The 115,343-nt window shown below is 42.3% G+C and carries 98 protein-coding genes, 2 tRNA genes and 1 riboswitch (2 of these 101 cut by a window edge); of the genes, 72 read left to right on the forward strand and 28 right to left on the reverse strand.

The features are described from left to right. The 3 genes from ruvX to recN all read right to left on the reverse strand — a co-directional run. Window positions 1–336, reverse strand: the 5' portion of a protein-coding gene (ruvX, locus tag ACP7AE_RS06300; protein WP_055123746.1) for a Holliday junction resolvase RuvX. 192 nt of this gene lie to the left of the window's left edge; the window shows 336 of its 528 coding nt (coding positions 1–336); it begins with the start codon at window positions 334–336; the stop codon falls past the left edge of the window. A 108-nt stretch (window positions 337–444) separates the two neighbouring features. After that, window positions 445–1,008, reverse strand: coding sequence for a YqgE/AlgH family protein (locus ACP7AE_RS06305; protein WP_045443003.1), 564 nt, complete (start codon window positions 1,006–1,008; stop codon window positions 445–447). Between the two features lie 147 nt (window positions 1,009–1,155). After that, window positions 1,156–2,835 (reverse strand): DNA repair protein RecN, encoded by a 1,680-nt coding sequence (gene recN / locus ACP7AE_RS06310; protein ID WP_201539381.1) that lies wholly within the window; start codon window positions 2,833–2,835, stop codon window positions 1,156–1,158. 353 nt (window positions 2,836–3,188) lie between these two features. Between recN and ACP7AE_RS06315 the strand changes: the two genes are divergently transcribed. From ACP7AE_RS06315 to rlmB, 4 genes are all read left to right on the forward strand, one after another. Beyond that, window positions 3,189–3,527 (forward strand): IS630 transposase-related protein, encoded by a 339-nt coding sequence (locus ACP7AE_RS06315; protein ID WP_227676266.1) that lies wholly within the window; start codon window positions 3,189–3,191, stop codon window positions 3,525–3,527. Further along, a complete protein-coding gene (locus ACP7AE_RS06320; RefSeq protein WP_265089306.1) occupies window positions 3,511–4,032 on the forward strand; it encodes an IS630 family transposase in 522 nt (173 codons plus the stop codon). The genes ACP7AE_RS06315 and ACP7AE_RS06320 overlap by 17 nt, the downstream gene beginning before the upstream one ends. A 446-nt stretch (window positions 4,033–4,478) precedes the next feature. After that, the gene (locus ACP7AE_RS06325; protein WP_198330479.1) at window positions 4,479–4,814 is read left to right on the forward strand and encodes a pyrimidine/purine nucleoside phosphorylase; all 336 of its coding nucleotides are present in this window, start codon (window positions 4,479–4,481) and stop codon (window positions 4,812–4,814) included. A 212-nt stretch (window positions 4,815–5,026) separates the two neighbouring features. Next, window positions 5,027–5,797, forward strand: a complete 771-nt coding sequence (rlmB, locus tag ACP7AE_RS06330; RefSeq protein ID WP_198330480.1) for a 23S rRNA (guanosine(2251)-2'-O)-methyltransferase RlmB — start codon at window positions 5,027–5,029, stop codon at window positions 5,795–5,797. On the opposite strand, the gene coaE is transcribed toward rlmB, so the two are convergent. From coaE to pilB, 4 genes are all read right to left on the reverse strand, one after another. Next, on the reverse strand, window positions 5,760–6,446 hold the full coding sequence (gene coaE, locus ACP7AE_RS06335) for a dephospho-CoA kinase (RefSeq protein ID WP_109590566.1): 687 nt from the start codon (window positions 6,444–6,446) through the stop codon (window positions 5,760–5,762). The genes rlmB and coaE overlap by 38 nt on opposite strands. Before the next feature lie 124 nt (window positions 6,447–6,570). Then, window positions 6,571–7,473: a prepilin peptidase gene (locus ACP7AE_RS06340; RefSeq protein WP_426242033.1), complete on the reverse strand. Its 903-nt coding sequence runs from the start codon at window positions 7,471–7,473 to the stop codon at window positions 6,571–6,573. 25 nt (window positions 7,474–7,498) lie between these two features. Next, complete coding sequence (locus ACP7AE_RS06345) at window positions 7,499–8,722, reverse strand: type II secretion system F family protein (protein ID WP_426242035.1); 1,224 nt, start codon at window positions 8,720–8,722, stop codon at window positions 7,499–7,501. A 391-nt stretch (window positions 8,723–9,113) separates the two neighbouring features. Then, window positions 9,114–10,823, reverse strand: coding sequence for a type IV-A pilus assembly ATPase PilB (gene pilB, locus ACP7AE_RS06350; protein ID WP_201539385.1), 1,710 nt, complete (start codon window positions 10,821–10,823; stop codon window positions 9,114–9,116). Between the two features lie 628 nt (window positions 10,824–11,451). On the opposite strand from pilB, the gene tpiA reads away from it, so the two are divergent. The 14 genes from tpiA (at window position 11,452) to pnp (ending at window position 25,349) form a co-directional block, all read left to right on the forward strand. Continuing rightward, a complete protein-coding gene (tpiA, locus tag ACP7AE_RS06355) occupies window positions 11,452–12,264 on the forward strand; it encodes a triose-phosphate isomerase (protein ID WP_201539386.1) in 813 nt (270 codons plus the stop codon). Between the two features lie 214 nt (window positions 12,265–12,478). Then, complete coding sequence (gene secG / locus ACP7AE_RS06360) at window positions 12,479–12,787, forward strand: preprotein translocase subunit SecG (protein ID WP_025652589.1); 309 nt, start codon at window positions 12,479–12,481, stop codon at window positions 12,785–12,787. Between the two features lie 186 nt (window positions 12,788–12,973). After that, window positions 12,974–13,057: transfer RNA gene (locus ACP7AE_RS06365), tRNA-Leu, on the forward strand. A gap of 125 nt (window positions 13,058–13,182) precedes the next feature. After that, window positions 13,183–13,259 (forward strand) — tRNA-Met (locus ACP7AE_RS06370). Window positions 13,260–13,705: 446 nt separating this feature from the next. Next, on the forward strand, window positions 13,706–14,206 hold the full coding sequence (rimP, locus tag ACP7AE_RS06375) for a ribosome maturation factor RimP (protein WP_045454872.1): 501 nt from the start codon (window positions 13,706–13,708) through the stop codon (window positions 14,204–14,206). A 158-nt stretch (window positions 14,207–14,364) separates the two neighbouring features. Then, window positions 14,365–15,849, forward strand: coding sequence for a transcription termination factor NusA (nusA, locus tag ACP7AE_RS06380; RefSeq protein ID WP_426242037.1), 1,485 nt, complete (start codon window positions 14,365–14,367; stop codon window positions 15,847–15,849). 151 nt (window positions 15,850–16,000) lie between these two features. Further along, the gene (gene infB, locus ACP7AE_RS06385; RefSeq protein ID WP_045443021.1) at window positions 16,001–18,727 is read left to right on the forward strand and encodes a translation initiation factor IF-2; all 2,727 of its coding nucleotides are present in this window, start codon (window positions 16,001–16,003) and stop codon (window positions 18,725–18,727) included. Between the two features lie 203 nt (window positions 18,728–18,930). Next, a complete protein-coding gene (locus ACP7AE_RS06390) occupies window positions 18,931–19,335 on the forward strand; it encodes a ribosome-binding factor A (RefSeq protein ID WP_201539388.1) in 405 nt (134 codons plus the stop codon). A gap of 8 nt (window positions 19,336–19,343) precedes the next feature. Continuing rightward, on the forward strand, window positions 19,344–20,423 hold the full coding sequence (truB, locus tag ACP7AE_RS06395; protein WP_201539389.1) for a tRNA pseudouridine(55) synthase TruB: 1,080 nt from the start codon (window positions 19,344–19,346) through the stop codon (window positions 20,421–20,423). A 376-nt stretch (window positions 20,424–20,799) separates the two neighbouring features. Further along, window positions 20,800–21,324 carry a type 1 glutamine amidotransferase domain-containing protein gene (locus ACP7AE_RS06400; protein WP_426242040.1) on the forward strand — a complete coding sequence of 175 codons (525 nt, stop codon included), beginning with the start codon at window positions 20,800–20,802 and terminating at the stop codon, window positions 21,322–21,324. A 75-nt stretch (window positions 21,325–21,399) separates the two neighbouring features. Then, window positions 21,400–21,561: a hypothetical protein gene (locus ACP7AE_RS06405; protein WP_157292328.1), complete on the forward strand. Its 162-nt coding sequence runs from the start codon at window positions 21,400–21,402 to the stop codon at window positions 21,559–21,561. 135 nt (window positions 21,562–21,696) lie between these two features. After that, window positions 21,697–21,873 carry a hypothetical protein gene (locus tag ACP7AE_RS06410; RefSeq protein WP_426242042.1) on the forward strand — a complete coding sequence of 59 codons (177 nt, stop codon included), beginning with the start codon at window positions 21,697–21,699 and terminating at the stop codon, window positions 21,871–21,873. A 366-nt stretch (window positions 21,874–22,239) separates the two neighbouring features. Next, window positions 22,240–22,506: a 30S ribosomal protein S15 gene (gene rpsO / locus ACP7AE_RS06415; protein ID WP_045443035.1), complete on the forward strand. Its 267-nt coding sequence runs from the start codon at window positions 22,240–22,242 to the stop codon at window positions 22,504–22,506. 740 nt (window positions 22,507–23,246) lie between these two features. Then, entirely contained in the window at window positions 23,247–25,349 is a 2,103-nt protein-coding gene (gene pnp / locus ACP7AE_RS06420) for a polyribonucleotide nucleotidyltransferase (protein ID WP_426242044.1), read from the forward strand. 129 nt (window positions 25,350–25,478) lie between these two features. Here the strand turns inward: pnp and ACP7AE_RS06425 are convergent, their stop codons facing one another. The 4 genes from ACP7AE_RS06425 to ACP7AE_RS06440 form a co-directional block, all read right to left on the reverse strand. Then, entirely contained in the window at window positions 25,479–26,069 is a 591-nt protein-coding gene (locus ACP7AE_RS06425; protein WP_201539394.1) for a hypothetical protein, read from the reverse strand. A 33-nt stretch (window positions 26,070–26,102) separates the two neighbouring features. Continuing rightward, window positions 26,103–26,627 carry a hypothetical protein gene (locus tag ACP7AE_RS06430; protein ID WP_201539395.1) on the reverse strand — a complete coding sequence of 175 codons (525 nt, stop codon included), beginning with the start codon at window positions 26,625–26,627 and terminating at the stop codon, window positions 26,103–26,105. Window positions 26,628–26,740: 113 nt separating this feature from the next. Beyond that, on the reverse strand, window positions 26,741–26,998 hold the full coding sequence (locus ACP7AE_RS06435; RefSeq protein WP_201539396.1) for a YheV family putative metal-binding protein: 258 nt from the start codon (window positions 26,996–26,998) through the stop codon (window positions 26,741–26,743). Next, the gene (locus ACP7AE_RS06440; RefSeq protein ID WP_426242047.1) at window positions 26,999–29,185 is read right to left on the reverse strand and encodes a M3 family metallopeptidase; all 2,187 of its coding nucleotides are present in this window, start codon (window positions 29,183–29,185) and stop codon (window positions 26,999–27,001) included. 457 nt (window positions 29,186–29,642) lie between these two features. Between ACP7AE_RS06440 and ACP7AE_RS06445 the strand changes: the two genes are divergently transcribed. The 4 genes from ACP7AE_RS06445 (at window position 29,643) to ACP7AE_RS06460 (ending at window position 33,548) form a co-directional block, all read left to right on the forward strand. Next, window positions 29,643–30,755: a hypothetical protein gene (locus ACP7AE_RS06445; protein ID WP_045443051.1), complete on the forward strand. Its 1,113-nt coding sequence runs from the start codon at window positions 29,643–29,645 to the stop codon at window positions 30,753–30,755. A 278-nt stretch (window positions 30,756–31,033) separates the two neighbouring features. Then, window positions 31,034–31,693, forward strand: a complete 660-nt coding sequence (locus tag ACP7AE_RS06450; protein WP_426242049.1) for a M949_RS01915 family surface polysaccharide biosynthesis protein — start codon at window positions 31,034–31,036, stop codon at window positions 31,691–31,693. Window positions 31,694–31,697: 4 nt separating this feature from the next. Further along, window positions 31,698–32,456 (forward strand): endonuclease/exonuclease/phosphatase family protein, encoded by a 759-nt coding sequence (locus tag ACP7AE_RS06455; protein WP_201539399.1) that lies wholly within the window; start codon window positions 31,698–31,700, stop codon window positions 32,454–32,456. 87 nt (window positions 32,457–32,543) lie between these two features. Continuing rightward, complete coding sequence (locus ACP7AE_RS06460; protein WP_426242051.1) at window positions 32,544–33,548, forward strand: NADP-dependent oxidoreductase; 1,005 nt, start codon at window positions 32,544–32,546, stop codon at window positions 33,546–33,548. Window positions 33,549–33,741: 193 nt separating this feature from the next. Here the strand turns inward: ACP7AE_RS06460 and ACP7AE_RS06465 are convergent, their stop codons facing one another. Genes ACP7AE_RS06465 through ACP7AE_RS06475 form a run of 3 tightly spaced genes read right to left on the reverse strand, consistent with a single transcriptional unit; the run spans window position 33,742 to window position 37,241 of the window. Then, on the reverse strand, window positions 33,742–34,374 hold the full coding sequence (locus ACP7AE_RS06465) for an alpha-ketoglutarate-dependent dioxygenase AlkB family protein (protein WP_201501765.1): 633 nt from the start codon (window positions 34,372–34,374) through the stop codon (window positions 33,742–33,744). A 17-nt stretch (window positions 34,375–34,391) separates the two neighbouring features. Continuing rightward, window positions 34,392–35,282, reverse strand: a complete 891-nt coding sequence (locus ACP7AE_RS06470; RefSeq protein ID WP_201501766.1) for an alpha/beta fold hydrolase — start codon at window positions 35,280–35,282, stop codon at window positions 34,392–34,394. A 51-nt stretch (window positions 35,283–35,333) separates the two neighbouring features. Further along, window positions 35,334–37,241, reverse strand: a complete 1,908-nt coding sequence (locus ACP7AE_RS06475) for an ABC transporter ATP-binding protein (protein ID WP_426242053.1) — start codon at window positions 37,239–37,241, stop codon at window positions 35,334–35,336. 318 nt (window positions 37,242–37,559) lie between these two features. Between ACP7AE_RS06475 and ACP7AE_RS06480 the strand changes: the two genes are divergently transcribed. The 4 genes from ACP7AE_RS06480 to ACP7AE_RS06495 all read left to right on the forward strand — a co-directional run bounded on the left by ACP7AE_RS06480 (window position 37,560) and on the right by ACP7AE_RS06495 (window position 41,848). Next, entirely contained in the window at window positions 37,560–38,408 is an 849-nt protein-coding gene (locus tag ACP7AE_RS06480) for an EamA/RhaT family transporter (protein ID WP_426242055.1), read from the forward strand. A 192-nt stretch (window positions 38,409–38,600) separates the two neighbouring features. Continuing rightward, complete coding sequence (locus ACP7AE_RS06485) at window positions 38,601–39,503, forward strand: fructose bisphosphate aldolase (protein ID WP_426242057.1); 903 nt, start codon at window positions 38,601–38,603, stop codon at window positions 39,501–39,503. Window positions 39,504–39,628: 125 nt separating this feature from the next. Then, window positions 39,629–40,696, forward strand: coding sequence for a hypothetical protein (locus ACP7AE_RS06490; protein ID WP_426242058.1), 1,068 nt, complete (start codon window positions 39,629–39,631; stop codon window positions 40,694–40,696). A 6-nt stretch (window positions 40,697–40,702) separates the two neighbouring features. Continuing rightward, window positions 40,703–41,848 carry a hypothetical protein gene (locus ACP7AE_RS06495; RefSeq protein ID WP_426242060.1) on the forward strand — a complete coding sequence of 382 codons (1,146 nt, stop codon included), beginning with the start codon at window positions 40,703–40,705 and terminating at the stop codon, window positions 41,846–41,848. 85 nt (window positions 41,849–41,933) lie between these two features. Here the strand turns inward: ACP7AE_RS06495 and thiC are convergent, their stop codons facing one another. Continuing rightward, window positions 41,934–43,874 (reverse strand): phosphomethylpyrimidine synthase ThiC, encoded by a 1,941-nt coding sequence (thiC, locus tag ACP7AE_RS06500; RefSeq protein WP_227676268.1) that lies wholly within the window; start codon window positions 43,872–43,874, stop codon window positions 41,934–41,936. Between the two features lie 248 nt (window positions 43,875–44,122). Continuing rightward, a riboswitch (TPP riboswitch) is annotated at window positions 44,123–44,265 on the reverse strand. Between the two features lie 292 nt (window positions 44,266–44,557). Here thiC and pstS point away from each other — a divergent pair. The 5 genes from pstS to phoU all read left to right on the forward strand — a co-directional run bounded on the left by pstS (window position 44,558) and on the right by phoU (window position 49,818). Further along, a complete protein-coding gene (gene pstS, locus ACP7AE_RS06505) occupies window positions 44,558–45,721 on the forward strand; it encodes a phosphate ABC transporter substrate-binding protein PstS (protein ID WP_426242062.1) in 1,164 nt (387 codons plus the stop codon). A 196-nt stretch (window positions 45,722–45,917) separates the two neighbouring features. Then, a complete protein-coding gene (pstC, locus tag ACP7AE_RS06510; protein WP_426242064.1) occupies window positions 45,918–46,871 on the forward strand; it encodes a phosphate ABC transporter permease subunit PstC in 954 nt (317 codons plus the stop codon). Window positions 46,872–46,962: 91 nt separating this feature from the next. After that, a complete protein-coding gene (gene pstA, locus ACP7AE_RS06515; RefSeq protein ID WP_426242066.1) occupies window positions 46,963–47,868 on the forward strand; it encodes a phosphate ABC transporter permease PstA in 906 nt (301 codons plus the stop codon). 97 nt (window positions 47,869–47,965) lie between these two features. After that, window positions 47,966–48,892: a phosphate ABC transporter ATP-binding protein PstB gene (gene pstB / locus ACP7AE_RS06520; RefSeq protein WP_201539498.1), complete on the forward strand. Its 927-nt coding sequence runs from the start codon at window positions 47,966–47,968 to the stop codon at window positions 48,890–48,892. A gap of 119 nt (window positions 48,893–49,011) precedes the next feature. Further along, the gene (gene phoU / locus ACP7AE_RS06525) at window positions 49,012–49,818 is read left to right on the forward strand and encodes a phosphate signaling complex protein PhoU (protein WP_426242068.1); all 807 of its coding nucleotides are present in this window, start codon (window positions 49,012–49,014) and stop codon (window positions 49,816–49,818) included. 88 nt (window positions 49,819–49,906) lie between these two features. Here the strand turns inward: phoU and ACP7AE_RS06530 are convergent, their stop codons facing one another. Together ACP7AE_RS06530 and argH are read right to left on the reverse strand one after the other, a co-directional pair. Continuing rightward, the gene (locus ACP7AE_RS06530) at window positions 49,907–50,197 is read right to left on the reverse strand and encodes an oxidative damage protection protein (protein WP_060490196.1); all 291 of its coding nucleotides are present in this window, start codon (window positions 50,195–50,197) and stop codon (window positions 49,907–49,909) included. A gap of 306 nt (window positions 50,198–50,503) precedes the next feature. Further along, window positions 50,504–51,877 (reverse strand): argininosuccinate lyase, encoded by a 1,374-nt coding sequence (gene argH, locus ACP7AE_RS06535; protein WP_198330504.1) that lies wholly within the window; start codon window positions 51,875–51,877, stop codon window positions 50,504–50,506. Between the two features lie 125 nt (window positions 51,878–52,002). On the opposite strand from argH, the gene ACP7AE_RS06540 reads away from it, so the two are divergent. The 6 genes from ACP7AE_RS06540 (at window position 52,003) to ACP7AE_RS06565 (ending at window position 58,155) form a co-directional block, all read left to right on the forward strand. Continuing rightward, window positions 52,003–53,154, forward strand: a complete 1,152-nt coding sequence (locus tag ACP7AE_RS06540; protein ID WP_426242070.1) for a sensor histidine kinase — start codon at window positions 52,003–52,005, stop codon at window positions 53,152–53,154. A gap of 303 nt (window positions 53,155–53,457) precedes the next feature. Beyond that, complete coding sequence (locus tag ACP7AE_RS06545; protein WP_426242072.1) at window positions 53,458–54,195, forward strand: LytR/AlgR family response regulator transcription factor; 738 nt, start codon at window positions 53,458–53,460, stop codon at window positions 54,193–54,195. A 217-nt stretch (window positions 54,196–54,412) separates the two neighbouring features. Then, window positions 54,413–55,447, forward strand: a complete 1,035-nt coding sequence (gene hemC / locus ACP7AE_RS06550) for a hydroxymethylbilane synthase (protein WP_055123673.1) — start codon at window positions 54,413–54,415, stop codon at window positions 55,445–55,447. 98 nt (window positions 55,448–55,545) lie between these two features. Further along, the gene (locus ACP7AE_RS06555; RefSeq protein ID WP_426242074.1) at window positions 55,546–56,529 is read left to right on the forward strand and encodes a uroporphyrinogen-III synthase; all 984 of its coding nucleotides are present in this window, start codon (window positions 55,546–55,548) and stop codon (window positions 56,527–56,529) included. Window positions 56,530–56,630: 101 nt separating this feature from the next. Next, window positions 56,631–57,608 carry a hypothetical protein gene (locus ACP7AE_RS06560; protein ID WP_426242076.1) on the forward strand — a complete coding sequence of 326 codons (978 nt, stop codon included), beginning with the start codon at window positions 56,631–56,633 and terminating at the stop codon, window positions 57,606–57,608. A 58-nt stretch (window positions 57,609–57,666) separates the two neighbouring features. Further along, a complete protein-coding gene (locus ACP7AE_RS06565; protein WP_060490199.1) occupies window positions 57,667–58,155 on the forward strand; it encodes an acyl-CoA thioesterase in 489 nt (162 codons plus the stop codon). A gap of 158 nt (window positions 58,156–58,313) precedes the next feature. Here the strand turns inward: ACP7AE_RS06565 and ribBA are convergent, their stop codons facing one another. Both ribBA and ACP7AE_RS06575 read right to left on the reverse strand, forming a co-directional pair. Further along, window positions 58,314–59,426: a bifunctional 3,4-dihydroxy-2-butanone-4-phosphate synthase/GTP cyclohydrolase II gene (ribBA, locus tag ACP7AE_RS06570; RefSeq protein ID WP_055123670.1), complete on the reverse strand. Its 1,113-nt coding sequence runs from the start codon at window positions 59,424–59,426 to the stop codon at window positions 58,314–58,316. Between the two features lie 325 nt (window positions 59,427–59,751). Next, the gene (locus ACP7AE_RS06575; protein WP_426242078.1) at window positions 59,752–61,041 is read right to left on the reverse strand and encodes a replication-associated recombination protein A; all 1,290 of its coding nucleotides are present in this window, start codon (window positions 61,039–61,041) and stop codon (window positions 59,752–59,754) included. Between the two features lie 430 nt (window positions 61,042–61,471). Here ACP7AE_RS06575 and ACP7AE_RS06580 point away from each other — a divergent pair, with 430 nt between their 5' ends. Both ACP7AE_RS06580 and ACP7AE_RS06585 read left to right on the forward strand, forming a co-directional pair. Next, window positions 61,472–61,978, forward strand: coding sequence for a hypothetical protein (locus ACP7AE_RS06580; RefSeq protein WP_045443744.1), 507 nt, complete (start codon window positions 61,472–61,474; stop codon window positions 61,976–61,978). 72 nt (window positions 61,979–62,050) lie between these two features. Then, the gene (locus ACP7AE_RS06585; RefSeq protein WP_426242080.1) at window positions 62,051–63,001 is read left to right on the forward strand and encodes a hypothetical protein; all 951 of its coding nucleotides are present in this window, start codon (window positions 62,051–62,053) and stop codon (window positions 62,999–63,001) included. Between the two features lie 172 nt (window positions 63,002–63,173). Here ACP7AE_RS06585 and gltA read toward each other — a convergent pair whose 3' ends face one another. Continuing rightward, window positions 63,174–64,454 carry a citrate synthase gene (gene gltA / locus ACP7AE_RS06590; RefSeq protein ID WP_045455400.1) on the reverse strand — a complete coding sequence of 427 codons (1,281 nt, stop codon included), beginning with the start codon at window positions 64,452–64,454 and terminating at the stop codon, window positions 63,174–63,176. A gap of 1,029 nt (window positions 64,455–65,483) precedes the next feature. Between gltA and sdhC the strand changes: the two genes are divergently transcribed. The 16 genes from sdhC to ACP7AE_RS06670 all read left to right on the forward strand — a co-directional run bounded on the left by sdhC (window position 65,484) and on the right by ACP7AE_RS06670 (window position 87,059). Next, a complete protein-coding gene (sdhC, locus tag ACP7AE_RS06595; protein ID WP_201501781.1) occupies window positions 65,484–65,870 on the forward strand; it encodes a succinate dehydrogenase, cytochrome b556 subunit in 387 nt (128 codons plus the stop codon). A gap of 20 nt (window positions 65,871–65,890) precedes the next feature. Continuing rightward, window positions 65,891–66,277 (forward strand): succinate dehydrogenase, hydrophobic membrane anchor protein, encoded by a 387-nt coding sequence (sdhD, locus tag ACP7AE_RS06600; RefSeq protein WP_227500963.1) that lies wholly within the window; start codon window positions 65,891–65,893, stop codon window positions 66,275–66,277. Window positions 66,278–66,740: 463 nt separating this feature from the next. Further along, complete coding sequence (sdhA, locus tag ACP7AE_RS06605) at window positions 66,741–68,591, forward strand: succinate dehydrogenase flavoprotein subunit (RefSeq protein WP_055123666.1); 1,851 nt, start codon at window positions 66,741–66,743, stop codon at window positions 68,589–68,591. 211 nt (window positions 68,592–68,802) lie between these two features. Beyond that, entirely contained in the window at window positions 68,803–69,513 is a 711-nt protein-coding gene (locus ACP7AE_RS06610) for a succinate dehydrogenase iron-sulfur subunit (protein ID WP_055123743.1), read from the forward strand. A gap of 922 nt (window positions 69,514–70,435) precedes the next feature. After that, window positions 70,436–73,318 carry a 2-oxoglutarate dehydrogenase E1 component gene (locus tag ACP7AE_RS06615; protein ID WP_426242082.1) on the forward strand — a complete coding sequence of 961 codons (2,883 nt, stop codon included), beginning with the start codon at window positions 70,436–70,438 and terminating at the stop codon, window positions 73,316–73,318. Between the two features lie 153 nt (window positions 73,319–73,471). Beyond that, window positions 73,472–74,713: a 2-oxoglutarate dehydrogenase complex dihydrolipoyllysine-residue succinyltransferase gene (gene odhB, locus ACP7AE_RS06620; protein WP_426242084.1), complete on the forward strand. Its 1,242-nt coding sequence runs from the start codon at window positions 73,472–73,474 to the stop codon at window positions 74,711–74,713. 221 nt (window positions 74,714–74,934) lie between these two features. Beyond that, window positions 74,935–76,389, forward strand: coding sequence for a dihydrolipoyl dehydrogenase (gene lpdA, locus ACP7AE_RS06625; protein ID WP_201539418.1), 1,455 nt, complete (start codon window positions 74,935–74,937; stop codon window positions 76,387–76,389). A 156-nt stretch (window positions 76,390–76,545) separates the two neighbouring features. Beyond that, on the forward strand, window positions 76,546–77,712 hold the full coding sequence (gene sucC / locus ACP7AE_RS06630) for an ADP-forming succinate--CoA ligase subunit beta (protein WP_055123662.1): 1,167 nt from the start codon (window positions 76,546–76,548) through the stop codon (window positions 77,710–77,712). A 152-nt stretch (window positions 77,713–77,864) separates the two neighbouring features. Further along, on the forward strand, window positions 77,865–78,740 hold the full coding sequence (gene sucD, locus ACP7AE_RS06635) for a succinate--CoA ligase subunit alpha (RefSeq protein WP_045455414.1): 876 nt from the start codon (window positions 77,865–77,867) through the stop codon (window positions 78,738–78,740). Window positions 78,741–78,839: 99 nt separating this feature from the next. After that, a complete protein-coding gene (gene galE, locus ACP7AE_RS06640; protein WP_201539420.1) occupies window positions 78,840–79,877 on the forward strand; it encodes a UDP-glucose 4-epimerase GalE in 1,038 nt (345 codons plus the stop codon). A 110-nt stretch (window positions 79,878–79,987) separates the two neighbouring features. Then, window positions 79,988–81,964 (forward strand): hypothetical protein, encoded by a 1,977-nt coding sequence (locus ACP7AE_RS06645; RefSeq protein ID WP_426242087.1) that lies wholly within the window; start codon window positions 79,988–79,990, stop codon window positions 81,962–81,964. Further along, window positions 81,954–82,982, forward strand: a complete 1,029-nt coding sequence (locus tag ACP7AE_RS06650; RefSeq protein ID WP_055123659.1) for a glycosyltransferase — start codon at window positions 81,954–81,956, stop codon at window positions 82,980–82,982. Before ACP7AE_RS06645 ends, ACP7AE_RS06650 begins: the two co-directional genes overlap by 11 nt. A gap of 110 nt (window positions 82,983–83,092) precedes the next feature. Beyond that, on the forward strand, window positions 83,093–84,010 hold the full coding sequence (locus ACP7AE_RS06655; protein ID WP_055123658.1) for a Gfo/Idh/MocA family oxidoreductase: 918 nt from the start codon (window positions 83,093–83,095) through the stop codon (window positions 84,008–84,010). A gap of 19 nt (window positions 84,011–84,029) precedes the next feature. Next, window positions 84,030–84,593, forward strand: a complete 564-nt coding sequence (locus ACP7AE_RS06660; RefSeq protein ID WP_055123657.1) for a DapH/DapD/GlmU-related protein — start codon at window positions 84,030–84,032, stop codon at window positions 84,591–84,593. Continuing rightward, window positions 84,583–85,707, forward strand: coding sequence for a DegT/DnrJ/EryC1/StrS family aminotransferase (locus ACP7AE_RS06665; protein WP_426242090.1), 1,125 nt, complete (start codon window positions 84,583–84,585; stop codon window positions 85,705–85,707). Before ACP7AE_RS06660 ends, ACP7AE_RS06665 begins: the two co-directional genes overlap by 11 nt. Before the next feature lie 122 nt (window positions 85,708–85,829). After that, the gene (locus ACP7AE_RS06670) at window positions 85,830–87,059 is read left to right on the forward strand and encodes a hypothetical protein (RefSeq protein ID WP_201539424.1); all 1,230 of its coding nucleotides are present in this window, start codon (window positions 85,830–85,832) and stop codon (window positions 87,057–87,059) included. Window positions 87,060–87,197: 138 nt separating this feature from the next. Here the strand turns inward: ACP7AE_RS06670 and ACP7AE_RS06675 are convergent, their stop codons facing one another. Together ACP7AE_RS06675 and ACP7AE_RS06680 are read right to left on the reverse strand one after the other, a co-directional pair. After that, a complete protein-coding gene (locus ACP7AE_RS06675) occupies window positions 87,198–88,457 on the reverse strand; it encodes a nucleotide sugar dehydrogenase (RefSeq protein WP_055123655.1) in 1,260 nt (419 codons plus the stop codon). A gap of 48 nt (window positions 88,458–88,505) precedes the next feature. Then, entirely contained in the window at window positions 88,506–89,489 is a 984-nt protein-coding gene (locus ACP7AE_RS06680) for a hypothetical protein (protein WP_201539425.1), read from the reverse strand. A gap of 160 nt (window positions 89,490–89,649) precedes the next feature. Between ACP7AE_RS06680 and galE (ACP7AE_RS06685) the strand changes: the two genes are divergently transcribed. Genes galE (ACP7AE_RS06685) through ACP7AE_RS06700 form a run of 4 tightly spaced genes read left to right on the forward strand, consistent with a single transcriptional unit; the run spans window position 89,650 to window position 94,761 of the window. After that, the gene (gene galE / locus ACP7AE_RS06685) at window positions 89,650–90,681 is read left to right on the forward strand and encodes a UDP-glucose 4-epimerase GalE (protein ID WP_201539426.1); all 1,032 of its coding nucleotides are present in this window, start codon (window positions 89,650–89,652) and stop codon (window positions 90,679–90,681) included. Between the two features lie 53 nt (window positions 90,682–90,734). Continuing rightward, window positions 90,735–91,619, forward strand: a complete 885-nt coding sequence (locus ACP7AE_RS06690) for a UTP--glucose-1-phosphate uridylyltransferase (RefSeq protein WP_201539427.1) — start codon at window positions 90,735–90,737, stop codon at window positions 91,617–91,619. A 3-nt stretch (window positions 91,620–91,622) separates the two neighbouring features. Next, window positions 91,623–93,290, forward strand: coding sequence for a glucose-6-phosphate isomerase (pgi, locus tag ACP7AE_RS06695; RefSeq protein ID WP_201539428.1), 1,668 nt, complete (start codon window positions 91,623–91,625; stop codon window positions 93,288–93,290). A gap of 40 nt (window positions 93,291–93,330) precedes the next feature. Next, a complete protein-coding gene (locus ACP7AE_RS06700) occupies window positions 93,331–94,761 on the forward strand; it encodes a UDP-glucose/GDP-mannose dehydrogenase family protein (protein ID WP_201539429.1) in 1,431 nt (476 codons plus the stop codon). A 106-nt stretch (window positions 94,762–94,867) separates the two neighbouring features. On the opposite strand, the gene ACP7AE_RS06705 is transcribed toward ACP7AE_RS06700, so the two are convergent. Further along, complete coding sequence (locus tag ACP7AE_RS06705; RefSeq protein WP_426242094.1) at window positions 94,868–96,355, reverse strand: phosphomannomutase CpsG; 1,488 nt, start codon at window positions 96,353–96,355, stop codon at window positions 94,868–94,870. 131 nt (window positions 96,356–96,486) lie between these two features. Here ACP7AE_RS06705 and mazG point away from each other — a divergent pair, with 131 nt between their 5' ends. From mazG to yjgA, 8 genes are all read left to right on the forward strand, one after another. Continuing rightward, window positions 96,487–97,368, forward strand: a complete 882-nt coding sequence (mazG, locus tag ACP7AE_RS06710) for a nucleoside triphosphate pyrophosphohydrolase (RefSeq protein ID WP_426242096.1) — start codon at window positions 96,487–96,489, stop codon at window positions 97,366–97,368. A 71-nt stretch (window positions 97,369–97,439) separates the two neighbouring features. Continuing rightward, window positions 97,440–97,739: a ComEA family DNA-binding protein gene (locus ACP7AE_RS06715; protein ID WP_426242098.1), complete on the forward strand. Its 300-nt coding sequence runs from the start codon at window positions 97,440–97,442 to the stop codon at window positions 97,737–97,739. Window positions 97,740–97,905: 166 nt separating this feature from the next. Next, the gene (gene pcnB / locus ACP7AE_RS06720) at window positions 97,906–100,182 is read left to right on the forward strand and encodes a polynucleotide adenylyltransferase PcnB (RefSeq protein WP_426242100.1); all 2,277 of its coding nucleotides are present in this window, start codon (window positions 97,906–97,908) and stop codon (window positions 100,180–100,182) included. Beyond that, complete coding sequence (gene folK, locus ACP7AE_RS06725; RefSeq protein ID WP_426242102.1) at window positions 100,175–100,696, forward strand: 2-amino-4-hydroxy-6-hydroxymethyldihydropteridine diphosphokinase; 522 nt, start codon at window positions 100,175–100,177, stop codon at window positions 100,694–100,696. Before pcnB ends, folK begins: the two co-directional genes overlap by 8 nt. A 139-nt stretch (window positions 100,697–100,835) precedes the next feature. Further along, the gene (gene panB, locus ACP7AE_RS06730; RefSeq protein WP_426242104.1) at window positions 100,836–101,636 is read left to right on the forward strand and encodes a 3-methyl-2-oxobutanoate hydroxymethyltransferase; all 801 of its coding nucleotides are present in this window, start codon (window positions 100,836–100,838) and stop codon (window positions 101,634–101,636) included. 41 nt (window positions 101,637–101,677) lie between these two features. Then, window positions 101,678–102,586, forward strand: coding sequence for a pantoate--beta-alanine ligase (gene panC, locus ACP7AE_RS06735; RefSeq protein ID WP_426242106.1), 909 nt, complete (start codon window positions 101,678–101,680; stop codon window positions 102,584–102,586). Between the two features lie 42 nt (window positions 102,587–102,628). Next, window positions 102,629–103,594: an RNase adapter RapZ gene (rapZ, locus tag ACP7AE_RS06740; RefSeq protein ID WP_083475611.1), complete on the forward strand. Its 966-nt coding sequence runs from the start codon at window positions 102,629–102,631 to the stop codon at window positions 103,592–103,594. A 100-nt stretch (window positions 103,595–103,694) separates the two neighbouring features. Next, the gene (gene yjgA, locus ACP7AE_RS06745; RefSeq protein WP_426242108.1) at window positions 103,695–104,213 is read left to right on the forward strand and encodes a ribosome biogenesis factor YjgA; all 519 of its coding nucleotides are present in this window, start codon (window positions 103,695–103,697) and stop codon (window positions 104,211–104,213) included. 201 nt (window positions 104,214–104,414) lie between these two features. On the opposite strand, the gene ACP7AE_RS06750 is transcribed toward yjgA, so the two are convergent. After that, the gene (locus ACP7AE_RS06750) at window positions 104,415–105,035 is read right to left on the reverse strand and encodes a thiol:disulfide interchange protein DsbA/DsbL (protein WP_045443155.1); all 621 of its coding nucleotides are present in this window, start codon (window positions 105,033–105,035) and stop codon (window positions 104,415–104,417) included. A 449-nt stretch (window positions 105,036–105,484) separates the two neighbouring features. Between ACP7AE_RS06750 and ubiG the strand changes: the two genes are divergently transcribed. From ubiG to ACP7AE_RS06770, 4 genes are all read left to right on the forward strand, one after another. Further along, window positions 105,485–106,324, forward strand: coding sequence for a bifunctional 2-polyprenyl-6-hydroxyphenol methylase/3-demethylubiquinol 3-O-methyltransferase UbiG (ubiG, locus tag ACP7AE_RS06755; protein ID WP_426242110.1), 840 nt, complete (start codon window positions 105,485–105,487; stop codon window positions 106,322–106,324). 75 nt (window positions 106,325–106,399) lie between these two features. Then, window positions 106,400–107,110 carry an HAD family hydrolase gene (locus ACP7AE_RS06760; protein WP_201539437.1) on the forward strand — a complete coding sequence of 237 codons (711 nt, stop codon included), beginning with the start codon at window positions 106,400–106,402 and terminating at the stop codon, window positions 107,108–107,110. 99 nt (window positions 107,111–107,209) lie between these two features. Continuing rightward, a complete protein-coding gene (locus ACP7AE_RS06765) occupies window positions 107,210–108,046 on the forward strand; it encodes a YciK family oxidoreductase (protein ID WP_201539438.1) in 837 nt (278 codons plus the stop codon). Window positions 108,047–108,207: 161 nt separating this feature from the next. Further along, window positions 108,208–108,474 carry a DksA/TraR family C4-type zinc finger protein gene (locus ACP7AE_RS06770; RefSeq protein ID WP_045443167.1) on the forward strand — a complete coding sequence of 89 codons (267 nt, stop codon included), beginning with the start codon at window positions 108,208–108,210 and terminating at the stop codon, window positions 108,472–108,474. A gap of 62 nt (window positions 108,475–108,536) precedes the next feature. Here ACP7AE_RS06770 and ACP7AE_RS06775 read toward each other — a convergent pair whose 3' ends face one another. Then, complete coding sequence (locus ACP7AE_RS06775; RefSeq protein WP_201539439.1) at window positions 108,537–109,790, reverse strand: CobW family GTP-binding protein; 1,254 nt, start codon at window positions 109,788–109,790, stop codon at window positions 108,537–108,539. 122 nt (window positions 109,791–109,912) lie between these two features. Beyond that, window positions 109,913–110,671 carry a two-component system response regulator OmpR gene (gene ompR / locus ACP7AE_RS06780; RefSeq protein ID WP_426242113.1) on the reverse strand — a complete coding sequence of 253 codons (759 nt, stop codon included), beginning with the start codon at window positions 110,669–110,671 and terminating at the stop codon, window positions 109,913–109,915. 424 nt (window positions 110,672–111,095) lie between these two features. Here ompR and ACP7AE_RS06785 point away from each other — a divergent pair, with 424 nt between their 5' ends. After that, window positions 111,096–113,645: a helix-hairpin-helix domain-containing protein gene (locus ACP7AE_RS06785; RefSeq protein WP_426242115.1), complete on the forward strand. Its 2,550-nt coding sequence runs from the start codon at window positions 111,096–111,098 to the stop codon at window positions 113,643–113,645. Between the two features lie 174 nt (window positions 113,646–113,819). Here ACP7AE_RS06785 and ACP7AE_RS06790 read toward each other — a convergent pair whose 3' ends face one another. Next, a complete protein-coding gene (locus ACP7AE_RS06790) occupies window positions 113,820–114,230 on the reverse strand; it encodes a hypothetical protein (protein WP_426242117.1) in 411 nt (136 codons plus the stop codon). A gap of 454 nt (window positions 114,231–114,684) precedes the next feature. Beyond that, on the reverse strand, window positions 114,685–115,343 hold the 3' portion of the coding sequence (locus tag ACP7AE_RS06795) for a hypothetical protein (protein ID WP_201539443.1). The gene runs 178 nt beyond the window's last position; the window shows 659 of its 837 coding nt (coding positions 179–837); its start codon lies beyond the right edge, outside the window; it ends in the stop codon at window positions 114,685–114,687.

The following is a 115,343-nucleotide window of genomic DNA, read 5'->3' on the forward strand; positions in this document are numbered from 1 at the left end:
CTGTTCCATGACTCTATGTGCTAGACGACGAGCGAATTTGTGCGCACGCTTAGACAGCATTGAGCTGCTGCCATCCATATTAAGTGGCAACCCAACCACCACTTTTGCCACGCCCCAGACTTTGATAATACCGAGCAGATTGTCCCAATCAGGCTGACCATTATTCATCGCTAAAATATCAAAGGCACGCGCAGTCTCGGTAATGGTATTACCCAGCGCCATACCCATCTTTTTTACCCCGTAATCGAGCGCCAAAATAAGATGAGGCTTAATAGCGGGTTCCGCCACAGTAGTGTCAGCAGTTTCGATTTTAATGCTCGTATCAGACTCTACCATCATTATGCATACTTCCTATTTCTATTGGGCGTGATTCATTTAGCTTAACGGCTTTAATTTAAATGCAGCTTTAGTTTAAATGGATAATTTAACAATCATAACCAATCATTAAGCATGACCAATATCACTACTAAGGTAATCAAAGTTCACCCCAATCTTATCCGCGGCAATTTGCCAGCGTTCTTCGAATGGCGTATCAAACAATAAATTCAGGTCAGCAGGACAGACCAGCCAATCGCCATTATTAAGTTCTTGATCGAGCTGTTTTTTACCCCAGCTGGCATGACCCAAGCACAGCTGATAGTGACCAACGCCTTGACCTGCGGCGATACGCTTAAGGATATCTTGACTGGTGGTAATACAGACGTTTTCTGAGATTGCAAAAGACGATGCCCATTCTGGTTGACCCGTATGCAGCACAAAGCCAACCTCTGGATACATCGGGCCACCCTCTAATGCCACATCTTCCATCACTTGCGCATCCGTCACCTCAATGTCTAAATCTTCTAGCAGTTTGCCCACACGTGCCTGCTCTAATGGACGATTGACCATCAGACCGAGTGCGCCATGTTTATCATGACGGCAAATATAGATCAGCGCCTGCTCAAACCTTGGGTCTGACAGTTCTGGTGCCGCGATTAAAAAATGATGGGTCAAATTGGCTTTAGACATAGAGACAAACGCACCCTAATATTGAAGGTAAAATAACAGAAATGACACACCACTATATGGCGATACTGAGGTGAAAATCAACCAAAGCAAATATTTAGCAGTGATGAGACACAGCGCTGCACAACTGGTTGATGAATGACCAAGCTTTTATTTCACATCGGTCAATAAACTACGTGCATGGTCGCGAGTGACGTCAGTGATGATCACACCGCCAGACATGCGTGCCAGCTCGTCGACTTGCGCACTATCAGTCAGTATTAATAGCTCGCTTTCGGTCTGCTCGTCATGATGTTTTTGTACTAGGATATGTTGATGCGCTTGCGCCGCGACTTGTGCTTGGTGAGTAATGGCCAGTAGCTGCTGCGTCTGCCCAAGTGCGCGCAGTAGCTCACCGACCACTTGCGCCGTACCGCCACTGATACCGACATCGACTTCATCAAATACCAGCATAGGTTTTGCGGCATTATTATCGGCATTGGTCGCTTGCAGTACTTGCATCACCAGTGCCATTCGTGACAGCTCACCGCCTGAGGCAATCTTATGTAGCGGCTGCATCGGCATACCGACATTGGCGCTAAATAATAAATCAATATCATAGCAACCTTGTGCATTATAGTGGCTCGGCTCGATCTTCTTGGTAAAGACAAACTCGCAGCGGGCATTGGGTAGCGCAAGCGGTTGTAGTTGCTGCATTAATTGTTTGCTGACGATCGGCGCGGCTTTCGAGCGCTCTTTATTTAACTGAGTGGCGAATGCAAGATAGTCTTGCCAAGCCTGTTCAATTTGCGCTGCCATCACATCACTGCTTGGCTCGTTTTCTAGCTGCTCTAATTGCGCTTCCCAGCCCTTTGCTTCATCGATTAAGTCGCTTGTTGGTAAGCTATGTTTACGTGATAAGCGATGTCCTAAGCTGATAAGACTGTCTAGTGTCTGCAAGCGCTCAGGATCAGGCAGCTGTTGCTCTGCATAATCTGATAGTAATCCTGTCACTTCAGTGATTTGTTGCTGTGCTAAATGTAGTTGCTCGGAGGCTTGCTCAAAGGTTTGACTGACACTCATTTGGTTATCACAAAGCTTAATCGCCTGCCCAAGCAAGGTCATCACATCTGGCTCATCCGTGTCATTGTCGAGCAGATGCAAGCCATGACTGGCCTCTATCATGAGGGCTTCGATATTAGACAGCTCTTCGTGCTCTGCTTCAACTTCTGCATAATCAACCGCCAATAACGGCGCAATATCAGCAAGTTGGCTTTGCAATAGTTGAATACGGTCTTGGCGCTGAGCCTCACGGCTCGCAATATCGTCAGCACGGCGTTTGAGCTGCTGGTAAGATTGATAGCTACTGGCAGTTTGTATGGCTAATGGCGTGATTTGTGCCATCTCATCGAGCCATTGCACCACAAACTGCGGCTTGAGGAGCGCTTGCTGAGCATGTTGGCTATGAATATTAACCAGTAACGTACCGAGGTTTTTAAGTTCAGCCAAACTGACTGGCGTGCCATTCAACCAAGCTTTTGAGCGTCCGGTATTGCTGAGCTGACGACGAATGAGGACTTCGGGTTCTTCTAATGGTCGATCATTTTTAGCGAACCACTCAGCGATGACGGTATTGTTTTCTACGTCAAACTGCGCATAAATATCGGCTTGCGCCGCCCCGTGTCTGACCATCGCACTGTCTGCGCGCTCACCAACACATAAAGACAGCGCATCCAATAATAATGACTTGCCAGCACCGGTCTCACCAGTGATGACATTGAAGCCTTCAGCCACACTCAGCTCATGCCGAGCGATCAACGCAAACTGATGTAAAGTTAATGATACTAGCATCAACGCCTCTCATGACAGACAATAGACTTCATATACATCTTAAGAAGCCATATATAAAATAGGGTAGATAAGGGAATGAAATTATTCATTTAACCGTGTTAATGAGATAAATATTATAGGCAAATAGTATGGTGTTAAACGCGCTTAAATACAAACTTTCAAGTGATGTATAATAGATTTTATTATTGGAAGATTACCATAAAACTGTCAAAAACTGGCTATGAGTCATCATCATAATATTCACAATATCAATCATTAAGATGATTAAGCCTGTCAAAATGATGGCTGTATATAGTCAATCTTAGATAAAACCGATACAATCCTATTAATAATTGCATTTAGTGAAATAAACGATGACCTATTCAATCGACTATCGCAAACAAGTACTGCGTAGCATTAAAGACGGCATGACCATTCGAGAAGCAGCTAACTTTTATCAGCTTAGCACAAGCTCGATTCACAGCTGGCAGCAGAGCTTAGCTCCTAAAACCACCAGAAATAAAGCACCGACTAAAATATCAAATCAAGCCTTATTGAAAGATATTGAGCAGCATCCAGACGATTATATGTACGAGCGAGCACGGCGTTTAGGCTGTAGTAAATCAGGTATAGAAGCCGCATTAAAACGTCTTGGTATCAGTCAAAAAAAAGACCTTAGAACATCCAAAAGCCTGTTTGATAAAAAGAGCTAAGTATCTCAATCATTTAAATGATTATATGACTCAAGGCTATCCCATCGTTTATATGGATGAAAGCGGTTTTGAAGCTGAAACTATCAGACCCTACGGATACTCACCGAGAGGCAAACCCTGTATCGACAGCTACAACTGGCAAGCAAAAAAGCGTACTAATGTCATCGGTGCTTTGTATAAAAAGATGCTATTTGCGCTTGATTACTTTGAACAAAATATCAACAGCCATATATTTTATGACTGGTGCAAGTTCACGCTAATTCCAAGTCTCAAGACCAAATGCGTGATCGTTATGGATAATGCCCGCTTTCATAAGAGCACGCGTATTCAAAAACTACTGAACAGGCACGGCCATCGTATTTTATCGCTGCCACCCTACAGTCCTGATCTAAATCCCATTGAGAAAAAATGGGCACAAGCTAAGTTCCTACGACAAGGGTGGATGGAGAATAATCTACCTGAACTATTTTATGATATGGGCTGTTCCAGTTTTATTTTGGACTGACTATACTAAGCATGGTTGCGGATTAAACTTATAAAAATAGCCCAATTGTAGTGATCAGGTGTTGACTCAAAAAAAGGTGAGTAACTAAGTTTAGGATTCGCATCAAACAGCATTTTCCTAGTCGCTTTAACAAACTTTATAGATATAATGTGGTAGCATAATCTCACATAATGATAAACTCTTCTGATTAGATTGGTGCAGTGTAATACACGATAACGAGTCATAATTTTGTAAAATGATAGGCGTATAGTTGGAAGAGTATGCCACTCGGTCATTATTCTAAAGTATTTTCATAGAACCTGTGGCTAGCTCTAGCGCACAGATATCTAGTATAGAAGGATACAGTACGTAGTACAGAGGTGTCGGTTAACGATGCAACTCTGGCGGTACTCTAACCAATTACTTATTTTTTAGTTTCGTAATGATTATTTGATAAGGAAGCCACTATGACAGCGGCGCAATTTACTAATGTAACAGTCAATGCTCAAGCTACGATATCTTATGATGGTCGTTGTTCAAGCCACACTATTATGTTCGAAGATGGTCGACATAAAACATTGGGCGTTATCTTGCCTTGTGATAATTTGGTTGAGCATTATCATTTTAGCACCAATACCTCCGAGCGTATCGAGATCACGGGCGGTGAGTGTGAGGTCAAAATTAATGGTGACGAAGAATTCAGCTATTACCGCGCTGGTCAATCATTCGTGGTTGAAGGTAATAGTGGTTTTAATCTGCGGACAGAAGAAATTGTTCAATATATTTGCCACTTAGAAGGGTAAGTTTGCTAAAGCTGTTATTAAGTGATTGATGACAGCAAAAAGCCTTTTACTCAAAAAAAGAAAAACCTTATCGGATTGGTAAGGTTTTTCTTTTTCTGCTGATATTATTTATATGCAGATATCCATTTATTGATACAATTACTGTCATCTCTTTTTATCGCCTAGTTTTTATCATATAGCGCGATACCCACTTTATAATCAATAGGCCTATTATGGCAAAACCTACCTATTTTTATGGCATTCATGCGATTGATGCCTTACTCGAATATCGTCCTTTAGATGGGCTAAGCTTGTTTGTGCAGCAAGGTCGTGAGACTGATAGCCATGTACAAGCGATTATGGCGCAAGCACGTGACAATGGTATCAGTATCCAACCCACGCAAAAAGACAAACTCACGCAATTGTGTGGCAGCCCGCAGCACCAAGGTGTGGTGCTGAATGCGCGTCCTTTAGGATTTGCTGATGAAGGCTTGCTTGCTACCCTTGCTGGGCGTGACCAATGCTTATTATTGGTCTTAGATCAAATTACGGATGCACATAACTTTGGTGCTTGCTTGCGTACCGCAGTGGCGATGGGTGTGGATGCCGTGGTTTGTCCGAAACATCATGCGGCAAGTCTGACACCAACAGTGGCTAAAGTATCAGTCGGTGCAGCAGAGATGATGCCGATTATTAGTGTTACCAATCTGGCACGTACGCTCACGCAAATCAAAAATGCTGGGGTATTTGTGTTTGGTACAGCGCTTAATGCGGATGCCAAACCCATTCATGCTGCTGATCTGACTGGCAAAACAGCCATTATCATGGGTTCAGAAGGTGAGGGGATGCGTCGCCTGACTATGGAGAGCTGTGATGAGCTGGTGTATATTCCGATGTCAGGAAATGAGCATGGCAACCTTCAAAGTCTAAATGTGAGTGTTGCCACTGGTATGGCGCTATATGAAGTCAATCGACAGCGTACTTTAGCTGTTGGGCAAGCTTAAGATATTCTTGGTGTAATGGCGCTAGTTGCACATACAGAGCCGCAAGATCACTTTCGTTGAGCACCACATCATCTGCATGACGATTACGCTCTTCGCGGCTCAGCTGATTCACCATGATGGCTTTGATTTTTTGTATACTTTGTTCGTCGCGCTGACTGGCACGCGCAATCTGCGTATCCTCGGTGGCATCCATTACTAAGATACGTTGGCATAAATTGGCAAGTCCTGCTTCTGCTGCTTCAATAAGTAGAGGCGCTGACAATATCACGTAAGGCGAAGTACTGGTTGCCAACTGTGCTTTTGCTGCTTCGCGTATCGCTGGGTGAGTGATTGCTTCTAACTCAATCAATGCCTCAGGATGTGAAAAGACGTGCGTTCTTACTGCCACTCGATCCATTGATCCATCACTATTCAACACCCAATCACCAAATTTTTTCTGGATTTTGTGCAGAGTGTTGCTACCTTTAGCGACGACTTCATGGGCAATCACATCCGCATCGATAATATCAATGCCTTGCTCAGCGAACCAAGCACTCGCAGCGGACTTACCACTACCGATACCACCCGTTAAGCCAACTACTAAAGTTTTGCTTTTCTTTTGCGGGGTCTGGGGCTTATGAGAATAAGGTGAAAATGATTGTTTTGACATAATAATGACTTATCTGCTCGATATAATGACAGTGATGGTTATAAGCTAAGAAAGTATTTTGGTGCCTATTTTAAGATTTGGTGTCTGTTTAAAAAGGAGTGACCGAAATACTTTCTAGGACAATTTAGTAAGTATACATGCCGAGATACCAGTTGACGATATCTGAGCCATATAATAAAGCAACAATACCAGCGATAGCGATATAAGGACCAAAGGCAAACGGCTTGCTTTCACCCTGCTTCTTCATCAAAATAATCCCAACAATTGAGCCTAATAGAGAAGACAATAAAATAATCAATGGCAACATCATGGGCCCAAGCCAAGCACCTAATACTGCCAATAATTTGAAATCTCCCTGCCCCATACCATGCTTTTTAGTGATTAGATAAAATATCTTAACCACTATCCACAATGACAAAAATCCTAGCAATAAGCCCCAAATTGACTGGGTAGGTGAGACAAACCAGCCTTGTGAATTCACTGCTAATCCTAAACCCGCTAATGGAAAGGTCAAGCGATCAGGCAGTAATTGGGTATCAAAATCAATACCAGTTAATGCAACCAGCGTCCATACCAAAATCAGGGCTGACAAGCCAGCTGCAGTTACGCCAAACTGATAAATTACTAACATTGATAGTAGGGCTGTTGCTAGCTCAACCAGTGGATAACGCAGTCCAATCGATGCTTTACATTCTGAGCAACGGCCACGTAGTATTAACCAGCTAATTAACGGTATGTTTTCGTACCACTTTATTTTGTGGGCGCAATGAGGGCAGCGTGAGGCTGGTCGAATCAAAGTAATCGGCTGGTCAGCTGCTACGATATTTGTTAGGGGCAGAGTGTGTTCGCGAGGCATGTCTGCTTGTTCTGACATAAACTGGCTGCACTCTTGTCGCCAACTATAAACCATCATCAGCGGAATACGGTGAATCACCACATTTAAAAAACTGCCAACGCAAAGACCTAATAGGCCGAATATGCCTAAAGCGATAGGCATATTGTCTTGTAATAACTCTATAAATTGCATGAACAAGCTGTCCTTTAAATAGCTTTTAGCCTACTACTGAGCCCATCTGGAAAATCGGTAAATACATGGCAATCACCAAGCCACCTACTAATACACCGAGCACCGCCATAATCATAGGCTCCATCAAGCTAGTTAGACCATCAACGGCGTTATCCACTTCATTTTCATAATAGACAGCAACTTTATCTAACATCTCTTCCAAACTACCGGATTCTTCACCAATACCAACCATTTGAATAGCCATACTTGGAAATAAATTAGTAGAACGTATTGAAAACTGTAGCTGTTGACCAGTAGAAACATCATTTTTGATTTGCTGAGTGGCATTATAAAATACAACATTATTGGTTGCACCCGCTGTAGAATCGAGGGCATCAATAAGCGGCACGCCTGCAGCAAAGGTAGTCGATAGTGTGCGGGAAAAACGGGCAATAACCGCTTGATAAGCGATATTTCCAAATATTGGAGCTTTTAATACTGCACGGTCTAAAAAATCACGGAATTTTTTAGACCGTTTTTTGGCCTCCGAAAAACCAATAATGGCACCACCAATAATAACAACTAGAATGAACCACCATACCTGCATCCACTCAGACATATTAACAACCATTTGGGTAAATGCAGGTAAATCTGCACCAAATGAGCCAAATAATTCTGAAAATACCGGCACGACCTTTATTAGCAAAATCATAGTCACAATAATAGCGACAACGACAACCGCGATAGGGTACTTCATTGCTTTTTTAATTTTGGCTTTAAGTAATTCACTTTTTTCTTTATAGGTAGCAACGCGTTCAAGCATGGTTTCCAGTGCACCAGACTGCTCACCAGAATCGACGAGTGAACAAAACAGGTCGTCAAAATAACGTGGGTGCTTACGCAATGCTGAAGCAAAAGTCCCACCCGCTTCAATGTCATATTTTATTTGTAATACCAAGTCTTTCATACTTGGATTGTCAAGTGAGTCAGCAACAATCTCAAAAGATTGAGTCAATGGCACACCCGCTTTCATCATGGTCGCTAATTGACGGGCAAAAATAGCAATATCGATAGGTTTGATGGATTTTTTGAAAGTGTAAAGCGGCTTTGGTTTTTTCTTAATACCTTTGACACTGATACCTTGTTTGCGTAAAGTGGCTTTTGCCAACTCTAAACTACGGCTGGTAGTCTCCCCTTTTACTTTTTGTCCGCGTCGATTCACCCCATCATAGACAAAGTCTAATAGCACGTCGGTCTTCGCTTTTGCCATGTTACTACCCTCAAAATATTGTCTAATATAGATCTTGCAAAGATGTACAACGATGCCTGACTCATTACATAAAAAAGGCATACTTTATTTTAACGTAAAAAACCAGTATAACTCTGTTTTATATTTAAGTATATCTGGTAGAGATTATTGCTGATTTATAAAATTCCGTACGATTACCACCCATCATATAAGTCCTCATATAAATAATGGCAATACTCATATAAGGACAGTTTTGAATGTCCAAATACCCTTTTATCAGTGCATTACTAAAAGCTGTTTTTCGACAATTCAATGTTAAAAGTAGTTGAGTTAATCATTTTGAACGTTTCTCTTTAGTGATCAGCACTGTCTGTTTTTTTGTGCGTATGTAACATGTGCATAGCCAGTATTCTTACTCAGAAGTAACGCGCATCATTTCTTGAATACTTGTTACGCCTTGTAAGACTTTTAAAATCCCAGAGCGACGCAGGTCTCGGAAGCCATTTTTAAGTGCAGCGTCTTTTATATCTATCGCGTTACCGTCTTCCATAATGATGCGTGAGATATCAGGGCTGACTTTCATAACTTCGTAGATACCGACTCGTCCTTTATAACCTTCACGGCATTCATTACAGCCTACTGGCTCGTGAATGATATTGTCTGGATTGTCCAAATCAGCGTCTGTAAAGCCGAGCTCAAGCAGACTTTGCTTAGGGATGTTGATAGGTTTTTTACAGTTTTTACACAAACGTCGTGCTAAGCGCTGGGCGATAACCAAGTTCACTGAAGTCGCGATATTAAAGGAGGCCACACCCATGTTGCGCAGCCGCGTCAGTGTTTCAGGTGCTGAGTTGGTATGTAGGGTTGAGAGCACCATGTGCCCTGTTTGCGCTGCTTTAATTGCAATTTCAGCAGTCTCAAGGTCACGAATCTCACCGACCATGACAATATCAGGATCTTGGCGTAAAAAAGATTTGAGGGCATTTGCGAAAGTTAGACCCACTTTTGGATTGACGTTGACTTGATTGATCCCCTCCAAGTTAATCTCCACTGGATCTTCAGCAGTGGATATGTTGGTCGCGCCAGTATTTAAAATATTAATACCAGTATAAAGCGACACGGTCTTACCAGAACCAGTTGGTCCCGTGATAAGCAACATACCTTGCGGTTTATGCAGTGCCTCTAAAAACATATCTTTCTGATCAGGTTCATAGCCGAGCGCTTCAATACCCAACATCGCTGAAGAGGGATCCAAAATACGAAGTACAAGTTTTTCGCCAAATAGGGTAGGCAGACAGCTTACTCGAAAGTCGATGGCTTTATCTTTAGATATCTTGAGCTTGATACGTCCATCTTGTGGCACACGGCGCTCTGAAATATCCATCTGCGACATGACTTTTAAACGAGCTGCGATTTTCCCAGCCAGTTGTACAGGTGGATTGGCCATTTTTTGCATCACCCCATCGACACGAAAGCGAACGCGATAGGTTTTTTCGTAGGGTTCAAAGTGCAAATCAGAGGCGCCCATACGAATGGCATCAACCAGCATTTTATTAACAAATTTTACAACAGGTGCTTCCTCGACGCTATCACTAAGCTTGGTCTCGCTTTCCTCTTCTTCACCTTCATCAAAGCCAATATTTAAATCGCTATCAGAGAAGCTATCAAAATTTTGCATGGTATCAGCGTAAAGACTTTCAATACGCTTTTTTAACTTATCTTCTTCGACGACAATAGTTTCAATAGACAGCCGTGAATTAAAAGCAATAGCGTCGATTGCATCCACACGAGTTGGATCACTCAATGCTACGAATAAACGCTGTCCTCGTTTGAATAGTGGCAACGCATTAAATTTACGAACGATTTTTTCATCTACTAAGTCTTTTGGAATGACATCAACATGTAAAGCATCAAGATCGAAAAGAGGATCACCAAAAGCTTGTGACAACATCTGCGCAAGATGATAAGCATCTGCCAATTTATTGTCGACTAGGTAGGGCACTAGTCCTACTTGTTGCTGTTGCGATTCGGTCTGCGCAATTTTCATATTCGCTTCGCTGACGATACCTTCGCTGATTAGCTGGTGCGCTAAACCACCATATTTGCTCGTGGTGATAGACATTACGACTTCTCCTTAATACCCAATATGCTATATATTTATCTGAAATCCATATACTTCTGAGAGCCATTTACTATTATAAATTTTAACAGATACCTGCTATAAGTCATTGTTAGCCTTTAGGCTATCATTAATAACAGTCAATGCAGAGATGCTCTTGCAAGAGACTTAGCAGAGAAAGCGTTTTAATAGTGTAGGTTATCAGTAGCTTGGTCATTAGATTATTGATAATGTTCTGTTATATATAGACACAATACTATAAAACATTACTTTAGTTTAAAGATTTTATATGGACGATTGAGTGCTTGACCCAAAAAATCATAGCTTGAGACAATGTCTAGGGCGTGTCTTCAATTCAATAGACTATTTTCTAAATAGGCTAAATTCTGCCAAACATCGTTTAATAGCCTATCAATATCTCGATAATATTTGTGCTGCTTTCCTTGTTTGACAGTAATTTATCTCATTTTTATCAATATTTTTTAGAGTGAGGACACGCCCTAGTAAATATTTGCATTGACTGTCTGTTTTTCTGCTGGCGGCAGCATACTATAGCACTTGGGAATTATTTGTTATACTGGCGCGCATATTAGCCAAATTGGCAAGAATAGATGAAACAAGGTAGATGAGTATGCAAGCTTGGGTAATTGGTAATTGGAAACAAAATCCAGCAACGAGTCACGACGTCGATTTATTGTTGAATAATTTGTTGACTACGATTGATGCTAAAGAGCAAGCCGCCACAGAACGGTCAAATAGTCGCTGTCAGTTGATGGTGGCACCAAGCTGTATTCATCTGGCAGCTGTCAGTGCGCGTTTAGTCGGTAGTTCGATATTGAGTGCAGCGCAAGACGTCAGTGCGCATAGTGCTAGCGTTGGCGCTTATACGGGCGATTGCTCAGCACAGCAAATAGCAGACGCTGGGGCAACTTGGACGATACTGGGTCATTCTGAGCGTCGCCAGTATCATAGCGAGTCTCACGATACGTTATTGCAAAAAGTGACTCACGCACTCACCCAAGGTTTGGGCGTGGTATTTTGTATTGGTGAAACTCAGGCTCAATATGATGATAAGCAAACCCTTGACGTAATTGACACTCAGTTATCAGTAATAAAAGAAGTGATTACTACCCAACCTGATCTCATGTCATCACTATCTGATCGACTGATCATTGCTTATGAACCAGTATGGGCGATTGGTACTGGCAAAGTCCCAACCGTGAGCGAAGTCAGTCAAACGCATCAGCATATTAAGCAAACCATCACAGGCTTTGCAGAATCACTAAAGGTAATGAGTGTGCTATATGGTGGTAGTGTCAATGCGGACAATGCTGATAGCTTTGCCGCAGATCCTATGATTGATGGGGCATTGGTTGGCGGCGCATCATTAAAGGTAGAGAGTTTTTTGGCAATTGCCAATGCCTTTAGTCGAGCTAAAGACTAGTTAATAGAGATAAAACGTGCATTTCATAGCGGTCTCGATTATAAAATGTCTTTATCAGTTGGCAAAAGTAGGTTTAACAGTGCCCTTGCAATCGTGTACAATGCGCCTTATTTATATAATCGATTTGGCAGCATTACCCGTCAATTGCTATTCCTATTAACCGTAAGATTTATTTTCCGTTATCAGTCGTCATTACGCGGCAAAAGAGGCCACCATGTTTACGTTTATATTAGCCCTGCATATTATCGTGGCGATTGCCATGATCGGCTTGATTTTGATACAGCATGGTAAAGGGGCAGACGCTGGAGCTTCTTTTGGCGCTGGCTCGTCAGGTACGGTCTTTGGTGCGGCAGGAACAGCGAACTTTTTAACGCGTGCGACAGCAGTCTTAACAGTGATATTCTTTATCACCAGTATGACGCTAGCCGTTCACGCGCGCAAACAGGCTGAAGATCAGTTCCGTTTAGATGCACCTGTGTCAGCACCACAAACGCCGCGTCCATTGACACAGAATCCTCAATAACTGTATTTTAAAGACACTTGCCTTTAATAGCTGTCTTTAGTCATTGCCTTTTAATTGAGGCAGCTCTTGCTATTTTGAGACGTTAGATTTACAATGCTTTTCTGTTTTAGCAGTCTGATTCTATCGATGCCTACCTTAAGCATCTATTATGATAGATTAGATAGTAATAATAGAGCAGTGAAAAATGCGATTGTGGTGGAATGGTAGACACGCCATCTTGAGGGGGTGGTGGCGCAAGCTGTGGGGGTTCAAGTCCCCCCAATCGCACCAAGTTTTTAAAGTTGTAACGTATTAAGTGCGGCGTTAGTAATATAGGTAAGAAATTTAGTTTAATTTATTTAAAATAAAGATTGACACTTATATAAAACCCTCCTATAATACGCACCATAGATTGATGCGGGGTGGAGCAGTCTGGTAGCTCGTCGGGCTCATAACCCGAAGGTCGTTGGTTCAAATCCAGCCCCCGCTACCACTTTTTATACTGATGTTTTGTACACTAAATTTGTCAGTAACGATTAGCCCACCATTATGTTTGTGGGTTTTTTTGTATCTGACGGTCAGTGGTATCGCGGTATCTATCCTACTTATGCTAAGCTCTAGTTCTATAGAGTGCGATATTATTCGTTATTGGTTGTCACCTGCCGCTATCGGCGCGCTGCTTCTTAAGCACACTATCCTTTATTCCTCACTCCTTTATCGATAGTACTGCTTTGTGAATAATAAAAGCATTGTCTGGCTGAGCTTGATGTTTTTTGTGCTCATCCCTATATAAGCGCATATCATATAAAATAATATGTTTGTGATTTAAGATAATATAATGACTGTGTCTCTTACTAATAAATAAATTTCATGAGTGAGCGACAATTACGCGGTTTACTAAGTACGATAGATACGTGAATAGGAAAAGATAAATAGATTATGAAGCTTTCAACCAAAGTTACAGAACTGACCAATATTATTGCTCCTGCCGTCGCGGCTTGCGATGTGGCATTATGGGGTATCGAGTTTGCACCGCAAGGCAATCGCTCTTTATTACGCATTTATATTGAGGCATTGCCAGAAGAGCAGGCCCAAAATAAACAAGTAACCATTGAAAACTGTGCAGCAGTGAACCATCAAGTGAGCGGTATTCTTGAGGTTCATGATCCGATTGCTGGTGAGTTTATCTTAGAAGTTTCTTCACCAGGTTTCGACCGTGCATTCTTTTCCGATGAGCAGATGCATGCCTATGTTGGTCAAACTGTCAGCTTGCGTCTAATACAAGCGATTGGTGAAGGTGATCAAAAACGTCGCAAAGCGACAGGTACTTTAGATAGTATCGATGCAAATGTCTTAAATCTGACATCAAGCGATGGTCAGCAGTTTGAGATTGCGCTGAGTAATATTGATAAAGCCAATTTGATTTATGAAGATGCCTAAGCTTTTGTACAGCTTGGTTTGATTTGAAAACTTGAAGTAACAAATCATTCATCAGCATTTTAATATCCAAACAGCTTATATAGCTTACGGTGAAAATATAATAGCAATACATAAATTATAAAATTTAAGTCAATTAAAAATGATAGGACAGGTATAGCATGAGTCGTGAAATCTTAACGGTAGTAGAAACTGTCAGTAATGAAAAGGGCTTAAATCCTGAAGATATCTTTGAAGCGATAGAAGATGCTTTGGTGGTATCGACTAAGAAAAAAGTATACACCGAACAGCCAGAAGTGGCAGTACGGGTTGCTATCGACCGTACAACGGGCGATTATGATACTTATCGTTACTGGACAGTGGTTGCAGATGAAGACCATGAAATGCCTGCTTGTCAGCTAGCCATCAGCGATCTTGATCCAGAAGAATGGTCAATCGGCGATGTCAAAGAAGAACAGATTGAATCGATTGAGTTTGGTCGTATTGCTGCGACGCAAGCCAAACAAGTCATCATCCAAAAGATTCGTGAAGCTGAGCGTAATTTAGTAGCAGATGCTTTTGAGCCACGTGTTGGCGAGATGATGTATGGCGAAGTCAAGAAGCAGACTCGTGATGGCTATATCATTGATCTAGGTGACAATGCCGAAGGCTATTTGTCACGTGATCAGATGCTGCCGCGTGAGCAATTACGTGCAAAATCACGTATCAATGCCATTTTGTATCATGTAAACCGTGAAAACCGCGGCGCTCAGTTGCTACTGTCTCGTACTCATCCTGAAATGCTTTCAGCATTGATGCAAAAAGAAGTGCCTGAAATTGCCGAACAAATTATTGAAATCCGCAACGTCGCGCGCTTGCCGGGTACTCGTGCTAAAATAGCTGTGAAAACCAACGATCATCGTATCGATCCAGTTGGTGCTTGTATTGGTATGCGTGGTACACGTATCCAAGCCGTACAGCAGGAGCTTGATGGCGAACGCATTGATGTAGTGGTATGGTCAGATGATCCAGCACAGTTCATTATCAGTGCTTTAGAGCCAGCTGACGTCAGTAGCATCATCTTGGATGAAGATATGCAAACGGCTGATATTATCTTTAGCACCAATGATCAGTTGGCGCGTGCGATCGGTTCACAAGGTCAAAACGTACGTTTGGCGTCTGAGCTAACGGGCTATAAGCTTAATATGATGCTAGAAGAAGAATATCAGCAGCGTCAACAAAACGAATCGAAAGCCTTTATCGAATTATTCTATGAACGTTTAGAAGTAGATAAAGACTTAGCGCAAGCACTTGTCGATATTGGTTTTACCAGTATTGAAGAAGTGGCTTACGTACCAGTTGAAACCTTTTATGATATTGAAGGTCTAGACGATGAAGCAATTGAGATGATTCAAGAGCGTGCAAAAGAAGTGGTCATCGCTGATGAGCTGGTCAAACAACAGAACATGAAAGAGCCAAGTCAAGAGCTACAAGAGCTTGAAGGTATGACAGTCAATTGGGCCTATAAAATGGCACAAAAAGACATTATTACCGTTGATGATTTGGCAGAACAAGCAGTCTTCGATCTCGAAGATATCGAAGGTTTAGACTCTGAAACCGCAGGAAAACTCATCATGAAAGCTCGGGAATCTTGGTTCAATGAATAAGCGGTAACTGCATATCGCTGTCTTTTAGTGATATGCTATCGATAATAAAGTGCTGGTATGAACGCAGTACCAATACCAGCCTTACCCCAATCATTTGTAGCCAACAACTGAATTGAACATATAGCAAATAATAGACAGTAGGTGATAATAAATGGCAGATAAGACCGTCAAAGAACTGGCAGATATGGTAGGCAAAACCGCAAGTGCTGTACAACAGCAATTGGTAGATGCTGGACTGCCTGCTCGTGCAGAAGGTGACCTAGTCACTGAGCTTGAGCAAGAGAAGTTGGTGACGTATTTAAAGCAAAGTCATGGTCAGCAAGAAAAGCGTCGTATTAGTCTTAAATCTAAGACAACTAGTACTGCGCGCGTGACCGGCTCTTCAGGTAAATCTAAGAGCGTCAATGTGGAAGTGCGTAAAAAGAAAGTATTTGAAAAGCCTGATCCAGAAAAAATGGCTGAAGAGTTGGCTGCGCGTGAGCAAGCGATGATTGAGTCGCAAGAACGTGCTGCTAAAGATGCTGAAGAGCGTGCTGCTACCAAGAAAAAATCTGAAGAACGTCAAGCTGCAACCTTGGCTGCAATGCGTGCAAGCTTAGGCTCTAGCAAAAAGTCAGATGATAAAAACGACGATATCTCAACCTCAGTGGTTGTGAAAAAAGGTGGCAAAACCACTGTCGAAGTAAAACCTAAAGACCAACCGAAGAAAAAAGTTGCAGCGACGAAACCGAAAGTTGAAACGGCAGTTGAGCGTAAAGCGCGCGAAATGCGTGAGAAAGAAGAAGCTCGTTTACGTGAAATCGAAACAGAAACACGCCGCGCTCAAGCTGAAGAAGCACAGAAACGTACGCTTGAACAAATGCGTAAAATGGCTGGAAAATATACAGATCAGCCTGCTTCTGAAGTTCGTAAAGATGAGCCACTAGCAGAAGGTTTGGTTGGTGATGCCTTAGAAGAATCATTTGAAAAAGAACGTCGTGAAATCAAGCGTGGCACCAGTAGTACTAGTGCTCGTGGCCGTGGTCGTCGTAAGAATCAAGATGAGCGTGAAATCAAGAACCGTAAAAACGGTTTGCGTTCAACGCAAGCATCACAACATAAGTTCGAAAAACCTGTTGAAAAAATTGTTTACGATGTTGAGATTAGTGAACAAATTACAGTCGCAGATCTTGCTCAACGTATGGCAGTTAAAGCGCGCGAAGTCACCAAATTGCTTATGAAAATGGGTGAGATGGCTCGTGAGTCAGATACGATTGATCAAGCGACAGCAAGTTTGCTTGTTGAAGAGATGGGTCACAATCCAGTACTGGTTAGTGATACTAAGGTTGAAGACGATCTACAAGACGCCGTTGATGAGCGTAGCAGTAACGTTCAAACTCGTCCGCCAGTCGTCACAATCATGGGTCACGTCGATCACGGTAAGACATCATTACTTGATAAAATTCGTGAAACAAAAGTGGCAACTGGTGAAGCGGGTGGTATTACTCAGCATATCGGTGCTTATCACGTTAAAACCGATCGTGGTGTGATTACCTTCCTTGATACTCCAGGTCACGCGGCCTTTAGTGCTATGCGTTCACGCGGTGCACAGGCAACTGATATTGTTGTGTTAGTTGTGGCCGCTGATGATGGTATGATGCCGCAAACAGCAGAAGCTATCGATCATGCCCGTGCTGCTGGTACGCCAATTATCGTTGCAATCAATAAAATGGATAAGCCAAGCGCTGATCCAGATCGCGTCCTTAATGAATTGACTGCTAAAGAAGTCGTTTCAGAAGAGTGGGGCGGCGATACCCCAATGGCTCGCATCTCAGCCAAAACCGGTGATGGTATTGATGAACTGTTAGAACTTATTAGCCTACAAGCTGAACTAATGGAGCTAGAAGCACCGTTAGATGGCGCTGCTCAAGGTGTGGTCATTGAATCAAGACTTGAAAAAGGGCGCGGTCCAGTTGTCAGTGTCTTAGTTAAAAAAGGCACATTGAAGCAAGGCGACTTGGTCTTGGCAGGCGAGCATTACGGTAAAGTTCGTGCGATGACTGATGAACATGGTAAGCGTATTCAATCAGCAGGTCCTTCTATCCCTGTAGAAATTTTAGGCCTACCTGAAACGCCAGCAGCTGGCAGCGAGTTCTTAGTCTTAACCGACGAGAAAAAAGCTCGCGAAGTGGCAGAGTTTAGAAGCAACCGTGAGCGTGAGCGTCAACTTGAACGTCAGAATGCCATGCGTTTAGAAAGCATGTTTGATCAGATGGAACAAGGCGATGTGTCATTCTTGAATATCGTATTGAAAACCGATGTTCGTGGTTCGCTTGAAGCACTGCTTTCTGCATTGAATGAGCTATCAACTGATGAAGTTAAAGTCAGAGTAATCAGCTCAGGCGTCGGTCCTATCTCTGAATCTGATGTGACACTTGCAGAATCTAGCGAAGCGGTATTGTTAGGTTTCAACGTTCGTGCTGATGCGACCGCACGTCGCAAAGCGGATGCCGCCAACATGGATATCCGTTATTACAGTGTTATCTATGGTTTGATTGATGATGTAAAAGCAGCTATGAGTGGCATGCTTGCGCCAGAACATCGTGAGAAAATCCTTGGTGTGGCAGACGTTCGTGAAGTATTCCGTTCTAGTAAGTTCGGTGCTGCTGCTGGTTGTATGGTGGTTGAAGGTACAATTTATCGCAACAAACCTATCCGCGTATTGCGTGATGACCAAGTTATCTTTACCGGTCAATTGCAATCATTGCGTCGCTATAAAGAAGATGTTAATGAAGTACGTACTGGTATGGAATGTGGTATGGCTGTTCGTGGCTATGATGTCGAAGCTGGCGATAAGATCGAAGTCTTTGAAATCCAAGAGTTTGCACGTACTATCTAACGTTACAGTTCGATAGCAGGATATCTAATCATGCAATATGCTTAATCAGCTGAGCAGGTTAGTATCTTCTTAATATCTAGCTGTACTTAGGCCTAACAGGTACATCCTGCTAGGCCTTTTTTACCAACTATTAGTCCTAAAATTTGTTAATAAGCCAATATATCAATCAGTGAAAATAAGCCATATTAAAGTAAGGTAACAATATGAACCAACGTCTACAACGCTTAGCCGACCAAATTCAACGTGAGCTTGCTGTTCTCATTCGTGATGCAGTCAATGACCCTCGTTTGACTGGTTTTGTCACTATTTCTAGTGTCAAGGTTAGTCCTGACTTAGGATATGCTGATGTCTATGTCACCATCATGGAGCCTGAGCTTAACGATTCCATGAATAAGACCAATCATGAAGAGAGTATCAAAGTACTTAATAAAGCGGCGGGTTTTTTGCGTACCGAATTAAGCCATAGTCTCAAAACACGTACCACACCACGCTTGCGTTTTCATTATGACGAAGTGACTGCTCGTGGTAATTACATGATGGATTTAATCAGTAAAGCAGTTATTAAGACTGAAGAAAATGAGTCAGACGAGCAAGAAAACGAAGGGTAAAAGTCGTTATGTCTATCGCATCTACGCAAGCGGATAAAAAGTCTAGTAATCACCCTAACAAGATTAAAGTCTCGGGTGTTATTTTAGTTGATAAACCCAAAGGCATGACTTCTCAGCAAGTGGTGTCGAAGGTGAAGTATCTTTTTAAATCGCTAAATCATGATAGTAAAAAAGCGGGGCACACAGGGACACTTGATCCAATGGCAACGGGTCTATTGCCGATTTGTATGGGTGAAGCGACGAAATTTAGCCATTATCAGCTAGATGCAGACAAATCTTATCAAGCAACTATTCTACTTGGTGGTCAAACTGATACTGGTGATGCCGATGGTCAAATCGTTGCACAAGCACCCATTCCAAAATTTGATGATGTACTTTTAGACAAAGTCGCCCAGCAGTTTTTAGGTGCCCAGCAGCAGATACCACCGATGTATTCTGCACTAAAAAAGGATGGCAAAAAACTCTATGAGTATGCTCGTGCTGGTATTGAAGTAGAACGAGCGCCTAGAGATATTGTAATCAAGGCCATTGATTTAAAAGCGCTTGATCATGAGAAAATTCAATTGACAGTGACCTGTACTAAAGGGACTTATGTGCGTGTACTTGGTGAAGACATCGCCAAAGCGATGGGTACATTAGGGCATTTGACTGCATTACGCCGTACGCAGGTTGGTGATTTTAAAATCAATGATGCGATTACTTTGTCAGACTTAGAAGCATTAGCGTTTGATAACAGGCAAGAGCAATTGATGCCGGTAGATGCTTGCATTAATATTGAAGCTGAGATGGTATTGACGGTTGAGCAGTGTGAGCGTATACACATGGGTCAACGTTTGAATGTATTTGAGCAACTGACAGACAGTCTGCGCGACTATATTTCAACTAGTATCAGTCATCAGTCGTCTGTGTCAGAAAACAACGATATTCAACTAGATAGTGATATGGTTAGTAGTGACGATGACCAACAACCCTTGATCCATGAGATTCCAGCTGATATTCGTTTGATAAATCAGCAAGGTCAGTTTCTTGGATTGGGTGCCGTAAGTCTCAACGGTAGATTGCAGCCTAAAAAATTAATCCAGCGTTAATGTTACGGTTCTTATATAACCCTCGTTTAAACACGATTTAGCTTACTAATAGTTTACACTAATCACATATCCTCACATTTTATTGCAGGTTTCACCTATGGTGGAACCTGTTTTTTTTGTACTTTAGATCTACCGGATAGGAAGTCTGGATAGAAAAATAAATCGAACTAAGACTCTAAGAATAAGAACATAAAAAAATAATAAGATAAAAAGTCATATATCAAAAATAAAAACTAGGTTCGAAAGAGAATATTTAATAGGAACAAGATGGGTCAAAGGAAGACTATACAGCCAATAATAATAACGATTTATAAAAATAAAGTATGAATAATAAAAATACCAAAAGAAAATCACTCATAACGAAAAAAGGAATATCATGAAAACCATTGCTTTTTTACTACACAATAACTTCGAGCAAGCAGAATACGAAGAGGTTAATAATAAACTCAAAGATAAAGGTTACAAGACACTTCTTATAACCACAAATAAAGAAAAAGAAGTGCAAGCCATGCAGCAAGATGTAGACAAGGGCGACACCTTTATTGCTGATATTTTTGCAAAAGACGCAAGCGTTTCTGATTATGATGCGTTGGTACTACCAGGTGGTACTGTCAATGCGGATACGATTCGTGGCAATGAAGAGGCTCATAGTATTATCAATGCTATCAATGATGCAGGCAAGCCATTAGCTGTCATTTGCCATGCTCCTTGGGCACTTATCAATACAGGTATTGCCAAAGGTAAAACACTCACTGCTTATCATACGTTGCAGATAGATTTAGAAAACGCTGGTGCAAAATTTGTAGATCAAACAGTACAGGTAGACGGTAATTTGATTACCTCACGTAATCCAGATGATATCAGCAATTTCGTTGATGCTATTGATAAGGCATTATCTTAATTCTTCTACCCACTTATTGAGTAATTAATTACTTATATTTCTTAAATATTCACAACCGTAACTGAGGAAAATATTATGTCAAACTCTAATCCAAACGATACCAAGCTTGAGCAACAACGTTCTGAATCAGCAACTGCAGCGCTTAAAAGCCAAACTGAGAACAATCATACTGAAGATAGTGAAGCCGCAGCAGATCGTATTGCAGACAACCTAGGAAATGCTAAAGAAGACAAGTAGAATATGTAAAGTGTCATCCATCATAGGGTGACACTGATATATTTACTGATTACCTCAATATCACTGATGATATTTGCATCTCAATGTAAAAAGTATAAAGCAGCTACTCCAAAAAATAATAATTCAGGAGCTAATATGAGTAATTCATTGAATAACATGGATGAGCAAGAAAAAGAGATTGAAAGGCTTGCAGAAGACATCAATCCTAGCGAGCATGCTGCTCCTGATAGTTTAGCAGAAGTTACCACAGCTGCACCGCTTAAAGATGATGAACTAGGCGGTAACGCGACGGAAGATGACGTCAAGAAATAAGCAAATTCTATTGCCTATTGACGGATGATCTAACTATAAAAATAAATCTGACTTTACAAGTATTATGAAAAACTGCTGCTAGTTCAGCAGTTTTTTGTTATAATCACCGTCACATTTACATTAGGTTGAGATAAGACATCGTGCTTCATGGGCTGTCCAAAACGGATAGTTATATTCAGTGCTCTCTCATCGCAACTTATCCTAAATGGTCGTTATGACTCATTAGCTTGTCGTACACTAGGTCAACTCTAGTAATGCAGGGTTGTCCTGAATGACGTGCAGGCTATTTTATTTACTATTCTACTGCTTTAGATCCTACTCAAATTCGAGAATGTCTTAAAGCTTTTAGCATTGCCGGAGATATTTATGCTAACTAATACCGATCGCGAACAAATCATTGCTCAATACCAACGTGGCGAAAATGACACTGGTTCTCCAGAAGTTCAAGTAGCACTATTGAGTGCTCGTATCAACGATTTGCAGAACCATTTTAAAGCACATAAAGCTGATCATCATAGCCGTCGCGGTCTTATCCGTATGGTTAACACGCGTCGTAAATTGCTTGATTACCTAAAAGGTAAAGATCTTGGTCGTTACACCACGCTTATCAGCCAGTTAGGTCTACGTCGTTAATCTAACGACAATAGTACGAGTGGATGCTAAAATAAAAGAAGCCATCATATGGTGCTATTCTAGAAGTTTTGCTGAATCGCTTGGAACTTGCTTGTTGCTATCGATAAAATAGATTTTTCTAAAAACGGTGTGGAATAGTTTCACGCCGTTTTTTTATGCTTATTCATTTTCAAGATTGATTTTGGATAGCATTGGTTATAAAGACCAATTCAAGTAGGTAATAGAATTTTTCGTGAAAACAGTAATACTAGAGCTAAGTGTTTTCTATCGATAATTGCTGTGTTCGGCAATTCATTGGTCAATGGCTATAAATCACTGTAAAATAATGCCTTGTGAGTTTGATAATATATCTACTATATATATGGTGACTATTTATAAAATACCTATTTCTTAGCTTATAGAATAGCTAGCTGCGCTAATACCTGACTCTCAAAAGCGCAGAAAAATAGTCTGTAGGGTTTTTAGCACCGAAGTCTTTTGACTTAAGGTCTTTTTGATAGTATTTATAGTAAAGCCAAAATTGAATGACCAAATATACACAATAGTACGATGTCTAGCGCCGATAGGCATATGGAATAACTAGGTAATGTTATTGGCACTGGTTGAGATGATTTCTGAGAGAAAGACTGTCAATTATTAGTCATATACACTAGTAGTCACATACACAGAATTTTAATGAAAAATATCAGCATTTTTATAATGCTGATATTACTTTCGTCAGTCAACATTAGGAAGATTATATGACAATGTTTAACACCATTAAGCGTGAATTTCAGTATGGCAACCAACAGGTTGTGATCGAGACAGGTCGTATTGCTCGTCAAGCAAACTCTATCTTAGTACATATGGGCGGCGTTACGGTACTTGTCGCAGCAGTGGTAAAGTCAGAGGCTAAAGAAGGTCAAAACTTCTTTCCACTAACGGTCAACTATCAAGAAAAAATGTATGCAGCGGGCAAAATCCCAGGTGCCTATGGTAAACGTGAAGGTCGTGCAAGCGAGTTCGAAACCCTAACTTCACGCTTGATTGACCGCCCGATTCGCCCGCTATTCCCTGAAGGCTATGTTAACGAAATCCAAATTACGGCAACGGTTGTTTCATCAGATAAGACTCAGTCTGCAGATATCGCTGCCCTAATCGGTGCTTCAGCGGCACTAGCCATATCTGATGCACCATTCAATGGTCCAGTCGCAGCTGCTCGTGTTGGCTTTATCAACGGCGAGTACATCCTGAACCCAACGATTGAGCAGCTTAAAGAGAGCGATCTTGACTTGGTTGTGGCTGGTACGAAATCTGCGGTACTAATGGTTGAGTCAGAAGCGGCAGAGCTGTCAGAAGATCAGATGCTAGGCGCGGTACTATATGGTCATCAGCAACAGCAAATCGTTATTGATAACATTGCTTCAATGGCAGCAGAAATCGGTACTGCTAAGCAGCAGTATACTGCCCCTGAGCGTGATCAAGCGCTTACTAGCAGCATGAAAGAGCAGTTTGGCGAGCAAGTTGCTGACGCTTATACGATTACTGATAAGCAAGCTCGTTATACTAAGCTTGATGAAATCAAGCAATCAATTATCGATGCGCTCGCTGGTGATGTTGAGTCAGAAACTTACGCTGATACAGTGTCTGAGCTTAAAGAAATTTATAACGATCTTAAATATCGTACGGTTCGTGACAATATCTTGTCAGGTAAGCCGCGTATTGATGGTCGTGATCTTGAGACTGTTCGTGCCCTTGACGTACAAGTTGGTGTATTGCCATACACGCATGGTTCAGCATTGTTCACACGCGGTGAAACGCAAGCATTGGTTACGACCACGCTTGGTAACAGCCGTGATGTCAACATGATTGACTCACTAGGTGGCACGATTCGTGACCATTTCATGCTGCATTACAACTTCCCGCATTTCTCAGTTGGTGAAACAGGTCGTGAAGGTATTCCAAAACGTCGTGAAATCGGTCATGGTCGTTTAGCTCGCCGCGGTGTACAAGCGATGCTTCCAGATAGCGAACGCTTCCCTTATGTCATCCGTGTGGTATCAGAGATTACTGAGTCAAATGGTTCATCTTCTATGGCGTCTGTTTGCGGCGCAAGCTTGGCATTGATGGATGCTGGTGTTCCACTAAAAGCACCAGTTGCTGGTATCGCTATGGGTCTGGTTAAAGAAGGTGAGCGTTTCGCTGTACTATCAGACATCTTAGGTGATGAAGATCATCTTGGCGATATGGATTTTAAAGTTGCTGGTTCTAAAGATGGTATCACTGCGCTGCAGATGGACATCAAAATCGAAGGTATTACACCTGACATTATGGAGCAAGCGCTTAAGCAAGCCCATGCTGGTCGTATCCATATTTTGGACGCGATGAATAAAGTATTGCCTGAGAGCCGTACTGAAATCAACGCTCATGCACCAAACTATGCGGTTATCGAAATCAATCCGGATAAAATCCGTGACGTAATCGGTAAAGGCGGCGCGATGATTCGTCAGCTAACCGAAGAGACTGGCGCAGTTATCGATATCGATGATGGCGGCACGATTCGTATTTTTGGTGAGAACAAAGCGGCAACTAAAGCAGCTATCGGTAGAATCGAAGCATTGACGGCAGAAGTTGAAGTGGGCAAAACTTATGAAGGTACGGTTGCTCGTATCGTTGATTTTGGCGCGTTTATTAACGTCTTGCCAAACACTGATGGCTTGGTACACATCTCACAAATCGCTGAAGAGCGCGTTGAGAATGTTTCTGACTACCTAAAAGAAGGTCAGATCGTTAAAGTCTTCGTCCAAGACGTCGATAACCGTGGTCGTATTAAATTGACTATGAAAGGTATCGAACAAAGCTAATCGATATCTAATGTAGTCAACATCCAAAAACCGCTTTAAGTCTCTCGTCATGAGCGCTTAAGGCGGTTTTTTTTATGGGTGTAAAATCTTGTTTTCAGTAGAATATCTTATTAAAGTAACTGGCCTATATCAAAGTGATTGGTCTATATTAAAGTCTTTAGGAAGGTGAATATCGATTCGAACTTTAGGCAAATCTTGTAGGTGCTGTAAGAGTAACGGTAAGATGTCAGCGTGCCAGTCTAACGCAACTGAGCCTGTGTTTGCTAAATTGGCTGCGTTGGACACGTTAGCTCTATCATTTCGTGAGTGGTTATGAATAAGTGGACGTGCCAGTAGGGCAATTCTACGAATACCTTGATAACGGATGAGCGGGATAAGCTGCTCAGATAAATCATTCAGCGCGGCAATCAACCATTGTGACCGTGTGGGGTGGTAAGGATGATTTGATACCACAAGATTAGCGATATAACTGGGCTGATTACCATTACTGCTGATACTTAAACCAGCTTGCTCAAGCGCGCGTTTATGCAGTAAGCAGCTGCCAACACTCAGACTGCCATCGCGGCATGCGCGATAGTAACGTTGATAATTATCAGCAAATAAAGTTTTAGCTTTTGTGAGAACAGGATCTAAAAGAATCCCTGCAGTATTGACTGGTAGAATAAGCAGCTGCGCGCTACTATTTAAGATAGGGGCGTGGGTAAGTTGCAAAGTCGCCATTGTCAGCCCCTTGATAAAAGTCTAAATAATGAGCTACTGTTTGTCGCCGTTTGTCTCGGCTTCTAATTGCGCTATTTGTTGTTCTAACAATTCAATTTGCTCATCCTTCATTGTCGTCAATTGCTTATTCATGACCAACTGTTCAGCAGCGAGTTTTTTTTGTTCAGCGAAGCGCTGTTTTTCATCTGCTAAGCGATCTATTTCTTCTTTAGCAAGACTATCTGTTTCTGGTAAAGGAGCACTTAAGATGGCTTCAGCATTAGGTATTTGATCAACTGTGATTGTCTCATCAGTATTTAACGTTAAGTTACTATTGTTTGAACTATTGTCATTATTACCTAAAAGCGTAGCATCTAATTGAGTAGCGCTATCTGGTTCGGTCGTCGGTGGTGTACTTTCGATAGGCACAGTATTTGTGTTTATCGAATTGTTTTTCCAGACCAAGTAGCCAATCAATAATGCCGCTAATATAATAATTGACCACCATTTCTGGCGTGACTTAGTGGGCTTTTTTTTCAGTGATTTGGTTGACAGAGGACGCATTCTTTGACTTTTCATACTATAGTCGATTTATGTTAGAAATATAAGTAGCCATACTATAGCAAACTCAAAATAAAAAGCCTATCTATTGCTAGATAGGCTGGTAGCTATTAAGACTTGACGCTTAATATTTAAGGTTTGAATTTTACTGTGCCGCTGGTACCAGTAGCCATAGCATCACGTATAAGCTGATCTTCAGCATGGTTTTTGGCACTGATGGCATCAGGATCAGGGCGATGTTCGCTATGTCCACATAATGTGCATTCAATATACTCATCAGGTTCTGGAGTGACGACGTTGATTTGTACCACCGCATCCATCGCCTGACATTTAGGACAACGAACACCTGCTAAAAACTGCCGCTTTGGTCGCGTTGATTGATAGCGCATTTAAATCACCTCATGTGTTGTTGAGGCATTAGCAGCAGCACTGCCTTTTTTAGTATCAGAAAAACCGCTATGACGTAACAACGCATCGATACTGGCACTGCGACCACGGAAGTTTTCAAAGTTGGTCTTGGCAGGGAAACTACCACCAACGGATAAAATTGTCTCACGGAAGGCTTTACCAGTGACTGGGTTAAAAATACCTTCTTCTTCAAACTTGCTAAAGGCATCTGCCGATAGCAACTCTGCCCATTTATACGAGTAATAACCTGCCGCATAGCCGCCTGCAAAGATATGACTAAAGCCGTTGGCAAAACGGTTGTAGTCAGGTGTCTGCATGATAGCAATGTCATCTCGAACGGTATTTAGCGTGGCTAATATACCGTCATAATCTAGCGCTGGCGTATGCGCATGAATCAATAAGTCAAACAGTGCGAATTCGATTTGACGTAGGGTTTGCATGCCGCTTTGGAAATTCTTCACCGCCAATAACGCTGCAAGTTTGTCTTTAGGCAAGGGCGCACCCGTTTTGACGTGGCTACTAATCAGCGCAATCCCTTCGGCATCCCACGCCCAGTTTTCCATAAATTGACTAGGCAACTCGACCGCGTCCCACTCAACGCCATTGACACCAGCGACATCACCGACCGTCACTTGGGTTAATAAATGATGTAGGCCGTGACCAAACTCATGGAATAGAGTCAATACTTCATCATGCGTCAATAGACTTGGTTTGCCATCGAGGGCAGGGGTAAAGTTACCCACCATAAAGCAAACGGGTAGCTGCTGATGATTTTGTTCACTGTAAGTATAACGTGACTGAAAACCACTCATCCAAGCGCCGCCGCGTTTACCACTGCGTGCAAATAAGTCAAAGTAAAAGCCACCAAGTAAGTTATCATCAGCATCAAACAACTGATAAAAGTTGACATCGTCGTGCCACCGTGATACGGATTCACTTTGCTCTTGGACTTTGATACCGTACAGACGCTCAACGATGGCAAATAATCCGCTAATCACTTTTGGTAAGGGAAAGTACGGGCGAATCTCTTCTTGTGATAAGCTGAACTCGCTTTGTTTTACTTTTTCGGCGATATAAGCACTGTCCCACGCCTGTAACTCCTCAATACCATAGTCCTGCGCATACTTTTGTAATTGTGCCAAGTCTTGCTTAGCCGCTGGAGTTGCTTGCATGGCCAAACTCCGTAAAAAGGTTTCTACTTCTGCTACGTTATCTGCCATTTTCGTCGATAGTGAGACTTCTGCATAATTGTCAAAACCTAATAGCTTGGCTTTTTGCTCACGTAATTGCAGGATTTGACCCATGATATCGGTATTGTTTAGCGACTCACCTTTGGCATTGGTATGTGCATCGAACTCAGAAGCACGAGTGACATAAGCGCGGTATAGGGTCTCGCGCAGTTCACGGTCATCCGCATGGGCCATGATGGCAAGATAAACAGGGATATTTAAGCTTGCCACGTAATAAGGACTTGGCAACGCATCGACTTCTACTTGCGTGAGCGTACCGTTGGCAAGCGCGCGCGCTTTATACTGTTCGCCAGCATCTGCGAGTAGCGCCAGTCCACTTTCGGTTAGACCTGCCAATTGCTCTTGCTGCAGCGGTAAGGCATAAGCTTGGGTGGCATCCAATACGTTATCTGAAAAGGTCGCTGATAAGGTAGAAAGCTGACTTTGAATAGCCGCAAACTTTTCCTGTTTATCTTTTGGTAATGCGACACCTGACAGCTCAAAACTACGTAGCGCAAGCTCAATAGCCCGCGCTCGTGCAGGCTCAAGCGCAGCAAAAAATGCTGTGTCATTGACGATAGTTTGATAACGATTAAATAGCGGCTGATGCTGTCCCACTCGTGTGCCATAAGCCGATAGTGTGGGTAGCAGTTCATGATGGACATGACGAATGTCATCATTGCTCATGACGCTATTCAGGTGCGATAAAATGCCCCAACTGCGATCCAATGCCAGATTAATATGATCAAAAGTCATCACATCAGCCAGCGCTTGCTCAGCGCTGATATTAGCAGCACGGTTATGGCTATCAGTATCTCCGCTCATCTCATCTAAAAATGTATTGGCTTCATCGATGGCAGTGATGACATGGCTTTGTAATGTACTTGGCGAAACGTTGTCAAAATCGACAAGGCGTAAATCTGCAGCAAGGGTTTTCATAAAAGTATCCGATATCTGATCGTAGTGAATGAATTATTATTGAGTAAACGTCGCTTTATATAAGAGATTGGCTTGCCGTGATATTTAGAACATCATTAGCTTTGTGTTATTTTTCTTTTTTGCTGTCTTATCGATAAGCTATATAAAAGATGGGTTCGTTTGACGAAAATACAACCTAATTATTGACTATATAAAAAGTGAGGCGAGAAGATAGTGACTATTAAACGGGTTTAAAGTCGATCCGTCAGGCTTTTAGAACAATACAGAGTGTTCTACTTACAAAGCGCTATCATTTGCTTGCAAATTAACCCTACAGCGAGTGAGGTTTGACTGCTAGCATCAAGGCAATGGAATAAAAAGATTAATCAACTGATTGATAGCAAAAACTATCAATCAGTTGATTAATAGTAAAAATCACAATGTTAAAAGTACATGATAATAAAACAAGGAGCAATAAATGAAAGCGACTCTCAAAAGTTTACGTGAAACCAAAGCCAATCCTGCGGTTAGTATCTTTGTTAAGACTCATCGCGAGCATCCTGCTAATGATCAAGATCCCATTGCCCTGAAGAACCAATTAAAAGTGGCTGAAGAACGCTTAACCAACGAATACGATAAGCGCACAGCGACTACCATACTCGATAAGATTCACGATAAAACCAAAGAGCTAAATCACAACTTAAATCTTGATACCTTGGCTATTTTTGCCAGTACCGACGATGTGCAAGTTATCCGTATGCCGATTGACACCACGGAGCGTGTGGTGATTTCACATCGTTTTGCGACTCGAGATTTGGTGCGTGATATGGCAAGCGCGGTGCATTATTACACCTTGGTGCTTACTCGTGATAATGCCCGCTTGATTGAAGCGTCTAATGATCGCGTGGTGAGAGAGTTCGATAAGGACGATGACTTGCAAAAAAACATGGATAATATCCCATTTCCTATTGAAAACAACGGTCTATATACGACAGGCGATGGTGGATCGGATCGCTCATCTAATAATGAAAGCAGCTATCTAAAAGAGTTTTTTAATCAGGTGGATAAAAGCGTACAAGAGTTGTGGGGTGAGCATAAAATGCCTTTGGTTGTCGTTGGCGATGCTAAAAATATCGGCTACTATAAAGAAGTTTGTGATCGTCCAGACAACATCATTGCCACAGTGTCAAATGCGACCAATCTAGAAGATGGTAGTGCTCAGCATATTATCAATAGTGTGCAAGAGGCGGTGGAAGGCTATCGTACATCACTGCATCAAGCTGCCATGGGTGAGATTGATAAAGCACGCGGTGCCAATATGTTGCAAACAGATCTACAAGAAGTCTACCGCAGTGCCTTCCAAGGTGCAGGCGAGACGCTTTATGTCCGTCGTGGTTATATACAATCGGCCAAAATTGATGAAAAGGCACAGACTTTGAGTCTTGCAGATGATGCGGCTTCAGAAGGCGTTACTGATGATGCCATTGGCGAAATCATTGAGCATGTCATTCATAATGGTGGCGAAGCAGTATTTATGCCACAAGATATTATGGGTGAAGATCAACCAATTGCTTTGGTGACACGCTATTAGTTGATAGATAGTGCCTATTAATTGCTAGATAGTGCCTATTGATGACAATCCTTTGCGAATTCGCCATTGATAGAAGATAGGTATAATATGGGAGCATTGGTTCGATAAGAATCAATGCTTTTTTTACATTGATGATATATTAAGCCTTTATCTAAAACTTATACTTGATTGCCTTATGTCGTTAAATGATGCTAAATAACATACCAAATACTCTTATGCAATTTAGCGTCACAGCAATGATAGCCTTTAGCTCCAGTCTCAGTATGGCAGAGACAGATGTGAATAATATATCTGTGAGCCATCTATCATGGGGTCAATTGCCGCCTTCTATTCAAAACTATTATCAAATAGACTCTAAAAAAAATAAAATGAGGCTAAAGACCAAAGATATTGTTGCTATTCGTTCTTGGATTGGCACAGTAGGAGAACAGTATTTGGTTCAATTACAGCGTTTCAATTCAACCAATAGCCCCGGCGAGCCAGCAGGAGAGGTCTTCACGCATTTATATGTTATAGATGAACAAGAGGTTTTACGAGTATGGCAAATATATGATTATGTACCCTGCGATGGGTTAGATGTAATCGCAGAATTCGCTAAAAACACCGCCGTAGTGACTGATATTAATAATAACGGTGTTGTCGAAGTGAGTGTGCCTTATTATCTCGGTTGTCGTGGTGACGTAAGTTACGATGAGATGAAAGTAATCATGTACGAAGGGCAGCAAAAATTCGCCATCCGTGGTAACTCTGCAATTTGTAACGCCAAGACAGGTCAGCCAGTTGACGCTACTGGTTATTATGGTGGCGACTATAAGGTTGATGAAAAATTACTACAGCAATCAGCGCTATCAGCTTCTCAAAAATCAGTATTTAGGCGTCACTTGCAATCAGTGTGGCGCGATAATCAATGTTCCATTTATTTTAAGTATGATGACTAATTCTATGACTATCACGACCTCTTTTGTGCTAACCAGCTATAACATTCATAAAGGCATGTCGCCGATGAATCGCCAAGTTAAGATACAAGGTATTGCCCAAGCGCTCGATATTATTGGCTCCGATGTACTGTGTCTCCAAGAAGTGCAAGGTCAGAATCTTAAGCGCAATATGCAATACAACGAATACCCTGACCAATCGCAACATGAATGGTTTGGTGAATATTTACAGCTGCAAAATAGCTATGGTAAAAACTCAGAGTATGAAAATGGTCATCATGGCAATGCGGTATTGAGCCGCTTTCCATTAGATCCTAAGCATAACGTCAATATCACCGTTAATAAGCTTGAGCAGCGTGGCGTCTTGCACTGTGAAGTACAACCAGTTGGATGGGATGTACCAGTGGTTGTACTGTGTGCACACCTAAATTTGTTTGAGCGTGATCGCATCAAGCAATATGAAGCCATTGCCAACTATGTTCGTAATGAGATTGCACCTGATCAACCACTGATTTTGGCAGGAGATTTTAATGATTGGAAAAAAATGTCTTGTGATAAGCTTGCTACTAGCTTGGGTATGACCGAAGCTTTTAAGCATTGTCATGGCAAACTGCTGCCAACTTTCCCAGCCAAGCTTCCGGTGCTGAGCTTAGATCGTATTTATGTGCGTAATCTAAGAGTGAAAAATGCATGGGTGCATACGGGCAAACCATGGTCGACACTGTCTGATCATCTGCCACTCAGTGCGGAATTGGCACACTTATAAATGATTATTAGATAAGCTTAAGTTATTCACTAAAAATAAAATTGAATGCAAAAATAAAGCAATAGATACCTATAAGGATATATAACGATGTCTACTCTTTCTCATAACCCGCTACCAACGACCCAACATGCCGTACTCATACGTGAGTTTGGCGAACCTGAAGTGATGAGCTATCAAGAGGATGTGGCCATTCCTGTGTTAACAGACAATCAGGTACTGGTCAAAGTCGCTTATGCGGGTATCAATCCTGTCGATTACAAAACGCGTCAAGGCAAAGGCTGGGGCGCTGATGCCATTCAAAAAGACAAGTTTGATAAAAATGAGCCTGCAATTTTGGGCTTTGATATGTCAGGCACTGTGGTCGATAGTCGTAGTGAGCAATTTACTATCGGTACACAGGTCGCTGCCCTGACTTTTCATGGTGGCTGTTATGCAGAGTATGTAGCAGTCGATGCTGAAATGCTGGCAAAAGTACCGGATTCTGTCACGTTAGAGCAAGCAGGTGCGCTGCCTTGTATTGGACAGACGGCGATACAGTTTGTAGAGTTTGCAGATATTCAAGATGGTGAGCATGTGGTGATAAACGCGCCAGCAGGCGGCGTGGGTCACTTGTTGATTCAGCTGCTCATGGATAAAGTGGCTAAAAACAATATCAAGGTGACCGTCATTTGCTCACCAGAGAAATATGCCAAGCTTGATGAAATAATAGATACCAATCAGCTTACAGGTTGGATTGATTATACCAAAGATGGTGAATTCCCTGAATTAAAGGCAGATGTGCTACTGGATTTGGTCGGTAATGAGGCAGGAGTCCGCGCGCTTAGCGTTCTCAAATCAGGCGGACGCGTGAATGTATTACCAACCATTTGGGTGGATAAACTCAAAGAAGCGGGTAGCCAGAAACAGTTAAAGGTAGCAGGTTATAAGGCGCAGCGTAGTGGTGAAGATATGGCGCGAGTTTTACAGCTCGTTGCAGATGGTAAGCTAACGCTACGTATTCAGCAAACCTATCCATTGTCTGAAGTGGTCGCGGCTCATCATGAGCTGCAAAAAGGTGCTGCTTTTGGCAAGATCGTTTTAAAAGTGAGCTAGGACATGTCCTAAATCTGAAGGAAAACAACCAAGTGGGCTAAAAATGGTTAAATCTTTCTAGACTGCATCAAATAGCACTGTTAATATTCCGATATTAACGGTGCTATTTTCCTTGTTTGGCTACCGTTTAGCTCATTTTTATCACCATTTTCAAAACGAGGACGCGCTCTAGCTTATATTAAGTTACATTAATTTAATGCGGTAGCACTTTTCGAAACGTGAGGCTGATGCGCCCTGATGCGACAGTTTTGGTTTTTGTAATGGTATGATTCCAAAAATCCTGCGTATCGCCATGCATAACGATAAGCTGACCGGACTCAAGATATAGCTCAACTTTGACGGGCTTGTTCTTTTGTCTAATAGTTTTATGCTTAAAAACAAATTTTCGCCTAGCACCGAGCGATAAAGAAGCGATAATCGGCTGCGCGCCCAGCTCTTTTTCATCGTCAGCATGATAGCCCATACCATCCTCACCAGAGGGATAGTAATTAAGCAAGCAAGAATTAAAATCAACGTTGATACCACTGCTTGATAACTGCTGTTCAATATGTCGTTTTACGTGCAACATCTGCTTTGTCCATGGAATGGCTCGACGCGTCTGTCCAGAGTAATGATAACTGACATCGTGGTCACCCATCCAGACGATTTGGCGAGTGGTAACATGCGTTTTACCAAACAACGTCACGATGTCAGACTGCCAAGGTAGCTCATTTAGTAAATTCTCATACAGAGCGTTAGCATCATTGATAACTACCCCTAAGTCATTGACCTGACCATCGTAAGGCAACAGATTGTCAGTTGGTTTAGGGGCAAAGAGGTCAGTCATCACTTAGACGGCTCAGCTTATTTATGACTATGATAATGCTCATTGATAACTTGAGCACATAATTCAGGTGCTTCCATCGGCAGTAGATGACCGTAATCTAACAAAGATATGATGCTGTCATCAGGGACGAATTTTTGCCATTGTTGTCGCACTTTATGGTTAATAAACAACGTCGGCTTACCAGTGATAAGTGTATAAGGACAGCTTAATTGCTTGAGAGCGGTATCGATATGTGGCGCGCCGAAATAGTTGGCGAGCTCTTGCTCAGGCGCAAATATCAGCGTGTAACTGCCACTGGTATCTTTGGATAAACTTTGCTCTGCAAATACCCGCAAATGCGCATCACTCATTCGCCTATAAGCACGTTGAGCGCGTAAGTTCTCATAATAATCATCGATGCTTGCCCAAGTAGATTGTTTGGTGAGAGTGCTTTTAAACGGTTCGCGACTAAGCAGAAGCTTACGCGGCAATAGATTATAGAGTCGGGCTTGTGGTTTGGTAAACGTCACAGGCTCTATTAAATAGAGCTGTGAAAACAGATCTGGGCGCTGGGCTGCAGCGATGGCAGTGGCAGTGGCTCCTTGCGAATGACCAATACCAACGATGGGTTTGTCTTGCGTTTTTTCTAAAAATTCAATAAGTATCTCAGCATCCTGCTCGCGCGTAAGACGACGGCGCTGCGGCTTGTCATACCAATAGCCACGAAGTGCAAGCGAGCTGATTTTGAAGTCAGTTGCCAGCGCATTTAATAAGGGACTATAAGTACCAACGGTAAAACTATTGCCACCATAAAAGTGTGCTGGCACGCGAGAGGCAGTACTTGATTGTATCGATGGTGTAAGCTGGCTAAGGTTATAGTAGCGCGCTTGTTTTCCACTAATATTAATATTTTTTGCAAATGCTTTCATAATGTACACACCTCCTTGTGTCTGATTTTTAATGAAAATTAAGGGTTGTACTTAGCTGTCTTCACCTAAAAAACCACCACTTTGACGGTGCCACAAGCGAGCATAAACACCGTGTAGATTTAATAATTCATCATGGCTGCCTTGTTCGATAATTTGACCTTTATCCATGACCACCAATCGATCAAGTGCGGCAATGGTAGAGAGACGATGGGCAATCGCAATGACCGTTTTACCTGTCATAATGTCATTCAGGCTTTCGGTAATGGCAAATTCAATCTCAGAGTCAAGGGCGCTGGTCGCTTCGTCCAATAGTAAGATGGGCGCATTTTTCAGCATAACACGTGAGATGGCGATACGCTGACGTTGACCGCCAGATAGTTTGACGCCGCGCTCACCGACTTGGGTATCAAGTCCTGTATTGCCTTTATCATCATATAAGTCTTTAATAAAGTCCCATGCTTGCGCTTGCTTGGCAGCCGTAATAATTTCTTCGTCGGTTGCATCAGGACGACCGTAAGCGATATTTTCACGTACTGTCCGATGTAGCAAAGACGTATCTTGCGTCACCATACCTATCTGTTGGCGCAAAGACTCTTGGGTGACTTCATCAATTGCTTGTCCATCGATAAGGATTTTACCGCTATCGACATCAAAGAAGCGTAACAATAAATTAACCAAGGTAGATTTACCGGCGCCTGAGCGCCCAACCAAGCCTATCTTTTCGCCGGGTTTAATATCTAAATAAAAGTTATCGAGCAGTTTAGTCTTCGTAGTAGGCGTTGCTGATGTTTTCACTGTATCTAAGATATCGCCTTCAACAGCATCGCTATTATTCTCATAACTGAAATCAACATGATCGAAAACGATACGACCTTCGGTGACTTTCAAAGCAGGTGCATTGGGCTTATCAATGATTTTTTGCGGCGCTGATAAGGTACGCATGCCATCTTGTACGGTTCCGATACTTTCAAATAGGCTGGCAGTTTGCCACATGATCCAGCGAGTCAAACCGTTCAAACGTAGTGCCATGGCTGTCGCGGCAGCAATCGCACCGACACCGACCGCGCCTTGTTGCCATAAATACAAACCAATAGCCGCAGTGCCACTAACCAAAATCACACTGATTAGATGGGTTGATACTTCTAAATAACTGACCCAGCGCATCTGTGCATGGACGGTACCTAAAAATTGCCCCATGGCATTTTTGGCATAACTCAGCTCACGGCGTGAATGGCTAAAAAGCTTGACGGTCATGATATTGGCATAAGCATCGGTAATGCGGCCGGTCATCAAGGCACGGGCATCTGCTTGCACAATGGCAGTTTGTTTGAGCTTAGGGATAAAGTACCAAATGGTCAGTGCAACCAAGACCAACCAAACAATGAACGGGATTAATAATAGGCTGTCCAGATTGAATAAAATGACACCTGACGTAATAAAATAAACGGTGACATACATAAACATGTCGGTGACGGTCATGACCGTATCGCGTACGGCCAATGCAGTTTGCATTACTTTGGCTGAGACACGTCCAGAAAATTCATCTTGATAAAACTGCATCGATTGCCCAAGCATCCGCTGGTGAAAGCGCCAGCGCATTTGCATAGGAAAGACGCCTTGCAAGGTCTGAAAATGGATGAATGATGACAATGCAATCCATAGCGGACTCACGATCATGACAGCTAGCATGAGCAGTAGCATATCGCCTTTTTCTAACCACAGATTCTGCGGTGTATAGACGCCTAGCCAGTCAACGATATTCCCAATCCAAGCAAATAGCATCGCTTCATAGATGCCAATGCCCGCAGACAAAATCATAAATATCAATAGCCAGCCACGTAAACCGTTGGTACACGCCCACAAGAACTTTAGCATGCCATCACGGGGTGAAGGTAGCGGCATAGGGGTTTCAGGAAAGGCAGGGAGGCGAGTTTCAAAAAATCGAAATAGAGCATTCATAGGCAGTCGTAAAACATCAATAGCAGTACGCCAAAATCAACGACATTACTCGTTATTTTGAATCTTTACTTTTGTTATTAGGATTGAGTACTATTTTAGCAAACTTCCCAATCAGACCTGCATGCTAATTGTAAATTGAACGGTAAAGAGCTATTTGTCAACAGTCGAATAAAAGCTAATAAATAGATTGCTGTGTAAGAAATACTTTGTTACATTCTATGGCTTTATCCTGATTGGCAGTTCGCGCTTTGTCTTCAGTATATGAATGATGAGCGAATAATACCCCCGTAAAATGGCAGTTTAACAAGGTAATAGCTCATGATATATTTGACGATAGCGGTGCTTTGTAGTGTCGCCGTTTCAGTATTGCTAAAAGTGTTACGACAGAAAAATATAGACATACGGCAGACCATCGTCGCAGGCTATCCGGTGGCTTTTTTACTGACGTGGTTTTTATTGAAGCCAGACGTCAGTGGCGTGAATGCGCTTGGCGGTGCATGGGGCATTATTATCGCGCTTGGCATATTGCTACCTGCGGTATTTATTATCCTTGGAAGGGCGATTGAATCTGTGGGAATGGTAGCAACCGATGCGGCTCAGCGGCTATCGTTGATTATTCCTATCGTCGCGGCTTTTTTATTGTTTGGTGAAATACTGGCCGGCACGCGAATATTTGGACTGTTATTGGGCTTTCTAGCACTCGGAGCGTTGATTTATCGTCCACAGCAGGGTCAGATTAGCAGACAATCGAAGCATACACCGCTTTGGCTATTTGGCGTCTGGGCAGGCTATGGCATTATTGATATCTTGTTCAAGCAAGTTGCCAAGCAGGGCGCTGCTTTTCCTCTTACATTATTTGTCAGTTTTGGCTTAGCAGGATTATTGCTGTTTATTTATTTGCTGATTACGCGGGTGCGCTGGCAGGGGAATGCGCTCGCAGCAGGATTGTTATTAGGTGCGCTCAATATGGGCAATATTTATGCTTATGTACGTGCGCATCAATTATTATCCGAGTCGCCTAGCATCGTCTTTACCGGTATGAATGTCGGTGTCATTGCAGTGGCAACCTTGATAGGGGTTGGTGTGTTTAAGGAGTCGCTTAACCGTATTAATGTATTGGGTTTATTATTAGCCATTTGCTGTGTGGCAGTGCTGTTTTTAGCATAAACGTTTAGCCTAGTGAGTTTGCTTATAGGGTAGGTGATAATGATTTTATCAACGCGTTAACTTATCAGATATAGGCACAAAGAGCGTCCTATGATAAGGTTGTCTACAAACAGTAAGGCTGATATTAGCCAATAAAAAGCGATTTACTTTGTGACACTTGACCTTAACAAATAACAATAGGACGCACTCTCAATGGAATATCAAAACCAATATAAAAAACAACTACAACGTATCAAAAATGGTTCAGGGTTCATTGCGGCACTTGATCAAAGTGGTGGCAGTACACCAAAAGCGTTAGAGAATTATGGTGTCACAGGCGATGATTATGACAACGATGAAGCCATGTTCGACCAAGTGCATGAAATGCGCGCGCGTATCATGACTTGTGAGGCTTTTGATAATGAGCGTGTGCTTGGGGCGATTTTGTTCGAAGATACTATGGAACGTGAGGTCAATGGCAAACCGACGGCCAATTATCTATGGGAAGATAAAAATATCGTACCGTTTTTAAAAGTGGATAAGGGTTTGGCTGAGCAAATGAATGGCGTCCAAGTGATGCGTCCGATGCCAAATTTAGATTTGCTACTCGATAAAGCCAAAAACTATCCAGTATTTGGCACCAAAATGCGCTCAGTAATTTATGAGCCGAATGTCGATGGCATTGAGCTGGTCGTGCAACAGCAATTCGATGTGGCAAAACAGATACTCTCAAAAGGTCTGATGCCAATCGTAGAGCCTGAAGTAGATATCAACAGTAGCAAAAAGCATAAATGTGAAATAATACTCAAAACTAATATTTTGCGCAACCTTGAGCGTTTAAACGATGAGCAGCAAGTGATGCTAAAACTGACTTTGCCAGAAGAAGCGGGTTTTTACCAAGAGCTGATTGATCATCCAAAAGTGCTAAAAGTTGTGGCGTTATCGGGCGGCTACAGCCGTGGCGATGCTTGTGCTAAGCTCAAGCAAAATTCAGGTATGATTGCTAGTTTTTCACGGGCCTTTACTGAGGGGCTGAGTAAGCAGCAAAGTGATGATGAGTTTGCTAATACTATTAACACATCTATCGAAGAGATTTATGAGGCGTCGAAGGTTTAAAGCCTTATACTTTTATAATTGATTTTGAATCCCAGCTGACTTTAGGTTTGCTGGGATTTTTTTAATGGCATTCACAGTAGATATTTATTAAACTTGTGTTTGTTTTTATGGTTTCTGGAGAGGTTGTGTTTCGCTTTATTACTTTAGGAGTGTTTTTATTAAGTTGGAGTGTTTCTAGTCAATCTATGGAGCCTGTAGGCTATTCAGGTACTTGGGCAAGCGCTGCTTATTTTAATAATGCCATCGATGTTATATCAGAGACAGTTAATATCGATATTACAGATGATGCTAATAATGCTGGTTATACAGTGAGCTATAAGCTGTATAACAATCGTGAAGGGCTTCAATTCCCATTGGTTTTTGAAGTATTCGATGAATTTGGACAAAGTAATGAGTTCGAAATTACTGTCGATGGTCAATCAGTGCCTGTCGTAACGGTTACTGAAGATAATAACGGGCTTGAGACATCTGACTTCTATATGCCAGCCAATACTGGTTTAGAGCAATTCAGAGCAGATTCAAAGTATATCAACCTGGATTTGTCGTCAGGGTTGCATACTATTACAGCTACTTATGACGTCCAGCCGCATTATTATGGCAGTGATTGGACGGCAAGACATACCTATTCGTATAGCTTAAAGCCGAGGCAACAGAGTGATACACAGAGCCAGCAATTTCAAGGTTCAACTGTCACTCTAAATTTTTATGGTGATGCTGACCATGTGACTGTCGATATTGATAATGAGAAAACGGCTTTACCCGCGAATCAACCATCATATTTCAACGATAATCTTGCGAAAGAGATTGATTTTATTATTCAAGCACCTCTGAATCCTGTGGCAAAAGTTTTGACGGCTGTTTCGCCATTCATAACTATAAGTTTCACGCTATTTGTATTGGGTGGACTGCATTTACGTATGATGAAACGTAGACAGCAAGCCCAGCCCGAAACCCTTTGGACAGTCATGCTCGTGGGTGGTTTTCTAGTGCCTCTGCTTAGCCTGATAATTTATTACCTCTATCTACTGGTGACAGATATGATCATTGGTCAAGGCGCAACAGGAGAGAGTCGCGATTTGTTCTTTATATGGGTTTTGCCGTTAGGCTATATAGTAATAACACCTATTTATTTGATAATTAGTTTTGTGGTTTTTATGATGGTTAAACAGACGGTTACTGAAACAGTAAAGTAATTATAGTTGAAGGCTGTAAATAGCTTTGTGATTCGCGAACAGCTAGCTGACGAGCCATTTGAGAGAATATTAATGCGTAGGATTATTTTAGGATTGCTTTTATTAAGTACTAGCATGTTTAGCTATGCCAATATGGCGTCTCCCATTATCGACGGTACTAATGCCAGTACGGCATATTCAAGCAAAGATATCGATATATTGTCTGAAAACATAGATATCAATATTGCTGAAGGTTTTAATAAAGCTGACTATGATGTCACTTACGAAATTTATAGCGCTAAAGAAGGCGATCGAATACCTTTGGTTTTTGAGGTGTTCGATAACATAGATAATGATGCAGACAAAAGCTTTATAGTCGAAGTCGATGGGCAAGCGGTACCAGTACTTATCAATTATGATTATGAAAGTCATTCAAAATCATTGCCTGCTTATCATGATCCAGAAACGGATATGGCTGTGCCGTTCAATAATGACGCTAAATACTTTGAGATACACTTAAGCGAAGGCAATCATGTCATTAATGTTAAATACTCTGCCTATCCTACAATAAACCGTAGTGATTGGACCAATCAATATATCTATAGCTATTCATTAAAACCTGCCAAAACTTGGAAAAGCTTTGGTGACTTGACCGTTACTTTAAAGATTGCTGATGAGTCGAAATATTTGAAGACTAATCTTGGCGAACCTTTAAGTGGGATGATAAAAGCAGATTCTAAGTGGTTTTTTGATCATCTGCCTCAAGATGTTCTTGAGATATCTTATCAACCACAACCAATGCCTCTAGCAAAGTGGTTAATTAACTTAGACTCATTAATACTTCTGTTGTTTTTAATATGTTTGTTAGGGGGTGCTCACTATGGACTTATGTATTGGAGCCGGAAGAAAAGCCTTAAAAGAGCATGGATGGTCACATGGTTAGGGATTCTGATAGTTCCATTTATCGTATTGATGATAGTTTTCTATAAGATTTGTCTTATAGATTGGTTACTGGGCGAGCATGCCAGCAGGTATCATGGTTATACTATTTTTATTATTCTCTTTGGCTATCCACTGACTTTGCTTGTTTATTTAACCATCATGAAACTGTGCGACTCTTACTTCAAACGAGTTTTTCCACGAGACTCAAAAATAAACGTAAAAAAAGCTTAAACCTAGCAACTAGATTTAAGCTTAAGTATTAAATATTGAATAATCAAATTTCTCTATACAATTGACTCCCTGCCGCCTTATACTTTTATGTCATTTCACTCATTTCTTGTTGGATACCCACTGCTCTCATAGCGTCTGCGCCCAAAGTAGCTGACTTCTTCGTATCCAACCCCTTGGCATAATCTCGCACGTTCTGAGTGATTTTCATCGAGCAGAATTTAGGACCACACATCGAGCAAAAGTGCGCCGTCTTATGCGCGTCTTTAGGCAAGGTTTCATCATGGAACTCACGGGCGGTATCTGGGTCGAGCGCCAGATTGAACTGGTCGTCCCAGCGGAATTCAAATCGTGCTTTAGATAACGCATTATCACGTGCCTGCGCACCGGGATGACCTTTAGCCAAATCAGCCGCGTGGGCTGCGATTTTATAGGTGATGATACCGTCTTTAACATCTTTTTTATTAGGCAGACCTAAATGCTCTTTTGGCGTCACATAGCACAGCATTGCGGTGCCAAACCAGCCGATCATTGCCGCACCAATGGCGCTCGTGATATGGTCATAACCGGGTGCGATATCGGTGGTTAAGGGTCCTAAGGTATAAAAAGGTGCGTCGGCACAAACTTCTAACTGCAAATCCATATTTTCTTTAATACGGTTCATCGCCACGTGACCGGGACCTTCAATCATGACCTGTACGTCATGCTTCCACGCCACTTGGGTCAACTCGCCAAGGGTACGCAGCTCACCAAATTGCGCCTCGTCATTGGCATCTTGCAAACAGCCTGGACGTAAGCCATCGCCTAGACTAAACGCCACATCGTACTGCTTCATAATCTCGCAGATATCTTCAAAATGAGTATATAAAAAGCTCTCTTTATTATGAAACATGCACCACTGCGCCATGATAGATCCGCCACGCGAGACGATGCCCGTCAAGCGTCCAGCAGTTAGCGGCACGTACTCTAATAAAACACCCGCATGGATAGTAAAGTAATCGACACCTTGCTCTGCTTGCTCAATCAAGGTATCACGAAATATTTCCCACGTTAAATCTTCTGCCACGCCATCGACTTTTTCTAGCGCTTGGTAAATCGGTACAGTACCAATCGGCACTGGCGAGTTACGAATCAGCCATTCACGCGTTTCATGAATATGATTGCCAGTGGATAAATCCATGATGTTATCCGCACCCCAACGTGTTGCCCACGTCATTTTTGACACTTCCTCATCAATAGAAGAACCTAACGCTGAGTTACCGATATTTGCGTTGATTTTCACCAAGAAATTGCGTCCGATAATCATCGGTTCAGATTCTGGATGATTAATGTTATTTGGGATAATGGCGCGCCCAGCAGCCACTTCACTGCGGACAAATTCAGGGGTGATAATCGCAGGCGTATTAGCGCCAAAGTTCTCACCATCATGCTGACGCATATCGGTCAGCTCATGCTGCTTTTGCGTTTCGCGAATGGCGATATATTCCATTTCTGGGGTGATGATGCCGCGGCGTGCATAGTACATTTGCGTGACGTTGCCAGCTTTGCCATCGACATCTTTGGCGCGGCGAGGTTTGTCGATATGAGCAAATCGTAGATTGGCAGTGCTGATATCGCGGGCGCGTGCCATTCCGTAAGCGCTAGACAGTCCGCTTAATTGCTCGGTATCATCGCGCTCAGAAATCCAACCTTCACGCAGCTTTGGTAAGCCTTTGGTCAAATCAATCTCGACGTTGGGATCGGTATAAACGCCTGATGTGTCATAAACATAGAATGGTGGGTTCTGTTCCCATTCGTTCTCAGAAACGCCTTGCACAGGGGTAGGATCAAGGGTGATTTCACGCATGGGTACTTGAATATCGGATCTAGAGCCTTCGATATAGACTTTACGGGAGGCGGGGAGTATGCGGTGTAAGTCGCGAGCGTCTTCTTCAAAGCGTGCATCACTGGCACTGCGGTGAGCAGGGGTCTTTAACGCATCTGTCTTAGAAGGTTTTTGAGAAGGAGAAGTGGCTAATAAAGTTGTCATATGCTGTCCTAGCGTGTTGGTTTTTGAATAAAAGCAACACCGCCAGTAGCTGCGGGGGTAGCACCTGTGATCCAGACAAATTCAGCTCATGAGCATCAGCCTACGACCAAAAAACATAGTCGCGGATGATGCTCATCAAACGTTGGACGCAGCTTTATATCAGTCTTCACTACTTAATAGTACATCATGCACATTAAGGGAGTAATGAGGATAAAAAAGGTATTTCTACGCGTCCATTGTCATAAATAACAAAGTGCTTAAGACTTCCCTGCGTCGGTACTAACCGCATCAGGTTCGGCGGGTGATCTCTCAGCGAATGTATAAAGGCGACTACTTTAATAAAGAAAGCTTAAAAGTGAGCCAATAATACACCGCACCCCGAGTCTGTCAGTGTTGTAAATCAACTCAATACTAACAAAGTTCTGCAATGAGGGCTAATGATATTTAGATGAAAATATCAGGCGTTGAGTTTGAGGTTCGATGTTTTTATGAGAACGACTCTAGAGTACCAGTGATTAAAATCACTTGATATTACTGAGCTGTAGATAGCTTATCTAAATATTATGTAAAGCGAATGAAAGATTCTGGAGGTTGTCATTAAACTGTCATAAAAATTTGGCAAGATAGCACGCATGTCACAAACAATGCTTTTTTGTATCGTTGTTAAACTTTAGGAGTCCTACATGCGTTATTCGTTATTAGCAGTGGCCGTTAGTTGTACATTAGTGCTTACGGCATGTAATAAATCGACTGAAACGACAGAGCCAGCTGCGGATAGCAGTAGCGCTGTCACCACCACTGAAGCAACTACTCAGACAGCATCTGCTTCTGCAGCAGGTTTTAAATCTGCTGAGAATATCGCTATGAATATCACGGGTGCAGGGGCATCGTTCCCGCAGCCTATCTATGCTAAATGGTCTTACGACTATAACGCTGCTACCGGTGGTCAAGTCAATTACCAGTCGATTGGCTCTTCTGGTGGTATCAAACAAATCGAATCAAAGACAGTCGATTTTGGGGCGTCTGACGCGCCGATGACGCCTGAAGAGCTAGACGCAGCAGGCTTGATTCAGTTTCCGACGGTTATCGGCGGTGTTGTACCTATCGTAAACATCGACGGTGTTGAGCCGGGCGCGTTGAAATTAGACGGTGCAATGTTGGCAGACATCTATTTGGGTAAGATTAGCAACTGGAATGACCCTGCAATCAAAGCCATGAACCCAGATTTGACCTTGCCAGATGCAGCAATCACGACGGTATTCCGCTCAGACGGTTCAGGGACAACGTTTAACTTTACGGATTATCTTGCCAAGGTTTCACCAGACTGGAAAGACAGCGTCGGGGTTGATAAAACAGTCAAATGGCCAACGTCTGCGACTGGTGCTGGCGGTAAAGGTAACGAAGGGGTTTCAAGCTACGTCAACCGTATGAAAAACTCTATCGGTTATGTGGAATATGCTTACGCTAAGCAAAACAACATGTCACATACTGCATTGAAAAACGCTGCTGGCAACGTCGTTCAGCCATCTGCTGAGACATTTGCTGCGGCAGGTGATATCGACTGGTCACAGCAAGCAGGCTTTTATAAAGTCATCACCAACTCTGAGACTGAGCAAGCATGGCCGATCGCTGCTGCGACCTTTATCCTAGTACATAAGCAACCAGAGAATCCTCAGCAAGTAGCTGGCGTGTTGAACTTCTTTGATTGGGCTTATAGCCAAGGTGATGACAGCGCCATGGCGCTAGACTATGTCCCATTTTCTGATACGGCAGTGGCCTTATTCAAGGAAAAATGGAACGAGGTAAAAGGCAGTGATGGACAGCCTGTTTATAAGCCTGCTCAGTAACCTGTTTCTGCTAAATATTCTTTAATACCTTGTCAGTGCCTTACTAGTCCCTTTCGAGTTATCCTCTCGAATAACTATTCTCCGGTAGTTATTTGAGAGGTTTTATCACAGCAAATTTGATGACAAGTTTGTTGTGATAAAACCGAATGAATGCTTCTACTATTTTGACTTGATTCTATTTAATGCTGAGACACTTATGAATGATTTAAGGTCCCAACTGGCTAAACAAAAGCGCTATGACTTATTGTTTGTGAATGCTACTAAGGCTTTTGCCATATTAGTACTCTTATCGTTGGGCGGCATTTTAGTCTCCTTGATCATCGGAGCGTGGCCGAGCATTCAAACATTTGGTCTTGGATTTTATACCAGTAATAATTGGGATACGGTCGCCAATGAGTACGGGGCGCTAGCACCTATCTATGGTACGTTGGTGACATCCTTTATCGCGATTTTGATTGCAGTACCAATCAGTTTTGGCATTGCCATATTTTTGACCGAGATGTGCCCAACCTTCCTCAAAAAACCACTTGGTATCGCCATTGAGCTATTGGCTGGTATCCCTTCTATCATTTACGGTATGTGGGGTTTGTTTGTCTTTGCGCCTTTCTTCGGTGATCACATTCAGCCATGGTTTATCGAGCATATAGGGCCATTGCCTATCATTGGCAAGCTATTTGCGGGCGCGCCAATGGGATTGGGTATGTTTACGGCATCCCTTGTACTTGCCATCATGATTATTCCATTTATCGCCGCCACCATGCGCGATGTTTTTTCGGTCGTGCCAGATCTGCTCAAAGAGTCGGCATATGGTATGGGCGCGACGACGTGGGAAGTTATGTTCAAGATTATCCTGCCGTATACCAAAGCCGGTGTCGTGGGTGGCGTGATCTTAGGACTGGGTCGGGCATTGGGTGAGACGATGGCAGTGACTTTCTTGATTGGTAATGCCTTTAACATCAGTCCGAGTTTATTTACCTCTGGTGTCACTATTACCTCAGCTTTAGCCAACGAGTTTGCCGAAGCGTCGAGTGAACTACATTTGGCTTCCTTATTACATTTAGGCTTAATCTTATTTGTCATCACCTTCATTGTGCTATCTCTAGCAAAACTCATGCTCATGCGCATGGATCACAAGGCAGGCAATCGGTAGTCGTTTGACAATCTCGATAGGTCTTTTACGGATTTATTGGACATCAATAAACATTGATAGATATTGATAAAAGATATGGGAAATAAATAGTATGCCTGCTAACAATGCGATCAATGCACCATTACCGACTCAGCCAAACAGCGCTAACCGCTACAACCAAAGCCTTTATAACAAGCGCCGTTTGACCAACAAGTTAGGTCTAGGCTTTGCCATGTCGGCGATGGTTTTTGGACTGTTTTGGTTGTTTTGGATTTTGTTGACGCTCTTTGTTGAAGGCTTTCAAGGTATTGTGCAGCTGCCTATTTTTACTGCTGATACACCGCCACCGATGAGTGCGGGCGGGTTGCGTAACGCCATTGTCGGTTCAGTAATGCTCGCGTTTTCAGGATTGTTTATCGGTGCACCTATTGGCCTCATGACGGGTATTTATTTATCTGAGTTCGCTCAAGGCAGTATGCTTGGCAAGGTAACGCGTTTCTTAAATGATATTTTGTTATCCGCACCCTCGATTGTGATTGGTCTTTTTATTTATGCATTGATGGTAAAAGGTCAAAGTTTCTCTGGTTGGGCAGGCGCGTTGGCATTGGCATTAATCGTTATTCCTGTGGTCGTGCGTACCACTGAGAATATGCTCAATCTGGTTCCTAATAGCATTCGTGAAGCGGCTTACGCACTTGGCACACCCAAGTGGAAAATGGTGACTCAAGTAACGATTAAGGCGGCTAGAGCAGGACTGACCACTGGGGTGTTACTGGCATTTGCCCGAATCACTGGTGAGACAGCACCGTTGCTATTTACGGCGCTTAACAACCAATATTTCAGTACCGATATGGGTCAGCCTATTGCCAACTTGCCCAATACCATCTATCAGTTTGCGATGAGTCCTTATGAAAACTGGCATACCTTAGCGTGGGCGGCGGCGTTGCTGATCACGACCTCTGTTTTGGTATTAAATATCTTGGCAAGATTCATCGGTAGTAGAGGTCAGGCTAAATAAAGGCTGATGGCGAATGAGGGCTTGTCCTAGATTACCTCGAGCATTTACTTCCATTTATATTCATTGAGCTGGGTTGGAACATATTATGAATGACGTCATGAGCAAAATCCGTACAAAAAAGCCTGTCGATAAATTCAATGTGGCAGATAAATTTAATCCAACAACAGACAGTTTATTAAATAGACCGATGTCGACGGCAGCACAAATGGAGCAGCCAGATATTGCCAGCCTAACCAAACAAACGCTTCATGATATTCCCAAAAACATGCCTGCAGCAAAAATGCAAATTCGGGATCTGAATTTTTATTATGGTGACTTTCAGGCGCTAAAAAATATCAATATCGATATTCCTGATAAAAAAGTCACTGCTTTCATTGGTCCTTCAGGTTGCGGCAAATCGACGCTGTTGCGTACCTTCAACCGTATGTACGATTTATATCCAGGCATGCGGGCAGAAGGCAATATTAACCTTGATGGTCAAAATATCTTGGGCAAAGACGTCGATGTGAATTTGCTACGCGCGCAAGTTGGGATGGTCTTTCAGAAGCCAACACCGTTCCCGATGTCAATCTATGACAATGTCGCCTTTGGGGTACGCCTTTATGAAAAGTTAAGCAAGGCTGAGCTGGACAATCGGGTAGAGTGGGCACTTAAAAAGTCCGCACTATGGCCAGAAGTGAAAGACAAATTAAAAGCGTCAGGGCTTTCGTTATCAGGCGGACAGCAGCAACGCTTGTGTATTGCGCGTAGCGTCGCGACCAAGCCTGAAGTGTTATTGCTTGATGAGCCGACATCAGCGCTTGACCCTATCTCGACCGGCGCGATTGAAGATTTGATTGAAGACTTAAAACAGGATTACACCATTGCCATTGTTACGCATAACATGCAACAGGCTGCACGGGTGTCAGATTACACCGTCTATATGTACTTAGGCGATATGATTGAGATGGGCGAGACCGACCAGATATTTACCAAGCCTGCCCAAACCGCCACAGAAGACTATATTACGGGTCGTTATGGCTAACATCGCGGTCTGAGCAAGGACGACGTGCTCGATACGTTCAATAAGATATCGTGAGCCAATCTGTTCGACTCAACAGCCACACCGCGCTACCAAAATATGGATTTTAGGGAATACCTCTTATGCAAAGCGATAAGCATATCTCCAAAAGTTTTGACCAAGATCTTGATGAAGCTATCCGTCTATTTCTATACATGGGTGATAGCGCGGCCAACCAAGTGGCGAAAGCGATCCATGCGCTTATCGATAAAAATGAGACACTGGCGCAAGAGGTGATTGATATGGACTTTGATATCAATCGAATGGAAGTCGAGTTGGATGAACACATCTTGCTATTGGTCGCCAAACGTCAGCCTGCCGCCAGCGATTTACGCTTGGTCATGTCCATCAGTAAAGGCGTGGTTGATTTAGAACGCATCGGTGATGAAGCCGTCAAAATTGCTCAGATGGCCAAAAAAATTGCGGCACAAGGTAAACTGTCATACGGTTATGCGGAAGTGCAACACCTCAGCAATCAGGTTCGTTTGATGCTGCACAATGCGCTAGAGGCATTTAGCCAATCGAATGCTGAGCAAGCGTTTGAGGTCATGCGTAACGATAGCATAGTCAATGATGAGTATCAGTCAGCCATCCGTGCTTTGATGACCTATATTATGGAAGATTCACGGCACGTCTCAAAAGTCATCAATATTATGTGGGTATTGCGCGCGCTTGAGCGGGTGGGCGATCATGCACAAAATATTGCAGAACTGGTGATTAACTATATTAGTGGGCAAGATGTGCGTCATTCCGACTATGCGCTGGTCGAAAAAGCGGTGCAAGAAGCCAATGACCGTATGGCGGCGCGCCAAGTCAGTACCCTGTCTGCCACTAAACCTGCCATCAAGTTAGCCACGGATGTTGTAGACTCAAACGGTGATGAGGGCTAAAAAAAACAGTTCATCGTTAATTTTACATCCAAAAAGACGCGCTATATTAAATAGCGCATTTTTTATATTGTGGCAATAATAAAAACAATTAGCTCTCTGGCGTCCAACCTTGTGCACGCTCATAATCTTCATTATCTAAAAATTTATCTCGTTGTTCGGTGAGGAATTTTTTGGCAGCAGGATCTAACATGCTTAGATGGTTTTCGTTAATCAGCATCGTTTGCTGTTCAAGCCATTCTTTCCATGCTTTTTCAGAGACCGTTTCTTGTAGCTCCTGACCTTTTTTATTAGGAAAAGGGGGGTGCGGCATTTTGGGCAATTCTTGCTGATATTTACGGCAAAATACCGTATTGGCTTGCGGATTAAAAGTCTCAGTCATAAGGCGTTCCTTATTATGGTTTGGTTATGATAAAAATATGTTATTGAATCACTCATGAGAATAGTTATACCAAACCCAAAAAGTAAGATTAGCTGTGTCAAACTCGCTTAGCCTACAAGGCGTAGTACTTTGACTCGTTTTCCTTGCTACTCTAATTTCTGTGAATGGTATTAGTTAGCACTTATTCAGCATAAGTGACTTAAATATTATTAGCTGAATTTACTTTACCTCATCATGGTATCAAAAACACCCGCAGCAGGGGCGGGTGTTTTTTATGGTAGAAGCTGTCAGGTCAACAATGCGCTTTTACGCAAATACCTCTAAACGGCTACGACCGCGAGCAACGGCTTGCTTAACTTGATTTGGCGCTGTACCACCTAAGTGGTCACGGGCTGCTAATGAGCCTTCTAACGTTAAATATTCAAAGACATCATCACCGATTGCATCGCTAAATTGCTGTAGCTGCGCCAATGACAAATCGCTCAAATCAACACCTTCTTTGATACCCAAAGCAACCGCATTACCCACCACTTCATGAGCATCACGGAACGCCACGCCTTGGCGTACCAAATAATCTGCAAGGTCAGTCGCAGTCGCATAGCCTTTCATCGTAGCGGCGCGCATGTTTTCTTTATTTGGAGTGATATTCGGTAGCATATCAGCAAAAGCCAATAAACAGCCGGTAAGCGTATCGACGCAATCAAACAACGGCTCTTTGTCTTCTTGGTTGTCTTTATTATAAGCAAGAGGCTGGCTTTTCATCAGGCTAAGGAGTGTCATCAATTGGCCAAAAACACGTGCTGCTTTACCGCGAACCAATTCTGGCACATCAGGATTCTTCTTTTGCGGCATGATGGATGAGCCAGTACAGAAGCGATCAGGGATTTGCACAAAGTTAAACTGCGCTGACATCCATAGGATAATCTCTTCGCTCATCCGTGACATATGCATCATAAGGATAGACGCGGCTGAGGTGAACTCAATCGCAAAGTCACGATCTGAGACGGCATCAAGCGAGTTTTGGCAAATACCTTCGAAACCCAGTAATTCAGCAGTAATGGTACGATCGATGGGGAATGTCGTGCCAGCAAGGGCAGCACTACCAAGCGGCATTTGATTAATACGGCGGCGCGCATCGACCAGACGTTCGGTATCGCGATATAACATCTCAAACCACGCCATGACGTGATGACCAAAGCTCACTGGCTGCGCCGTTTGTAAATGCGTAAAGCCGGGCATAATAGTGTCAGTATGCTGCTCAGCCAAATCAAGCAAACCACTTTGCAAGCGTACTAATAAGGCAATGATATTATCTGTCTCTTCGCGTAGCCAAAGACGAATATCAGTGGCAACCTGATCGTTACGGCTACGACCCGTATGCAGTTTCTTACCAACAGCGCCGATGATGTCAGTCAAGCGCGACTCAACATTCATGTGCACGTCTTCTAGCGCGATTGACCAGTTAAACTCGCCAGCCTCAATCTCGCGCAGTACCTGATGCAGACCATCAATAATGGTGGCTACTTCGTCAGCGGTCAAAATGTCACATTCTTTAAGCATGGTCGCGTGGGCGATTGAGCCTTGAATATCGTGACGCGCAAAGCGTTGGTCAAAGCCAACAGAGGCGGTGAAGGCAGCGACAAAGCTGTCCGTCGCTTCACTGAAGCGTCCGCCCCACATCTGCTGGCCTTGGCTGTTTGAAGGACTGCTTACAGGGTTGTTTTGTGCAGCGTTATTTGTTATCGGAGCATCTGTGCTAGAATCAGAGACAGATGGGTTTACATTTGATTCGGGACTACTAGGTTTTGAAGAATTGGCGTTCATATCGGTACAAGACAAGTCAGCAGAATAAGAGCTCAAGTATAGCAAAGGATGAGGTTGCCTTACTAGCGGAGCGCTTAGAGTTTTTTATTCCCAAGCTCATGGAAGTCATGAAGCCTTGGCAGTGGTTCATTTATATCTTTTTTTGGTCACTATTTGTCACGGTAATAAATCGCTATGATATTGCTACGTGGTCAGATTTTTTGATTCAGCTGTTTAGCAGAGTCCTGCAAAACACCTTGAGTATTATTCCTTCCTTATACCTCATTGATTATTTGCGCCCCATTTTTAAGGGCATGAGCATACCTAAAGCCAGCATGTATGTGCTTGCCTTACTCATGGTGGCATCTACCATATCCATGATTTTAGTCATGCTGGTAATGATTAATGTTGGTTGGTTTGAATATGATCGTCAAACTTTTATTCTAAATATATTGTTTGATGCGGTGATTAGTGGTGGCTTTACCTTAGTGTTCTTACTGTATTTTTTACGCCGTTATCGTGAGACGAATGCGCTCAAACAATCGTTTGAGCAGAAATTGAGTGCACAAAACGATGTGATCAAATCACGAATTGCCCCGCATTTTTTCTTTAATACCATTAATACCCTTGTGTCACTGATAGAGTCCAATCCAGCAAGAGCTTCCGCTTTATTACAGCACGTTTCTGCCTTATTCCGTGCTAGTTTCAATGGGGCACGAGAGATTAGCTTTGAAGAAGAAATTGCTCTTTGTGAGCACTATCTAGCGATTGAGTCTAGCCGCTTAGCGGATAAGCTTGAAGTGAGTTGGCAATTGCCTGACGAAGATGTCATGTATGACATGGTGATTACCGCCTTGACCTTACAGAGCGTGCTAGAAAAAATGCTGCTGAATGTGGTGGAGATGACCACTGAAACCATTTATATCAATATTAGAGTCACTTGGCAGCAGCATCGGGTTGTGATTACGATTGGTGTCGCGCTGCCGAAAAAAACCATGATTATTAACCATGATTTACGTCAGCACATGAACTTTTATATTCAAGCGGAACGTTTACGGGCTTATTTCGGTCAAAGTGCGGATATTAAAAGTAGCGTTACCAGTAGTCGAATTATTACTGTCATCGACTATCCGCTGCAAGATGTTAGTTTATGACCGTTTTTTTTGGCTTAATTTTGTATTTTATTTCTCAAGAAATAGGTATGGCATACTTATTGCACCATATTTATAGCTAATGGGCTGTTTTACTTTATATTTAGCCATGATTCCCCATAAAAATTACTATCGATAAATGCATCGCAATAAAACTCAATGCACAAGGCTATTAACGTCAATATAGCCAGTTATTGTTTCATGAAATAATTAAAGATTTTTATGCTAAGTGATTGGTAATGAGTGCTAATATGTTGGTAAGGCCATTGAAAAAAATACTAAGTTTATCCTGGGATTGGAGTTTGCATGCGTATCGTAGTTTGTGATGATGAGCCACTAGCACGTGAGCGTTTGGTTAGAATTGTACAGGAGTCAGGTCATCAAGTCGTTGCTCAAGCAACCACGGGTGCAGAAGCCATTATCGCTGTCAAAACTCAGCAGCCAGACATCATATTATTAGATATTCGTATGCCTGAGATGGATGGGGCGCGCTGTGCTCAAGAGCTTGCCAAGCTTGAGCATCCGCCAGCCATTATATTTGTCACCGCTTATGATCATTATGCCATTGCCGCGCTAAAAGCCAATGCGATTGGTTATTTATTAAAGCCTGCCAATAAAGACGAGTTACTAGAAGCACTAGATAAAGCGAAAAATTTGAACGCGGCGCAGTTAAATGAGATTCGTAAACTCGAAGACCCAACAGCGCGTCCAGTACGTGAGCATATCGCTGCTCGTACTCACCGAGGCGTTGAGCTCATCAAGCTCAAAGATATCTATTATTTTACCGCCGATCAAAAGTACGTCAAAGTCCGTCACAAAGATGGCATTGTCCTGATTGATGAGACGCTAAAAGAGCTTGAACAAGAATTTGAGGATCGGCTGTTTCGGGTGCACCGTAATGCCATCATCAATCTTAGTTTTTTGGACTTTTTAGAAACGTTGGATGCAGGACAATATCAAATACGCTTTAAAGGCATTGATGAGACACTTGCGGTTAGCCGTCGTCACTTACCTGCATTACGTGACAAGATTCAAAGCATGTAAACAGCTGTTTCCATTGTGAAATAACAGCAAAATAACCGTGAAATAATCATCCCATATCATCAAACCCTTATTTATGCTTAAATAGGGGTATTTTTTTGCGTCAGCATTGACTATATATGGTTTATATCGCCCATTTTTTGTGGAAAATTTGCAGTATTGTCTAATACTGACCTGCATAGTACTGACGTGAACAGTATCGAATTTATTGAGGCCCTTTATGAGCAATCCGCAGCAAACTGCTTTGACTACCTTGAATATCGCCACGCGTCAGAGCCCTTTAGCACTATGGCAAGCTGAGCATATCCGTGCTCGTCTACTAGATTTGTATCCTGAATTGACGATTAACTTGCTAAAAATTGTCACTAAGGGTGACAAGATTTTGGACACACCTTTGGCTAAAATTGGTGGTAAAGGTTTGTTTGTCAAAGAGCTTGAGCAAGCACTATATGACAAACAAGCGGACATCGCGGTACATTCATTAAAAGACGTACCGATGCAGCTTCCAGAAGGCTTGATGCTGGGCGTCTATTGCAAACGCGCCTCACCGACTGATGCTTTTGTGTCTAACACCTATAATAGTATTGATGAATTGCCGCAAGGGGCAGTCGTTGGCACGTCAAGTTTGCGTCGTCAGTGTCAGCTTAAAGCCTATCGCCCAGACCTACAAATCAAAACCTTACGCGGTAACGTCGGTACACGTTTGGGCAAGCTAGATGCTGGCGAGTATGATGCGATTATTTTAGCGACCAGTGGTTTGCAGCGTATCGAGCTGGATGAGCGCATACGCGGCGAGCTTGATATCAATGCCTGCCTGCCTGCGGTTGGTCAAGGCGCCTTAGCGATCGAATGCCGTGAAGGTGATGATGAGGTGCTAAAATTACTGGCACCACTGAATGATGATAAAGCTCGTATCCGTCTCATTGCTGAGCGCGCGCTAAACCGTCACTTAGAGGGTGGCTGCCAAGTACCGATCGCCGCTTATGCCGTGTTACAAATGGCGGATGAAACGAGCAGCAACAATGATGATAACGGTGACAATGGCAATAACGACAACGGCAATGTGTTATGGCTACGTGGCCGCGTCGGTCAAGCGGATGGCAGCGAGCTGCTAAAAGCAGAAAAACGCGTCACCTTGATCGGCACACAAGCCGAGCAAGAAGTACAGGCTAATCAGCTTGGTATTGATGTTGCCAATATACTGCTTGCCGATGGCGCGGGTGATATCTTATCCGCGATTTATCATCCTGAATAACAGGCCAGTATTTTGATTATCTTAGTCATAGCCCCAGTATTATTGATGCTAGGGCTATCGTTAAGCCAATTCTATCAGTCTTTTGTCATGGTACGTCTATGTCATCAACATTAAATCACGCCCAGCTTATTGATAACAGTCAATCAAATAATGAGTCATCACTCACGCAAGTAGTCATCAATACTCGCCCAGTAGAGCGTGCCGCTGCATTGACGGATCATCTACAAGCAGCAGGGCTGACGGTGGTAGAGATACCAATGTTGACGTTACAATCGCGCCCAACGTCTGAGCAAGACATGACGCTGATGCGCCAGTGGCTAGCAGGCGATTATAAGGCGCTTGTGATCGTTAGCCCAACGGCGGCCGCTTCAGGACTGGCTGTTTGGCAAGCGCTTGAAGATGAGCGTCAAGCTCAAAACCATGACGATGATAATAATAATGAGCGAAAAGATATAGCAATTAATGCTCTGCAAGCGCCGAGCTACTTGATTGCCGTGGGTGAAGCGACCGCGTCGGTATTAAATAGTGCCAAAATCGAGGCAACGAATTACCAAGTGCTTCAGCCTCACATTGCCAATAACGAAGGTATGCTAGCGATGCCTGAGATTGAGCGTTTGCAAGCAGGTGACAAGTTGCTCGTGTGGCGCGGATTGGGTGGTAGGCGACTATTGGTCGATACGTTGCTGGCACGCGGTGTGCATATCGATAGCATTGCTTGGTATGAGCGCATAATGCCAGTCGATGCGATGACTCAATATGAGCAGTGGCTACAAGGGTTTTTAGCTCGCAATGGTATGCAAGATACATCAGCTAGTCAACCAAAGCCAATCGTTGTGGTCAGTAGCGGTACAGCCTTTGAGCATTGGGAAAGCATCGTTCGGGCTGTGGCAGAAAAGGCATTAAAGCAAGAAACAGCCAGAGAAAACCCCGCTATTTTGCCCTATAAATTGTCAGATTTTTCTTATGTGGTGTTGGGTGAGCGTTTAGCCAATATGGTCGCTGATCAGCAGTTAAGCTATTGGCGTGTGGAAGATTTGGCGCCAGAAACCATTCTTGCTGCTATCCATGCTAAAGCCTGTTAAATGTATAAATGTACCAACCGATGATCTGTCCTTATCTATTATGTTTCACTTTCTATTTATTTGCTTTAAACCTGTTTTAGCCAAAATAACGGTGCTGCCTTATGTCAATCAATTCTGAATCGTTATCTCAGGAACCTTCTGCTACTCAGCAGCGCCGACAAGCAAATGTGTTTTTGTTGCGCCTGCAGTGGCTGGTTATCTTGTTGCTTATCGCGGCCCTATTGTGGCTCTACATCAGCCAACAGCGTTTCCAACATAGTGTTAATGAGCGTTTGCAAAGCAACGAGCAAGTCGTCAGCCGTCTGAATGAGATGGATGACCGTCTATTTGCGATGAGTCAGCAGACGCTGCCAGAGCCTCGATCTGCCGCCAGTAGCCAAGCGCAAAACCAGTTAGATTTATTGCGTATTCAGATACAAGCCGCTGATAGATTGTTGGCAGACAATAACGACAGTGCAGCGATTGATTTGTTGCGTGGTCTACACTGGCAGCTTTCGCAAAGCAGCAATGAGATTGCTCCAGCGCTAACGGTTGTGATCAAACAAAGCTTGATGAAAGACATCGAACGTTTGCAGGCGAGCAGCACTCAGCCCAGTCCTTGGCAGCTACAAAACCTCGCCATCCAAAATATTCAAGAGTTTTTGCACAGCTATGAGCGTGTGAGTAGTGAGGCGACACCGCACAATAGCGCTGATAATAATATGAGCCTCTCGCGCAAACAACTGACCATTCACGAAGTGATTATGACCTTAAATCTGGCCAGTCAAGCCAGTAATATGCGCGAACAAGAGCAGCTGGTTGGTTATCTGCGTCAAGCACGAAATCAACTACAAACCTTGGTGCCGAAGTCTGCTATTCCTCAAGAGTCAGCGCCAAAGGCAGCCATGACTAATACTGAAAACGCCTCTAATGATGCGTCCGTAGGCAAAAAACAAACCTCTACCGACAAGAACCTACAAACCAGATCCTCTCCGACAAATATCGGAGAAGTCATAGATTGGTTAGATAAATTGATTGCCAATGCACCGAAACCAACGCCATTGTTGACCACTCAGATTTTGGATAAATCTCAGCGTTAGTGGTTCAGTGGATGTTGATTGATAGATTTATGAATATAAAAATAAGAGAAATGACGTTATGGACAGTTTGAATCAAGCAGCACATGTAGCCTCTAATATCGCAGATAATCATCCTGACGAATTGTCTCATTATCCCATTATTCATCATCAGCCCATTCACTGGGGCGAGATGGATGCGTTTAACCATTTAAATAATGTGATTTATTACCGTTACGCTGAATCAGCACGAATTGGCTATTTGCAGGCGCTAGGTATGTTTGATGGCAGTATGGTGACGGTATTGGCACAATCAAGTTGCCAGTATTTACGCCCAGTGACTTATCCTGATACTTTGCTATTAGGAGTGCGCTGTCAGCGCTTGGGTAATACGAGTATCGTGATGGAATACAGCTATTATAGCACCGCGCAAGCGGCCATCGTCGCGACGGCTGAGGCAGTCGTGGTACGTCTCGATAGTGAGGGAAAGCGTAAGTTAGCTTGGACAGAGGAAGAGCGCGCTCGGCTATTGGCATTAGAAGCGAAAGTTGGTCATATACCGAAGCTTTAGCACTGAATATTAAATAAGTGAAAAAAGGGCACGCTAACGTTACGTTAGCGTGCCCTTTTGCTATGTGACTGATATCGAATTAGCCAGTCAAACAGTCAAACAGTCAAACAGTCAAACAGTCAAACAGTCAAACAGTCAAACAGTCAAACAGTCAAACATTAATCTTGCTTTGGCGCATGTACGAAATCGATGACGTTCAAGTCAAAGCCTGATAATGCGTAAAACTTCATGGGTGATGATAATAAACGCATATCACGAACGCCTAAATGACGCAAAATCTGTGCGCCAACACCAATGCTGCGATACGGCTGCTGGGTAATGGTCGATTGCGATTCATTGTCTGCCGCTTTGTCTAACGCCTCTCCTAAATCTATTGGCTGGTTGCTACCAATCCAAACTAATACGCCGCGATCTGAATTACTGATTTCTTCCAGTGCTGAGCGTACGCTCCAGCCACTACGACCCGTCATATCATTTTTGGCAGCAAACAAGTCGCGTAATGGGTGAAAACCATGAACACGGACGGTGCTGACGCCTTCGCTCACATCGCCTTTTACCAAAGCCAAATGCGTTTCATCAGCGCCAAATTCGCGGAAGCGATGTAGCGTAAAGGTGCCGTATTCCGTTTCAAAAGGACGCGACTCAATTTCTTCTACCGTTTGCTCGTTCGCGATGCGGTAGTTGATGAGGTCAGCAATTGTACCCATCTTGATGCCATGCTCTTCGGCAAATATCTCAAGGTCATCACGGCGCGCCATCGTACCATCAGCATTGATGATTTCGACAATCACTGCTGCGGGCTCAAGCCCTGCTAGGCGTGCTAAATCACAACCAGCTTCGGTATGCCCAGCGCGGTGCAAGACGCCACCATTTTGAGCCATGATTGGGAAGATATGTCCAGGTTGGACGATGTCTTCAGGTTTTGCCGAAGAAGAAACCGCGGCTTGAATTGTACGAGCGCGATCAGCAGCAGAGATACCCGTTGTAACGCCTTCAGCGGCTTCGATAGAAACCGTAAAGTTGGTGCTAAATTTTGCTTCGTTACGATCAGACATCAGCGGCAACGCCAACTGTTGGCAACGTGCTTGTGACAAGGTCAAGCAGACCAAACCACGTGCATGAGTAATCATAAAGTTAATATCTTCAGGGCGCACATGGGTGGCTGCCATAATGATATCACCTTCATTTTCACGGTCTTCATCATCCATCAAGATGACCATCTTGCCAGCACGAATGTCTTCGATAATCTCAGGAATCGTATTTAAACTCATAGTAAGTCTCAATATTTTATTATTTATAGATAGGTGTGATGGGGAATATAAAGCATTGTCTGTCTATTGTAGCAGTAGATGCTACAGGGCGCTGTTGCGGTTAGGCAAATTGCATCGGATCAAATTGATCCACCGTAGACATTATGGAATCATTGCTTATATATCAATATGAGGACATTTTAACGCTTTTCAGCCCACTGTGCTGCTTCATCTCGAAACTATATGGGCCAGTCTGTCAAATATAGTGATAAGTATTACTAATGGTCACGACGATTCATGTATTCAATGAGATAGTAAGCAATGGGCTAACCTATATTGCGAGCCATCAGTCATTACTGGCTGCTTGGCTTTTTAGCCAATCCATAAACTGTTTGCTATGTTGCTCGCGCTGGTTGTCGGCAAATTCATAAAAGCTGCTACCAACTAAATTGTCTGGCAAATAGCTTTGCGGATAATAGTGATTGGGATAATCGTGTGGATAGGCGTAACCTTGACCATAGCCTTGATTACGCATCAGTTTAGTCACGCCATTACGTAGGTGTAGCGGTACTGGAGAGGCATCTTTTTCTGCCAACGCCATCGCCGTATTGATGGCTTTATAAGTGCTGTTACTTTTGGCACTGGTCGCCAGATAAACCACTACTTGCCCCAAGATAATACGCGCTTCTGGCATACCAATTGATTGCACACTGCGCAATGCTGCATCGGCAAGGAGTAAAGCATTAGGGTTGGCATTACCGATATCTTCACTGGCCAAGATGACCAAGCGCCGCGCGATAAAATCAGCAGGCTCACCGCCAACTAACATCCGCGCCATCCAATAAAGCGCAGCATCAGGGTCTGAGCCACGTACGGACTTGATCATCGCCGAGATAATATCGTAATGCTGCTCGCCATCTTTGTCATAGCGTACCAACGCGGTCTGAGCGACACGAGCGACCAATTCATCGTTAATGACGAGCGGTGATTGCTTAGTGTCCGCCGTTTGAATAGCCAGCTCTAATAAATTTAGCGCCTTCCTCGCATCACCATGCGCCAGTTGGCTGATAGTGTCTTGTGCTTGTAAATCAACCGTCAAATTTTTCAGCACTGAATCTTCTGAAATTGCCCTTTGCAATACCGCACTGATTTGCTCAGGCGTCAGTGGCTCTAAACGATATACTTGGCAACGTGATAGCAGGGCATTATTGACACTAAAAGAAGGGTTTTCAGTTGTCGCACCAATCAAGGTAATATCACCAGATTCGACCGCGCCCAGTAAGGCATCCTGCTGAGCCTTGTTAAAGCGGTGTATCTCATCGATAAAAACCACTGGCGATTCAAATGCTAATGAGTCCTTATTGTCTAACACTTCTCGCAGCTGTTTGACCCCAGTATTTAAGGCAGACAAGGCATGAAAAGGTCTGCCAACAGCATCAGCCAACAGCATGGCAATAGTCGTTTTGCCGATGCCAGCTTCACCATGCAAAATAATCGATGGCAGATGCCCTTGTTCGACCAAACGCCGCAAGGGCGCATCTGCCGCCAGTAGATGTTCTTGACCAATGATTGCATCAAGTGTCGTTGGGCGCATACGCTGGGCAAGGGGTGTATCGGCATGAAAATTAGGCGGCATAGAAATCTCTATTATCAATTTAAACAGCTATCAATTAGTTCATAACGACAGTGATTAATGGGTTTTTATCGCTGCATCTAAATGACTACATCCTAGGTTACATTCATCATTGCTATGGAAAAAGACCATATCTGTCTGTTTGGCATGATTTTCGCACTAATGAATATTAGACATGAGTAGTAAAAGTAGGCTAATTTATAAAGATGCTATTTAGTATGTGTCTTGGTATGTGTCATACACGATAGGCTAACGCAGATTTACGTTAATAAAAGTCAATCAAGTGTACAGCTTATGTCCCAAATACTTTGATTTTTATGCTTTTATCCCTATTAACGGTTCAACAGCATTGATAGATCGCAGATATCACGCGCGATTTACGACCTATCATTTGTGATCATCCATCCATTAGGCATAAGGTATTACTGTCATGATGTCTCCGCCGATATTGCAGCGCTTGTTCGCTCGCTACTTATATCGCAGTGCCAAGCAGCAATCACGTTTGCTTACTACAGGTGAGATAGCGCTGGCGCGTTCAGTATTTGGCGACAGTATCAATCTCGATGAGGTTCAGCTCAAGACTGCTTGGTGGGTGTTGAAACATTATGCGGTTAGTCCTAATGGCAATATTTATTTTAACCCAGCAGATTGGATAATAGATTTTAGCGATGCTTCATTGAGTAAAAAAAGTTGGCTGATACATGAATTGACCCATGTATGGCAATTACAGCAAGGCTTAAAAGTGGTGCGCGGTGCACTTATTGATCGCCGTTATGATTATGTGCTCAAGACAGGTAAATCCTTCTTTAACTACGGTATCGAACAGCAGGCGCGTATGGTTCAGGATTATTTTATTCGTCGTCAGCGTGGGCAAGACTGTCAAGCATTAGAAACTTGTATTCCATTTTTAATCGTAAAGTCTGACGACAATATGAAGTGATATCCATTGGCAATGGATTGCCATGACGACTTTGGTTTTTATTATTTTGCATTAACAAGGACACGTACCCTTATGTTTAAATTTTTGCCAAAAAAGCTCAATTATAAAATGAATAAAGATGTGGTTGATGATTCTATCAATCAAAAAAACACCCTTTTACAGCACTCGTCAACCTTGTTTGCGGCAACACTCAGCGGCGTATTGATGTTAAGTGGTTGTCAGCAGCAAGCAGAGACTCAACCTGCGCCAGAAGACAGTCAGAGCGTTGAAAAAACGAGCATTGAAGACAGTCAGCCTATGCGCCCAAGTGATTCTGCTGCTACCCGTATAAAGCAGTTTCAGCCTATCTATGTCGCGCAAGCACAAAGGCTACAGCGTCGTTTACAAGCAGAGTATGAATCATTACAAGCCGCTGATAGCTCAGATAGTGAGGATTCATTGCTGATAAATGATGATACTGCTGCTAGCGATATTAATACTAATAACGTGATGAAGAATAACAGCGATACAACTGATAGCAGCTCACTATCTGCTGACACCACAGATGATGAAGTGGATATCCCCGCTGAGGCTGATATCAATACCAGTACGGAAGTTGGCGAGCGTGATTTAACGGTGTTAAAGCGCATTAGCCTTGAGCCACGTAAGCCTATTATGCTAACAGAAGATCAAATCATCGAAAGCTACCAGCAAGCGATGGAAGCGCTTTATCAGCCTGTGACGACGCCTCTTAGCGCAGAAGATGTTGATACGTTAATCAATATCGCGACATTGGCTCCGCAGTTATTTGAGCATGCAGAAATTGCCGGTAGGCTCAGTGCCAAGAGCCCAGCATTAGCGCGTTTGATTATTCAGCATCAGGTTTGGGAGCAGATAGAAGCTCAGCAAGTGATTGATATGCAGCAGATGAAACTGAATCAACAAAAAGAGTTTGAGATGCTTATGACTAAGTTCAATGACACCATTAAAGGTTATGATGAGCAAATTGCCAAATATGAGCAAACACTAAAAGAATTCCAGTAGCCGCAATTCTGGCACTCAACCAGTTATTCATTCAGTAACGAATAGGGTTTCTATAAAATGTAATGTGGCTAACCGTATCAAATGAGACGGTAAGAACCATAAAAAAAGAACTATAAAAAATCCCGCACGATGGCGGGATTTTTTATAGTTCTAAAAACTAAAATATAAGTGACTATTTACGGTCTTCAACTTTAACGAAGTCGCGATGCGTTTCACCAGTGTATAACTGACGTGGACGACCGATTTTGAACGGTGTGCTGTGCATCTCTAACCAATGGCTGATCCAACCAGAAGTACGAGCCAATGAGAAGATTACGGTAAACATTGACGTTGGGATACCGATGGCTTTAAGGATAATACCCGAGTAAAAATCAACGTTTGGATACAAGTTACGCTCAACGAAGAACGGGTCTTCTAAAGCGATTTTCTCAAGTGCCATGGCAAGCTCAAGCTTAGGATCATTGATGCCCAATGCGCCTAATACTTCGTCACAAGTTTCTTTCATCACTTGTGCGCGTGGATCAAAGTTTTTATAAACGCGATGACCAAAGCCCATGAGTTTCACTTCACGGCTCTTCACTTTTTCCATGAATTCAGGCACATTTTCAACTGAACCGATCTCATCTAACATCTCAAGCACGGCTTCGTTCGCGCCGCCATGTGATGGTCCCCAAAGGGCGGCGATACCAGCAGCGATACACGCATAAGGGTTGGCGCCAGTAGAACCAGCTAGACGTACCGTAGACGTTGACGCGTTTTGCTCGTGGTCAGCATGCAAAGTAAAGATTTTGTCCATGGCACGAGTGATGACGTCATTGGTTTTATAATCAACATCAGCAGGCGTGGCAAACATCATGTATAAGAAGTTTTCAGCATAGCTAAAGTCATTGCGTGGATACATGAACGGTTCGCCTTGCGAGTATTTATAACTCATCGCAGCAAGCGTTGGCATTTTAGCGATTAGACGGATAGCCGTGATTTCACGATGCTCTTCGTTACTGACATCTAATGCTTCATGATAAAACGCGGATAAAGCACCAACGACACCAACCATAATGGCCATTGGATGCGCGTCACGGCGGAAGCCTTCAAAGAACTTGCGCAATTGATCATGAACACCCGTATGCTTACGGATTTTTTCAAAGAAATCTGCTTTTTGCTCAGCGTTCGGCAAATCGCCATGAATCAAGGCATAAGCCACTTCTAAATATTCAGCATTGTTTGCCAATTGATCGATAGGGTAGCCGCGGTGTAGTAGCTCACCCTTACCACCATCAATATAAGTAATCTTTGATTCAACAGGGGCGGTCACTTTAAAACCAGGGTCATAAGACCAAAATCCTGATTCTTGTAGAGCAGCAATATCTAGAACTGGACGCCCTAAAGTACCTTCGATAATAGGAAACTCGTATTCTTTACCATTGACGGTTAGTTTGGCATTAGTGTCAGCCATAAATTGCTCTCCATTGGTTTTAGCTTGTTAGAATAAAATTACGACAGACGCATACCCTCGGTCTATCGTTAGTCAAATCATAAAAATGCATTTAACTCATTTAATACGCAGGGTATATTAGCAGTAATTACTTATGATTTGAAAAGACTTTTACCATCAATAGCACCAATTGGCACGGTTTAGTCGTGTTTATTCACTGTAATTTTTGTATCAAAATATGTCTGATTGGTTATTTTGCTTAGAAAGCTTGTTTTTATGACAGTAAGTACAGCTACATTATCCGCATAATTTTTAAAGAATTTTACGATAATAATGTAGCAGGTTTTATTAATATTCGGGTTAAAAACAGACAGAGTATGCGTAGTAGACGAATTGAGTTTGGCGTAAATTTCCTCAAAATTGAGCAATTTTGGCAAATACGTATGACCGCTGTCTATTTATTTGTTAACCCAGCGTTTGCCTTTTACTACTTAGGGGATAAATTTGTAATTATCGCCCAGTCATTTTATAATTGTAGGAACTTAACTGGCACTCGCTTTGTGCGAATTGATAAGTGGTCATGATGTAGTGTCGTTTTTCTATTCATACTCGGTTATGGCTGAGTAGCACAAGAGCAACGACGCACTAGCGTTTTGATAGACAATATCTGTAATCCATGGTTTGAATGCTTTTGTTAACTGTTCTATTTTTAAGTCATTAGTAAAAGGGCTGTATTGATATCGATGACGGAGTAGCGTTGTTTTTATTGATATGACCAGTAAAAATAGACTAGTTAATCGATCTTACTCATGTTTATTTTCTTTGTTGTATAATAGACGGGTTGTTTTATAGACCTGTCGATTTGACGAGCGATATTAAACAGTTTATCAATACCTTGAACCCCACGATCCTTTCTTCATATTTAGCGCAAACTAAACGAAGTCAGCTAGCTCTTCCTTACTTTATTCGTCTCGTGTGTTGCTCAATGCTTAATCGACATCAGTGATATCAAGCGTTGATAGCAGATACAGGAGTATAACCGCAAAAAGGATGCCCGCTGTGAAAAGCAACCGACCTATTGATCTGCCTTTAAGCCAAGTGATTAGCGTTAATCGCTCACCGATTGCGATCGCCTCTATCTTGCATCGTATCTCTGGCATTATTTTATTTTTATTGATTCCTGTCATGCTGTGGTTACTACAGAACTCATTGGCTTCGGCTGAGAGCTTTGCAACCGTATTTGACAATGTACTTGTGCGCTTCTTAGCATGGATATTTGTTGCTGCGATTGCTTATCACTTTGTGATGGGCATTAAGCACTTATTCGCTGATATGGGCATGAACGAAGAGCTAAAATCTGGCCGCACCGCGTCTATGGTTAGTTTTGTGATTGCAGCGATTCTAATTGTCGCGTCATTTGTATGGGTGATGTTCTAATGATAAAAAATGATTCAGGAATCAAAAGTGCGACTGGTCTGACAGGTTCAGGCTCACGCGATTGGATTATCCAGCGTATTAGCGCTGTCGTTTTAGCCGTTTATAGTGTGGTATTGCTGGGCTTCTTTTTGACGCACGGCGATGTTACTTATCTTGAATGGTCATCATTTATGACCAGTTTACCTATGCGTCTATTTAGCTTGGTGGCGGTACTTGCCCTAGCTGGTCATGCTTGGGTTGGTATGTGGACGGTTTTCACTGACTATATTACCACGGGCAAATTGGGCTCAAGCGCAGCAGGTCTACGCTTAGTGCTACAGTCATTGATGATTATCGCTATTTTAGTGTTTCTATTTTGGGGTATTATGATTTTTTGGGGTACTGGTTTCGGTGTGGTTGCTGTTTAACGATAGCCAATCCCCTATAATCTGGATACGGTGTCAGACTCGCCTAGTCTACTATTTGTAGTTCTGGTGACATGCCCTCCTTGTATCCATATTATATTGAACAGACTATGTATTGATAATATTTATTTATCTGCAACTTGATTTATCTATAAACAATAACGGACGTGACTAGCAAATATCAAAGTCATCCGTTAGTAGCCAAAAATAGTCATAGCCAATCATAGCGTTGGACATCATTGACTTAGTCAGTCACTTATATAATAGGTGCGCTATGGTTTAGTCAGTGAGCGAACCCAATATAACGATAGATATGCAAATTAGGTGGTTAAAGGTTGTGAGCGTCATCTACTTTTATAATTGCAAATAGTGGCAAGACAATAAAGTGTTTTGTCCAGCAATAGGATGATTTTGAGACAGCCTTTTTATTTACTTCTAAGCATTAATAGGCATTAGGAAAACCGTAATGGCAACTAGACAAGATAATACCATTAGTAATATTAAGACGCTAAACTACGATGCAGTCATCGTTGGTGGCGGTGGCTCAGGTATGCGTGCTTCACTACATTTGGCAGAAGCGGGCATGAAAGTTGCCGTTTTGACCAAAGTATTCCCAACCCGTTCGCACACGGTTGCGGCTCAGGGCGGTATCGGCGCAAGTTTGGGCAACATGAGCAACGATAACTGGCATTTTCACTTTTATGACACCGTTAAAGGGTCAGATTGGTTGGGTGACCAAGACGCGATTGAATACATGTGCCGTGAAGCGCCTAAAGTCGTCTATGAGCTTGAGCACATGGGCATGCCGTTTGACCGTAACGAAGACGGCACGATTTATCAGCGTCCGTTCGGTGGTCATACCTCAAACTATGGCGAAAAAGCCGTACAACGTGCGTGTGCTGCAGCTGACCGTACGGGTCATGCGCTATTACATACGTTATATCAGAAGAATTTGCAGCAAGGCACTGAGTTCTTTATCGAGTGGATTGCGCTTGATTTGATCAAAGACGAAGCGGGTAATATCAACGGTGTTATCGCGCTTGAACAAGAGACAGGTACGGTTGCTGTATTCCAATCACCAATTACTGTCCTAGCGACAGGTGGTGCAGGTCGTATCTTTGCTGCTTCTACTAACGCTTATATCAATACTGGTGACGGTATTGGCATGGCAGTTCGTGCTGGTATTCCATTACAAGATATGGAGTTTTGGCAGTTCCACCCAACAGGTGTCCACGGTGCAGGCGTACTGTTAACTGAAGGTTGCCGCGGTGAAGGCGCTATCTTACGTAACAAAGATGGCGAAGCATTCATGGAGCGTTATGCGCCAACCGTAAAAGACTTGGCACCACGTGATTTGGTTTCTCGTTCTATGGATCAAGAAATCAAAGAAGGTCGCGGCTGTGGTCCAAACGCTGACCATATCGTAATGGATATGACCCATTTGGGTGTAGAAACCATCATGAAGCGTTTGCCATCGGTATTTGAGATTGGTAAAAACTTCGCTAACGTTGATATCACCAAAGAGCCAATTCCAGTTATTCCAACTATTCACTATATGATGGGCGGTATTCCAACCACTATTCATGGTCAAGTCATTAAGCCTGATCTAGAAGCAGGTACGGATGAAGACGGTCTATATGCAAAAGGCAACGTGGTTAAAGGTCTTTATGCTATCGGCGAATGTGCTTGTGTCAGTGTTCACGGTGCCAACCGCTTAGGTACCAACTCTTTGCTTGATCTATTGGTATTTGGTCGTGCTGCTGGTAAGCATATCGTTGATGAATTCCATCATGCCGATCATAACTATAAGCCTCTAGATCCACGCGTGCTAGATTATACGGTCGGTCGTTTAGACAAGCTGCAACAGTCGACTGAAGGCTACAATGCCCAAGACGTGGCTGATGAGATTCGTGCAACCATGCAAGCGCATGCGAGTGTGTTCCGTACGCAAGCGATGATGGACGAAGGCGTTGAGAAGATTTTAGCGCTTGGTGACAAGATTGAAAAAATCCATTTGGCCGATAAATCACAAGTATTTAACACAGCGCGCATTGAAGCATTCGAAGTGGCTAACTTGTATGAAGTGGCCAAAGCGACGATGGTATCAGCGGCAATGCGTCACGAAAGCCGCGGTGCTCATAGTGTGTCTGATTATGACCGTCCAGAAGATGATGATTACGCACCAAATGGCCGTAACGACCACGAGTGGATGAAGCATACCTTATGGTATTCTGAAGGCAATCGCATCATTTATAAGCCAGTTCGTAAAGTACCACTAACGGTTGATTACATCGAACCAAAAGTTCGCGTCTATTAATTTTAGACTGCGCAATTTAGCGATACGAACAGCGTAAACGTTTTATTTTTTATTCATTTATTAAAAGGTGACCGCCAGCTACATGCTCATGCCAGCGTGACAATATGATTAGTTGATATTTGATAATTACTGTCAATATGGGCTAATCAATAGCGCTGATATGTTGCAACCTTTGTATGCCCGCCATCACCTACGTGTGGAGTTTAGCATTATGAGCCGAGGTACTCGCACCATCGAAATCTATCGCTACGATCCTGATCTGGACGCAGCGCCGCGCATGCAAACGTATACGATTGAGTTGCTAGACTCAGATCGTATGTTGCTTGACGTGTTATTACGCCTAAAAAAGGAAGACGAAACACTGACCTTCCGTCGCTCTTGCCGTGAAGGTATTTGTGGCTCTGATGGCATGAACATCAATGGCAAAAATGGTCTAGCGTGTCTCATTAACATGAACACTCTGCCAGAAAAAGTCACGGTTCGTCCATTACCAGGTCTACCTGTTGTTCGCGATTTGGTTGTTGATATGAACCAATTCTATGAGCAATATGAGAAAGTACATCCGTACTTGATCAATGACCAGCCAGCGCCGCCAACTGAGCGTTTGCAGTCACCTGAACAACGCGAAAAGCTAAACGGTTTGTACGAATGTATTCTATGTGCATGCTGTTCAACCAGCTGCCCATCGTTCTGGTGGAACCCTGATAAATTCTTAGGTCCATCAGCACTACTGCATGCTTATCGCTTCGTGGCTGATAGCCGTGATGGTGATACGCAAGCACGTTTGGCGCGCTTAGATGATCCATTTAGCCTATTCCGTTGCCGCGGTATCATGAACTGTGTATCAGTATGTCCAAAAGGCTTGAACCCAACCAAAGCAATTGGTCATTTACGTAATATGCTCATTGACCAAGCAGGTTAATCGTTTATAATTGTCTGGTTTTTTTGCAGATAGCGTACGAAAAACACCACCTAATCATTAGGTGGTGTTTTTTATGAGCAATATATCTGAGATTATTTAATTTTTTCAGTGTCAGATAGGGCTTACAGAGACGATTATTCTACATAGTTAAAGGTAAGGCTTGGCTATCAATACGTTGGTTGTATGTAAGAAGGCATGATATATACGTCAGCAATCTATATAATTGGTGTTAGAAAAAAGTATTCAGCCAGAGATATTCACCACGTTAAATGTTAGAATAGCGCATTATTTTAATAATTAGTTGTTTTGACGAACCACTATTAGTCATTAATGTTTAACTTACTAATAAATAAGTATTCAAAACAAATAATAGACTGGAATAATGCATTCAAAATGATAGTAGATATTCATTACCTAAATAGTTAGTATTGAACAAACAAACTATGGCGCGAAACGCTGTCATGCTACTCTATACAGCAACGTATGTTTGCCATAAAAGTAATGATAGCTTGGGAATAACCAGACGTTCCAGCGAGGATAGCCAAATAATAGGCCAGCTGAAGGCGTCAATAATTCATCGATCGTTTATCTTTGATGAATTGGTTATGACTAACTTCAGTATATATAAATTAATGTTGTGAGACGAGTCAGATAACAAAACTGGACGTTCACAAATAATTATATTTTTAATATAGGTATTGTAATGGCACTTATTATCACTATTTAGCATCACTGTCTGTCATAAGCAAAAGCACAGACAAGCGTACCTTTCTTTTATAGTAATAAGTGTGGTTCATAAATCAGTACTGAACAGAATACGATTGAGTTTTTACAGCATTAAGTATTTAGATGTCTCACATACAACAGATTACACAATAATAAGCACGATTCCATTCATTTATCTATCAAATAGACGATTATTATGAATAGTATAACTAAAGAAGCCGCGAGCCTAGGACATACAGAACTGGCTGCTGACAACGCCAGCTATATAGAAGCTCTTTATGAGCAGTACCTAAACGACCCTGATAGCGTTGATACCGATTGGCAAACGTATTTTGAACAATACAAATCGCCAAACGATGCACAGCATAACGCTATTAAGGAACAGTTTTTGTTGCTTGCTCGCAACCAAACTGCCAACAAAGCCAGCACTCAAGCGTCTGATGCAAATGCAGGCTTAGCCGACTGTGCAAACCCTAAACAAATGGGTGTACAGCAGCTAATTTCAGCTTACCGTCGCCGTGGTCATCGCCGCGCCAAGCTTGATCCGTTAAATCTACATCCACGTGCAGAAGTGGAAGATTTGACCCTTGCTTATCATAATCTTTCAGAAGCTGATCTTGATACAGTATTTCCTACCAATGATTTAAATATCGGTAAAGACGAAGCGCCTTTACGTGAAATCATCGAAATTATGGAACGTGTTTACTGCCGTTACATTGGTACTGAATACATGCACGTTACCACCAGTACTGAAAAACGCTGGATGGAAAAGTATCTAGAAACCAACTTAGGTTACATCAAGTTTGATAAAGAAAAGCGCTTATCTATTCTTGAGCGCCTCACAGCAGCTGAAGGTCTAGAAAAATACTTAGCACGTAAATATACGGGCGTTAAGCGTTTCGGACTAGAGGGCGGCGAAAGCTTTATCCCTGCTATCAATGAAATCATCCAACGTGCAGGCGGTTATGGCACTAAAGAGATGGTCATTGGTATGGCTCACCGTGGACGCCTAAACCTACTGGTCAATATCTTAGGTAAAAACCCTGCAGACTTGTTTGACGAGTTTGATGGTAAAGTACAGCCAGAAAAAGGCTCAGGTGACGTTAAATACCATAATGGTTTTTCATCGAATGTGATGACGCCAGGCGGTGAAGCGCATTTGGCTTTGGCATTTAACCCATCACATCTTGAGATTGTCGCACCGGTATTGCAAGGCTCTGTACGTGCCCGTCAGGTGCGTCGCAACGATCAGCCACTTTTAGACAATAAAGGCGGTAATTCAGTATTGCCAATCGTTATTCATGGTGATGCTGCGTTTGCTGGTCAAGGTGTGGTTCAAGAAACGTTCCAAATGTCACAAACCCGTGCTTATACCACTGGTGGTACTGTACATATTGTGATCAATAACCAAGTCGGTTTCACGACCAGCCGTCAAGAAGACGTGCGTTCGACTGAGTACTGTACTGACGTTGCAAAAATGGTACATGCACCTATCCTACATGTGAACGGTGATGATCCTGAGTCGGTCGTATTTGCCGCGCAGTTAGCATTAGATTACCGTCACGAGTTTGATAAAGACATCATTATCGATCTGTTCTGCTATCGCCGTAATGGTCATAATGAAGCCGATGAGCCGTCAGCGACTCAGCCACTCATGTATGCAGTTATCAAGAAGCTACCAACGACTCGTACGATTTATGCACAAAAACTCATCGAAGATGGTATTTTGAATGCTGAAGAAGAAAAGCAGTATGAAGATGACTATCGTGAGTCTTTAGACCGTGGTGACTATGTTGCAAACTCATTGGTTAATGAGCCTAACGAAGAGTTGTTCGTCGATTGGAAACCTTATTTAGGTCACGATTTGGTGGATGATTGGGATACCAGTGTCGACATCGAGATTCTAAAAGGGTATGGACGTCGTATGGCGGAAATGCCAGAAGGCTATAAGTTACAACGCCAAGTCCAAAAAGTGGTTGAGCAGCGCTTGGCCATGCAGACAGGCGAAGAGCCATTGAACTGGGGTGCAGCTGAAACGTTGGCATACGCATCACTAGTCGATAACGATAAAGTATTGGTACGCATTACTGGTGAAGATGTGGGTCGCGGTACTTTCTCACATCGTCATAGCGAAATCTATAATATCAATGATGGCAGTATGTATGTGCCATTGGCTCATATGAGTGACACTCAAGCCCGCTTTGCCACTTATAACTCATTGTTATCAGAAGAAGCGGTATTAGCCTTTGAATATGGTTATGCAACGACAGTACCAAATGCCTTGATCGTTTGGGAAGCACAGTTTGGTGACTTCGTCAACGGCGCGCAGGTGGTGATTGACCAGTTTATCTCAAGTGGTGAGACCAAGTGGCAGCGCGTTTGTGGTCTAACTATGTTATTACCACATGGTTTTGAAGGTCAAGGTCCTGAGCATTCATCTGCTCGTCTTGAGCGTTTCTTACAGCTATGTGCTGAAGACAATATGCAAGTAATAACGCCAACGACACCTGCGCAGATCTATCATGCGCTACGTCGTCAAGCAGTTCGCCCAATTCGCAAGCCATTGATTGTCATGTCACCGAAGAGTTTACTACGTCATAAGCTAGCCACTTCAAATCTTGAAGAGCTGGCGAATGGTAAGTTTGAAACGGTATTGCCAGAGATGGACAACCAAAATGCAGACAAAGTCACTCGTATGGTGCTTTGTGGTGGTAAAGTTTATTACGACTTGCTTGAGCAGCGCCGCGCATTAGGTCTAGATCATGTCGCTATTGTTCGTATTGAGCAGCTCTACCCATTACCAGAGCAGCGTTTGATGGCTGAGATTGAAAAATACAGCAACTTGGCTGAGATCGTTTGGACGCAAGAAGAGCCGCTGAACCAAGGCGCTTGGTATTATTTAGCACCGCATATGTTCCGTATCGTCGTACCACACCCAACCAAGGCGAAAGTCATGGAGCCAGTGGCGCGTCCTGCGAGTGCAGCACCTGCAACAGGATCACCAAAACTGCATGCTCAGCAGCAGCAAGCGTTGATCGCTGGTGGTCTTGGTATCAGTGTCGATGAGTTGGCTAAGTAACAGATTATTGAAGATAAATGAATCAGGCGATAACAGTCAGTATGTTGTAATAAAATCTAGATAGTATTATCTAAGATCGCTATGCAAGATGTCACTGACTGCCTATCACGACTTAATAACAAATATGAATATCCCAATCTAAGGAGTATATCGATGGCTGATATCAAAGCCCCCGTTTTTCCAGAATCAGTTGCCGACGGTACTATCGTTGAGTGGCATGTCACTGAAGGTCAGCAAGTCAATCGTGATGATCTATTGGCTGAAATCGAAACTGATAAAGTCGTATTAGAAGTTGTGGCGCCTGATAACGGCGTTGTGACCAAAATAGTTAAGCAGGTTGATGATACCGTGTTGTCTGACGAGATCATTGGTCAATTCGAAGCTGGTGCAAGCGCTAGTACAGATAATGCTCCTGCGGTAGATCCAGATCAACCAGCAGCGCCAGTACAAGCTAAGCAAGCAGCAGATGGTGGCGAGCCTGTCCAAGCAACAGATAAAAAAGACGAAGCGGATCATAAAGATCAAAGCCCAGCAGTGCGTAAAGCAGCGAAAGAGTCTGGTGTAGATCCTAAAGAAGTGGAAGGCAGTGGTCGCGGCGGTCGTGTGACCAAAACGGATATGGCTAACCCAACATTGAAAGCAGACAGCAGCATCAAATCTGATAGCGGCCGTCCAGTGGCTGAATCAATGGGTGAGCGTACTGAGAAACGTGTTCCAATGACACGTCTACGTAAGACAGTCGCCAATCGTCTGCTAGCCGCTTCTCAAGAAACGGCGATGCTAACGACGTTTAACGAAGTGAACATGAAGCCATTAATGGACATGCGCGCTAAATATAAAGACCAGTTCGAAAAACGTCATGGCGTACGTTTAGGCTTTATGTCATTGTTCGTGAAAGCGGCAACCGAAGCACTTAAGCGCTTCCCAGCAGTAAACGCGTCACTAGACGGTGATGACATTGTTTATCATGGTTTCTACGATATCGGTGTTGCTGTATCATCTGATCGTGGTTTGGTTGTTCCAGTACTACGTGATACCGATCGCATGAGCATGGCTGATGTCGAAAGCCGTATCCGTGAGCTTGGTGGTTTGGCTCAAAAAGGTAAGCTTGGTCTAGATGACATGACTGGCGGTACTTTCACTATCTCAAACGGTGGTGTATTTGGCTCATTAATGTCTACACCTATTTTGAACCCACCACAAACGGCTATCCTAGGTATGCATGCGATCAACGACCGCCCAATGGCTGTTGATGGTAAAGTTGAAATTCTACCGATGATGTATCTTGCATTGTCTTATGACCATCGTATGATTGATGGTAAAGAAGCGGTACAGTTCTTAGTCACTATCAAAGAATTGGTTGAAGATCCAGCCATGTTACTCCTTGACCTGTAAGCTTTTAAGCTTGTATTGGCAACCGCTGATACAAGCTTTTTAACTTTAGTCTAAACAGTGGTGCTCGTTGTTTATTAATAAATAAGAATGTTTCGCTGATGTGGTGTATTTACCGTAAAGTGAAAAAATTTGAACCAAAATATGGCTTATTTATTAACGAGACAATCCTCAGTTTAAACGATATTTACAATTAGAACGATAATTAGAAATAGGAACGTACTATGAAAGACAATTATGATTTAGTCGTCATCGGCGGCGGTCCTGGTGGTTATGAAGCCGCTATCCGTGCAGGTCAGTTAGGTATGAGCGTTGCTTGTATCGAAAAGCGTGTTTATAAAGGTGAGCCAGCACTTGGCGGCACTTGCTTGAACGTTGGTTGCATTCCATCAAAAGCATTACTTGATAGCTCGCATCGTTACGAAGCGACTAAGCATGACCTTGCTGAACATGGTATCAGCACCGGTGATGTCGCTATCGATATCGAGCAAATGATTGCGCGCAAAGAAGGTATCGTTAAGCAATTAACGGGCGGCGTTGCAGCATTATTAAAAGGTAATGGCGTTGACTGGCTACAAGGCTGGGGCACGTTAGAAGACGGCAAAGGCGCTGATAAAAAAGTTAAATTTACCGCCCTTGCAGATGAAGCAGAAACGACCATCACTGCTAAAAACGTGATTCTTGCGGCAGGTTCTGTGCCGATCGATATCCCAGTTGCTAAAACTGATGGCGATCGCATCGTTGACTCTACTGGCGCCCTTGATTTCACTGCTGTACCTAAACGCTTGGGCGTGATTGGTGCTGGTGTTATCGGTCTTGAGCTTGGTTCAGTATGGCGTCGTCTAGGCGCTGAAGTGGTTGTTTATGAAGCGTTGCCAAGTTTCTTAGCAGCTGCTGACAAAGATATCGCAAAAGAAGCAGGCAAAATGCTGAAGAAGCAAGGTCTTGATATCCGCGTTGATACCAAAGTAACCAATGCTGAAGTCAAAGGCGATCAAGTTGTTGTCACGAGCGAAACCAAAGGCGAGTCATCTGAAGAAAGCTTCGACAAACTGATCGTTTGTGTTGGTCGCCGTGCTTATTCTGAAAAACTGCTTGGTGATGACAGTGGCATTCAATTGACTGAACGTGGTCTTATCGACGTGAATGATCAATGTAAAACCAATCTTGATGGTGTTTATGCCATCGGTGATTTGGTTCGTGGTCCAATGCTTGCGCATAAAGCGATGGAAGAAGGCATGATGGCCGTTGAGCGCATTCATGGCGAAAAAGCCCAAGTTAATTATGACACGATTATTAACGTTATCTATACCCATCCAGAAATCGCATGGGTTGGTTTGACTGAGCAAGAAGCTGAAGCCGCTGGTTTTGAGGTCAAAACAGGTTCATTCAATCTAGCAGCAAACGGCCGTGCATTGGCTCAAAGCGAAGCAGAAGGCTCTATCAAAGTCGTGGCTGATGTTAAAACAGATCGCCTATTAGGTATGCATGCTATCTCTGCTGGTGCTGGTGATATCGTCCATCAAGGTATGATCGCGATGGAATTTGTCTCTAGTATCGAAGATTTGCAGTTGATGACTTTTGCTCATCCAACCATTTCAGAAGCCGTGCATGAAGCTGCTCTGTCTGCTGATGGCCGTGCTATTCACGCCATTCAGCGTAAAAAGCGTAAGAAATAAGTCGTTAGTTTGATCAGTACCAACTTATAACCTGATCGCGATGGGGTCGTTATGGTTTCCATCACGATCATAAGTGCGCCATATGCTTGTCGAATATGTATATACGCGCACTTGTTTTCACTTTTTATTAATTGTAAAAAATAAAGGATACAATCAATGAATTTACATGAGTATCAAGCAAAAGAGCTATTAAAAAGCTATGGTTTGCCGATTCAAGAAGGCATTATTGCCTATAACGGCGACGAAGCTGCTGCTGCTTTTGATAAAACGCCAACAGACATTGCGGTTATTAAAGCGCAAGTACATGCTGGTGGTCGCGGTAAAGCGGGTGGCGTAAAGCTGGTTAAAACTCGTGAAGAAGCCAAGCAAGTTGCTGAAGAGCTAATCGGTACCAATTTGGTTACTTTCCAAACTGACGCTGATGGCCAACCAGTTAACTTCGTATTGGTTGCAGAAGATATGTATCCAGTACAAACTGAGCTATATCTTGGTGCAGTCGTTGATCGTTCTACGCGTCGCGTAACGTTCATGGCATCAACCGAAGGCGGCGTTGATATCGAAGAAGTCGCTAACGAAACCCCAGAAAAAATCTTTAAAGTAAACGTTGATCCTTTAGTTGGTTTGATGCCTTTCCAAGCACGTGATGTGGCATTCAAACTAGGTTTAGAAGGCAAGCAAATCAATCAATTCGTTAAATTGATGACAGGCGCTTATCAAGCATTCATCGATAACGATTTTGCCTTGTTAGAAATCAACCCTCTAGCCGTTCGTGAAAATGGCGAAATCGTTTGTGTTGATGGCAAAATTGGTATTGATTCAAACGCATTGTATCGTCTGCCTAAAATCGCAGCACTACAAGACAAGTCACAAGAAAATGAGCGTGAGCTTAAAGCGGCTGAGTTTGACCTAAACTATGTTGCCCTCGAAGGTAACATCGGTTGTATGGTTAACGGTGCTGGTCTTGCTATGGCGACCATGGATATCATCAAATTGTACGGCGGCAAGCCTGCTAACTTCTTGGACGTTGGCGGCGGCGCAACTAAAGATCGCGTTGTTGAAGCATTCAAGATCATTCTTGAAGACAGCAGCGTTGAAGGTGTTCTAATCAACATCTTCGGTGGTATTGTACGTTGTGACATGATTGCAGAAGCGATTATCGCTGCTATCAAAGAAGTTGACGTAAAAGTACCTGTTGTTGTCCGTCTAGAGGGTAACAACGCTGAAAAAGGCGCGCAAATCCTAGAAGAATCTGGTCTGAAATTGATTTCTGCCCAAGGTCTATCAGATGCGGCTCAAAAAATTGTCGATGCTGTTAAAGCTTAATATATTTGAGGCATAGTCCTCTAAATATACGTGCTTAAACATAGTAGTCAACGCGTAATAGCAGCTTGTTGGTATAAATTTATCATTAATATTTAATGGATAACATATCATCAAGTGGCTATTGCAAGACAACCGAATACAAGGAATAAATAATGAGTGTATTAATCGATAAAGATACCAAAGTATTGGTACAAGGTTTCACTGGTAAAAATGGTACGTTTCACTCTGAACAAGCGATTGAATACGGTACTAAAGTTGTCGGCGGCGTAACCCCAGGTAAAGGCGGTCAAACGCATTTAGGCCTACCAGTATTCAACACGATGGCAGAAGCTATGGAAGCAACCCAAGCTGACGCTTCTGTTATCTATGTACCAGCACCATTCGTACTAGATTCTATCGTTGAAGCGGTAGATGCTGGTGTTAAATTGATTATCGTTATTACTGAAGGCGTGCCTACTTTAGACATGCTAAAAGCAAAACGTTATATCGAAGAAGCTGAAGGCGTACGCATGGTTGGTCCTAACTGCCCAGGTGTTATCACGCCAGGTCAGTGCAAAATTGGTATCATGCCAGGTCATATCCATTTGCCAGGTAAAGTGGGTATCATCTCACGCTCTGGTACATTGACTTATGAAGCGGTTGCTCAGACCACTAAGCTTGGTTTTGGTCAGTCAACTTGTATCGGTATCGGTGGTGATCCTATCCCTGGTATGAACCAAATTGATGCGTTGAAACTGTTCCAAGAAGATCCACAAACTGAAGCGATCATCTTAATCGGTGAGATCGGTGGTACTGCTGAAGAAGAAGCAGCCGCTTATATCAAAGACCATGTGACTAAACCAGTGGTTGGTTATATCGCTGGTGTTACCGCTCCAGAAGGTAAGCGTATGGGTCATGCTGGCGCTATCATCTCAGGCGGTCAAGGTACTGCTGAAGAGAAATTCAAAGCGTTTGAAGATGCTGGTATCGCGTATACACGTGACCCATCTAAGCTTGGCGAGAAATTGAAAGAAGTTACTGGTTGGTAAGATAGGCATAAGTCTACAGTTTAACTACCAAAACTGCATTGAAATATCGAGAAGACACCCCTACAATGGGGTGTCTTTTTTTGTCTCGAAAATAAATTTATGAAAAATAAGATACTAGTTACGGGCGGTGCGGGTTATATTGGCACACACACCTGTATCGCACTGCATGAAGCTGGGTATGAGATTGTGGTTTATGATAATTTATCTAATAGTAGCCGTGAAGCCATCAATCGTGTCTCTACTCTCATTGGTCAGCCGATTGAGTTTATCGAAGGCGATATTCGTGATGCTGAGTCACTTAAACAAGTGTTTCTATCTCATCATTTCTTCGGCGTGATTCACTTTGCAGGTCTAAAAGCGGTTGGTGAATCCGTTGCCAAGCCGCTGATGTATTATAACAATAATGTCAGTGGCACCATTACTTTACTAGAGATTATGGCTAAATTTAATGTCAAAAACCTAGTGTTTTCTTCATCTGCCACTGTCTATGGTGATCCCGAATCGCTGCCTATTGACGAGAATTCACCGCGTTCTTGTACAAACCCTTATGGACAAAGTAAACTGACGGTCGAGCATATCTTAGAAGATCTCGCTGTATCCGACGACAGTTGGAACCTGATACCTCTTAGATACTTTAATCCAGTAGGGGCGCATCCATCAGGGCAGATTGGCGAAGACCCTAATGATATCCCAAATAATTTGATGCCTTATATCTCGCAAGTCGCTGTTGGTAAGCTTGCTAAACTTAATATTTTTGGTAATGACTATCAAACTATTGATGGTACTGGCGTGCGTGATTTTATCCATGTTACTGATTTGGCGCAAGGTCATGTCGCTGCGTTAAATTATTTAGAGCGACAAGTGGCACCAGTAGGATTTTTACCGATTAATTTAGGCACTGGTAAAGGTACTTCTGTATTAGAGTTAGTAACGGCATTTTCTAAAGTTTCTGGACAACCAATTCCTTATCAATTCGCAGACCGCCGCGCAGGTGACATTGCCAGTTGCTATGCCAGTGCTGATAAAGCGAAAAACCTGTTAGAGTGGCAAGCAAAATTATCAATTACTGAGATGTGCCAAGATAGCTGGCGTTGGCAAAGTATGAATCCGAATGGCTATACTGTTAAAGACATTTAAGCTAAACTTGCAAAGCTTAATAAATAAAATATAGTTTTTATTGTATTCTATCATTGATGGCTTAAGTTATTTGACTTTTAAAATGAATGATTAATTAAAGAGAGAGTTTCGTGGAAAATATCTTTATCTATGCGGGAAGTAGGTCTGCTAAACTTGCAGATTATATATTAATAAAAAATCCTAAATGGTTTCCAAATCAGGTTAAATATAATATTGCTATAGGTAGGGCGATAAAGACTAACTGGGGGAGAAAGAGTATCAAGCTTCTAGCTAAACAAATTGAAGAAAAAGGAGATCAGAATACTGATATAAATAGAGAACTAGGGAAGATTTTAAAAAAATATGATACTGGTATTAATTTACTAGACAGCAAACTAGATATTGTTGATAACAACTCAGTCATTAGTTTGTTCAAGATTCCAGAAATCATAAAGTCAAATAAAGTGTTTAATAGGCTTCAAGAAGGAAAAATGGATTTTTATCAAATATCTTCCATTTTTAGCAGTGAGAATATAGAGGTAACAGATGAGTTTTTGGATGCGTGGCTAAGTAAATGTACGAAGGAAAATAAAGCATATTTGATAAATGTTATTATTTATTTAGAAGAGGCTGTAAAATATAGCGACGCAAACTATTTGCTCTTAAGATTGTCTCAAGCTTATACCTTGAATATGAAATTAGGTCAGTCAAGGGACAGTTATTTCAAGTATGCATTGTTTTATAAGACAACTCCTTCTATAAATTATGTAATAGGAAATAACAATAAATTATTTATTAATAAGCTTTTTCAAAGAAGTGATAACCTCGTAGCGCATCCATTATTAGATAATAAGGTGGCTGCCAGATTTTTTGATAATCATTCTGAATTTATTGATAGTTATTATACTGATACTTGGAAAGAAGCTCTGAGTATAGATCATGAATTAAGAAAAGTTTTCAAAGAAAATACGGAAATAAAAGAATTTAGTTTGAATAAAAAAATACTTTTTGTTACAGATTCTAACTGGAATTTTTTAACTACGTTGATTTCAGAGGTTGAACTCTTACATCATAATATTGACGTTTACGATTATTCTTCTTTTTCAAAAATTATGAAAAAGCAAGATAAAAATATTTATTCTAAAGTTTTATATTCTCCCCTATCTACTACCATGGAAGAGCACGAAATAAACAGGGATAACTTCAAGAAATTAGACCCAGTTTTTTTTGAAAAACTAGAAAATGCTGATATTGTCTTTTGTGAATGGGGTAATGAGACAGCTGTATTCCTATCTAAGTTTGCACCTCCAAACGCAAAGATAGTTGTTAGAGTGCATAGTTATGAAGTGTTCACTTTTTGGCATTTGTTTATAAATCTAGGTGGAGTTGATGGTTTTATTTTTGTTGCCCCTCATATTAAAGATATTTTTCTAAAAAATGCATCTTCTATTCATTATAATCGTGAAATGAGTAATTATATTGAAGTATTTCCTAACGTCAAAGATTATTCATCTATTACAATAGATAAAAATGAAGGAGCTGATTTTACTTTAGGTCTTGCCGGTTTTAATAAAATCAATAAGGGTCTAATTAAAGCATTAGAGATATTTCAAAAGCTATATGCCGAAGATAATAGATGGAGGCTAAGGTTAGCAGGAGATCATTTTGTAACTAACTCATTGGATTATGGATATTGGAAGAATATATGTGAACCTTATATCTTGAATAATAACTTGCAAGAGGTAATTATATTCGATGGTTATCAAAATATCCCTAACTGGCTAAAAGGTATTGGCTTTATACTATCTGTAAGTAATAGGGAGGGTACGCACGAAGCTTTGGTAGAAGGTGTATCGTCAGGATCTATTCCTTTAGTGGTAGATTGGGAAATGGTTAAAAATTTTGGAGGTGTAAGTAAATTATACCCATTCCTTAAAGATTATATATTTGAAGATATAAGAGGTTCGGATTTAATAGATACTAAAAATTTACATCGTCATTATAGCGTAGAGAGAATAAAGCTAAGTCAAAAAATGCAATCAATGCATAATCCTAAAAAAATATCTAAAGATATTTATGAATTCATGGGAAACGTTTATGAAGCCTAAAATATTTACCTTATTAGGTAATAATACAACGTTAAATACTACTGGTGGGGATAAAATTAATGAAATAAGATTTTATACAGCACTTAGTAAGCATTTTGAAGTTTACTATAATGGGCAATTATTTGACCCTTATGCAATAGATTACGGAATTAAAGATCTTCCAATCCAAATACCGGAAGATAACTATGATGTTTACTATGTTAGAGCAAATAATAGAATTCTTTATAATTGCCCAAGACCCAAAGTTGCTATGGGTATACCTTATAGCAGTTGGTTATATCATCATGTAGATGCAGTTATAACCACGACGGAAAGTTGGAAGCAGGCTATACTAAACTATAATAATTCTACTTACTATAGAGAGCTAGTCGGAGACTGGTATGGAAACAGTGAAAAAATAATTGTTCCAAAAAAAGTTATAAATATACGTCAAACTATTGATTCTAATTTTATGGAAAAAATTGATGCAAATACCCTGATGAGAAATAGAATATCATTCGGCCTGAAGCCAACATTTGGTTTTTTCGGTAGCTTGGCAATGCAAATATTCCCAAATTTGGCTATCAAAGCTTTGCAAAGAATGATTAATAATGGTTATGACATTAATATTATAGCAGCAGGTAAGAAATATTCAAATACGATAGTTCCTAACAAAGTTAAATACTTAGGATATCTACCCTATGAAAGCATACCTGATTATATACAAACTTGTACATGTCTTATCGCCAATGAAGGTGTTGAAACTGAGTATCTTGGCTCTGGAAAGGTCTTAGACGCGATCGCTGCTGGTATTCCAATTTTGTCTTATAGAAGTGCAGTTAGAGAAGAACAGTTAGGGAAAGATTATTTAGGGTTTTATAGCTCAGAAGAAGAAGCTTATTTTATTGCTAAATTTATATTAGAAAATCCTTTTTTTAGAAAAAAAATAGTAGATCAACTCAAGCTTCGATATGAAATGTTTTCAACCGAAAGTCAGGGAGATTATCTTTATAAGCAGTTTTCCGACTTAATTATATAATTTTGGAATTCTCAACCTACATAATTTAACAGTAATAAATAGTTTATCAATTTTTTATAAATAAATTTATATCATGTTTTATTAACTAATTTTTTTACAGGCGATTTTTTATGAAAAGAAAATTTGCAATGATTGGTGCCGCAGGCTACATAGCACCACGTCACATGAAAGCGATCAAAGAGCTTGGGGGCACTCTAATTGCTGCCTATGATAAGTCGGACTCAGTGGGCGTTATCGATAGTATTTCACCTGAATCTGAGTTTTTTACAGAATTCGAGCGTTTTTCTCACTATATATATCAGCTACAAAAGAATGAGGATACTAGAGTAGATTATATATCTATATGTTCTCCTAATTATTTGCATTTATCTCATATTACTCTTGCCCTGAGAATGGGTTGTGATGTTATATGTGAGAAACCTTTAGTATTGAGTGTAGATGATTTAAAAGAGATACAATTGGTAGAAAATGAGACTGGGAAACGTCTCTATAATATCCTTCAATTACGTTTACATGATGCTGTTATTTCTTTAAAATCTAAAATTGATCAAGAACTTTTGGAAAATCCTGAGAAACGGTATGATTGTGACATTCAATATATTACCTCTCGCGGAAAATGGTATCAAGAGAGCTGGAAAGGGGACATAAATAAATCGGGCGGTATAGCGACAAATATAGGTGTACATTTCTTTGATCTTCTCTACCACTTATTTGGTGAGCCAATTATTAATGATAATGATTTTCAAGGTTCGCATTCTTCAAAAGGTAAGTTGAAATTTAAAAATGCGAATGTAAACTGGTTTCTATCGGTCAATTCAGATGATTTGCCTGAAGAAGTTAAAGGTAAGCAGCCAACTTTCCGTGCAATAAAAATTGGTGATGAGTTAGTAGAGTTCTCCAAAGGTTTCACTGATTTACATACAATAAGTTATAAAGAAATACTTGAAGGAAGAGGTTTTGGTGCACAAGAAGCCGTTTGTTGTATTGAAATGACAGAATCAATTAGAAATCAGTCAATGGTTTCTTAAATAAGCTATAGGCATACTTATGAGCAATAAAATTCATCCCTCTGCTGTTATTAATGAAAACGTTATCTTAGGTGATAATGTATATATAGGCCCAAACTGTACTATCGGTTTCCCCGCTGAGTACAAAGAAGGGTTCGGTAAAAGTGTAGGTTATACTGTTAAGGTTGAAGATAATGTTGTTCTTACTGGTAATGTTACTATAGATGCAGGCTCTCGTAGAGATACTGTAATTGGGGAGGGCAGCTTTTTAATGAAAGCTGCTTATATAGCTCATGACGTAGTAATTGGCAAACGGTCTATAATCTCTGCGCATACTTGCTTAGGTGGGCACGTAGAAGTCGGAGACTTCGTTAATATAGGGATGGGTGCTATTGTACACCCTCGGCAGCGGATTGGTTCTCATGCCATGATTGGTATGGGAACGGTAGTAACGAAGAAGGCCAGAATCTTACCAGGCCGTATTTATGCAGGGAACCCATCTAAAGAAATAGGTATAAATAAGATAGGTTTAGAGCGAAATGAAATTAATGATTTAAAGCTTAGACAGCTAATTGATGACTTCGAGAGTAATAATGGAAATTAACTTTATAGATTTAGAGCGCCAACAGCAAAAAATTGAAAAAGAGGTCAATGAAGCTATATCTCGGGTATTGAGAGCTGGCCAATATATTATGGGTCAAGAATGCTTGGATTTAGAGCAGCAATTATCTGAATATACAGGTAGGAAATACTGTCTCTTATGTGCCAATGGCACGGATGCCATTCGTTTAGCTTTGATAGCGCTTAAAATTAAGAAAGGTGATTTAGTACTTACCACGGACTTCACATTTTTTGCAACTTCTGAGGTTATTGCAGAATTGGGTGCTATTCCTATATTTGTAGATATTGATGATACATACAATATTTGCCCTCTAGATTTAGAGAAAAAAATATTAACATTAAAGAATAGTAATAAAAATTTAGCTGGTATTCTGAGTGTTGATCTTTTTGGACTTCCTGCCAATCATAATGAAATTGATCGTTTGGCGAAAGAGCATGGATTATGGCATGTTGAAGATGCCGCTCAAGGTTTCGGAGGTAAGATAGATAATAATAGGGCGTGTAGTTTTGGAGACATAAGTACTACTAGCTTCTTCCCGGCGAAACCTTTAGGTTGTTACGGTGATGGAGGCGCTATATTTACCGATAATATAGATGTGGCAGAGCATATCAAGTCATTGCGAGTACATGGCAAAGGATCACACAAATACGAAAATGTTAATATTGGGTATAATAGTAGACTTGATACTATCCAAGCTGCCATTTTGCTCGAAAAGCTCAAGATATTTGATAAAGAAGTAGTTAAGAAGAATGAAATAGCAGCCATGTATACTTCTGCTTTAGAAGATGTTAAAGGCGTTATAGTGCCCAAGATTCCACCAGGCTATACTAGTAGTTGGGCGCAATACACTTTGAGAGTAGATAAAAGAGAAGAATTAATGGCTTACCTTAAGAGTCAGGGTATTCCAACTACAGTATATTATCCTAAAACAATGAGTCAGACTAAAGCTCTAGCCTCATTCTTGAAGTATCAAATTGGTGAATTGAAAAATTCTACAAATTTTGCTAGTTCAGTACTCAGTCTTCCGATGCACGCTTATTTAACAGACGAAGAAGTTGGCTATATCTATAGTAAGATATCAAATTTTTATAATTGATAATGACCAAACGGTAGACAGTTTTCCTGAAAAGAAATTCGTAATGGATATTTTTTCTCGAGCTTTCTGTGCTAATTTTTACTATTCCATAGATTTCTAGAAGTGCTGCAGGTTGTATATTAATGCTGATTGAAAAAATAAATCTTCATGAGATTGCTCATCTCACTACAGAAAGGCCTGAAGCTCCTATAGTTGAAGATTTTTTTAACTATTTTTCCAATTTTAATTTAGAGCGTGTATTAATTGTCACAGATGAAGATGTAAGAACTGATATACGGGTTTTGAATCAACTAGCAGCCCTACAACGAACAACTAAAAACATAACTATTTTAAAAGTAAAGCCAGATAATAATTATACAGATAGTCAAAAAAAGGATATGTTGAAAGCGTTACATTTGAAAACCTTGAAAAATATTATATATTTACCATGGTTTTTTATATTAGTTGTTATACATCATCCATTCTTAGCGTTTAGAAATAAAGCAAAGCAGGGAATATATAACGATCATAGTTATTCTCTAACACAGAAAATTGATACTTCTAGTTATACTTGTGTGATTTGCAATAATTTAATATCGACAAGTAGTGTTGACTCCCATAGTGAAGTTGATTATATATACGATATCCATGAACTTGAGGTCTTTAGAAATCGAAACAAAGCTTCGATTCAGAGGTCTTTCTATATCTATCTTAAAGAGATGGAAGAGCTGCGTAAGCGGGAAAATATCATTACGATAAGTAAGTATATTGCTGACACTCTTTCTACTATGTATAATTTCAGAAGATCAAAAATAAAAGTTATTTATAATAAGAATTTTTTTAATACAAATATTTCCTTTGATTCCGAAAGTAAGAAAGATAAATATTTATTGATATACATAGGTAATGTATCAATAGACCGTGGATTAGACGATATTGCTAGACTGTCTTATAAATACGACATATTAATAATTGCATGTAATTACAATGAAGAAGCCATATCATATTTAGAGAACAATAGTAATCTGTATCGTCTTACGATTTTTAAAGGGATGGATTATCAATCTATATTGCTAAAAAAAATTAGGAAATATCAATATCCCTTCTTTTTAATTTTGATAAATCCCAACCATCCTAGCTATAGATATGCATTACCTAATAAATTTTTCCAAGCTCAAGCTGTCGAATGCCCTATTATAGTATATGATAAAACTTATTTAGGGAGCATTGTAAAAAAATATGGATGTGGTTTGATTTTTTCTGATATAACTCACATAGATTTTTTAAATAGTATAAGTAATATAGAATATGTGGCTATGCAACAAGCTATGAAAGTGAAAATAGCTGAAGCTATAGAAGATAAGAATCTATAGTCTAGATTTGACCTTTTACTATAGTAAGTTTGCATTTTGTGAGAAACGAGAAAGATACTGAACTTTAAAAACCATAACATTAATAAGAAAGTAAGGATAGTTTTAACTATCTTACTTTCCTACAGAGATATAACGTACTTATAAACGCCAGTCTGGATTTACTAATGCACCTTTAACATCGATAACTACTTTAGGCTTAGTGCAGAATCCATCTATTCTGTCATCTTCACCAACAAAATCTGAATGGTTAACAGCTACAATAACAGCGTCAAAACTATTCTCTTGAATATCTTCATAGTCGATATAATCAACATCTAGGCTATTCCAGTCTTCTTCAGTAACCCAAGGATCGGAATAAGTCATTCTTACCCCATATTTCTCAAGTTCAATACCAATATCTGTTACTTTGGTATTTCTGACATCTGGACAGTTTTCTTTAAAGGTAACACCTAAAAGTAAAATACGGGCATCTTTGATATTTTTCCCATATGAGATAAGCTTTTTGATGGTTTGTTCGGCAACGAATTTACTCATAGAGTTGTTGATTGCGCGAGAAGTCAAAATTAAATTGGGATTTAATCCTAAAGATGATGCTTTGTGTGCCAAGTAATAAGGATCTACGCCAATACAATGCCCACCTACTAAACCAGGCATAAGCTTGATAAAGTTCCATTTAGTAGCAGCAGCTTCTATGACTTCATGAGTGTCGATACCAACTTCGTTGAAAATAAGGGCCAATTCGTTTATCAAAGCAATATTGACATCACGCTGAGTGTTTTCAATAACTTTAGATGCTTCTGCGACTTTTATAGAGGAAGCCTTGAATGTGCCAGCAGTAATTACTGAGCTATATAATTCATCCACTATGTCTGTGTAGTAAGGGTTTGAACCTGAAGTGACTTTTAATATGTTCTCTACTGTGCGCAGTTTGTCGCCTGGATTAATACGTTCTGGAGAATAACCAACACCAAAATCTATATTTAACTTTAAGTTGGATTTTTCTAGCTCAGGAATACAAACTTCTTCTGTAGCACCTGGATATACTGTTGATTCATAGATAACGATATCATCTCGCTTAATAATTTTACTTAACATCTGAGAAGCTTTGACCAATGGGGACAAATCTGGTAAGTTATTATCATCAATTGGTGTTGGTACGGTAATGATAAATACGTTTGCTGCGGTTAGGTCATTAGTGTCAGAAGTAAAAGTAAGACGAGAAGTGTTTTTGAGATATTCGCTAGTCACTTCTCTAGTTTTATCAATATTATTAGATAACTCGTTAATACGTGTTTCATTTATATCAAAGCCTATAACGTCATATTTTTTTGCAAACGCACAAGCTAGTGGTAGACCTACGTAACCTAACCCTATAATGGCGATTTTTTTGGAATTCATCGAATGACCTTTTGGTATGAATTAATTAGATAAGAGTGTTTGGCTACTTTAGTGATAATTAAGATTGTAGGCATAATAGCAGATATAAAATAGCTGAGAAAGTAACGGTGTGTTTGATTTTATATCATCAGAGCATAAGCCGTAATAAAAAGGTCGCCCTAATACGGTGACCTTTTTTCCTCTTAGTAATGCCTCAAACCCACCTAACGACGTAATCGTATATACATGATCGACGGTTTCTAAGGCATCGACCAAGTGGATAGGCTGAGTAAGGATAAGACAATCTAGTTCAATGAGGACATTGACGATAGGCGGATCATGAAGCGTCATTGGATGAGGTTTGACGATAATTTGCGCAGCAGGGTTTTCTTCAATAGCTTTATTGACCACATCAAGTAGGGTAATGCCAATACCACCACCATATTTCAACGAATCATCATGGGGCACTTGTCCTAAAACCAATATGCGCTTTTTACTTTTTTCGCCATATATAGGCACGACATCGACATACGGTTGGTGATTGTATTTGCTCACGCGATGTGAGACGTAATAATCGAGCATCTCTTGTGCTAGTGTCTCATCATAGCCATCCTGCTCAAAATCAAAATTGGCGATGAGATCAGTCAAATCATTTGGGCGAGTGGTATCGAAGTAGGGCGCTTGGCTATCCATTACGATAGATAATGGTGGCGCATCGTTCTCATCATCAGGGCCTGAACGGATAAAGCCATCTTCTAAAAAGAAGATATCTAGTTCTTGCTCGCGTATGTACTCAATAAAATAATCAGGTGCTTTATAACCCCAAATATAGATGACGGGATTCACGCGATTGATGAATGGTTTTAACCACAGCTCAAAATAGCGTTGATTGAAGTGCCGTTGTATTTGGATATGTGACGACTCTAATACCCAGTCACCGACCAAATCCTGCCATGGCAGCATACCAACGACTAACGCCAAACGCTGTTTTGGCTGACGATTATGTTTATAATAACCTAATAGTAGCGGTCGGATGTAAGCGTTAAATTTCATAATATGTTGGCTGGCTTAGATTGATAGCGTAAGGGCAGATAGTCATGATTGGGGTATTTACGTTGGCAATGTTTCGTCGTTCCCAGTATAGTTGCATTTACGAGTAAAAACGAATACCTACTTCGAAAAATAATAGCTTTAAAAATAATGGGTCGATATTATGAAAAATAAGATACTAGTTACGGGCGGTGCGGGTTATATTGGCACACACACCTGTATCGCACTGCATGAAGCTGGGTATGAGATTGTGGTTTATGATAATTTATCTAATAGTAGCCGTGAAGCCATCAATCGTGTCTCTACTCTCATTGGTCAGCCGATTGAGTTTATCGAAGGCGATATTCGTGATGCTGAGTCACTTAAACAAGTGTTTCTATCTCATCATTTCTTCGGCGTGATTCACTTTGCAGGTCTAAAAGCGGTTGGTGAATCCGTTGCCAAGCCGCTGATGTATTATAACAATAATGTCAGTGGCACCATTACTTTACTAGAGATTATGGCTAAATTTAATGTCAAAAACCTAGTGTTTTCTTCATCTGCCACTGTCTATGGTGATCCCGAATCGCTGCCTATTGACGAGAATTCACCGCGTTCTTGTACAAACCCTTATGGACAAAGTAAACTGACGGTCGAGCATATCTTAGAAGATCTCGCTGTATCCGACGACAGTTGGAACCTGATACCTCTTAGATACTTTAATCCAGTAGGGGCGCATCCATCAGGGCAGATTGGCGAAGACCCTAATGATATCCCAAATAATTTGATGCCTTATATCTCGCAAGTCGCTGTTGGTAAGCTTGCTAAACTTAATATTTTTGGTAATGACTATCAAACTATTGATGGTACTGGCGTGCGTGATTTTATCCATGTTACTGATTTGGCGCAAGGTCATGTCGCTGCGTTAAATTATTTAGAGCGACAAGTGGCACCAGTAGGATTTTTACCGATTAATTTAGGCACTGGTAAAGGTACTTCTGTATTAGAGTTAGTAACGGCATTTTCTAAAGTTTCTGGACAACCAATTCCTTATCAATTCGCAGACCGCCGCGCAGGTGACATTGCCAGTTGCTATGCCAGTGCTGATAAAGCGAAAAACCTGTTAGAGTGGCAAGCAAAATTATCAATTACTGAGATGTGCCAAGATAGCTGGCGTTGGCAAAGTATGAATCCGAATGGCTATACTGTCACTTAGACTTTATAAAATATAACCTTTATCTTATTCTCCATTAATACAGTTTAAAAATTATGAAAAAAATAACTCACGCCGTCATCCCTGTTGCAGGCTTCGGTACCCGTATGTTGCCATTGTCTAAATCAGTGCCAAAAGAGCTATTGCCACTTGGTAATCGTCCTGCTATTCACTATGTGGTTGAAGAGGCGATTGCTGCTGGTATTAAGCATATTGTCTTGGTCGGTCATGCACAAAAGAGCACGATTGAAAATTATTTCGATATCAATGCTGAGCTAGATAACCAATTACGCGCAAAAGGTAAGGACGCCTTGGCTGATAGTCTGAACTGGTTACCAGATGATGTAACGGTGTCGATGATACGTCAGGGCAAAGCTTTAGGTTTGGGACACGCGGTATTGGCTGCTAGACCAATCATTGGTGCGCATGATTTTGCCGTATTATTACCCGACGTTGTGCTTGATCCTTTTACGGGCGATATGGCTACTGAGAACTTAGCCTTTATGATTGATGCTTTTGCTGAAGATAACCATTCGCAGATATTGGTGGATAACGTTGCTGATGAAGATGTGCATAAATATGGTATTGCTAAACTGCATGAAGCGTTTAGTGAGGAGAGCAGGGAAGATGATAAAGCAGACAGTAATGCCAGCTTCAAAGTCGCAGGATTTGTAGAAAAGCCCGATTTAGCCAATGCACCCTCAAAATTAGCAGTCGTTGGTCGTTATGTCTTTAGCAATCACATTTTTGACTATCTGGCCAATACCAAAGCCTCGGTCGGTGGCGAGATTCAACTGACCGATGCGATTGATGCGTTGATTAGTGAATACGGCGTGAATGTCACGACAATGCGCGGCGACAGCTATGATGCCGGTGATATGCGCTCATATATGCAAGCATTTATCTATTTTGCTCAGCAGCAACTAGCAAATGAAGAGTAATCAATGAGCGATACGAAAGATAATAACAAGTATAGTAGTGCTCGAAATTCTAAGTACTGGCAGCAATTGCAAGAATTAGCGGCACAGCCATGGTCGCTGGATAAACTATTTACGCAAGATACTGAGCGCACGAGTCGTTTTAGCACTCAAGTTGGTGCACTATATATGGACTATAGCAAGCAATGTATTGATGAACAGGTACTGGCAAGTCTTTTGCAGCTAGCAGAAAGCTGTGAATTGTCCACAAGGATTGATGCACTTATGCAAGGTGCGATGGTCAATACTAGCGAGGAGCGTGCTGCCTTGCATACAGCACTACGATTGCCAGAGTCTGCCAAACTAGACCTTGATGGACAAAATGTCGTCGCTGATGTGCATGATAGTCTGTCGCAAGTAGCACGTTTATCTGAACGTGTCCGTAGTGGTACATGGCGCGGATTTTCTGGTAAAGCCATCACGGATGTGGTTAATATCGGCGTTGGTGGCTCTGACCTTGGCCCGCTTATGGCGACGACCGCGCTAGATGAGTGGGCAGATACCGACATTGAAGTACATTTCGTCTCTAATATGGACGGCACTCAGCTTGACAATTTGCTCAAGCACCTAAATCCTGAAACGACCTTGTTTATCATCTCGTCCAAGTCATTTGGCACGGTTGACACGTTATCTAATGCTAAGACAGCATTGTCATGGCTGCTTGCCACTGCCAAGCTGCGTGCAGGTACTGAGGACAGTGTGCTACGCCGCCACTTTATCGGCATATCTGCTAATAGTGAAAAAATGAGTGCTTGGGGTATTCATCCTGAGCATCAGCTACAGCTTTGGGAGTGGGTTGGCGGTCGTTTTTCTTTATGGTCAGCGATAGGATTGGCGATTGCCATTCGTATTGGCATGGCTGGGTTTAAAGCGTTATTAGCTGGTGCGCATAGTATGGATGAGCACTTTTCTCAGGCTGATTTTGCAGAAAATTTACCAGTATTGTTGGGTTTACTTGCTGTTTGGAACAGTACCTTTTTACAAGTGAATGCTCATACCGTATTGCCCTATGATGGTCGTCTTAGCTATTTACCAAGCTACTTAACCCAGCTTGAGATGGAGAGTAATGGTAAATCGGTCACCCAACACGGTGATCATATTGATTATGATACCTGTCCAATTCTGTGGGGCGAGATTGGCTCCAATGCGCAGCATGCCTTTTATCAGTTGCTACATCAAGGCACACAGCAGGTGTCTTGTGACTTTATCGCTTGTGTGCGCCGCTATAGTGGTCAATCGCAAAACGCGCCATTACAGCAGCAGCATGAGCTGTCTTTGGCCAATTGTCTAGCACAGAGCCGAGTGCTGGCTTTTGGTAATGCCGCGCTTCAAGAGACTGAGGTTCAAGTAGCTTCTGCTGCGGATAAGTATAAATATTACCGTGGCAACCAGCCGTCAACGACATTGCTAATCGATGAGCTGACGCCGCACAGTTTGGGAGCGCTGATTGCGCTTTATGAGCATAAAGTCTATGTCATGGCCAGCATTTGGGATATTAATCCGTTTGATCAATGGGGCGTCGAGATGGGCAAGCAAATGGCAGAGTCCGTACATCAAGCCATGCAGCAAGCAGGTGAGAGTCAGTTTGACAGCTCCACTAACCAGCTGTTAAAACACATTCAACAGCTGTCTTGATCGTTTTGCTACTAAGTTAATAATCATTAAAGGTGAACGCATGAGCGCTGTTTCTATAAATGACAATACACCTAAATATACGCATGAATCTAAACCACAAAGCACTGCAAGCAAGCAAGTTTGTGTGCTTATTGGTCATAGCATTGAGGCCATTACTAGCGCCGTGGTGCTGGCAAGTCTAGGTCAGCGCGTGCATCTTTATGCAGGTATTGAGCTATTGACGCAGCAAATACAACAATACAGCTTTGAGCATCATTTGCAAGCACTGTGGCAGATGTATGAGCAGCAGCAGGTTATTATCAGTACAGCATTACCAGCTAGCGCTGACACGTTAATACAATATTATGAAACGGCAAATTTTAGCGACAGTCGTCACATTAATGAGAGCAATGAGAGCAATGAGATTAGTAAGGTTGACGACCAAAGCACCGTTGCGCTTTATTGGTTATTTTTAGACAGTATCAAGCCAGTATGGGCAGAAGCCAGCTGGATTACTGCCTTCAACCACAGCCATCAGCAATCGTTACCCGTGATTATAAGTGGCATTGAGAAACTAGGGGTTGTCTCAGCACTGGCGCAAAATTTGCAGCGCGCGTGGGTCTACTATGTGCCGTTTGTATTCTTGCAAGACGGTGATGCTTATAGCTCAATGTTGAATCCTTCACTGTGGTTGCTTGGTGAAAAAACAGCCAACAGTAGCCAGCATCTAGAAGTATTGAAGCCGTTAATGCAGCATGCGCGTGCCGCTCATCACGCTGATATCGCAACGATAGAGTTTGCCCGTAGCAGTATCATGGCGATGCTGGCGACGCGAGTGAGTTTTATGAATGAGATGTCACGCTTGGCGGACAGTCAACAGGTAGATATCAAGCAAGTCAGTCGTATCATGGGGCTAGACGCGCGGGTCGGCAGCAGTTATCTGCAAGCAGGCTGGGGCTTTGGTGGTAACACACTACCGACTGAGCTGGCTAAGTTACAGCAGTCCAGCCAAACGCACAGTTTAGAGCTGCCGCTGTTGCAGTCAGTCATGCACATCAACGAAGACCAAAAAGAGCTGATATTCCGCAAATTCTGGCAATATTTTGATGGATTTATTGACAATAAAACGGTGATGATTTGGGGCGGTAGTTATAAATCAGGGTCAGGACGTACCGCAGGCTCAGCCATACATCCATTGTTAGCGTTATTATGGTCTTATAATATTCGTACTTTGGTGTATAGCGATAAAGCACAAGATGAGATTGCCATGCTTTATCAGCAGCAATCATTACTGCAATTGATTAATAATCCTTATCAGCAGCTAAGTGCTGCACAGGCGATTTTTATCATTAGTTGGTCGCCACAAGATCAACTAGATATTGCCAAGCTTAATCAACACGCGATGCCAGTATTTGATGCACAAAATGCTCTGACTCGATTACAGATCGATAGTCTGGTAGGCGATTATATGGGTATTGGTCGGTCTAAATAGCGTTATTCAAGATTCAAGTTTTTCAGTTACTAAAAAAGCTCGTTGATAATTATCAGCGAGCTTTTTTGATTTTTAGTCGAAATCACTTATATTAAATCGTATTCGTTTACGCTGGTACAGCACCTTGGCTAGCAAGCCATTGCTGAATCTCTTGTATTTTGACTTTGAGCAAATCTTTGTTACCACGACTTTCGATATTAAGCCTGATTAGTGGCTCGGTATTCGATGCGCGCAAGTTAAAACGCCACTCTCTGAAGTTAAGACTTAAGCCATCGAGCGTCGATTTGGTCGGATTTTCGCTGCTAAATTTTTCCTCAATAGCGCTAATAATAGTTGGCGCACCATTTGTTGTGAGTCGAAAATTAAGCTCGCCTGAACTTGGATAGGCTTGAATATAGCCGCTGACCAATTCTGATAAAGTCTTACCAGTGACAGACAACAGCTCAATGGTGAGCAGCCATGGAATCATGCCGCTATCGCAATAGAAAAAGTCACGGAAATAGTGGTGGGCAGACATCTCGCCGCCATAAACCGCGCCAGAGTCACGCATGACTTGCTTAATAAATGAATGTCCAGATTTACTGATGACAGCCTTACCGTTATGTTCTTTAATCACGGCTTCAGTATTGTAAATGACCCGTGGATCGTAGACGATTGACTCATTTGGGTACTTATTCAAAAATGCTTGGGCAAGCATGCCGACGATGTAACTGCCATCAATAAATTCACCATGTTCATCGAATAAAAAGCAGCGGTCAAAGTCGCCATCAAATGCAATGCCAAGGTCTGCTTTGTTTTCCAAAACAGCTTGCTGAGTCGCCACTCGATTGGCTTCAATCATAGGGTTGGGGATGCCATTGGGGAAGCTACCATCTGGTGTATGATGCAGTTTAATCACTTCAATTGGCGCACCAGCTTGTGCAAGCTTTTCAATCAACAAGTCAACTACGGGTCCCGCACTACCATTGCCTGAGTTAATCACTAATTTAAGCGATTTGAGCTTATCGGTATCAATAAAAGTCATGACATGATTGATATAAGCGCTTTTATCAGTTAATAATTGCAACGTTCCTGATCGGTTTTTAGTGATAAATTTCCCAGACTCTGCCAATGCTTGAATCTCTGCCAAACCATCATCAGCACTGATCGGCTTTGAATGTTCCTTAACCAATTTTAAGCCGTTATAGTTAATAGGGTTATGACTGGCTGTGACCTCAATACCACCCAAGGCCTGATAATAACTGGTGGCAAAATAGACCTCTTCTGTACCGCTCATGCCCAAGTCAATCACATCGACACCAGCATCTACAATACCAGCGATGGTCGCTTGTTTTAATTGCTCGCTTGAATGGCGAATGTCACTACCAATAACGATGGCAGGTTTTAGATTTACCATATCATTGTCATGAGCCTCAACCGCCGCACCATAACGCTGAAATAAAATCTGTGCAAAAGCACGACCAATACGGTAAGCAATGGCTTCGTTTAGATTTACCCCAAGCTCGCCGCGAATATCATAAGCTTTAAATGAATCAATAATAATGGGATTAAATGCAGTTTCTGGCTGATAACGAATGGTCGCAGACGTAGACATAATGATAAAATTCCTTGCGCGTGTGCAATGATAAAATAATAAAGTAGATAGCACAATTATAAGCCAATCAAGGTTCAATGATACACTAACTGCTAAATTGAACGATAAGCAAAAATATAAGAGCCTCCCTTATGAATACTCTCGACAATAAAATAGTAGCGCCTACACCAGCACAAGGAACGCCAACTGCTAGTGGTGAATTAGATGATTTATTGGCGTTGATGGCACGGCTACGTTTTGATTGTCCGTGGGATAAAAAACAGACCAATCACAGCCTAATTCCTTATGCGATCGAAGAGGCTTATGAGCTGGGCGAAGCGGTACAAAGCGATGACGATGAAGATATCAAAGGCGAGCTAGGCGATGTGCTGCTGCAAGTGGTGTTTCATTGTCAAATGTATGCTGAGCAAGGTCGCTTTGATATGAGTGACGTTATTACTACTTTACAAGAAAAGCTCATTCGTCGTCATCCGCATGTGTTTGAGGCTGAAACCCTTGAAGATGACACGGCGGTAAAAGCTCGTTGGGATGAGATTAAAGCAGAGGAGCAGCAAGCGCGCGAGGCACGAGGCAAACCAAAACGTCGTTTAGACAATACCAAAGCGGGCAGTGCGCTCATGCAAGCGCAAGATGTACAAAAACAGGCGTCAAAGTTAGGGTTTGACTGGGAAGGCGTTAGCGGTGCTTTTGATAAGCTAGATGAAGAGATTGCCGAGTTAAAGGCTGAATTGATAGATAAATCAAAAGATGTTGCTGAATATAACACAAGCAAAGCCAATATTAGCGATATTGAAAAAGAGCTGGGTGATTGTATGTTTGCGCTCGTCAATGTGGCGCGTAAACTCAATCTTGATGCAGAAGCAGCCACCTTAACGTGTGTGCATAAATTCAAATCACGTTTTGGTTATATTGAAGAACAATTAGCTGCGGCTGGCAAGCGTTTAGAGGATAGTGATATTAACGAGATGGATGCACTGTGGGAAGCGGCGAAACGATATGAACGATCGTCATGAATGTTTATCATAAGGCCTCGTTTGTTAGCTTGGTCAATATGGCTGTTTTCAGTCTAATATTGGCGGTTTTTATGTTGAACAGTGTTCAAGCTGCGCCTTGTTTTGATAATCCTCAAAGGGCTTATGAATATCTATTGGCGCAAGAAAGTGCCAAAACACAGGTACGTGACCAAGCCACCATTAATATCAATCGTGCTAGTGAAGGCGAGCTCGTTTCATTAAACGGTATCGGCAGCAGCAAAGCCCAAGCGATTATTTTATATCGTGAGATGTTTGGTGATTTTAAGACGGTGGATGAGTTAGCAAAGGTCAAAGGTATTGGTGCAAAAACGGTTGAGAAAAATCGAGGACGTTTACGCGTACAAGATTAAGGGCAGTATTTTGCTTTAATTAATCCTAATATTGACAAAATAGCACGTAAGTATCAGTCATAACACACCTACTAGGCGCAAAATTTGTTAAACTAGCAGGTACATCCGCCTGATAAACGCTGTGTTCATCAGGGGTGGTTAAAGAATACCGGCGAGGAGTAGATGCATGGCCGAGCGTGCCGCCAAGCAGTTAGAACTGAATAAATCTGAATTACCCAATTCCATTACTGAAGTGATTGCCACCTTAAACCGAGCTGGGTTTGATGCCTATATCGTCGGTGGCGGCGTGCGTGATACCTTATTGGGTTTACGTCCAAAAGACTTTGACGCTGTCACTGATGCCAAGCCGCATGAGATCAAAGACGTCTTTGGCAAGCGCTGCCGCATTATCGGTCGCCGCTTTCAGTTGGCGCACGTGTATTCAGGCCGTGAGTTGATTGAGGTTGCTACCTTCCGTGGTCCACCAACCAATGATGCTAATACCAATCAAGACGGTATGATCCTGCGTGATAATGTTTGGGGTGATATCAAACAAGACTTCTCTCGTCGCGATTTCTCTATTAATGCGCTTTATTATCAACCGCTTAAAGGCGTGGTTCATGATTTTTGCGGTGCGCTTGACGACATTGATAATAAAATCATTCGTCTGCTCGGCCATGCGCCAGTGCGTATCGAAGAAGATCCAGTACGTTTGTTGCGTGCTTTACGTTTCAAAGCCAAGCTCGGTTTTGAGTTTGATGACGAGTTAGCCGTTCAGTTTCATGATGGCAACTGGGCATTGCTTGAGCAAATATCACCGCATCGTCTCTATGATGAAACCCAGAAGATGTTTACTGGCGGTTATCTGGTGCCATTATTGCCGCTATTGTTTGAGTCGGGGGCGATTGATAGCTTAATTATCTATCCACCATCTGAGCCGAGTGCACTGGTCAATCAAGTCGCTATTAATACCGACAAACGTATTGCTGCGGGCAAAAGTATCAATCCGGCGTTCTTTTATGCCGCGCTATTATGGGAAAACTATCTGCATCAGTTGGCAAAAGCCAAGAAGCGCAATATGCCGTTTGCTGAAGCGCAAATGCACGCCGCTGGTAAAGTGATTGATCGTCAACGTATCAAGACCGCGATTCCTAAATTTGCAGAGCAGTTTATCCGTGATATCTGGATATTGCAGCCAAGACTTGCAGCCCCGCGTAGCAAACAAATCGTCCAGCTCTCTGAGCATCCACGCTTTCGCGCAGGTTTTGACTTTTTGTTATTGCGTGAGCAATGCGGTGATGCTGAGCATCCGTTATCAGAGTCTACTAATGGTATGGGCGATTGGTGGCAAACCTATCAAACGTTGTCTGAACGAGAGCAGCAGCAAGCCATTGATGATTTTGATGAAAATATTCGTCGCGGTGCCTATAAAAAAGGGCAACAAGCGCAGCGTGGTCGTGGGCGTAATCATCAAAATTCAGAGTCAAATAGCATCGATCACTCAATATCTCATCAAAAAAATACCAAGCACAGCAAAGCCAATGATACTGCTGAGCAGGGTAGGAATGATCAGAATATGGTAAATGACCCGTCAAATATTCCAGCACGCCGTCGCCGCGCTGCCAGTCAATCAGACTCTGTTAAGCAATCTGGTGGCAATAACAACAAGCACTATGAATCGCAGCAAGTAAGTCAAGACAGTCATGAGCTTGCTCAGTTACGACAGCTATCCCTTGCCAATAGCAGTAACCAAGCGGCAAATAAACGCCATCATTCCAAGCCTGCACCACTCTTTGTAATTGAGCACGAAAAAGTTGTGCCACCATTGCAGAAGCAGCTATCAAATGGTGATAAACCTGATAGTCGTCAAGGGGCTGCGCAGAAAAAACCTGTCCATAAGAGTGTATCGGCTGAGAAAGAACTAAAAAATCAGGATGTCAGTTCTGATGCTAACTCTTATAGTAAGGCTGACAGTAAGCCTGATCGCTCAAATCAAGCTCAGCAGCCAAAAGCAACACAGTCAGAGGTTACGCCTTCATCTGTGGCTCGTTCGGTAGCAAGATCGCCTGCGCTTGTCAGTATGAATAACGAGCCGATACCCCATAAGCGTCGCCGTCGTCAGCCGAGTGTAGAGAGTATAAATCTTGCTAGTAATACAGAGATGCAAGTAACGACTAACAACGATGTTAAAGTTGCAGCAAAGTATGCAAAAAAAGCACCTAAGCCAGCAGCCCAGCCTACTGATAAAACAGATGTTCCGGCTAAAAAAACGGTTGAGCGCAAAAAAGTGGCGAAGGTTACGACACCTGTAAGCGCTAAAAAACCAGCCAGAACGACAGAAGAAAAGTCTGCTAAAACCAGCCAAGCTGCTAACGGTAATGTTGGTACGAGTAGTGTGAATGACAATAAAGGCCCTATCCCATCGAAACGTCGCCGTCGCCAACCTAGTACTGACAATGTCTAATATTACTAACGATGCGGGCAACGCGAATTGGGTAATCTGCTACGTAGGTTTGGGTAGCAATTTGTCTAACGACTTGGGTTCACCAGTAGAACATTTGCAGCAGGCAATCGCCGCGATGCAAGAGCTTAAGCAAATACGTGCGGTTCGGGTTTCCTCGTTTTATGCTTCAGCGCCTATGGGGCCGCAAGATCAGCCTGATTTTGTTAATGCCGTCGCTGAGTTTGAGACGATATTGCCGCCTTTTGAGTTGCTTGCTTACTGTCAACAGTTAGAAGAAGAGGCTAAGCGTGCACGAATACGGCGTTGGGGTGAGCGTAGTTTGGATGTCGATATTTTGTTATACGGTGAGGCGCAAATCACTGAGCCAAAATTAACCGTACCGCACGCTGGATTGTTTGAGCGTAATTTTGTCTTATTACCACTGCGAGAGTTAGCTCCAGCGCTTATCATTGCTAGCAAGTCGATAGATGATTATCCGCCTAGCAAAGATTGGACAGGCTTAAAACTACTGTAGCCAATCTACTATAAAAGAGTGACAGCGTTCACCTCTTTTATAGTAGATTGACTATACCAAACGATTGCTAAAAGTTTTGATCACAATCAGAATAATAGCTAGAGACAGTTAAAGGTACTAAAGGTTAATCGAGGATCATATGACGACGTTATCTACTTTAAAAAAATTCAAAAAAGATGGCACCAAGTTCACTTGCTTAACGTGCTATGACTCGATGTTTGCACGCATGATGGAAAAAGCAGAGATTGATACCATTTTAATCGGTGACAGTTTGGGCATGGTGGTGCAAGGTCATGACTCAACGTTACCCGTGACTGTCAATGACATGGCTTATCATACAGCCAATATTGCACGTAGCAATCAACACGCGCTGATATTGGCTGACCTACCATTTATGAGCTATGTCACCCTACCAGAAGCGGTTGCCAATAGTCGCCAGCTGATGCAAGCGGGCGCGCATGTGATTAAGATTGAAGGTGGTAGTGAGCTTTGCGATTTAATCGCGACTTTGGCGCAAGCAGGGACGCCTACTTGTGTGCATTTAGGATTAACACCGCAATCAGTCAATGTGTTTGGTGGTTATAAAATCCAAGGTCGTGGTGACGAAGCGGCTGATAAATTGCTTGCTGATGCGAAAGCAGTCGTTGCGGCAGGTGCTGCGCTGCTAGTGTTAGAGTGCGTACCTGCTGAGCTTGCAAAAGTAGTGACAGAAGCCGTCGCAGTGCCAGTTATTGGTATTGGTGCTGGTGCAGATACGGATGGTCAAGTGTTGGTCATGCATGACATGCTAGGTATGGGACACGGCCGTGTCCCGCGCTTTATTCATGACTTTTTGACCGATGAGCGTAATAGCGCGCACAGTATCGAAGGCGCATTTGCCCTTTATCAGCAGTCAGTACGTGAAGGCAGCTTCCCAACCGAGCAGCACCAGTTTAGCTAACATTTTAGTTTTTACGATTATCAGTAGAAGAATAGTTAACCATGCCAATCATTCATCATCATATCTCCGCATTGCGTACGGCTTTACAGTCTTATCGTGGACAAAAAACTGACAATCAAGATGGCCCACAGCGCATCGCTTTAGTGCCAACGATGGGCAATCTGCATGCTGGTCATCTTGAATTAGTAAAAATAGCCAAGCAACATGCTGATATCGTGGTGGTTAGTATTTTTGTCAACCCTACTCAATTTGGTGCGGGAGAGGATTTTGATAGTTATCCTCGCACGCTTGATGAGGATGTCGCTAAACTAGCAACGGTCGATACTGATTATGTGTTTGCGCCCAGTATTGAAGAGATGTACCCAGTCTTACCGCCACCGACCTCTGTTCTTGCAGGTGCTATTACTACTCAATTATGTGGTCAATCACGCCCTGGGCATTTTGACGGTGTTGGTATTGTCGTCTCTAAACTGTTCAATATCGTACAACCGGATATGGCTGTTTTTGGACAAAAAGACTATCAACAATTAGCGATTATTAAGCAATTGGTACGTGATTTAAGTTATCCCATTGAAATTATAGGGGCACCTATTGTCCGCGCTGCAGATGGTTTGGCGCTCTCATCGCGTAACCAATATTTAAGTGCTACTGAACGTGAGGTAGCACCTGTTATCCATCAAGCGCTACAATATTTAGCAAAGCAGTTAGGAAAAGGCGAACAGAGCCAACAAGTTGTTCAGTCGTTGCTAGCAGAAACGCATCAGCGTATTACGGATGCTGGCTTCATTATTGATTATTTAGACATTAAAACCGATACACTAGAGTCACTCACTAATAATACTGTAACTTTTAATGCAGAAAATAAGAGTTTGATGATTTTAGTCGCTGCTTGGCTAGGACGTGCACGTTTGTTAGACAATCAATTGGTGACGGTGGATCAATCGTTGTGACATAGTAATTTGCAGGATGCAATGGACTAGAATGGGTGAATCATGGATGTGAGTCAGGGTGAAAATAACAGTCAATCTGAGCAGGCAGCGTGTAAAATAGCAACCGATAAGCTCAGTATCCTAGTGGTATCAGGGCGTTCAGGCTCAGGTAAAACCTCAGTATTAAATATCTTAGAAGATTTAGGATATTATTCTATTGATAACTTACCGTTATCCTTATTGCCGGATGCTGCGCATAAACTGGTCAATGAAAGTGGGATTCGTCGTATTGCGCTTGGCGTTGATATTCGAACACCGCGAGCGGATCTATCCAACTTTGCAGAGATGCATGCATCCCTAAAAAAAACATATGGGGCGCATGCGGTCAAAGTGGTGTATGTGACCGCGCAAGAGAGCACTTTGATAGCACGTTTTAATGCGACACGCCGCGTACATCCGCTGATGTCACAGGATATCGATAGTGACAATGCCAAGCACATTGCTTTTAATCTACCTGCCGCGATTAAAAAAGAAGTGGAGCTGTTAGAGCCTATCGCAGGTCATGCCGATATCAGAATTGATACCAGCAATTTGAATATTCATCAATTGAAAGACAGCTTGCGTGAACATGTCGGCGTGGACAATCAGATTGTGATTAATCTGCTGTCTTTTGGCTTTAAATATGGCAGTCCTATTGATGCAGATTTTGTCTTTGATGTGAGAATTTTACCGAATCCACATTGGAACCCTGAATTGCGTACTTCGACAGGTCTAGACACGGAAGTTGCCGCATTTTTTGCCGACTATCCAGAAGTGGCTGAGATGACTGATGATATAGATAAGTTTTTAACCCGTTGGTTGCCCGAATTTTTACACAATAACCGCCATACAGTGACAGTGGCTATTGGCTGTACTGGTGGTAAGCATCGTTCAGTATTCATCACCGATAATTTACAACGTCGTCTTGCCGATGTTATGCCGCAAAGTATAAAAGTGCTGGCGAAACATCGTGAAAAAAATCGTTGGTAGTTATTGGTAAACACTGGGGCATATCTTCATTTTTATTACTATTCCTAAAATGAGGACATGCCCCTGTTAATTTTATTATTTATTATTTTGGAAAGCTTTTATGATTGACTGGAAAGAACAGGATATGCGCGTCTCGCGCACTGAACTCAAAAAAGCCCATGAGCGCTTGCAGAAGTTGTCGATACCACTTGCCAGCTTATCGAAAAAGCAGCTCAAAAATCTGCCAGCCAGTGACTATTTTATGGCAGAACTCATGGCATTGGCCGATATCACCAGCGCTAATGCTCGTATTCGCCAAACCAAGCGCGTTGGTAAGCTGATTAGTGAAGAAAACCGCCACGAATTGGTAAAAGCATTATTTGATGCGTTTTTCCCTAAAGAACAGGTCTCAAAAATAGAAAGTTGGTTTGAGCGTTTAAATATTAATGATGAAGGGACGCTTAAGCAGTTCGTTAAACAGTACCAAGCATCTGAACAAAATAGTATGTATCAATTACTGTTATGGATTGAGTACGCCAAATATACCCAAGATGATGAGCTGATGGCAGAGTCTAAAGCGGATTTAGCCAGTTATATTCGTGAAGTCACTATTTTGTCGCAATTGAAAAAAGAAAAATAATAAGGTGATAGCGGCTAAATAGCTTTGACCACTATTTATACAATATCTCCACTTATAAATTAATTTAGTATCCAAATAAAAAAAGCCAATCATCAAGTGATTGGCTTTTTTATGGGTAAGAGCATTTATGTCCAAATGGCACTTGTGGATAAATGCTAGTCCCTAATTTATAACGGTACTTAATTTATAACGGTACTCAACCTATTTCTTTTCAGCACGCACTTTGTCAACCAAATAGTCAACGACTTTAGGTACAGTAGCGCTTTCACCAGTTACAACGTATTTGCCTTGTACGACGACTGCTGGCACACCAGAGAGCTGATAACGCTTAGCGCCTGCTTGTGAACGACCAATTTTCGTACCAACAGCGAATGAATTATAAAGGCTATTGAATTTCTTCTCATTAACGCCTTTCGATGCATACCATTTGCTTAATGATGATTGATCAAAGATTTTCTTACCATCTTTGTGAATGGCATCAAATAGCGCGTCATGAGTCTTGTCCTCAAACCCTAGCAGCTGAGCGGCATAGAAACCACGAGCGTTGGCTTCCCAGACAGGGTTAAGCGCTGCTGGCGTTTTGAAAAAGGCAACGTCTTTGTCTTTGTTTTTAGCCCATTTTTCCATGTGCGGGTTAAGAACGTTACAATGCGGGCAACCATACCAAAAAAACTCACGAACAATGATAGCATCACCGCTGATTTTTTCTGGATTGTCTAGCACGCGATAGTCTTTTCCGGCGACATAGTCGGCAGCTTGTGCGCCCATAGTGGCAAGTCCAATGGCCATGGCCAGACCAGTCAGTGTGATGACACGTTTCATACTTTATCCTTGAGGTGTGAAAACTTCGGGTTTGTTGAGATGTTTTAGTATCGTATGGTTTTGGGTATAGCGCACAGGTTTTTAAAGTGCCCAAACGAGACAGTGTCGAGTATAATCGAACTATAGCGACGTATCGACTATAATAACGTAAAACATGGTCGCTTGTGAATCCGATTCTTAACTAATGGTTGTAAAGCTGTGAGCCATTATTTAAGGCTTATTTCACCGCGTTTTTTGGAATTTTTTTAGCGTTTTATTATTTAGGTTTTAGACTGTTTGAGGCATCTGTCATTTAAAAAAACTGTACAGAAAATATGAACGTTTGCTAAGACCATTCACAATCGGTGACGATGTACTCACGACAAAGCTGCCGCTCTCATGCTAATATTAGGTACATAATTGTGCACTGTATATGATTAAAACGATAATGACAATAAAGGAAAAATACAATGAGCTTAGCTCTATCTTCCTCGCCTTTTTTGAATGAGCAAGCAAACAGCAGTCTTGATGATACAACGGCTACCACCATTAATGTAGATCCTAGCGAAGTCGATAAGTTTAATAAGTTGGCAAGCGAATGGTGGAGTAAGACGGGTGCATTTGCGACTTTGCATGAAATAAATCCACTGCGTTTAAATTGGATAGAAGAAAACGTCAAGCGCAGTTATCAAAATGACAGTGCTGATACGGACATTCATAAAACGGCTGAAACTGGCTTGGCTGGGAAAAAAGTGCTCGATGTCGGCTGTGGCGGCGGTATATTGTCAGAGTCTATGGCACGTCGCGGTGCGGATGTGACAGGGATTGATTTGGGTACCGAAAATCTGAAAGCGGCAGCGCTGCATGCAGAGCAAAGCGCTTTACATGAGACGCTGCGCTATCAGCATATCCCAGTAGAAGAACTAGCCAAAACTCATGCAGGTCAGTTCGATGTGGTGACTTGTATGGAGATGCTCGAGCATGTGCCTGATCCCAGCTCGATTGTGCAGGCGTGTTTTGAGTTATTGGCACCAGGCGGTGTTTGCGTGCTATCGACGATCAATCGAAACCCTAAATCATATCTATTTGCCATCGTTGGGGCAGAATATGTATTGCGTTTGCTCGATCGCGGCACTCATGATTATAGCAAATTTATCACGCCAGCTGAGCTAGACAAAATGGCAATTGACGCTGGATTCACACGTCAAGATATTATTGGCTTGCATTATAATCCGCTGACCAAGCGTTATTGGCTGGCTCAAAATGTCGATGTCAATTACATGATGGCAGTACACAAGCCACTGGCTTAAGCTGAATGCCGTATTTGGTTGTTTTCATGCCATACTATTTCACTCAACACCTTATTTATATTAAGAGCATTCACTATGAGCCAATTTGTAAAAGCGGTTTTATTTGATCTCGATGGGACATTAATCGATACGGCTGCTGATTTTGTCCGTATTATCGGTAAAATGAGCCGCCAAAATGATTGGCAAGCACCCCCTGAAACAGAAATTCGCGAGCAAGTTTCTGCTGGTGCCTCAGCGATGGTACAGTTGATGCTACGTCATAACGATCAAATTGAGGTTAGCGAAGAAGCTTTGCAGGAGTTTCGCCAACAGTTTTTAGATGATTATGAAGCTGAGATATGCGTCGATAGTTGTGTGTTCGCTGAATTAGAAGACGTGTTGACTGCTCTTGAAGAAAAAGGGGTGCCATGGGGTATTGTGACCAACAAGCCGCGTTATCTGGCAGAGAAGTTACTAGAAAAGATGCAGTTAGACGGGCGCTGTTCTGCTTTGGTTTGTCCTGATGATGTGTCTCGCTCAAAACCTGACCCAGAGCCTATGTATGCGGCGTTAGAGAAGCTTGGTATCCCTCGCGGCGCCGCTGAAAGTGTGATTTATGTTGGCGACCATATCCGTGATATCGAAGCTGGTAATGCGGCTGGCATGCCGACGATTCTAGCTGCTTATGGTTATATTCCGCCTGAAGATCAAAAAAACCTAAAGAAATGGGGTGCAGATTATATTACTGATACGCCTGAGCAATTAAATAAACTGCTACTCTCTTCTGGTAAATTTGACTATTTATAAATCAAATTATAAATCGAGTCCAACACACTCTATGTTTTTAAAGAAACACGATAAATACTTAGCTTCCCAACTATTAAACGATAAGCAGTGAGCAATGCCATGAGTGACAATATTAATCAGCCGGCTAATCAGCAAGACAACCAAAAAACCGTTCAAAGTCTAATTCAACCTTTAACTCATAACGATATTCGCAACTTTGTGCCATCTGATAATTGTTTAGATGGTAAGACTATTTTGGTCACGGGGGCAGGTGACGGTATCGGCCGCGTTGCCGCGCTGACTTATGCTCGTTATGGAGCGACAGTCCTGTTATTGGGACGTACCAGCAGCAAGCTTGAATATGTTTATGATGAGATTGAAAGTCTTGGTGGCAAACAGCCTGCCATGCTACCGATGAATCTAGAAGGAGCAACTTATGCTGAGATGCAGCAGTTAGAGGGGTTGATTAATAAAGAAGTCGGTCAGCTCGATGGTATCTTACACAATGCGGGCATGCTTGGGCAGCTAACCCCACTTGAGATGTATGACGTCGATACTTTTGCACAAGTTATGAAGGTGAACTTTACCTCGACGTTTATGCTCACCCAAGCACTGCTACCATTACTTAAAGATGCTGAGAATGGCTCTATTGTTTTCACCTCTAGCACGGTCGGTACACATCCTCGCGCGTTCTGGGGTGCTTATGCGCTGTCCAAGCAAGCCGTAGAAGGCATGAGTGATATCTTTACCCAAGAGACGCAGAATACGACTAATTTACGTTTTAACTGTGTCAATCCTGGTGGTACTCGTACCAATATGCGTGCGCATGCTTATCCAGGAGAAAACCCTATGAGCTTAAAAACGCCTGAAGATATCATGGCAGGCTATGTCTGTTTAATGAGTGATGCCAGTATCGGGGTACGCGGGCAAGTGGTTGAGCTACAGCCAAAAGATTAGCCATGTGATTTTTTGCTAGGAAATGTCATTATTTAGGGTATTTATTCGCTTACTTTCAGATTGAGGCATGCTCTAGTAGGTTGCAATTAATTATAAACAACCCCATCTATTTGTTATTAAAGCGATTTGTAATATCTAATGATAATAAATAGGATGGGATTATGGCAGGTGGTTGGTCAAGAGATGGTGCTGAGCATGAGCAAATGGATGCAACGGTAAATGATGCATTAGAGCGGGCAAGACGTGCGTTGCCAACTGGCATCAGTGCCGAAATGTGTGATGAATGCGGCAAGCCTATTCCAGAAGCACGGCGGTTAGCAGTGCCTGGTATTCAGCATTGCGTCAGCTGTCAGACAGAACTTGAACAAGAGGCGAGAGCCGCTGAGTTGTTTAACCGGCGCGGTAGCAAAGACAGTCAATTACGTTAAAAAAGAAAAAGGGCAGACATTGCTATATCGAACAGCAATGTCTGCCCTTTTTTTGTCTATTACTATATAACCAGTGCCATTAGTTCACGGTCGCAGGTATCCCAATCGATAGAAGGTAGCGTCTCTATAGAAGATAAAAATGCTGTCCTATCTTTTTCTTCTGAGCGGTCGCTTTCTACTGCTGTATCGTTGTCGTTATTAGCATTTGCCTCCAACTGTAATATAATCTCTAGCCGACTATCAACTTGTGCGCTAACCGTACTGGTGGTTAAGCTGTCAGGGGTAAAATTGATTTGTAGCCAGCCATCAGACGTATGAACCACACCTTTGATACGTTGCCAGTTCGGTAGCATTAATAACCAACTCTGTAACTCATCCGCTTTTAATATGTAGTGCGCTGGCAGTCGCCAACCCGCCAACTGTAACTCTTGTTGTTTCTCATGATAACGATAAGGTAGCTCAATATCTGTGCTGGTCTGCGCATCATCTTTGTTTGTAAAAGCGTCGGATGACAAGGTGGTCGATATCGATAGGGCATTACTCTGTGGTTGCAAGCTAGTAATCGATTTTTGAGGGTGAACAATATTGACTATGCGTTGTTTCGAGATAACCTGACTGGGCTTGGTTAGCTGAGTTTTCAACTCTGATACGCTTGATTCTGATAAAAGAATATTGGATGAGTCATTTGTATCATGAGATATCTGCTCAGATGCTGCCCAAATAATTTTTACCTGTGCATTGAGCTTGGCTATCCATTGTTGCAGTGCTTGTTTTTCGCTATCGCTCAATTGAGCATAGCGATTAATGACCAACACATCGGCATCACGGACATGCGCTTGAAAACCGTCATGATGACGATATTTATCTTGCTGCCATTGTACGCCACTCAGTACCGTTATTACTGCCTGCATATTGAGCGCTGTTTGCCAATGAGGTGCACTGAGCTGCATGATAAGCTCACGTGGATGAGCAAGCCCTGTGGGTTCGATGAGCAACCGCTGTGGATGATGCTCACTAAGTAGCCGACTGATAGCAATTTGTAATGGCAGCTGACTGGTACAACAAATACAGCCACCACTAACTTCTCGTATCGCAATATTATCTTGCTCAGGCTTACTATCTTGTGCGCTTGCCAGCAGCGCACCATCAATACCGATACGACCAAATTCATTGATCAGTAATGCCCAGCGCTCATCGGCAGGTTTGATAGCAAGCAGCTGATTAATCACTGTGGTCTTGCCAGCACCCAAAAACCCTGTCACCAAGGTGCAGGGTATGTTTTGAAAAATAATAGGTTTTTTCACAGAGACACTCATCATATAGGCCGTATTTGTGAGTAATCAAACACGGCCTATATTAAAAGGAAATGATATTAGCGTGTGTCGTCAATTCAATCGATAATCGGAATTTTCGAAATGAGGACACACTTAGTCAAAAGTTACTCACTTTTAACGGTTTCTACTTCGGCTTCGTCAGGAACGAATACATAGCCTACACCCCAAACGGTTTGGATGTAACGCGCTTGTGACGGGTTGTCTTCAATCAAACGACGCAAACGTGATACCTGTACGTCGATAGAACGCTCCATCGCACCCCATTCACGACCGCGTGCAAGGTTCATCAGTTTGTCACGGGTTAATGGCTCACGTGGATGCTGCACCAGTGCTTTTAGCACCGAAAACTCACCTGTTGTTAAGGTAACAACATTGCCGTCACGTTTAAGCGTACGTGTCGATAAATCAAGCGTCCACGGTCCAAACTCAACCACTTCAAGCTGATGGCTTGGTGCGCCAGGCAGCTCGCGATTTTGACGACGTAATACCGCTTTAATACGAGCCAACAGCTCTTTGGGGTTAAAGGGTTTTGGCAGATAGTCATCAGCACCGGCCTCAAGGCCAGCGATACGATCGGCGTCGCCGCCTTTGGCTGTCAGCATAATAATTGGAATATCACCATTGTCTTCACGCAAACGCTTACAGATACTAATACCGTCTTCGCCTGGCAGCATCAAATCCAATACCACCAATGAGAACAGCTCACGTTGCATCAATTTGTCCATCTGATTGCCATCATGAGCGGTACGGACGACAAAACCATCGTCTTCTAGAAAGCGTTGTAATAAAGAGCGCAAGCGGGCATCGTCATCAACGACCAAAATGCGTTGGTTTAAGGTGTCAGGGCTGTTGTTATCTGTCATACAGTCATCCTCTTATAAAAATTATTATTGGTAGAAATTGTGATTAAAATACAAGGGTGAATATCTTTGTTAATAAAAATAGAATTCAGGAAAGCATCCATAAAGGTAACAATATTAGTGCTGCTAGCTAAAAACCATTCCATCAATTGCTAAAAATAAATAAATATAACAAACTAGTGTTCAGTACAGTAGTAAACTGCAATATTTGTACGATTAAGACTTTAGTGTATAAGATTGCTGTAATAATTGCATCAATGATAATGCTAAATGCTGTATGCGTTTGTTTAACAGGGCGCAAGAACGGGCGATATCAGACGATTTTTGCCAGAAAACAGGTGATAAATAACGAAAAGATAAAAAGGATTTTTATTCATGCAGCTTTTGTTATAATGCAAAACTACATTTCTCAACGATTGATACGTCTATGAGTAGCACTGATACCTTAACGCCATCTCAAACCTCGACAAATGCACAGGTTTTGGATGCAACCACACACGCGAATATTCACGACAAGCTTGCTCGCGCGCTTGGCATTAAGACTGCTCAAGTCAATGCGTTTGTCGAACTTTACGATGAAGGCGCGACCGTGCCTTTTATCGCCCGTTACCGTAAAGAAAAGACGCAGAATCTTGATGATGCGCAGCTGCGAGCTTTAGAGAGATCGCTCAATTATGAGCGCGATATGGCAACCCGTCGCCTCAAAATCACTGAGCTGCTAAGCACGCAGGGCAATTTGACTGACGAGCTGCAGACGCGTATTGATAATGCGACGTCGAAACTCGAGCTTGAAGACATCTACTTGCCATACCGTCCGCGTCGCCGCTCACCAGCGGCCAAAGCACGCGCCGCTGGTCTTGATGTGGCCGCACAAGCGCTGTCAACACAAGAGATTACGCCGACAGAGGCGCTTGCCGACTATCAAGCACAATCTAGCATTACCGACGATAGTGGTAATGAGATTGAAGTCGACTTCAGCGATATCGACAAGCAATTGGCAGGCGTACAAGCCATCATCGTTGATGAATGGACGCAAGCGTTAGACTTACTCGATAATCTACGCAGTGGCTTTGCGAAAACGGCGAGTATCGTATCGAGCGTTGCTAGTGAAGAAAAACGCGAAGTTGGTGAGAAGTTCAAAGATTACTTTGAACATAGTGAAAGCTTGGCGCGTCTGCCAAATCATCGCCTATTAGCCATGCTGCGCGGTCGCCAAGAAAACGTTTTAGGTCTTAAAATCGAAGGCGAAGACGCGCCATTTATCGAAAAAATCGTCAAGCACTTTGAGATTGATGCCAAAGCGCCAGCAGAACGTCAAGAGTTTTTAGTTGAGGCCGCGACCAGCTTATGGAAAGAAAAATGGCGTCCGCATATCGAGCACCGTTTATTGACGGAAAAACGTCTGACCGCTGAAGCGGATGCGATTGATGTATTTGCCAATAACTTACAGCATTTACTTATGGCAGCGCCTGCTGGCCGTAAAGTGATTTTAGGTGTCGATCCGGGTATCCGTCATGGCGTCAAAATGGCGATTGTTGATGCCCAGGGCCATGTCATGCTAGACAGTGAAGACAAGCCTGTCGTTGCCACCGTTTATCCATTCGCTCCTGATAATAAGATGGATGAAGCCAAAAAAGTCATCGATGAATTATTAAGCACTTATAACGTCGATTTGGTCGCTATCGGTAATGGTACCGCGAGCCGCGAAACAGACGCGATGATTAAAGAGATTTTGGCCGCTAACGCTGAGTTAAAAGCCAAAGCCGTAATCGTTAATGAGTCAGGCGCGTCCGTTTATTCGGCGAGTGAGCTTGCCAGCGACGAGCTTGCCAATTTAGATGTCTCGGTACGCGGTGCGGTTTCTATCGCCCGCCGCTTGCAAGATCCGCTATCAGAGCTAGTTAAGGTTGACCCAAAAGCGATTGGCGTTGGTCAATATCAGCATGACGTCAATCAAACCCAGTTGGCAGATAGCCTAGATAAAGTCACCCAAGACAGCGTAAACGCCGTTGGTGTTGATGTAAATACCGCAAGTCCTGCTATCTTGGCGCATATTGCGGGTTTGAATAAAAACGTCGCACAGCAAATCGTGACCTATCGTAAAGAGCATGGTGCCTTTGATAGCCGTGAAGCATTAAAGAACGTCCCACGCTTAGGGGTAAAAACCTTTGAGCAAGCGGCAGGTTTCTTACGTGTGCACGGCGGTAGCAATCCCCTTGATGCGACAGGTGTGCATCCAGAAAGCTATGCGTTGGTTGACAGCTTATTGGCACAAACTGGTAAAGCATTGCCAGAAGTCATCGGTAATGACGGCATATTAAATACGATAGATACCACTGCACTGGCTGCTAATGATGACAATATTAGTGTAACTGCTATCATCGAGGAGCTAGCCAAACCAGCACGCGACCCACGTCCTGAATTTAAGACTGCTAACTTCCGTGAAGACGTTAACAGTATTAAAGACTTGAGCGAGGGCATGCAGCTTGAAGGCGTGGTGACCAATGTGACAGCCTTTGGTTGCTTCGTTGATGTTGGCGTCCATCAGGACGGTTTGGTACATATCTCACAAATGGCCAATGACTTTGTCGCTGACCCGATGAACCGCGTCAAGCCTGGCGATATCGTCTCGGTACGTGTCATCTCTATCGATGAAAAACGTGGTCGTATTGGCTTTAGTATGAAACCTGAAATCGAAAAGCCAGTACGCTCAGCAGCGAAAGCGGCTGAAAGTACTGGTAATGATGAGAAAGTCAGTCGTCCACGTAGCGATCATGCAAATAGCAAACGCCCGAACAGTAGCCGTCCAGCGGCTGACAAGCGCCCGTCGAAATCTCGCGGTAATCGTCAGGATAAAGACAATGCTAATAATGATCGTAGCAAAGCGCCAAGGGCTGATAAAGCAGAAGCACCTAGCAAAATGGGTACGCTTGGGGCGCTGTTACAGGAAGCTGGTGTGACTAAAACCAAAAAATAGTTAATATTAATAGTGATAAAAAAGGCAGCCATTAGGCTGCCTTTTTTATGGAATTTATTTAAAAGTAGAAATTGTTAATGAACACTGATAACTGCTCAAACCTAACTCGCTGAATAACCTCTTCTGCGTGATTTCAGTTAACAGCGGGGTTCATATCGTACTTTATTTCGTATTCTATAATTCTTCTGTGGCTTCTTCTTGTAATTCTTCTTGTGTGTCTAACGAGTCTTCTTCTTGCATCGCTTCTTCAGAATCTTGAATCAACTCCTGCTCGGCATCCATTGCTTCTTGCATCGCTTCTTCAGAATCTTGAATCAACTCCTGCTCGGCATCCATTGCTTCTTGCTCAGCACTGTTGTTAACGTTTGCTCTTGAGATAATCTGTGTCTCACTAATCTGAAATGGGCTAGATTGATTGTCTGCTGAGGCATTATTTGTATTGTCACCTTCCATCTCAAGTGTGGTGGCGGTAGCCGCTGCTTGCACATCTACTGCCGCAGTATCAGCAGGTGCTGCCATAGCCAAACTTGGGATAGTGAGCGAAGCGCCGATCAGTAGCGATAAAGATAGAGTACTTTTTTTCATTAATCAATTCCTTAATTTACAATCTTATAATGTCAGTTTAAAAAATTTCAAACTTGACGCTTATGTTGCTAACTGCTGTATACAGCCGTTGCATATCACACATTCATTTAGTAATTCAAATCTATATATTTAATATATCTAACATTTAATTGGTAGACAAAATAAAATCATGATAACCATTAAGAGACTATCATGATGGATTTGGATAAAGAGCTTTATAAGCTGACCTAAATCAGTGATAAAAATCTAAAAGGGAGAATACCAATTAAACAAGCGTTAGTTCAGTAGTCCATAGATTAAAATTCTAACAGACGGATGTTAGCAGGTGACTTTGTGCAACTATTGTATGGTTATTGTCAGATAGGAAAATAGCATTATTTTCTACTTTCATATCTCTAATTTTTATAGCAATGATGTCTCAACGAATCTCGTTCGTCTGTATTTCATTAAAGTCTTATTCAATAACGATATACTTGCCAGTGTTTGAATCAACGACGCGTTGTTGAATGCTACTAGGAACACGAATGACTGGGAAGGTTTGATTGATTTCAGTATTGTCGATGACCTCCGCATCTGCTTCTTCACCAACGATTACAGTACGGTTAGCCTCGTCTTCGATAGCAATGGCTGTACCTGACGCTGTGTTTACTCGCTTGATTTGATCTTTCGGTACGATGATGACTTCTTTGACACTATATTTAGTAGGGCGGATAACACGTGTGGTTTCAACGATGACAGGCTCTACACGGCGATCTTCGATAATCGCGAGTTGTGCTTCTGGTGCTGTAGCTTCTTTTGTTTCGCTCATAATAGGCGTTGGAAACTTGGCACCGAAGTGGTTATCGCACTGCTGCATGCTTAAGCGTACTGGATTGCCAGCCTTATCCATATAGACATTGACAGGCATATCAGCGGCGATAGGGACGTATTTCCCAACCAATGCACCCGAAACACCATAGCGACCATTTGACTGCCCAACTCCTAAATCACAAGCACCTGCTGAGTAATCACTGGCTGTTAAGTTGTTTGCATTGACCACTGTTTGAGGAATCATTACTTCAGACAAGCGCATTTTTTTGACAGTCGCTTCACCTGCTTGGCGCTTTGGGTTTT

Origin of the sequence: Psychrobacter sp. TWP2-1-2, from assembly GCF_049896785.1 — a bacterium.
GTDB lineage: Bacteria > Pseudomonadota > Gammaproteobacteria > Pseudomonadales > Moraxellaceae > Psychrobacter.

What these genes read in the sequence shown, in the direction of transcription:
- ACP7AE_RS06305 (WP_045443003.1), bottom strand. Translation starts at nt 1,008, where the DNA reads ATGTCTAAAGCCAATTTGACCCATCATTTTTTAATCGCGGCACCAGAA.
- recN (WP_201539381.1), bottom strand. Translation starts at nt 2,835, where the DNA reads ATGCTAGTATCATTAACTTTACATCAGTTTGCGTTGATCGCTCGGCAT.
- ACP7AE_RS06315 (WP_227676266.1), top strand. Translation starts at nt 3,189, where the DNA reads ATGACCTATTCAATCGACTATCGCAAACAAGTACTGCGTAGCATTAAA.
- ACP7AE_RS06325 (WP_198330479.1), top strand. Translation starts at nt 4,479, where the DNA reads ATGACAGCGGCGCAATTTACTAATGTAACAGTCAATGCTCAAGCTACG.
- rlmB (WP_198330480.1), top strand. Translation starts at nt 5,027, where the DNA reads ATGGCAAAACCTACCTATTTTTATGGCATTCATGCGATTGATGCCTTA.
- coaE (WP_109590566.1), bottom strand. Translation starts at nt 6,446, where the DNA reads ATGTCAAAACAATCATTTTCACCTTATTCTCATAAGCCCCAGACCCCG.
- ACP7AE_RS06340 (WP_426242033.1), bottom strand. Translation starts at nt 7,473, where the DNA reads ATGCAATTTATAGAGTTATTACAAGACAATATGCCTATCGCTTTAGGC.
- ACP7AE_RS06345 (WP_426242035.1), bottom strand. Translation starts at nt 8,722, where the DNA reads ATGGCAAAAGCGAAGACCGACGTGCTATTAGACTTTGTCTATGATGGG.
- pilB (WP_201539385.1), bottom strand. Translation starts at nt 10,823, where the DNA reads ATGTCTATCACCACGAGCAAATATGGTGGTTTAGCGCACCAGCTAATC.
- tpiA (WP_201539386.1), top strand. Translation starts at nt 11,452, where the DNA reads ATGCAAGCTTGGGTAATTGGTAATTGGAAACAAAATCCAGCAACGAGT.
- secG (WP_025652589.1), top strand. Translation starts at nt 12,479, where the DNA reads ATGTTTACGTTTATATTAGCCCTGCATATTATCGTGGCGATTGCCATG.
- rimP (WP_045454872.1), top strand. Translation starts at nt 13,706, where the DNA reads ATGAAGCTTTCAACCAAAGTTACAGAACTGACCAATATTATTGCTCCT.
- nusA (WP_426242037.1), top strand. Translation starts at nt 14,365, where the DNA reads ATGAGTCGTGAAATCTTAACGGTAGTAGAAACTGTCAGTAATGAAAAG.
- infB (WP_045443021.1), top strand. Translation starts at nt 16,001, where the DNA reads ATGGCAGATAAGACCGTCAAAGAACTGGCAGATATGGTAGGCAAAACC.
- ACP7AE_RS06390 (WP_201539388.1), top strand. Translation starts at nt 18,931, where the DNA reads ATGAACCAACGTCTACAACGCTTAGCCGACCAAATTCAACGTGAGCTT.
- truB (WP_201539389.1), top strand. Translation starts at nt 19,344, where the DNA reads ATGTCTATCGCATCTACGCAAGCGGATAAAAAGTCTAGTAATCACCCT.
- ACP7AE_RS06400 (WP_426242040.1), top strand. Translation starts at nt 20,800, where the DNA reads ATGAAAACCATTGCTTTTTTACTACACAATAACTTCGAGCAAGCAGAA.
- ACP7AE_RS06405 (WP_157292328.1), top strand. Translation starts at nt 21,400, where the DNA reads ATGTCAAACTCTAATCCAAACGATACCAAGCTTGAGCAACAACGTTCT.
- ACP7AE_RS06410 (WP_426242042.1), top strand. Translation starts at nt 21,697, where the DNA reads ATGAGTAATTCATTGAATAACATGGATGAGCAAGAAAAAGAGATTGAA.
- rpsO (WP_045443035.1), top strand. Translation starts at nt 22,240, where the DNA reads ATGCTAACTAATACCGATCGCGAACAAATCATTGCTCAATACCAACGT.
- pnp (WP_426242044.1), top strand. Translation starts at nt 23,247, where the DNA reads ATGACAATGTTTAACACCATTAAGCGTGAATTTCAGTATGGCAACCAA.
- ACP7AE_RS06425 (WP_201539394.1), bottom strand. Translation starts at nt 26,069, where the DNA reads ATGGCGACTTTGCAACTTACCCACGCCCCTATCTTAAATAGTAGCGCG.
- ACP7AE_RS06430 (WP_201539395.1), bottom strand. Translation starts at nt 26,627, where the DNA reads ATGAAAAGTCAAAGAATGCGTCCTCTGTCAACCAAATCACTGAAAAAA.
- ACP7AE_RS06435 (WP_201539396.1), bottom strand. Translation starts at nt 26,998, where the DNA reads ATGCGCTATCAATCAACGCGACCAAAGCGGCAGTTTTTAGCAGGTGTT.
- ACP7AE_RS06440 (WP_426242047.1), bottom strand. Translation starts at nt 29,185, where the DNA reads ATGAAAACCCTTGCTGCAGATTTACGCCTTGTCGATTTTGACAACGTT.
- ACP7AE_RS06445 (WP_045443051.1), top strand. Translation starts at nt 29,643, where the DNA reads ATGAAAGCGACTCTCAAAAGTTTACGTGAAACCAAAGCCAATCCTGCG.
- ACP7AE_RS06455 (WP_201539399.1), top strand. Translation starts at nt 31,698, where the DNA reads ATGACTATCACGACCTCTTTTGTGCTAACCAGCTATAACATTCATAAA.
- ACP7AE_RS06460 (WP_426242051.1), top strand. Translation starts at nt 32,544, where the DNA reads ATGTCTACTCTTTCTCATAACCCGCTACCAACGACCCAACATGCCGTA.
- ACP7AE_RS06465 (WP_201501765.1), bottom strand. Translation starts at nt 34,374, where the DNA reads ATGACTGACCTCTTTGCCCCTAAACCAACTGACAATCTGTTGCCTTAC.
- ACP7AE_RS06470 (WP_201501766.1), bottom strand. Translation starts at nt 35,282, where the DNA reads ATGAAAGCATTTGCAAAAAATATTAATATTAGTGGAAAACAAGCGCGC.
- ACP7AE_RS06475 (WP_426242053.1), bottom strand. Translation starts at nt 37,241, where the DNA reads ATGAATGCTCTATTTCGATTTTTTGAAACTCGCCTCCCTGCCTTTCCT.
- ACP7AE_RS06480 (WP_426242055.1), top strand. Translation starts at nt 37,560, where the DNA reads ATGATATATTTGACGATAGCGGTGCTTTGTAGTGTCGCCGTTTCAGTA.
- ACP7AE_RS06485 (WP_426242057.1), top strand. Translation starts at nt 38,601, where the DNA reads ATGGAATATCAAAACCAATATAAAAAACAACTACAACGTATCAAAAAT.
- thiC (WP_227676268.1), bottom strand. Translation starts at nt 43,874, where the DNA reads ATGACAACTTTATTAGCCACTTCTCCTTCTCAAAAACCTTCTAAGACA.
- pstS (WP_426242062.1), top strand. Translation starts at nt 44,558, where the DNA reads ATGCGTTATTCGTTATTAGCAGTGGCCGTTAGTTGTACATTAGTGCTT.
- pstC (WP_426242064.1), top strand. Translation starts at nt 45,918, where the DNA reads ATGAATGATTTAAGGTCCCAACTGGCTAAACAAAAGCGCTATGACTTA.
- pstA (WP_426242066.1), top strand. Translation starts at nt 46,963, where the DNA reads ATGCCTGCTAACAATGCGATCAATGCACCATTACCGACTCAGCCAAAC.
- pstB (WP_201539498.1), top strand. Translation starts at nt 47,966, where the DNA reads ATGAGCAAAATCCGTACAAAAAAGCCTGTCGATAAATTCAATGTGGCA.
- phoU (WP_426242068.1), top strand. Translation starts at nt 49,012, where the DNA reads ATGCAAAGCGATAAGCATATCTCCAAAAGTTTTGACCAAGATCTTGAT.
- ACP7AE_RS06530 (WP_060490196.1), bottom strand. Translation starts at nt 50,197, where the DNA reads ATGACTGAGACTTTTAATCCGCAAGCCAATACGGTATTTTGCCGTAAA.
- argH (WP_198330504.1), bottom strand. Translation starts at nt 51,877, where the DNA reads ATGTGGGGCGGACGCTTCAGTGAAGCGACGGACAGCTTTGTCGCTGCC.
- ACP7AE_RS06545 (WP_426242072.1), top strand. Translation starts at nt 53,458, where the DNA reads ATGCGTATCGTAGTTTGTGATGATGAGCCACTAGCACGTGAGCGTTTG.
- hemC (WP_055123673.1), top strand. Translation starts at nt 54,413, where the DNA reads ATGAGCAATCCGCAGCAAACTGCTTTGACTACCTTGAATATCGCCACG.
- ACP7AE_RS06555 (WP_426242074.1), top strand. Translation starts at nt 55,546, where the DNA reads ATGTCATCAACATTAAATCACGCCCAGCTTATTGATAACAGTCAATCA.
- ACP7AE_RS06560 (WP_426242076.1), top strand. Translation starts at nt 56,631, where the DNA reads ATGTCAATCAATTCTGAATCGTTATCTCAGGAACCTTCTGCTACTCAG.
- ACP7AE_RS06565 (WP_060490199.1), top strand. Translation starts at nt 57,667, where the DNA reads ATGGACAGTTTGAATCAAGCAGCACATGTAGCCTCTAATATCGCAGAT.
- ribBA (WP_055123670.1), bottom strand. Translation starts at nt 59,426, where the DNA reads ATGAGTTTAAATACGATTCCTGAGATTATCGAAGACATTCGTGCTGGC.
- ACP7AE_RS06575 (WP_426242078.1), bottom strand. Translation starts at nt 61,041, where the DNA reads ATGCCGCCTAATTTTCATGCCGATACACCCCTTGCCCAGCGTATGCGC.
- ACP7AE_RS06580 (WP_045443744.1), top strand. Translation starts at nt 61,472, where the DNA reads ATGTCTCCGCCGATATTGCAGCGCTTGTTCGCTCGCTACTTATATCGC.
- ACP7AE_RS06585 (WP_426242080.1), top strand. Translation starts at nt 62,051, where the DNA reads ATGTTTAAATTTTTGCCAAAAAAGCTCAATTATAAAATGAATAAAGAT.
- gltA (WP_045455400.1), bottom strand. Translation starts at nt 64,454, where the DNA reads ATGGCTGACACTAATGCCAAACTAACCGTCAATGGTAAAGAATACGAG.
- sdhC (WP_201501781.1), top strand. Translation starts at nt 65,484, where the DNA reads ATGCCCGCTGTGAAAAGCAACCGACCTATTGATCTGCCTTTAAGCCAA.
- sdhA (WP_055123666.1), top strand. Translation starts at nt 66,741, where the DNA reads ATGGCAACTAGACAAGATAATACCATTAGTAATATTAAGACGCTAAAC.
- ACP7AE_RS06610 (WP_055123743.1), top strand. Translation starts at nt 68,803, where the DNA reads ATGAGCCGAGGTACTCGCACCATCGAAATCTATCGCTACGATCCTGAT.
- ACP7AE_RS06615 (WP_426242082.1), top strand. Translation starts at nt 70,436, where the DNA reads ATGAATAGTATAACTAAAGAAGCCGCGAGCCTAGGACATACAGAACTG.
- odhB (WP_426242084.1), top strand. Translation starts at nt 73,472, where the DNA reads ATGGCTGATATCAAAGCCCCCGTTTTTCCAGAATCAGTTGCCGACGGT.
- lpdA (WP_201539418.1), top strand. Translation starts at nt 74,935, where the DNA reads ATGAAAGACAATTATGATTTAGTCGTCATCGGCGGCGGTCCTGGTGGT.
- sucC (WP_055123662.1), top strand. Translation starts at nt 76,546, where the DNA reads ATGAATTTACATGAGTATCAAGCAAAAGAGCTATTAAAAAGCTATGGT.
- sucD (WP_045455414.1), top strand. Translation starts at nt 77,865, where the DNA reads ATGAGTGTATTAATCGATAAAGATACCAAAGTATTGGTACAAGGTTTC.
- galE (WP_201539420.1), top strand. Translation starts at nt 78,840, where the DNA reads ATGAAAAATAAGATACTAGTTACGGGCGGTGCGGGTTATATTGGCACA.
- ACP7AE_RS06650 (WP_055123659.1), top strand. Translation starts at nt 81,954, where the DNA reads ATGAAGCCTAAAATATTTACCTTATTAGGTAATAATACAACGTTAAAT.
- ACP7AE_RS06655 (WP_055123658.1), top strand. Translation starts at nt 83,093, where the DNA reads ATGAAAAGAAAATTTGCAATGATTGGTGCCGCAGGCTACATAGCACCA.
- ACP7AE_RS06660 (WP_055123657.1), top strand. Translation starts at nt 84,030, where the DNA reads ATGAGCAATAAAATTCATCCCTCTGCTGTTATTAATGAAAACGTTATC.
- ACP7AE_RS06665 (WP_426242090.1), top strand. Translation starts at nt 84,583, where the DNA reads ATGGAAATTAACTTTATAGATTTAGAGCGCCAACAGCAAAAAATTGAA.
- ACP7AE_RS06670 (WP_201539424.1), top strand. Translation starts at nt 85,830, where the DNA reads ATGCTGATTGAAAAAATAAATCTTCATGAGATTGCTCATCTCACTACA.
- ACP7AE_RS06675 (WP_055123655.1), bottom strand. Translation starts at nt 88,457, where the DNA reads ATGAATTCCAAAAAAATCGCCATTATAGGGTTAGGTTACGTAGGTCTA.
- ACP7AE_RS06680 (WP_201539425.1), bottom strand. Translation starts at nt 89,489, where the DNA reads ATGAAATTTAACGCTTACATCCGACCGCTACTATTAGGTTATTATAAA.
- galE (WP_201539426.1), top strand. Translation starts at nt 89,650, where the DNA reads ATGAAAAATAAGATACTAGTTACGGGCGGTGCGGGTTATATTGGCACA.
- ACP7AE_RS06690 (WP_201539427.1), top strand. Translation starts at nt 90,735, where the DNA reads ATGAAAAAAATAACTCACGCCGTCATCCCTGTTGCAGGCTTCGGTACC.
- pgi (WP_201539428.1), top strand. Translation starts at nt 91,623, where the DNA reads ATGAGCGATACGAAAGATAATAACAAGTATAGTAGTGCTCGAAATTCT.
- ACP7AE_RS06700 (WP_201539429.1), top strand. Translation starts at nt 93,331, where the DNA reads ATGAGCGCTGTTTCTATAAATGACAATACACCTAAATATACGCATGAA.
- ACP7AE_RS06705 (WP_426242094.1), bottom strand. Translation starts at nt 96,355, where the DNA reads ATGTCTACGTCTGCGACCATTCGTTATCAGCCAGAAACTGCATTTAAT.
- mazG (WP_426242096.1), top strand. Translation starts at nt 96,487, where the DNA reads ATGAATACTCTCGACAATAAAATAGTAGCGCCTACACCAGCACAAGGA.
- ACP7AE_RS06715 (WP_426242098.1), top strand. Translation starts at nt 97,440, where the DNA reads ATGTTGAACAGTGTTCAAGCTGCGCCTTGTTTTGATAATCCTCAAAGG.
- pcnB (WP_426242100.1), top strand. Translation starts at nt 97,906, where the DNA reads ATGGCCGAGCGTGCCGCCAAGCAGTTAGAACTGAATAAATCTGAATTA.
- folK (WP_426242102.1), top strand. Translation starts at nt 100,175, where the DNA reads ATGTCTAATATTACTAACGATGCGGGCAACGCGAATTGGGTAATCTGC.
- panB (WP_426242104.1), top strand. Translation starts at nt 100,836, where the DNA reads ATGACGACGTTATCTACTTTAAAAAAATTCAAAAAAGATGGCACCAAG.
- panC (WP_426242106.1), top strand. Translation starts at nt 101,678, where the DNA reads ATGCCAATCATTCATCATCATATCTCCGCATTGCGTACGGCTTTACAG.
- rapZ (WP_083475611.1), top strand. Translation starts at nt 102,629, where the DNA reads ATGGATGTGAGTCAGGGTGAAAATAACAGTCAATCTGAGCAGGCAGCG.
- yjgA (WP_426242108.1), top strand. Translation starts at nt 103,695, where the DNA reads ATGATTGACTGGAAAGAACAGGATATGCGCGTCTCGCGCACTGAACTC.
- ACP7AE_RS06750 (WP_045443155.1), bottom strand. Translation starts at nt 105,035, where the DNA reads ATGAAACGTGTCATCACACTGACTGGTCTGGCCATGGCCATTGGACTT.
- ubiG (WP_426242110.1), top strand. Translation starts at nt 105,485, where the DNA reads ATGAGCTTAGCTCTATCTTCCTCGCCTTTTTTGAATGAGCAAGCAAAC.
- ACP7AE_RS06760 (WP_201539437.1), top strand. Translation starts at nt 106,400, where the DNA reads ATGAGCCAATTTGTAAAAGCGGTTTTATTTGATCTCGATGGGACATTA.
- ACP7AE_RS06765 (WP_201539438.1), top strand. Translation starts at nt 107,210, where the DNA reads ATGAGTGACAATATTAATCAGCCGGCTAATCAGCAAGACAACCAAAAA.
- ACP7AE_RS06770 (WP_045443167.1), top strand. Translation starts at nt 108,208, where the DNA reads ATGGCAGGTGGTTGGTCAAGAGATGGTGCTGAGCATGAGCAAATGGAT.
- ACP7AE_RS06775 (WP_201539439.1), bottom strand. Translation starts at nt 109,790, where the DNA reads ATGAGTGTCTCTGTGAAAAAACCTATTATTTTTCAAAACATACCCTGC.
- ompR (WP_426242113.1), bottom strand. Translation starts at nt 110,671, where the DNA reads ATGACAGATAACAACAGCCCTGACACCTTAAACCAACGCATTTTGGTC.
- ACP7AE_RS06785 (WP_426242115.1), top strand. Translation starts at nt 111,096, where the DNA reads ATGAGTAGCACTGATACCTTAACGCCATCTCAAACCTCGACAAATGCA.
- ACP7AE_RS06790 (WP_426242117.1), bottom strand. Translation starts at nt 114,230, where the DNA reads ATGAAAAAAAGTACTCTATCTTTATCGCTACTGATCGGCGCTTCGCTC.